This window comes from Agrobacterium sp. MS2 (genome assembly GCF_003261015.1).
GTDB lineage: Bacteria > Pseudomonadota > Alphaproteobacteria > Rhizobiales > Rhizobiaceae > Agrobacterium > Agrobacterium pusense.
Genome location: NZ_QLNF01000005.1, coordinates 1 through 114,431, shown reverse-complemented (window position 1 = coordinate 114,431; position 114,431 = coordinate 1). Strand labels below are relative to the sequence as shown.

The following is a 114,431-nucleotide window of genomic DNA, read 5'->3' as shown; positions in this document are numbered from 1 at the left end:
CGCCTGCACGGGCCGCTTCCACGCCCGCATTGAGCGCCAGAAGGTTGGTCTGGAAAGCAATTTCGTCGATCACGCCGATGATGCTCGAGATTTCCCGCGATGATTTTTCAATCTGATCCATGGCGCCTATGGCATCGCGCACCACCTGGCCTGAATGTTCGGCATGGTCGCGGGCACGGGCAACGATCCTGCCGGCTTCTTCCGCCCGACGGCTTGAGTCACTGACTGCGGTGGTGACCTCTTCAAGCGCGGCTGCGGTCTCCTCTATCGAAGCCGCCTGCTGCTCCGTCCGTCTGGCAAGATCATCTGCCGCGGATCGTATTTCATTCGACCCGGAAGAAATGGCGCCGGCATTTTCAGACACCCGCGTCATGGCCCGCTTGAGCTTTTCCGAAGCCGCGTTGAAATCCGTGCGCACCCGTTCAAGCGAGGGAATGAAAGGCATGTCGATGCTCTGGGCAAGATCGCCTTCGGCAAGGTCTGTAAGGCATTGCGCCAGCTTTTCGACATTCTCGACACGGCCGGTCACATCGGTCGCGAATTTGACGACCTTGAACACTTTCCCATTCAGATCGAAGATCGGATTATAGGAAGCCTGGATGAAGACCTTGCGGCCGCCCTTGCCAAGACGCATGAATTCATCGGCCACCAGATCGCCGCCGGCGAGCCTTTCCCAGAACTGCCTGTAGGCCGGTGAGTGTGTATAGGCCGGCTCGCAGAACATGGAATGATGCCGGCCCTGCACTTCCGCCAGAGAATAGCCCAGCGCCGTCAGAAAATTCTCGTTGGCAGTCAGGATTTCGCCGTTCGGCGAGAATTCGATGATGGCCTGCGCCCGGGAAAGGGCGTCGATCTTGCCGGCGTCTTCCGCCGCCTTCAGCTTGCGTGCGGTGATGTCTGTAGCGATCTTCACCACCTTCACCGGCTTGCCGCGGCGAAACACCGGGTTATAGGAAGCCTCGATCCAGACCTCCCTGCCGCCCTTGCCGATACGCTTATACTGCTGCTGATCGAACTGACCGGCAGCAAGTTTTGCCCAGAAGCCCTTGTAATCCGCCGAAGCTATGACGGCGGGTTCGACGAACATGCTGTGATGCCTGCCGAGGATTTCCGAAAGTTCGTAACCCAGAGCCCGACAGAAATTCTCATTGGCGGCAAGAATCTTTCCCGAAAGGTCGAATTCTATGATGGCCTGGGATTTGGAAAGCGCGGCGAGAACCGCGAAAGCATTGGCACCACGATCAAGAACACTCAAGCGCGCTTCTCCGATAAAACAGGAAGTTTCCATCCAAAATTATTCACGCATATTATAATTTCAGTATTAATTGATATTTAATGATAATTTTATTTTCGTCCGATGCGCGTGCGTACTCCAGCGAAATTTCCATTCATTGGTTCGTTTTTTGAAATTTCACACCTGTCCCCGTAGTCGAAGACACGACGATGCAATAGTTCCATTGATACATTTGTTCCGAGTCGGGAGCCCGCTTCCGGCTTGGGCAATATATTTGGGGGAGACATGATTGATCTTGTGGCAGTGCTTGCTGTGTGGACCTATATCGGCGGTTTCTTATGGCTGACGGCCCGGCTGGCGAAGCGCACGGGCGAACCTGTCTGGCTTTTTGCCAAGGGTCGCGAAAGGCAAACCGTTCCCGCCACGCTTTTCCGTGTCGCGTTTCTTCTCGGCGCGCTTCTGCCGCTTTTCACCCTCTGGCTGGAACCGCAACAGGCCGGTTGGCTGCTGGACCGACACTATACCGGCGCAGCCATCCGCTTCGCTGGGGTGGTTATGGCGCTGGCGGGAAGTGCGCTCGCGCTCTACGCGCAGCATTACATGGGCAAATCGTGGCGCATCGGCGCGGCCGAAGGCCATCTCGGAACCATCGTGGATACCGGGCCTTTCAGCATGTCAAGAAACCCCGTCTTCGTCGGGCAGATTGTGCTGTTTACGGGATTGGTTCTGGTGTTCACCTCCGTTCTGCAGCTCACCGTCGCCATCGTCCTCATCATTGCGGTGATGCTGCAGGTCAACATTGAAGAGCGCGTGCTGACAAAGGAACTTGGCCCGGCCTATGTTGCCTATCGGCGCAGGGTGAGACGCTGGCTTTGACACTGGTCACGTATTGTTTTCGGAACGTTTGCGCTGCGGCTGCATTTTATGCCGGATGGGGAGCCGTCAATCTTCCCATGAGTTACCCGCCGGCAAGGGGAAGCCGTCAACCTCGGAGGACCATACCCATGCAAAAGAACATGATCTGTATCTGGTACGACAAGGACGCTGAGGCAGCAGCCCGTTTTTATGCCGACACGTTTCCCGATAGTGAGGTGATAAAAGTGTATCACGCGCCGGGCGACTATCCCTCCGGCAAGCAGGGGGACGTCCTCATGGTGCAGTTCACTGTCGCAGGCGTAACCTGCATCGGCCTCAATGGGGGACCGCAATTCAAGCACAGCGAAGCTTTCTCATTCCAGATATCGACTGAAGATCAGGAGGAAACCGACCGCTACTGGAACGCCATCGTTGGCAATGGCGGCCAGGAAAGCGCCTGCGGCTGGTGCAAGGACAAATGGGGCATCTCCTGGCAGATCACGCCACGCGTGCTGATGGATGCCATGGCTGCCGGCGGGGCAGAAGCCAGACGAGCCTTCACGGCGATGATGGATATGAAGAAAATCGACGTCGCCGCCATCGAAGCCGCACGCCGGGGTTGATGGAGACAGACGGTTCAGCATCAGGTAGCGGAACGCCCGCTTTCCACGTAAATAACTGACGTCTAAATAGAAATACATGCATTGCGCTTCCAGCGATCGTATTTCGCCGCGCCGACGATGCTGCGCCGCAAGTCATCATAAAACGTTCAACAAAATGTAAGCTATCCGTCAAATACGACTGTTAGCAGAGCCCGTGGCTTCGTGCTCAGGACATGACGTCCCTGCCGATCAGGCCATCATTCCATCAACGGGGCTCAACTCATGAAACCTTCCGCTCTGACCTCTTTCATGGCCGGCGTTGCCATTGCCGCCGCCTTCGGCGCCACGGCTGCCCACGCTGAAAAGACCAAGTTCGAATTCTGGTACGGCCTTTCCGGCGATCTTGGCGAACGCGTTCAGGACACCTGCAAGAAGTTCAACGAATCCCAGGCTGAATTCGAGATCGTCTGCACGTCTCAGAACGATTACGACGCCACGCTGCAGAACACCATCGCCGCCTACCGCGCCAAGAAGCAGCCGGCGATCACCCAGATTTACGACGCCGGCACGCTGGACATGATGCTGTCCAAGGCTTTCGTTCCCGCGAAAAAGCTGATGGCTGACAATGGCTACAAGATCGACTGGGACAATTATTTCCCGGGCATTGCCAATTATTATGCAACGGCTGCGGGCGAGCTGAACTCCTTCCCCTACAATTCATCCACCGCTGTCTTCTATTACAATGTCGATGCGTTCGAAAAAGCCGGCATCACCTTCAAGCCCGATACATGGGAACAGGTTGAAGAGGCCGCGAAGAAGCTGAAAGCCGCCGGTTTCGAATGCCCGCTCGCCTTCAACTTCGACACCTGGATGCTGATGGAACAGTTCTCCGCCATCCATAACCAGCCGATCGCCACCAAAGGCAACGGCTATCAGGGCCTCGACGCGGAACTGACGATCAACAAGACCAAGTTCGTCGACCATGTGAAATTCTTCAAAAAGATGCAGGACGAGAAGCTGTTCGTCGTCAAGACGAAGCAGCTCGGCATGGACATCCTGCCCGCATTCACCTCGCAGACCTGCCAGATGTTCATGTCTTCGATTGCCGGGCACGGCACCGTGGGCAAAGGCATGCCTGAGGGCGTGAAGTGGGACGTGGCCATGCTGCCGGTCTGGAAGGGCACGCAGCGGCAGAACTCACTCGTCGGTGGCGCTTCCCTGTGGGTCATGGCCGGCCGTCCGGAAGCGGAATACAAGGGCGCGGCAGCATTCCTCAACTTCATCGCCCAGCCGGAGATGGTTCAGTGGTGGTCCACGGTCACCGGTTACATCCCGGTCACCAAGACCGGCTTCGACGCCATGAAGGCCAACGGCTTCTACGACAAGGCACCCTATAAGGGTCGCGAAAAGGCAATCGAGAGCCTGACTTTCACGCCGCCTTCCGAATATACCCGCGGCATCCGTCTCGGCAACTTCACGCAGATCCGCAAGGAAGTCTCCACGGCACTCGAAGCCATCTTCATGCAGAATGCCGACGTTCAGGGGGAACTCGACAAGGCCGTCGAGCGCTCCAATGCCGGCCTGCGCCGCTTCGAAAAGACCTATGCCGGCGCCAAGCTGAACTAAGCTTTGCCGTTTTGAAGGGGCTTGCCCGCGGGATCTCCCGGGCAAGCCCGTCCAGTTCTCCACTTTTGCCGGTTACTCAATGGAAAAGCGCGCCGTCTTCAAGAGCACGTGGTTGCCCGTGCTGTTCGCCCTGCCGCAGCTTCTGCTGATCTTTCTGTTCTTTTATTGGCCTGTGGCAGCGGTCATCAACTGGGCGTTCACACTTGAGCCGCCCTTCGGCGGTGCGGCGGAATTCGTCGGGCTCGCCAATTTCAAGGAGACCTTCTTCGATCCGCTTTATTGGCAATCGGTGCTCGTCAGCCTGATCTTCGCCGTCGCCGGTCCGTTCTTCACCATTCTCATCGGCCTTGTCCTTGCGCTTTGCGTGGATCGCGCCCTTCCCGGCTCCGGCTTCTTCCGGGTGCTCTACATTCTTCCTTACGCCATCGCCGGGCCTGCGGCGGGCATGGCTTTCCGTTTCATCCTCTCGCCGGAACGCGGGCTTGCCGCCTCGCTCAACGCCTGGTGGCCGGATTTGTGGAACCCGGCAAAATATGGCGAGCACGCGCTGATCCTCGTCATCGTCATCTTCATCTGGAAATGGGCGGGTTACACCTTCATCTTCCTGTTTGCCGGCCTGCAATCCGTGCCGCGCGCGCTGACGGAAGCAGCCGCCATGGACGGCTCCGGGCCCGTCCGCCGCGCCATCGACATTCAGGTGCCGCTGTTGGCACCGACCCTGTTCTTCCTGACCGTCATCATGATGACGGAGGGTTTCGTCGGCGCGGATACGTTCGGCATCGTCGCCTCAACCACCGAGGGGGGGCCCAACCGCGCCACCGAAGTGATGGTCTACCGCATCGTCAGCGAAGCGTTCGAGGGGCTGAACTATTCCGGCGCCTCGGCACAGAGCCTTGTCCTCATCGGCCTCATCATGATTTTCACCTTCATCCAGTTCCGCTTCGTCGAGCGGCAGGTCCATTACAAGTGAGGCGACGATGATCCAGCGCACCCCCTATGCCGACGCCCTGACCTACGGGCTGATGATTGCCGGTTTTCTTCTGCTCATCGGGCCCCTGCTCGTCGTGATTGCCGGCGCCAGCCAGTCTGTCGTTCAGGTCAACAGCATCCCGTTCAGCTTTCTGCCACAGGGCGAACTCCTCACCAATGCCCAAACCGCCTGGCAACGCGCCAATCTCGGCAACGCCCTTCTCAACAGCATGATCATGGCCACGCTGGTCACGATCGGCAAGGTGGCCCTTTCGGCCTTTACCGCCTTCGCCATCGTGTTCTTCCGCTCGCCGCTGAAGCACCTCTTCTTCTGGACGGTGTTCATTACCCTCATGCTGCCGCTGGAGGTGCGCGTGGTGCCGACCTATTCGGTAGCCGCGGATATTTTCCAGCCATTCCGCTCCATCCTCGGATGGTTCGGAATTGAGGTCTCAGTGGAGTGGAACCTCCTGAATTCCTATGTCGGCCTCACCCTGCCGCTGGTCGCGACCGCCACCGGCACCTTTCTATACCGCCAGTTCTTCATGACCATCCCCGACGAACTGGCTGAAGCGGCGCGCATGGACGGATCGGGGCCAATCCGCTTCTTCGTGGAAATGCTGTTGCCGCTCTCCCGAACCAACATGGCGGCGCTCACCACCATCATGTTCGTTTATGCCTGGAACCAGTATCTCTGGCCGTTATTGATGGTCACCGATCCTTCCTACAAGACGGTGATGATGTCGCTGCGCGCCCTTCTGCCCGCCGAAGACGGCACGCCGGACTGGAACGTGACACTGGCCGGCTCCCTCATCATCATCACACCGCCGCTTCTCGTTGTCGCCTTCCTGCAACGCTGGTTCGTCCGCGGTCTCGTTTCGTCCGAAAAGTGACGACGCGCGGCTTTTAACAACAAGGTTCCCATCATGGCTCAGATCGATATCCGCCAGCTCCGCAAATCCTATGGCAAGACCCCCACGCTGCATGGCGTGGATCTCACTTTCGGCTCCGGCGAATTCGTCGTCATCCTCGGTCCCTCCGGCTGCGGCAAGTCCACCCTTCTGCGCATGATCGCCGGGCTGGAGGACATCACCTCCGGCGAGATCGCGATTGGCGGACGCGTGGTCAACAGGCTCGAGCCGCGTGAGCGCGGATGCGCCATGGTATTTCAGAACTACGCGCTCTATCCGCACATGACCGTCGCCGGCAATATCGGCTACGCGCTGAAAGTCGCTGGCGTCGCCAGGGCCGAGCGCCAGCGCCGGATCGAGGAAACGGCGAAGATTGTCGGCCTTTCCGATTATCTGGAACGCAAGCCGGCTGCGCTTTCTGGCGGCCAGCGCCAGCGTGTGGCCATGGCCCGCGCAATCATTCGGGAGCCGCAGGTCTTCCTGTTCGATGAGCCGCTCTCCAATCTCGACGCCAAGCTGCGTGTCACCATGCGCGCTGAAATCCGCAAGCTGCACCAGCGCCTGTCCGCCACCTCCGTCTTCGTCACCCACGACCAGGTGGAAGCCATGACGCTGGCCGACCGGCTGGTCGTGATGAACAGGGGCATCGTTGAACAGGTCGGTCATCCCCTCGATATCTATCATCGTCCCGCCAGCACCTTTGTTGCATCCTTCATCGGTTCGCCGGCCATGAACCTGTTCACCACCCGGGTTGAAGTGGAATCCCACGCCGTCATGCTGGCTGGCACGCCGGTGAAACTCTTCCCCGAAACCGCACTGGAACTGCGCGGCCGCGACGTAACGGTCGGCATCCGCCCGGAGCAATGCCTCGTCAGCGCGGATGGCGACGGCGTCCCGGCCATCGTCGATTTCGTCGAAGAACTGGGATCGGGCCGCATCGTGCACGCCGAGATTGCCGGCGAAACATTCTCCGCTGCCATAGGCGAGGACCTGGCCGTGAAGCCCGGCCAGCGCATCCATCTCGGCCTGCCGGCCGCGCAGTTGCACTTCTTCGATCCGGCTACCGGCAAGCGTATCGAAACGGAAAGCGCCATTGAGACGCGCCGCACGGGGAACGAGGCGCTTCTGGCGGTCTGAACACGGACGGCACCGAAAAAGAGGTCCGGTGGCAGGCCGCATGCCGGGCCTTCACGACGCGGCCCCGTCACGACGATACGAAGTTGCAGACACATTAACCGCCCGCGACAACCGGTCGGCAGCGACGGTTGCATCGTCGCAAACGCGATCCCGGGAAAAATCTTTCGGTTTGCAAATCATAATCGGAATAGTCTTTGCCGCGCCAACTCCCTGACGGGGATATCGTCGCCGCAAGCAAGAAGCGGGCTTGCGCCCGCTAGCGGATGCGACAGCGAGCCGTCCGCGCCGAAACACCGACAAGAGAGTGAAACCCAATGGCAAATGATCGCAAACTGCATCTCGGCGCCTTTATGAGGCCCGTCAGCCTCCACACGGGCGCATGGCGTTATCCCGGCGCCTTTCCTGACGCCAATTTCAATTTCGCCCATCTGGCGCGTTTCGCGCAGCAGCTCGAAGCTGCGAAATTCGACGCATTCTTCATGGCCGATCATCTCGCCGTCCTGAACATGCCCACGGAGGCACTGCGCCGCAGCCATACCGTTACTTCCTTCGAGCCCTTCACGCTTCTTTCCGCCCTGGCCGCAGTCACCCAGCGCATCGGTCTCGTCGCCACCGCGTCCACCACATTCGACGAGCCCTATCACGTGGCCCGGCGTTTTGCCTCTCTCGATCACCTCAGCAATGGCCGCGCCGGCTGGAACATCGTCACTACCTCGAACCCGGACGCCGCCCGGAATTTCGGCCGTGATGATCAACCCGACCACGCCGGGCGCTATGGCCGCGCGCGGGAGTTCTATGATGTCGTCACCGGGCTGTGGGATTCATTTTCGGACGATGCCTTCATTCGGGATGTCGATAGCGGACTGTTCTTCGACCCTGAAAAAATGCATGTGCTGAACCACAGGGGCCCCGAATTTTCGGTGCGCGGACCGCTCAATATCGCCCGCCCGGTGCAGGGCTGGCCGGTCATCGTTCAGGCCGGCGCATCCGAACCCGGACGCCAGCTCGCCGCCGAAACCGCTGAGGTGGTCTTTGCGGCCACACCCACCCTTGCAGCCGGCAAGGCCTTTTACAAGGACGTAAAGGACAGGACGGTCGCCGCCGGACGGTCGCGTGATGGCATCGTCATTCTGCCTGGCGCGTTCGTTCTTGTCGGCGATACGGTCGAGGAGGCAAAAGCCAAGCGCGCCAGGCTCGACAGCCTCGTCCACTATGAAAGCGCGATAGCATCGCTGTCGATCGCGCTGGGTCACGATGTGTCCGGTTTCGATCCCGACGCCCCGCTGCCCGAAATTCCGGAGACGAATGCGAGCAAATCCAGCCGCGAAAGAGTGATAGAACTTGCCAGAAGCGAAGGGTTGACCGTGCGTCAACTCGCGCAGCGGCTGGGCGGCTATGCGGGGCTCGCCTTCGTCGGCACGCCGAAAACCATCGCCGACGAGATGGAACAATGGCTGCATGAGGAAGGCTCGGACGGCTTCAACGTCACCTTCCCCTTCCTGCCCGCCGGCCTTGACGATTTCACCACGCTGGTCGTGCCGGAACTGCAAAAGCGCGGACTGTTCCGAACGGACTATGAAGGTCCGACATTGCGCGATCATCTCGGACTGCACCGCCCGGTCAACCGCTTCTTTGCTTGATAACGGGATGTCGCGCCGATCCCTCCGGGATTAGGGAGATTTTCCACGCCGCTTTCGAAGTTTGGCATGGGGTTCCAGAGGTGCGTATTGACCACAAAAACCCCTGCCTTTAGCCTTTATGTATATAAAATCCATAAAATAGGTGAATTAAATGAAGGCCGAACATTCCCGCCGCCATATCCTCAAGCTCGGTATTGCCGGCGCGCTTGCCGCGCCGCTTGCAACTCGCGGTGCGCTGGCACAGAGCACGCCGGAATTTCCGGCAGAGCTGAAGCTGGACTGGGGATTTTATTCGTCCCATACGCTGCTGATAAAGAACAAGGGCTGGCTTGAGGAAGCGTTCAAGGATGTCGGCACCAAGATCACCTGGGTACAATCGCGCGGCAGCAACAACTCGCTGGAGTTCCTCAAGGTCGGCTCGACCGATTTCGCCGGTTCCGCGGCGCTTTCGGCCTTTCTTGCCCGCGCCAATGGCGTGCCGCTGAAAGTCATCTATGTAGCGAGCTGGGGCGGTTCGTCCATCATTCAGGTGCGTCCGGATTCGCCGGTAAAGACGGTGGCCGATCTCAAGGGCAAGACCATTGCCGTCACCAAGGGCACGGCTCCCTATTTCACCCTTGTCCGCGCGCTTGCTCAACACAAGCTGTCAGTCGATGATCTCAAGGTTGTAAACCTGCAGCACCCCGAGGGGTTCAACGCGCTGCAGCAGGGACAGGTGGATGCCTGGGTCGGTATCGATCCGCACACCTCCCAGGCCGAGCTTGCCGGCGACAGGGCAATTTTCGATGAGCGTAGCTGGCGCGACGGCAGTGTCTTCAGCGTATCGGAGGCGTTCCTGGCAAAACACCCGCGCGCGGTAGAGCGTCTGCTCGGCGTGTGGGTGCAGACGCAGAAATGGATCCGCGAGAATAACGGCGAATTCATCGATTTCGTCACGAAGGTCACGGGCAACGACCCCAAGATCACGGAACTTACCATCAACAAGCGTGACTGGAACGACCCCGTCCCGGGTGAAGAACTGCTGAATTCGATCCGTATCGTTACCCCGCTGCTTGGCGACGACGTCCTGCGTCCGGGCGTCAATGTCGACAATGTTCTTGCGTCATTGATAGACCCGGCTCCGGCGAAAAAGGTGCTGGGCGCATGAATTCCCATCCGCGCGAATTTCAGCGCGTGAGACAGCCATCCAGACAGTCTCCTTCCCGATCGACGCTTGTGGAAAAGGTGGGGGCTTTCTTCACACGGTTCGACCTGCGCGGTGCGATCGTGCCGGTCGGGTCTTTGCTGCTGCTCGAGCTTTTTGTTCGCATGGGCTGGGTGAGCCCTTATGTACTGCCGCCGCCGTCGGAACTCTACGATACGTTTCTGCGGCTTGCTGAAGGACCTCTCTGGACCAATGTCGCGGCAAGCACCGCCCGCGTTTTCGTCGGCTTCGTCATCGGCTCGGTGCTTGCGGTCATCGTTGGATCGCTGGTCGGGCTGGTCGTTGCCGCCGAGCGATATCTGGAGCCCACGTTCCAGGCCCTGCGCGCGGTTCCGAGCCTCGCCTGGGTGCCGCTGCTGATGATCTGGTTCGGCATCGGCGAAACCTCTAAAATCGTCCTGATCGCCAAGAGCGCGTTTTTCCCGGTCTATCTCAACCTGTTCTCCGGCATCCGCAATGTGGATCGCAAACTTGTGGAAGTGGGCGAAATGTATCGCCAGCCCCTGCCCGTACTGGTCTGGCGAATTTTTATCCCGGCCTCCCTGCCTCATCTTTTCACCGGCCTGCGTTACGGGCTGTCCCTCGCCTGGCTGAGCGTCGTGGCAGCCGAGCTTCTGGCCGCATCCGAAGGGATCGGCTACATGCTTTCCGACGGGCGGGAACTGTCCCGTCCCGATCTGGTGATGATCGCCATCATCTGCCTTGCGGTGCTCGGCAAGATATCCGACAGCCTGTTCAAGATCGTCGAGGAACGCTGCCTGCGTTGGCGCGATACCTATCCCCTGCAGGAAGGAGGGCGGTTGCGATGAGCCTGCTTCAGGTAGACGTGCGCGAAAAGGCCTTCGGCGATACCGTTGTCCTTCAGGACATTCATCTGGGGCTCGGTGATGGCGAAGCGGCGGTTCTTCTCGGGCCAAGCGGCTGCGGAAAGAGCACGCTGCTGCGCATCGCCGCAGGTCTGGACAGGCGATTTGCCGGCGCAGTGACGATCAACACGGCGGAAGAAGACGGTGCGACGGACACGCCGCCGATCGCCTTCGTCTTTCAGGAACCCCGCCTGATGCCCTGGCTGACGGTTGCCGAAAATATCGGCTATGCGGCCGGCAAGAAATTCGACGTGCAGCGGGTTGAAGGGCTGATCAACGACGTAGGCCTCAGCGGCCACGGCGCGGCGCTGCCAAAGGCGCTTTCCGGCGGCATGGCGCAGCGTGTCGCCATCGCTCGGGCGCTCTATACGCAACCGCGTATCCTGCTGCTGGATGAACCCTTCAGCGCGGTCGATGCCTTCACGCGGATGAAGCTTCAGGACCTTGTTCTGAAGCTTGTCGAACAGCGCGGCATCTCATTCCTTCTCGTCACCCACGATATCGATGAAGCTCTCTATCTCGGCGACCGGATTTACATGATGGGTGCCCATGACGGTCGCATACAGGAGGAGATCGAGGTGGACGTGCCACGCCCCCGTGACCGGCGCTCACCCCGGCTGGCAATCCTCAAGAACGACGTGCTGACAGCCCTGCACAAGGCGCATGTCATCTGATCGTCCGCCCCCTCACCCTTTCACACCGGACGAGATCATGATGGCTTCCGTTACCCGCCGCTGGAAGATGACGTAGGCGATGATGACCGGCAGCGCGGCAAGCATGGCGATGGCCATCAGCCGTGCATAGGCAACGCCGAATGTGTCATTGACCTGGGTGATGCCGACCGGGATCGTCATCATGTTTTCCGAGGTAACGACGAGGAAGGGCCAGAAGAAGGCGTTCCAGACCGTGATGAATGTCACGATCGCCATGGCGGTCGTAATGCCCCAGTTCAGCGGCAGGTAGACCTTGAAAAGGATCGTATACTCACCGCCGCCATCCAGAACCACAGCCTCGCGCATCTCCTTCGGCACGCTGTCGAAGAACTGCTTGTAGACGATGATGACGATGGGCGTGATGAGCTGCGGCAGGATGATGCCTGCCCAGGTGTTGATGAGGTTAAGGTTTTTCATCAGGATGAACTGCGTGACGACAAGCGTCTGCGCCGGCACCATGAAACTCGCCAGCACGATGCCATAGAGCAGGCGTCGGCCCGGAAACCGTATCTGCGAGAGGGCATAGGCGCACAACATCGAGATAAGAAGCACCGACACGGTAACGATCGCCGCCGTGCCGACCGAGTTGATATACCAGTTCATCAACTGCGTGTTGAAGATGGCGTTCACATAGGCGCTCAGCCGGAACTCGTCGGGTATCAGCAAGGTGTTCCCTGCAACATTCTCATCCGAGCGAATGGAGGTGACGAAGGTCCAGTAGAGCGGAAATATCCACACCAGCGCCGCCGAGAAGGTCAGCACGGTCAGGATGATGTTTTCTAGTCTTCTGGTGAGGCTCATGAGTTCCTCCGGATGCGCAGCAACTGGAACTGGAGAATGGAAACGATGACGATCAGCAGGAACAGCACGGTGGCGACGGCAGAGGCATAACCGCCATTGTTGAGCTGGAAGGCTTCACGATAGACCTTTAGAAGCAGTACGAAGCTTGAGTTGAAAGGGCCGCCGCCGCTCAGGAGATAGATCTGGTCGAATATCTTCAGTTGCAGGATCAATTGAAGGGTCAGCACGAGGGCTGTCACGGGCCATAATAGCGGCCAGGTCACGCGCCAGAAGCGTTGCCACGTCGTTGCGCCATCGAGCGAGGCGGCCTCATAAAGCTCGGCCGGAATGTTGCGAAGACCCGCGATGAATAGCAATACGTTGAAACCGTTGGTCCACCAGATGGTGACGACAGCGACCATCGGCATGACCCAATAGGGATTCTTGAAGACCGCGACCGGTTTTCCGGCAAACAGGGAAATCACCGGCTGAAGAATGCCGAACTGAAGATCGAGCATCCACGTCCAGATTTCCGTGACGACCGATACAGGCAAGACATAGGGCAAGAAAAACAGGCTCATCGCAACCGTCTGCCTGACGCCCGAAAGGCGGCTGACGGCGAGTGCGATCATCAGCGCGATGACGGTCGTCGGGACCACGGTTAGAAGCACAAAATAACCGTTGTTCTTCAGCGACGTTATAAACAGGCGGTCGCTCAGCAGCTTTGCGTAGTTTGCAAACCCGACCCAGTTTCCATCACCGATCAGGGGCGCATCGGTGAAACTCATGCGCACCATCTCGACCAGCGGATAAAGGAAGAAGGTGGCGAAGACCACGATGAACGGCGTCACCATCGACAGCGCGATCAGCGATTTCTTGCGCCGGTTTTCAATCATAGCCATGGACTGTCTCCGGGACTTCACGCATTGCAGGCGCCCTCCGGCCAGAGACCGGAGGGCCGGTTCCTGTCACTTCAGCTTGCTTTGCAGCTCTTCCTTGATCTGCTCCACCGCATCCGTGCCGCTCATGAAGCCCTGAATGGCCGGAGCGATGACGTTGAGCGCGGCATCATAGGCAGGCGAAGCGACACCCGTGATCGTCGTTTTCGGATCGAACACGGCTGCTTCTGCAAGTGACGCATAGGTGGCGTTCGGCTGCATCGCCTTGTAATCGCTGCCCTCGGTGATCGATTTATAGGCCGGGATGTGGCCAGCATCGGCCCAGCTGATGGCGTGTTTTTCCATCCAGCCGATTACCTTCATCACCGCGGCGCGTTTCTCGCCGGAAACGGTCTTGTCACCCTGGTTGGGAATGGCAAAAGCGTGTGAATCCGCCCATGTAGCGCGTTTACCCATGAAGGGCGGAACCTCGACCGCGCTCCATTTGAAGCCCAGCTTGTTGTTCTTTTCCAGGTCCTTGTAGGTCGGCACTTCCCAGACGCCGTTCAGCTGGAAGGCGGATTTTCCGGCGGAGAAGAGCGCGACGGAAGCGGGATATTCCGCCTGCTCCGGCGCCCAGCCGTTTTCGCGCCATTTCGACATGGTATCGATAGCCTTGGCGGCCTTCTCCGCATTGTCGCCGGCCAGCACCTCGCCATTGGTGACGAGTTCACCGCCCTGCTGCGAGAACAAGGTGTAAAAGACGCGCCAGACACCGGCTTCTCCGCCGGATTGATACGTTACCGGCGTTTCGACGCCTTTTTCCTTGGCCCAGGCCAGCGCCTTCTCGAAGTCGTCTATCGTATTGATACCGGTCAGCTTGCCTTCGGCATCGATATATGGCGAGCCTTTGAGAAGATCGGCATTGTAATAGAGAACCAGCGCGTGAATATCGAAAGGCACGGCATAAAGCTTGCCGTCATGGGTGGCCGCATCGAGCGGCGCACTGAAGAAATCGTCCTTCTTCAGGCCCGCATCCTCAAGATCCTTGTCGGTAATCTCGCTCAGTACCTTCTCCTGCAGCGCCAGCGGCGCACGGGACAGGTGATAGGTCATGACGTCAGGTCCTTCGCCGACGGCAGAAGCGGTCCGCACCTTGGTATAGAAGGGCACGCCCCATTCGAGCGTCGTTCCCTTCACCTGAATATCAGGATGTTCCTTGTTGAAGGCATCGATCAGCGCCTTCATGCGCACGCCGTCACCGCCGGACAGGAAATCCCACCAGACGATATCCTGTCTGGCCAGCGCCGGCAGGGCGGTCAAACCCAGAACCGTGCCAACAAGCAATGTCTTGATCAGTCGCATCGTTCACTCCTCCCGTTTTCTTTGAAAACACCCCATCGGGGATGGTCTGCTGCCTCGACAGGCGCCTCCTCGCGCCTATCGCAACCTTCTGCCGTCGCTGTCGAAAACCATGATGTGGTCGGGCGCGGCGGTGAGCGAAACCGGACGGCCATCCAGGCTCTCGCGCGAGCCCTGGCGCTGCACGATGATTTCCCTGCCGGCCCCGGTGCGGGTATAGAGGTAGGAGACGTCGCCCAGCTCTTCCGCGACCTCGACGACGACCGGCAAGGCACCGTCCTGTGTTATGATCAGATGCTCGGGTCGGATCCCGATCTCGAAACGCTGCCCGGCGGAGACGGGTTGCGAGAGCCGCGCCTCGATATGTCCATGCCCGCCATCGGGCGAAAGCGTCACGACGCCTTCGTGCTGTCCGACGACGTCCGCCTGCAGGAAGTTCATCGCCGGTGAGCCGATGAAGCCCGCGACGAACCGGTTATCAGGATCGTCATAGAGGGTGAGCGGTGCACCCGCCTGCTGCACGACGCCGCCCTTCAACACGAAGATCTTGTCCGCGAGCGTCATGGCCTCCACCTGATCATGTGTGACATAGATCATTGTGGCACCCAGCTTGCGGTGAAGCCGGGTCAGCTCCAGCCGCATCTGCACGCGCAACTCCGCATCGAGGTTCGAAAGCGGCTCATCGAACAGGAAGACCTTCGGCTGTCGAACGATGGCGCGGCCGATGGCGACGCGCTGGCGCTGTCCACCGGAAAGCTGCGACGGCTTTTTCTGCAGATGATCTTCCAGCTGCAGGATGCGGGCCGCCTCGCCCACCCTCTCATTCACCTCCGCCTTCGGCCGGCGGGCAAGACGCAGGCTGAACGCCATGTTCTCGAACACCGTCAGATGCGGATAGAGGGCGTAGTTCTGGAAAACCATCGCAACGCCGCGATCCGCCGGCTCGACGGCCGTGACATCACGGTCGTCGATGGCTATGCGTCCGCCGCTGGTCTCTTCAAGACCGGCAATCATCCGCAGCAGCGTGGATTTTCCGCAGCCGGAAGGCCCGACGAAGACCGCGAAGCTGCCGGTCGGGATGTCCATCGAGACATCCCGGATCGCCGCGAAGGAGCCGAAGGACTTGGCGATATTGTTGAGACGGACACCCATGGCCGCCTCACTGAACCTTCAGACGCAGCACATGATAAGACAGCGCCGGCACGGACCCCTTCAGCGCTCCGTCTTCGACGCCGACACCGCTGCCCGGCACCGGCACGACACGATCCGGCTGATCCGGGCCATTACCGACACGCAGATCATATCCCGCCATGGCCAGATGCAGATCGAGCGTGGTCGACGAGAAACCGGTGAGGCTGACATCGAGGTCGGCGGCCTCGGTCAAGTGCCGGTTCAACACGAACAATGTCACCATGCCTTCCGCCTCGTCATAGACACCGGCGACATCGAGATATTTGACATCATCGGCCGCATTGCAGTCATAGGTCGGGCAATCAACGGCGACATTCAGCGCGACGCCACGGCCATAAAGCGAAGCGAACTGGTATGGATAATAGATCGTCTGACGCCATGCCGGGCCGTTCTTCTCGGCACGGATGGGGGCGATGACATTGACGAGCTGCGCGATGCAGGCGATGCGCACCCGATCCGAACGGCGGATGAACTCGTTGAGCAGACCCGCCACGAACAGCGCGTCCTCGAAATTGTATGTCTCTTCGAGAAGTGCGGGCGCTTCCGGCCAGTCCCAGCTCTTGATGCGTTTGCCGTCTTCTTCGCGGATGTGATACCAGACGTTCCATTCGTCGAAGCAGATGGAGACGTCGTTCTTGGCGCGCTTCTTCGCCTTCACATAATCGATGACGCCCGCAATCGTCTGGATGTAGCGCCCGGTTTCCTCGATCTTGCCAAAATAATTCAGCGTGTCGCGGCTGTTATTGCCGAAATATTTGTGCAGCGAGATGTGATCCACATTTTCATAGCACTCCTCGAGAACTTCCCGCTCCCATTCGGGATAAGTGGGCATGCCGTCATTGGAGCTGCCGCAGACAATTGCTTCAATTGTCGGGTCGAAACCCTTGAAGGCCTTGGCGGTTTCGTTGGCGAGACGCCCGTACTCCACCGCCGTTTTGTGACCGATCTGCCAGGGACCGTCCATTTCGTTGCCAAGGCACCACATTTTCACGCCATGCGGTTTTTCGGCGCCATGGCTGCGGCGCAGATCGCTGAGCGTCGTACCGCCGGGGAAGTTGACGTATTCGAGGAAGTTGCGGGCGTCGTCCAGACCACGGGAGCCAAGATTGACGGCGAGCATCATCTCGATGCCGGCCATCTGCGCCCAGTCGGCGAATTCATTGATGCCGATCTGGTTGGTTTCCTTGGAGCGCCAGGCGAGATCGAGACGGATGGGACGCTGGTCGCGCGGCCCAATGCCGTCTTCCCAGCGATAGGCCGAAACGAAGTTGCCGCCCGGATAACGGATGGCCGGGATCTTCAGGTCCTGCACGAATTTCAGAACGTCCTTGCGAAAGCCGTTTTCATCCGCCTGAGGATGGCCCGGCTCGTAGATGCCGCCGTATATGGCGCGCCCCATATGTTCGATGAAGGCGGAATAAAGACGATCGTCGATACGCCCAATCCGGAAGTCCCGGTGGACTGAAACCCGCGCTTTCATAAGGCTCTCCTCCCATGCGCATTTATATCGTGAAATGTGGTATAAACCACATTTGATAATATAGTTGCCGAGGGAATCCGCGCCTGTCAACCGCGAAAATCATACTTATTAAATTTGCTGGATCAGGCAGCCGTTCGCAGGCGCAGAACGATGTCCTGGTCGTAATTTCCGAACCCGCGGCCAAATATGTTCAGCCCGCCCGGATGTTTCGCATCCGCCTTGACCTCGATGCGCAGACGGATGGAACGGTGGCTGGTCAGATCGATATCCGCGAGCGTCACATCCGAAATCCGGGTCCCATCCACAAAGGTTCCCTGGGCGGTAATCCGCCATGTTTTCAGCATACCGTATTGCGAACCGGACAGCTTCCACCAGTCCGGCGTAAATGTTCCCCGCTTGTCTCCGAAATCGCCGGGCGACGTCCAGACGCCGATTTCCCTGCCGTTGACGGACAGGGTGATGTCCGACGGCCAATTGCTGTGGGTTCCGGGAACCTCGGAACTGACCTCCATGGAAAACTCGACTTCCTCGACCTCTCGCCCCTGAATCTTGGCGTTATTGGGGAACTGATACTCGACGAAACCCGATGTCAGCCATAACAAGGCCGTCTTCATGCGGTCCGGATCCATGAACGTATCGGGCACATCCAGAAGCCCGATAATGCCCTCCGGCGAGCAGATGCCACAGGGCGCCGTTACCGAACTTTGCGTGTAAAGACCGAGAGGCATCGCCACGGCAATATAGTTTGAGGTCGCCGGGGTTTCGGGTTTTCGGAAGGAAACGATAAGTTCGTCACAGGTGGCAAAGCAGATTTTCTGGCTGCCCTTGCGCGCCTTGCGCGTCTCGGTTCGCAGCAACCCCGCCTCCTCCAGAACGGCCACGCCGGCGGAAACGGTGGACTGGGGCAAATCCAGCCTCTGCGCAATTTCGTTGACATTAAGACCGCTCGCCTCGTGCAAGAGCTTCAATATCTGCACGCGGATCAGCGATGCGGCCGCTTTCAGCACATCGAATTCTTTTTCAGCATCAACGAGAAGGAAATTGGGCGCCATATTCTAATCTTCAGATTTATCGATCCAGATCAGAATTTCTGGCTTAAATGCCATGCACTTGTCTAGTGCTGTTTGCCGTGCAGGCGCTTCCAAAAGGCGGAAAGAGGGATTCACCGCCCTCGCTTCATGAAAAAGGCATCGCCACGCGGCTGCGAGACCGCGCGGCGGTGCCCTTTCGTCGTCAGCCGCGCTTGCGCAGGGTCCGCGTGCCGGTGTCGACGAGATTTTGCGCTGCTTCATCCACGGTGGCGCGGCCGAAGGCGAGCGAATCGGCGATGGGGCGCATCACGCCGCGGTCGAACTCATTGGCGCCGATCGGGGCGGGCTCCGGATAGGGATCGAGCTTGCCCGACAGGCTCTCAATGTAATCCACCGTCTTGCGCTCGGTCTCGTTGAGCGTCGGCAACAATGCCTCGCGCACAACCTTGGCGGGCGGCACGCCGCGCTCGACGCCGAGTACCTTGCCTGCTTCCAGATCGTTGACGAAGAAGTTGATGAATTTCGCCGCCGCTTCCGCGTTGGTCGAAGTGGACGAAATGGACCAGATGAGGCCCGGCCGATAATAATGCCCGGTCGGCTTGCCCGGCCCCTCACCCGGCAGCATGCCGATGGACAGCGTTTGCTTATTGAGTTTCTGGTAGCCGACAAGCTGGTTGGAATAGGCAAAACCAATGGCCGAATTGCCAAGCGTCAGCGCATTGGATTCGATGGTATTGTCGTCGCGCGTCTGGATATCGGCGGAAACGCAAAGCTTGTTCTCGCGCAGGTCCTCCCAATAGGCGAACCATTCCTTGGCATCTTCCTTGTTGAAGCCGATGGTGCCGTCCTGAAACAGAAGCTTGCCGCGCTGGCGCAGCCAGACATCGAAGACATAATGATAACGCGCGCCATAGGGTACGGCCCAATAGTTGCGCTTCGCCGGGCCGTTCTTCTTGAAATCGCGCGCCAGTTCAGCAAGCGCCTTCCAGGTGATCTGATCCTGTGGAACGGAAACACCCGCTTCTTTCAGCGTGTCGGCGTCATACATCATGCAGAAGGAATTGAGCCCGAGGCCGACGCCGTAAAGCTTGCCGTCGATACGGCAGAGATCGATCTCGCTTTTGCCGAAGGTGGAAAGATCAAGCGACTTGCCGACGAACTGATCCAGCTCCATGCAGGCGCCTCGGCCCGAATAATCGGCGATGGTGGAAGGTTCGAGCTGGAAGATATCGGCGACGTTTCGCCCCGCCATCGATGTCGCAAGCTTGGTCCAGTAATCGGAACCGGCGATCATTTCCCCGCTGATTTCGGTCTGCGGATTGGCCTTCTGGTAAAGGGCGATCACATCGTTGGTGCGCTTGCTGCGATCGGCAGATCCCCACCACACGCAACGAAGCCGGGTTTCAGCCGCAGCCGCGCGAAAACCGCCCGCCGCAGCACCCAGGCTCGCCAGCGCCGCCGTCACCAAAAACCCGCGTCTATCAATCATTTGCATCTGCTCCTCCCGCGTTTTGCAAATTTTTCTGATATCACTTAAATTCTTGCAAATTTTCTTTGTTTGCAATATTTGCATCATAACAGATTTTTTTGCAAGCGCAGGAGCCGATATGAACGATACGCCCGACATCAGCCGTCCGCGCCAGTCGGATATCGCCCAGCGCGCCGGGGTCTCCATCAGCACAGTCTCGCGTGTTCTCGCAGGGGAAAAAGGAATCAGCGCGTCGATCCAGACCAAGGTTCTGGGAGTTGCGGCGGAGCTCGGATACCCCTTGCGACCGGCGACCAACCAGTCGGCCGGTGTGCAGCTGGAAGGCAAGACAATCCTCGCGCTCATGTCCGCGGAAAGGGCGACGGGCGATATTGGCGCCTTTTACCACGATATTTTCGATGTGCTGCGCAGCCTCGCCCAGACGGACGGTTTCGAACTCGACATCAGGCTATTGCACCAGAAGCAGATCGACGATTCCCTGATCCAGCGGGTCTGTGAGGTGGACGGCCTCCTGGCCATCGGGCTCGATCCCGAGGAGGAGATCATCCACCGCATCACGCAGGGCGTACTGCAACCTGTTCTTGTCAACAGTGCTGACCCCTCCATGATGCTCGATTGCGTTTCGCCTTCCAATTTTTACGGCGGCGCGCTGGCTGCCCGGCGGCTTCTGGAACTCGGCCATCGCAAGGTCGCCTATATCGGTCCGCATCATCGCCACACCATCAGGGAGCGTATGCGCGGCTTCCGCCATACGATCCTTGAGGAAAAAGGAACGACCTATGAGGAATTCCTGCTTTCGACGGCAGATAGCGGCTTCGGGCAGGCGGGCGACGCGGTTCGCCAGCTGCTGGCCAAAAACCCTGAACTGACAGGCATTTTCTGTATGAATGACGCAATTGCCCTTGGCGCACTCGGGGCAGCGCAGGAGCTGGGCCTCGGCGTTCCCGACGATCTTTCCATCATCGGTTTCGATGACCTGCCCTTTGCCGAACTTTCCACCCCACGTCTCAGCACGATCCGGGTCGATCGCCGCGAAATTGCGCGCGAAGCGGTTGACCTGCTGCGGCGGCGCCTGACCGAGCCTTCAGCCAATGCCCGTCAGGTGCAACTTGGCGTGCAGCTGGTGGAAGGACAGACAGCCGGCAAGGCGAAAAAGACGGGAAAGGCGACGCGCGATGCATGACACCATGAGCAGACCCCATATGGCGCGATTTAACCCGCTGCACGGCAATCCGCTCAAAAGCCGCGCCGATGTCCGGCGGGCGCTGGATGATAGCTTTGCGCCGCTTCTTCCCTATTTCTCGCAGGGTGGCGCAAGGGTGACGCTCAGCGGAGCAGCCGCGCACTTCGACCGGGCGGCGGCCGATCTGGAAGGCTTTGCCCGACCGCTCTGGGGCATCGCACCGCTTGCGCTGAGTGGCGATCGTTTCGACCATTGGCCGCTTCTCACCCGGGGCATAGCCAACGGCACCGATCCTTCCCATCCTGAATACTGGGGTGATGTGCGCCAGAAGGATCAGCGGCTGGTGGAGCTCGCTGCAATCGGTTTTGCACTGCGGCTTGCGCCGCAGCATTTGTGGGAACCACTGTCCGATACACAGAAAGACAATGTGCGCCGCTATTTGCTGACCGCCCGTGAGCGCGGTTACGCCGATAATAACTGGAAGTTTTTTCGCATCATGGTCGACATGGCGCTGGATCATCTCGGTATCGAATTCGATCGCAGCCTGACCGAAACCTTCCAGAAGGAGCTCGACGATTTCTATATATCCGACGGCTGGTATCGCGACGGCAACTATCGCCGCATCGATCACTACATTGCCTTCGCCATGCATTTCTACGGGCTGATTTACGCGAAACTCAGCAAGCCTGATGACGCCTATGCCGAGCGTTACCGGCAGCGCGCACGGCTTTTCGCTGGCGATTTTGCCAGCTGGTTCGATGAGGATGGCGGAACCCTGGCTTTCGGCCGCTCCATGACCTACCGTTTTGCCTGTGGCGGTTTCTGGGCGGGCCTTGCCTTTGCCGACGAGGAGGCGCTGCCTTGGGGCGAGATCAAGGGCCTTTATCTGCAGCATCTGCGCTGGTGGGCCAAAAAGCCGATTGCCGATCGCGATGGCGTGCTCTCCATCGGCTACGCCTATCCGCAGCTCACGATGTCGGAAAGTTATAATTCGGCAGGTTCGCCCTATTGGGCTTTCAAGGCTTTCCTGCCGCTTGCCCTGCCGGAGAGTCATCCCTTCTGGCAGGCGGAGGAAAGGCTGCCCGAACCGTCCCCAAGCCCTAAGCCGCTTGTTCATCCCGGCATGGTGATGATGCGGACGAAAGGCAACGTCACGGCGCTCTCCAGCGGCCAGGAAAATCTCTCCATGCGCGGCGGGCCGGAAAAATACGCAAAATTCGCCTATTCCTCCCGCTACGGCTTCGGCGTGGAAGTGGACGAGCGTGGCTTCAAGACCAACGGTTTCGACAATATGCTGGCCTTTTCCGAGGACGGACTACATTACCGTGTGCGCGAGACCAACGAAAAGGTTCTGCTGGCGGGAGCAAGCCTGCGGGCGACATGGAAGCCGTTTGCCGATGTCGCCGTTGAGACCACGCTGGTTGCGGCTGGCGACTGGCATATCAGACTGCACCGGATCACCTCTGCCCGCTCCCTTTGGGTCACCGAAGGTGGCTTTGCGATCAACCGCAACGATGGCGACCGCGACGCCGTGAGCGAAGAGGCCGGACGGGCGACGACGGATTGTGGCACTGACATATCGGCAATCATCGATCTCGGTTCGAGCATAAACCGGCACGGCGTGGCGCTGAAGGCACTGCCCAATACAAATCTCATCAACGCCAAGACCACCGTGCCGCAATTGCGCGGCCAGATCGCTGCTGGCGAGAGCGTTCTGATTTGCGCGGTCTTTGCCGGGGTGAGCGGCCCGGAAGGCGAGAAAGCAATGGCTTCGGTTCCAGCCATTCCCGACCTGGAGGCGCTTGATCGCCTCTTCGCGAGAGAGGGCGTGCCGGTCAGCAGCATGGCGGCCAGGGGAGAGCCGCAATGACGAGCCCGATTCCGCGTCTCAGCATAGCCATGGACCCGGAACGGACCGAGCATGTGCTGACATCGCAGGCGCTCGACAGGTTGTCAGAGAGGGTCGAGATTCTCGACACAGGCACAATCCGCGATTTCCACGATCCTGCGGTGAAAGAGCAGCTGGCGAAGACGGATATCCTCCTGACCGGCTGGGGCTGTCCGGATATCGGCGCGCAGGAACTGGCGCTGATGCCCCGCCTCAGGCTTATCTCCCATGCTGCCGGCACGGTAAAATATTTCCTGTCGCAAGCGGTGTTCGATCGGGGCGTTACGGTGTGCAGCGCCGCAGAGGCGAATGCGCAGCCGGTCGCAGAATTTTCGCTGGCGATGATCCTGCTGGCCGGCAAGCGCACCTTCGGTTTCCGACGTCTTTATCTGGAGCATCGCGACCGAGCCCCGGTCGAGCGATTGCAGGCGCAGGCCATCGGCAATCTCGGCCTCACGGTCGGCATCGTCGGCGCGTCACGCATCGGACGTCGCGTCATTGGTCTATTGCAGCCCTTCGATCTCAATCTCATGCTTTTCGACCCGCTTCTCGATGCTGCGGAAGCGGAAAAGCTCGGCGTCCGTCTTGCCTCGCTCGAGGAGCTGATGGCGGCGAGCGACGTCATTTCCCTGCATGCGCCCTCCCTGCCGCAGACGCGGCACATGATTGGCGCGGCAGCGCTTGCCCGCATGAAGGACGGCGCAACCCTGATCAACACGGCGCGCGGCGCACTTGTGGATGAAGACGCGCTTCTGGCCGAACTGAAAACCGGACGCATCGAAGCCGTCATCGACGTGACCGATCCCGAAGTGCCGCCGCCGGACTCACCCTTTTACAGCCTGCCGAACGTCTTCCTGACGCCGCATATTGCCGGCGCCACCGGTCTCGAACGGGCGAGGCTCGGCGACATGGCGATTGCCGAAATCGAACGCTTCTGCTGCGCAGTGCCTTTGCAGCAGCAGGTGCGGCCCGAACATCTGGACCTGATCGCGTGAGACCTTTCGAACCCGGCCTGTGCTCCGTCACCTTCCGCTCCCTGACGCCACAGGTCGTGATAGAGCTTGCGGCCAGCAATGGCATCAGGGCGATCGAATGGGGTGCGGATGTCCATGTCCCGCCGGGCGACCTCGAAAATGCGCGGCAGGTTGCTGCGCGGACGGCAGAAGCGGGCCTCTCCGTCTCGTCCTACGGTTCCTATATCTTCGCGCCGGATTTCACACCTGACGATGTGACCAGTGTGCTCGAAACGGCAAGGGCGCTCGGCACACGCCATATCCGTGTCTGGCCGGGGCAACGCAAACGTCCATCCGCCGATTACACACCCGCGGAACGCCGCGTGGCAACGGAAGCGCTGGCGACAATTGCTCGCCGAGCGGAAGACTACGGCATGACAATCGGCCTCGAATATCACCCGAATTCGCTGACCGACGCCCTCCCCTCCGCCCAGCAGCTGGCGCAGGATTTGCCGATGCCCAACCTGTTCTTCTACTGGCAGCCCGCCCCGGGCCTGCCGCTGGAAGAGGCACTCGCGGAAATATCCGCGCTAGGCCCACGCATCTGCCATCTGCATGTTTTCGCCTGGTTCGCCGACGCCAGCCGCCTGCCGCTTGCCGACCGCGCAGACTACTGGCGGGCGTGCATCGAGGCTTTGCCTGAGGGCGAATGGACGAGACCCGCCTATGCGATGCTGGAATTCGTCAGGGGTGATGACATCGGCCAGTTTGCGGAAGACGCGCTGACACTAGGCAAGATACTCGCTGGCCGCGGAGTGGCCGATTAGCGCACGATTAACCTCACACGCGGCGTCACCCCGGCCTCGTGCCGGGAACCTGATCATGTGGAACAAACACGTTCTTCATCCTCGGGACAAGCCCGAGGATGAAGAACGCAAAGCTTTCTGGACTTCGTCAGCCACTGTGGTGAGACAGCTCGCCACTCGTTCTCATATCCGCCGTCCATCCGCCCCAAACAGATGCGTCTTGCCCAGATCGAACGCAAAGGGAATCGTTTCTCCGATGCGGATCTGGCGCTGGCCATCGAGAAGCACGGTCGCTGGCTGGCCGTCGGGGGTGCTGGTGTAAACCACTGTCGAGCCACCGAGATGTTCCACGAGCTGGATGGAAGCTTCACCGAGAGAGGATTGCGCCTGCGGGTTCACATGTTCCGGGCGCACACCGAAGGTGAGCGGTTCCCCCTGCTGAGCAGTGACCGGTTTTTCAAGCACGATGCGCTGTCCCGCCACTTCGATGGTGCGGTTGGAGGCGTCGCCTGAAGCCACTTTTGCGGAGAGGAAATTCATCTTCGGTGAGCCGATGAACCCCGCAACGAACTGGTTTGCGGGATTGTTGTAGAGATCGAGCGGGCGGCCGACCTGCATGATGCGGCCGTCGCGCAGCACGACGATCTTGTCGGCCATGGTCATGGCTTCCACCTGGTCATGCGTCACATAGATCATGGTGCTGCCGAGCGTCTGGTGCAGCTTGGCAATTTCGACGCGCATCTGCACGCGCAGTTCCGCATCGAGGTTGGAGAGCGGTTCGTCGAACAGGAAGATTTTCGGCTCGCGCACGATGGCGCGACCGATGGCGACACGCTGGCGCTGGCCGCCGGAAAGCGCCTTCGGCTTGCGCTGCAACAGCGGGCCGATCTGCAGGATATCGGCGGCCTTCTGCACCCGTGCCTCGACTTCCGGTTTTTTGTAGCCAGCGGTTTCCAGCCCGAAGGCGAGGTTCTTGTAGACGCTCATATGCGGATAGAGCGCGTAGGACTGGAAGACCATGGCGATGCCGCGCTTGGAGGCAGCGGTTTCGTTGACCCTCTCACCGTCGATACGCAGATCGCCTTCGGAGATTTCCTCAAGCCCGGCGATCATGCGCAGAAGCGTGGATTTGCCACAGCCCGAAGGGCCGACGAAGACGGTGAATTCGCCCGGCTCGATCTTGAGATCGATGCCGTGGATGACCGGAAAAGCGCCGAACCGCTTGACGATTTTTTCGAGCGTAATGCTGCTTGCCATGCTGTTTCTCCCGACTGTCGCGCCGCATGCGGGACGGCTGCGACAGTGTTGATTGTCTTAGAATACGTTCCCGATCCGGGATCCGCTCAGCGTTTCATTCCCGTCGTCGCGATGCCTTCAATCAGCAGCCGCTGGAAGAACAGGAAAAACAGGAAGACCGGCACCAGTGACAGGTTGGACATGGCGAAAAGCGAGGTCCAGTCCGAGCTGCCGGTGGAATCCACGAAGGACCTGAGACCAAGCTGCACGGTGTAGGTGTTGATGTCGTTCAGATAGATCAGCGGACCGAAGAAATCGTCCCAGGTCCAGATGAAGGAAAAGATGGCGGCCGTTGCCAGAACCGGCAGCGACAGGGGCAGCATGATCTTCCAGTAGATACGGTAGGGCGAGCAGCCATCCATGACAGCCGCTTCATCCAGCTCACGCGGAATACCGCGGAAGAACTGCACCATCAGGAAGATGAAGAAGGCGTCCGTCGCGAGATACTTCGGCACGATCAGCGGCAGCGATGTGTTCACCCAGCCCATTTCCAGAAACAGGATATATTGCGGGATGAGCACAACGTGATAGGGCAGCATCAAGGTGCCGAGCATCAGCGCGAACCAGAAATTGCGCCCGCCGAAGCGAAGCCTTGCAAAAGCGAACGCCGTGAGCGAGCAGCCGACCACGTTGCCGATGGTGGCCAGCACCGAGATGAAGAAGGAGTTCCAGAAGAACTGCCCAAAGCTCACCTGCAGCCCGGTCCAGCCTCTGATATAACCGCCGACATCCACCGCCGAGGGAATGAGCGAGGATGAGCCGAACAGCTCGTCCTGCGGCCGGAAGGAGCCTGAAATCATCCACAGGATCGGATAGAGCATCGCAAAGGAGGCGATGATCAGCGCCGTATGGAGCATCACCGATTTCAGCGGCGAGCGTTGCGGGCCTTGTCCCGGCCGGGGAGCGGTAACAGCGTCAGTCATCGTAATGCACCCAGTATTTTGCGCTGAGGAACGAGAAGGCCGTGAACAGCGAGATGATGATCACCAGGATCCAGGCAAGCGCCGAGGCATAACCCATGCGGAAGAAACCAAAGGCTTCCTGGTAAAGATAGAGCGTGTAGAACAGAGTCGAATTGATCGGCCCGCCGGTGCCCTCGGAAATAATGAAGGCCGGCGTGAAGGCCTTGAAGGCGTCGATCGTCTGGATCACGGCGTTGAAGAAGATGACGGGCGTCAGAAGCGGCAGCGTAATGCGGAAGAACTGCCGCACTTTGCTCGCGCCATCGATTTCGGCGGCCTCATACATGTCCTGCGGAATTTGCCTCAGACCTGCGAGGAAAATGATCATCGGCGAACCGAACTGCCAGACCGAGAGGATGACCAGCGTGTAGATCGAATAATCCGGATTGGAAATCCAGCTCGGCCCTTCATAACCAAAGGCCTGCCAGAGTATCATGTTGACGAGACCGTCAGAGGCGAAAAGCTGACGCCAGAGAACGGCAATCGCGACGCTGGAGCCCAACAAGGACGGCAGATAGAAAATCGCCCGATAGAGGGTCAGGCCGCGGATGCCGCGGTTGAAGGCGAGCGCCACCAGCAGCGCGAAGATCAGCTTCAGCGGCACCGACAGCAGCACATAGGTGAAGGTGACCTGCATGGCGGCGGCAAACTTCGGGTCGGCCGTGGCGATGCGCACATAATTGGCCGCACCCACCCAGTCCGGCGACTGCAACAGGTCGTAGTTGGTGAAGGACAGATAAAGCGACGCAAGCGCCGGGCCCAGCGTGAGGCCGAAAAAGCCGATCAGCCAGGGCAGGAGAAACAGGTAGGCGTGAATGTTGCGGTCGAAGATCCGCGTCAGGCCGCCCCGTTTCGGGAGAGCCGCGCCACGGCTCTCCCCCACAAGAGTTTCAGATTGAAAGGCCATAAACCATCACTTCCGTTTGATAACGGTTTCGGATTCCTTGACGAGGCGGTCACCGCCTTCTTCCGGGGTGATCTTGCCGAAGCCGACTTCTTCCGCCGTGCGTTTCAGGACAAAGGCGAATTCGCCCGCACCCGGAGGTGGCGCCGGCGGCAGATCGCCGACGCCGGGTGTAATTTCGGCGATGTATTCCACCATGCTCTTGCTGACTTCATCGAGTTTCGGGGTCAGCGCGTTGCGCATGGATTCCGACGCCGGAACGCCGCGCTCCACGCCGAGAATATCGATGCCTTCCGGCTCGGCGACGAGGAAATTGATAAACCCGACGGCCTGTTCGATACCGGCACTGCCATTGGCGACGCTGATGAGCATGGAAGGTTTAAGGTAGTGGCCGGAAGGGCCGTCCTTCGTGCTCTTCGGATAGGAGCTGATGGCAAGTTTGGCCTTGTTGAGCTTCTGATACCCGACGAACTGGTTGGAATGGGCAAATGCGGTTGCCGCTTTGCCCGTCGTCAAAGGGTTGGTTTCGATATTGAGCTGGTCGAGCGCCTGCACATCGGCGGGCACGCAGGCACCACTCTTGCGCAGATCCGCCCAGAGCGTGAACCACTTGGTCGCGTCGGTCGGATCGAAGCCGATGCCGCCATCCTGCGTGTAGAGTGACTTGCCGTTCTGGCGCAGCCAGTTTTCAAAGCTCGGCTCCACGCCGCTCGCATCGGCTGTGGCGTAATAACCGGGCTTCGGCTTGTTCTTGCTGAGCTTGGCGGCATTTTCGGCAAACTCCTCCCAGGTCTGGCCGATGGCCGGCGGTGTCGCGCCGGATTTTTCCCAGGCCGCCCTGTCAAAGAAGACGGCGCTGGAATTGACCCCCAGATTGATGCCGTAAAGCTTTCCATCGACCCGGCCGGAATCGATGTTCATCTTGCCGAAATCCTCGATCTTCAAGCCCTTGCCGATGTAATCATCCAGCGGCGCCAGCGCGCCGCGCCGGCCATATTCGAAGATGTAACGATAATCCATCTGGATCAGATCGGGCGCATTGCGGCCAGCCACCTGCGTTGCAAGGCGCGGCCAATAATCGCTCCAGCCGGCGAATTCCCCGGCGATGTCGAGATCGGGCTTCACCTGCTTGTAGGCTGCTATCGCCTTGTTGGTGCGATCGGCACGCTCCTGCGACCCCCACCACAACATGCGAAGGCGCGCGGCCTGCGCCTGCGCCGAACCACCTCCCAATGCTGCAAGCGACAGGGCCGCAAGCCCTGCCGAAAGCACAGTTCTCCTCTGAAGCATCACGGGCATTGGCAACTCCTCCCTATTGACTGCCAATTGATGATGAACGCAAACGACACTTGCCGTTTTATAACTAATTGGTTACATGGGAACACCGATCGCAAACATTGTCAAGCGGGTGCCGAAATGGAAGAAACGACTAAGAACCAGCCGTCCGATCCGGGCCCCGATCCGGCCGTGGAGGAAACGCTGCCGGCAAAGCGCAAACGGGCCACGGCCCAGGTGCGAAACCCGGAAAGAACCCGCGCCGCCATTCTTGAAGCTGCCCGCCGCGAGGTGGCCGCCAAAGGGCTGGCGGGGGCCAGAATCGATGTCGTCGCCCGCCGCGCCGGGACCAACAAGAGGATGATCTACCATTACTTCGGCGACAAGGATGCGCTTTATCTCGCCGTTCTGGAAGACGCCTACCGCCATATCCGCCATACTGAAAGACGGCTTGATCTGGCCCGTAAGGCCCCGTCCGAGGGCTTGCGGGAACTTGCGCTTTTCACCTGGCACTACTTTCTCGACCACCCCGAATTCCTCAGCATCCTCGCTACGGAAAACCTCAATAAAGCCCGGTATCTCAGGCAATCACCGACGATCACGGCGATGCACTCAAATTTCATTTCCGAGCTTGAGGACGTGCTGCGGCGTGGCAGCGACGCCGGCGAATTCCGTGACGGCCTCGACCCGATCGACGTTTATCTGACCATCGCTTCGCTCGGCGCCTTCTACCTGTCGAACAGGTTCACCCTGTCAACGATCTTCCAGCGCGACCTGACAGACCCTGCCGAGCTGGAGCGATGGGGCCAGCACATCGTCGACACGTTGCTTGCTGCAGTGCGGCGGGTCTGAACGAGCCAAACCGGATTCCTGTTTAACTACAGCGATGACGCGCCATTCGCATCCGCGAAGCGCGTCATTTTCTTTTGCGGCGCAGCGAATAACTGCAAGGGCGAGCCTTCAAACCTCATCAATTTCTCCTGTCAAAAAACACCTTGACAGATCGTGTTCTTCGCGATCACAAATAACCAAATGGTTACAAATTACCATGTTTGACGGAAGCGGCCTTGCGGGAAAAGGTCGCCTTGGGAGGAAATTCATGAAACGTATCGGCGTCATCATGCACGGCATCACCGGCCGCATGGGTTACAACCAGCATCTCGTGCGCTCCGTTCTCGCCATTCGCGATCAGGGCGGCGTGCTTTTGAAGAACGGTGAAAGGGTGATGCTCGATCCCATTCTCGTCGGCCGCAACGGCGCGAAGATCGAGGAAATCGCCAAAAAGCATAATGTCGCGCGCTGGACGACCGATATTGATGCCGCTCTCGCCAACCCTGACGACACACTTTTCTTCGACGCTGGCACGACACAGATGCGTGGCAGCCTTTTGGAAAAAGCCATCAAGGCCGGTAAGAACGTCTATTGCGAAAAACCGATTTCGGACACGATGGATGAGGCGCTGGCGATTGCCCGCCTGGCCGAAAGTGCGGGTATCAAGCACGGCGTGGTGCAGGACAAGCTGTTCCTGCCCGGCCTTCGCAAGCTCGCCATGCTGCGCGACAGCGGCTTCTTCGGCAAAATTCTCTCCGTGCGGGGCGAGTTCGGTTACTGGGTCTTCGAGGGCGACTGGCAGCCAGCGCAACGCCCCTCATGGAACTACCGCCTGAAGGATGGCGGCGGCATCATTCTCGATATGCTTTGCCACTGGCGTTATGTGCTCGACAATCTGTTCGGACCGGTGAAATCCGTGAGCTGCCTCGGCGCGACGCACATTCCGGAGCGTTTCGATGAACAGGGCAAAGCCTATAAGGCGGATGCGGACGACGCCGCCTACGCCACCTTCGAACTGGAGGGCGGAGTTATCGCCCACATCAACTCTTCATGGGCGGTACGGGTGCGCCGGGACGATCTCGTCACCTTCCAGGTGGACGGCACCCACGGCTCGGCCGTCGCTGGCCTGACGAAGTGCTTCACCCAGCACCGCACCAACACGCCGAAGCCGGTATGGAACCCCGACCAGCCGCAGACCATCGATTTTTACAAGACCTGGCAGGAGGTGCCGGACAACGTCATTTATGACAACGGCTTCAAGGCACAGTGGGAAATGTTCATCCGCCACCTCGTCGACAATGATCCGTGGCCCTATGGCCTGATGGAAGGCGTGAAGGGCGTGCAGCTTGCCGAACTGGGGCTGAAATCATGGAAGGAACGCCGCTGGCTCGACGTTCCCGCCCTTTCCTGAGGAGGCTGACGTGAGTGAACTCAAGCTTCCGAAGGACGACCGCAGCATCGAGGTCTACAGATTATCCGGCACACCGGTCGCGGCTGAGAAACGAAGTGCCGCCGATTTCAACCGCGTCGCTTTCGCGGCCGCCCACGTGGTGGCCGATCCACTCGCCGACAACGACCCGTGGCTGACCCCCGCGATCGATTGGGATGCGACCTTGCGTTTCCGTCATCGCCTTTGGGACCTCGGCCTCGGGGTCGCAGAAGCGATGGACACGGCGCAGCGCGGCATGGGGCTGGCATGGCTGCAGGCCCAGGAGCTGATCTCCCGGTCGCTCAAGGAAGCCGCCAGCCGCAAGGATGCGCTGATTGCCTGCGGGGTGGGCACCGATCATCTGAACGGAAGCGGTTACGATCTGAATCAAATTATCCACTCTTACCTCGAACAGCTTGATTTTGTTCAGGGAGAAGGCGGGCGCGTTATCCTGATGGCCAGCCGCGCGCTCGCCGCCGCCGCCCGTTCGCCCGATGATTACCTCAAGACCTACGCCAGGGTGCTTTCCCGCGCCGAACAGAAAGTGGTGATCCACTGGCTGGGCGAAATGTTCGACCCGGCGCTCGAGGGCTACTGGGGTTCCGGCGACCATATGACCGCCATGGACACCTGCCTTGCCATGATCGAGGAAAATGCCGACAAGATCGACGGCATCAAGATTTCACTTCTCTCCAAGGAAAAGGAAATTGCCATGCGCCGCCGCCTGCCCGCTGGCGTGCGCATGTATACCGGCGACGATTTCAACTATGCCGAATTGATCGCCGGTGACGAACAGGGTCATTCGGATGCGCTCCTCGGCATTTTCGATGCCATCGCGCCTGCTGCGTCCAAGGCGCTGGCCAGCCTGAAGCGCGGTGCTGACAATGAATTTTTCGATATTCTGGAGCCGACGGTGGCGCTTTCACGCCACATCTTCAAGGCGCCCACCCGCTTCTACAAGACCGGCGTGGTGTTCCTCGCCTATCTCAACGGATTGCAGGATCATTTCACCATGGTCGGCGGCCAGGAAAGCACCCGTTCCACGCAGCATTTCGCCGAGCTTTTCCGGCTGGCGGACAAGGCCAACGTGCTGGCTGAACCTGACCTGGCGACGCACCGGATGAAGGCATTTCTCGCCGTCCGGGGTATCAGCTAAAGCAGAACGAGGGAGGATAGAACATGAGCCTTGAAGGCCTTTCCATCAATTTCGCGACCGTGCGGCAAGGCGCAAATTTCGGTGCCATCGTGGATGCCTGCCTCGCCCATGGCATCACCACCATCTCACCGTGGCGCGAGCAGGTGAACGGTATCGGCCTTGCGGAAGCCGCCCGCATCGTTGAGCGGAACGGCCTGCGCCTGTCCGGTCATTGCCGCGGCGGTTTTTTTCCCGCTCCTGACGCTGAAGGCCGACGTCTCGCCATCGAGGACAATAAACGCGCCGTCGATGAGGCCGCCGCCATGAAGGCCGACTGCCTTGTGCTTGTCGTGGGCGGCCTGCCCGCCGGTTCGCGCGATCTGAAAGGTGCGCGGCAGATGGTGGAGGACGGCATGGCAGAACTTCTTCCTTATGCGCGGGCTGCCGGCGTGCCGCTCGCCATCGAACCGCTGCATCCTTTCTATGCCGCGGACCGCGCCTGCATCAACACGCTGAAACAATCGCTCGACCTCTGCGACCGGCTGGGTGCCGGCACCGGCGTGGCCATCGATGTCTATCATGTCTGGTGGGACCCGGAACTGGAGGAGCAGGTGGCGCGGGCCGGCAGGAATGGCCAAATTCTCGCCCATCACATCTGCGACTGGCTGGTGCCGACCACTGACCCGCTCAACGATCGCGGCATGATGGGAGATGGTGTAATTGACCTCAAGGCATTTCGCGCCATGATTGAGGCTGCGGGCTTCCACGGCCCGCAGGAAGTGGAAATCTTTTCGCATCGCTGGCAGGCGCGCCCGGTGGACGAGGTCCTCGCCACCGTGGTCGAGCGTTTCAAGACTGTTTGTTGATAGATCCGGGAGAGAGACAATGCCTGAAAGGGTGAAACGCAAACGCTATGCGCTGGTCGGCACCGGCAATCGTGGCACCACCATGTGGGGCCGCGAATTGCTGGCCGGCTGGAGCGACTATGTCGAACTCGTCGGCATTTGCGACCTGAACCTGATGCGCGCCGAGCGCGCCCGCGCCATGATGGGATCGAGCGCACCGCTTTACGACGATTTCGACCGGATGATGGAAGAGCAGCGCCCGGAGCTGGTGATCGTCTGCACGCCCGACGATACGCATGACGACATCATCATCCGCGCGCTGGAAGGCGGGGCAGACGTCATCAGCGAAAAGCCGATGACCACCACCCCCGAAAAGATTGACCGGATTCGCGCAGCCGAGGCCAAAAGCGGTCGCCGGGTCGATGTCTCCTTCAATTATCGCTTCTCTCCCACCGCCGCTCGCATCAAGGAACTGATCGACGAAGGCGCCATCGGCACCGTTACCTCGGTGGATTTCCACTGGTATCTCGATAACCAGCACGGCGCGGATTATTTCCGCCGGTGGCACGCCTTCACAGAACATTCCGGCAGCCTGTTCGTGCACAAGGCCACGCACCATTTCGACCTCCTGAACTGGTATCTCGACTCCGACCCCATCGAGGTGAAGGGCTTCGGGCAATTGCTGCATTATGGCAAGAACGGCCCGTTCCGCGGAACGCGCTGTCGCACCTGTCCGCACAAGAATGAGTGTGATTATTTCATGGACCTCGGCGCCGATCCTTTCCTCGATGCGCTCTACGAGGACCCGTCGAGCATTGACGGATACATGCGTGATGCCTGCGTCTTCCGGGAGGACATCGACATTCCCGATACCATGAGCGCTTCGATCCGTTATGCCAGCGGCGTGCAGGTTTCCTATTCACTCAACACCTACATGCCGATAGAGGGTCACCACATCGCCTTCAACGGCCACAAGGGTCGCATCGAGATGCGCCAATATGAAAAGCAGCCCTGGACGGAGCCGCCAGCCGATGAAATCCTGCTGGTGAAGAGCTTCGGCGGCGGTGTTGAGCACATCTGGGTGCCGCATGAGCCGGGCGGCCATTATGGCGGCGACAACCGCATGCGCGACATGATCTTCAAGCCCGGCTCCAACGACCGGCTACGGCAGCGGGCTGGGTCGCGCGCCGGTGCCATGTCGGTTCTGACAGGCGTGGCGGCACTGAAAAGTGCGCTGGAAGGCGGCGCCCAGCCGGTGAAATCCCTGCCCCTCTAGCTGCCTCAGCCCGTGGCGCCATCCGCCACGGGCAACCACCAAAAAGAACGGGCGATATTCCGCAGATTACGCACTCCTTCCATACCGGTAAATTGATTGCCGGGGGAAGAAAGAGTGAGTCATGTCCATTTTGCAATCCATCGTTCCGCTCATCATCATCGGCGTCAGCCTCGTCGTATTCTTCAAATGGGTGGGGCGCGATATGAATCGGGAAGAGAAGAAGCCGCGCTCCCGCCGCTGACCGATCACGCCCGCCCGCGCCCTTGCACGGTTACGGAACCTCGTCCTGCCGTCGGCGTTTCCCTGTCAGAAGGAGAACGCCATGACGCAAGAGCAAAAGACGAAAAACGACGACAACAGGGCTTCGAAGGCCAGCGACATTCCTCCTGCAGGTCCGCACGCCAAACCTTCCCTGACCGACCATGAAAAGACACCAGGCGCAGGAAGCCTGCCGGATGGCGACAGCAAGGATGTCACGCCTGGCGCCGGTTGATGACCATTTGCGCCGAAATATCATACATTTATTATATTTCGGCGCATTAACAGTCACTTAGCCCCCGAACCGTCGCGAAATACCTGTTTCTTCAGGTTGGTCATTGCAAAATCGAATATTGAGCTTATATTTGCCTTATCGACCATTGCTTGTGACGTCGTTCTGGAACAGACTGTTCCCCGTCGGATTTCCTCTCAAATAATCGATCTTATCCCGCAAGGTATCGCGGGAACCACAACGATTCTACGAAAGGAAATCGTTATGAACACTGGTACTGTAAAGTGGTTTAACGCCACCAAGGGCTTCGGCTTCATTCAGCCTGACAATGGCGGCACGGACGTTTTCGTCCACATTTCCGCTGTCGAGCGCGCTGGCATGCGTTCTCTGAACGACGGCCAGAAGATCAGCTACGAGATCGTCCAGGACCGTCGGTCCGGAAAGAGCTCTGCCGACAACCTTCAGGCAGCTTGATATTCGTCATTTTGGCACCGCAGACCACGGATGTACTGGCTGCGCTTGCCGATGACTGTGAGAGGTCGGGTTAAAGCCCGGCCTTTTGTTTTTGGGCCATGGAGGTCCTCATGCGTAAAAATTCCTATCATTGCGGTGACACCGTCTTTTTGAAGTCCGGCGTCCTTGGCAATGCACAGCCCGATGGTCCCGGCCGGATCGTGTCAGTCATGCCCGAAGCCCAGGGAACGGTTCGTTACAGGGTGCGTTTCCAGCACGAGAATTTTGAGCGCAGCGTCGCACTCGATGAGATAGACGCATCGATGTCGACGGCCTCGCGGCTAGGCAAAGGCGAAAGCCTCTCGCCACGCGAAACCGGATCAAGCTGGATCAACCTGAACACGATCAAAATCAGAAAGTAGCGGCATTGGCCGCTTAAAGGAGATAGTCTTGCAGGTACTCGTTAGAGACAACAATGTTGAACAGGCCCTTCGCGTCCTGAAAAAGAGAATGCAGCGTGAAGGCATTTTCCGCGAGATGCGCGCCCGCGAATCCTATGAAAAGCCGTCGGAAAAGCGTGTTCGCGAAGAAGCCGAAGCCGTACGCCGCCACCGCAAGCTGGAGAAAAAGAAGATGCAGCGCGAAGGGCTGCTGCCAGCGCCCAAAAAGGCCGCCCGTACCCGGTAAACGCCCTACACCGCACTTCCGCGAAGGAGACTGCCATGGCCGCCACGAAAGAAGTTTTTTTCAAGCCCGGTAAACTGTCCGCTCAGGACAAAGCATCATTGACCGACAGCGCGGCAAAGCAGATCATCAACGCCGAAGCCGACCAGCGCGCCCGCAAGACGGAACGCCTTCGCCAGCTTCGCGAGGCACAGGAAGCGGCGGTTGTCGCCGCCGATCCGGTGCCCGCAAAGAAACGATCCGGTAACAGATAGCGGGCGCTTTTACATCACCCGGTCAACGCAGGAGGACGACACCATGGCAAAGGGTCAGTTGCGCAGTAACAAGGAAATCCGCAAGCCGAAGAAGGACAAGACGAAAACACCCGCCGCGGCGCCAGCCGGTTCGCAGGTGAAGTTCGCAAACGCCACGACAGCGGATGGCAAGAAGAAGTAGGGCACGGTATCGGCGCGCAGGTCACGACGATAAATGTCTCGTCTGGGAGACCGGACTTGTTTTGGCCATATTGGTCTTCTATATATCTCCCATAGCAACTGCTGGTGAGCGCGAATGAATTCGTCGTTCGCAGTTGTTTTAGTCGCTTCAGACTTTTGACCACGGATGTACTGGCACTGGTGTTGAGAGCGATATGAGGAAGGTCGGTGCAATATTGCCCCGGCCTTTTTTGTTGCCGTGAGCAGCCGAAGATAAATATGCACGACTGCCGCCGACTGCGACGGAATTAACTTGCCTATTCCGCCCAATGGGCGCACCCTCCCAATCACTGAAAAGGGCGTTACCGCCGCTTTACGACGGCCGCTGAAGCCCTCGTCCTGCTCATGTCGTTGACCCGCAGGAACGATACGGACCCACACGACATGAATGTCCAAGGCGCGACGCTTTAATGGCACGGCCTGTCGCTCGGATGCACGGAAGCGGCGTCGCATGACATCCGCAGCGACGCGAGACACCACAGTTTTGGTGAACCCCATAGAAAGGAGGACGTGATGTCTTCCGCATATGAAAATTGCATCATTTCGTCACAGGACCTCAAGATGCTCCAGTCGGTGCTGGCAGACCTCGGTTATGACCGGCACACCATGGACGAGGAAGTCATGCTTTACAACAATGCCGCCCGAAAGGTGATCCAGCTGTTTCAGGGCGGGCTGACCGACCCTGCCGAGCTTTCGAAGGAAATGCGCTTTCTTTTTGGCGTTCATAAACATGATCGCAGTAAATCATGGAAACCGTTGCCACGTTACGCGATTCAGGGGCTGCCGCCTCTTTACCGATAACGGCGCTCTTCCATCCATGACGACAGGGAAACCAGGCCTTCAAAATCACCGATGAAAATAACGGCTTGGCAAATGATGTATATCAGGCAACACTGAAATGGATACCTCCGTGCGCGGATCAGGCGGCACGAAGGTGACGGATGGAACATGCGCGCTGAAGGCCGGGACAGGCCTCGACGTCAGCGGATTTCATACCGGCGAGTTTGCGTCTGCGTGGAGAGAGAGTATGACGTATGACTGGAGCGGCCGCAGAATGCGCCGCATGCGAGCGGCGAAACTGACGATCATCAGCCTTGTGGCCGCCTTTGTGCTGACCGCGCCTATCTTTGCCCACTACTGAATTTCAGGCCCGCTTGTTTCGACTAGATGGGCTGGCGGGTTTCTGCGCGTTTCCGCAGACGGTTTTTCACCCATTTCTGAACGGGCTGATCGTAACGGACCGTCAGCCACCATGAAATCCACGTCGTGCCGATGAGAAACAGGACGCCGGCTGGCAGGGCGATATTCTGCTGCGTGATGGACGGGACCAAAAACTCCGTCCATGCCAGAAGCGGAATATGCAGGACATAGACGGCGTAAGACGCCGTACCAAGAAACCCCGAAAGTGCGCTCACCATGGGGCCCGGCACCGTTCGGCTGGCCACGAACAGCAGCAGCGGCCAGAGGAGCAGGACGATTGCGAGGTCGAAGAAGGGCCGGACTTCGCGTGATACGGGCACGGCAAGGATAACACAGACGAGCACCAGACACAGCGCGGCCTGGACGGGCTTCAGCTCCGGCACACGGTTGCGGAACCGGTAAACCAGCACGCCGGCGAAAAACGAAAAGAATACCCGGCCCATGCCGGCATACATTTCATGCCAACGGAAACCGAGATGCAGCTTTCCAGACGCGGCGGCGGCCACCACCAGTACAATGGCGCTGGCAACAATGACGGCTGCGATCTGTTTCACCGTCGCCCGCACGCCCCAGCGGGCATAGACCACGTTCACCACCAGTTCGTTGAAAAGCGACCACGCCGGGCTGACGAGAAACAGCGCGCCATTGAGGGTCAACGTGAAAGGCGCCGGCAGAAAGAGAAGCCCCGTCACCAGCGCAAAGGCCAGTTCACCGGGATCGATGAGACGATGCAGATCGTCGATCGGCGTCGGCAGACCCAGCACATAAAGGCAGATGAAATAGGCCACCATCAACGCCAGTGCCAGCACATAAAGCGGATAAAGCCGGGCGAAGCGCGCCTTCATGAAAAAGCCGGGCGTGATAGCCCCGTCACGCAATCTGACGCCATAGGCGTGAGCCAGCACGAAGCCGCTGAGAGCAAAAAACAGATCAACGGCAAGATAGCTCGAGGCCGGATCCCTGCCGAAAAACTGCTCGGCATGGCGATGGACGATAAAGAGCGCAGCCACGCCCCTTATGCCGTCAAGCAAGATGAAGCGTTCCGGGGATGATGGGGCCATGGCGTTGATGCTCAATGAGATAGCGGCAATTGTTCAATGGAAACCAGCTTTACCGCGTCCCGGTTCTCCGCTTCCAGTCACAAACCGTTTAATCTTGCAGTCGCCGCGAATTTTTCCGGACATGGGGCCGAGGCCGGCACTCTTTCGCAGCGGAGAAAGGCGTGCTACGTCCGGATGTCATCGATGTTTCGACCCCGTGGCACAGCCGTGTTGTTCCTGCAAATGTGTGATTTTGCAAGAACAAGTTCCGGCAATGTCCATGGGGCAGGTTCGGCGACAACCACTCTCGCGGAGCCTTCTCATGCCCACAATTGCCGAACGTATCAGAAAAATCATCGTGGACCAGCTTGGCGCAGACCCTGCCGCCGTCGTGGACGATGCCAGTTTCGCCGACGATCTCGGTGCAGACTCTCTGGAAATAGTTCAGGTGGTCATGGAGATCGAAGAGGAATTCGGGGTGGAGATTCCTGATTCCGCCGCCAATACGATCCTGACCGTCGGCGACGCCATCCGCTTCATCGAAAAAAGCACGGCTTGATGGTGCAGCGCCAGAGGCGGGCCTGATCCGCTGATAGCGCCGCAACCGGGCCAAATTTCGGGGTGTCCCGCTCTAACTATCCTGCTCATCGAGGTGGTGGCACATCAGACCAGCAGGAGGTTTTCGGCAAAGGCCATCATCAGGGGACCCACTCCCTTGGCGTCATCGCTAACCACTGGCTCGGTCAGATAATATTCCGGCGAGCCGTCGCGATAATTGCCCTCGAAACCACCAAGTCCGGCGACGTGTACGATGCCGGCAAGACGAGTGACACCGTCTTCGCCCGCCAGAAGCCGGGTCTCCAGCAGAGCCGAAAACGCGCGACGACCTGCGGACAAAGCCGCTCCCGCCGCCTCTCCCTGCAACAGCCCAAGACGGACCGCACGCAGCAGCGCATAGGAGAACATTGCGGAGGCGGATGTCTCCTCGTAATTGCCCGCCAGATCCGGATTATCGAGAACCTGCATCCACAGACCGTTGCCTGTCTGGCGTGCGACGATCTCAGCCAGGAGGCGCCGTGTGCTCTGTCGCAATTCATTTGTCCGGCCATCATCCGGCAGGATCGTGAGCGCATCCACCAGCGCCATGGCCAGCCAGCCGACCGCACGGGCCCAGACGGCCGGCGATTTGCCGGTCTGCGGATCGGCCCAGCGCTGGGTGCGGCTTTCATCGTAGCCATGAACATAGAGCCCGCCGGTATCCGCCGTCAGGGCAAGTGCCGTTGAAAACTGCCTCAGCGCGTCGTCGATCAGTTCGGCCCCCCCCGTTGCCTGCGCATATTCAATCTGGAACGGAAGACCCATATAGAGACCGTCCAGCCAAACCTGATGCGGATAGCGTTTCTTGTGCCAGTAATTGCCGCAGGCGATGCGGGGATGGCTGCGTAGCTGCCCCGCCAGATGGTCCGCGGCAGCGAGATAACGTGGGTCGCCCGTTTCTTCCGAAAGGGGAAAGAGGATACGGCCGGCAAGAATATGGTCGATATTATATTCCTGCGGATCGTAACCGGCGAGCGCGCCGTCGGTCGCTATCTGCACATCGGCGAGCCGGTGCAGATGGTCGCTCCAGCGCGCCTCTCCGGTGGCCTCGGACAGCTGCTGCAGGCCGCGGTAGATGCATCCATCCTCATAACACCAGCTGCCGCCCTTGTAATGCCTATAACGACTGCAGAATTGCTCAAAATATTCAGTGGCTTTCATGGATTTTCTCAATCGCGATCTGAAACAGTGGAAATGGAAGCGTCGCTCAGCATGGCAGGATCGTCGCAGACTATATGTGTCTGCTCGACAACAATCGCCTCATGGCGCATGGGACGAACCCGGTCGGCCATGATGGGAGGTGCGGCGATGGCCGATGGATCGCGCGAGACGATGGTGAGATTGCGGATGGCGACATTGCGGATGGGTGCTTCGGGAAGGCCGAGAAAGACACCCGCAGCATGGGCGAGATTGCGTATTTCGACATCTTCCACGGTAATTCCATCGATGAATGGCGTGCCCTTGTCGATCGGCGCCGGCTGCCGCGACTGTACCCGCTCGTCATGTCCATCAGCATCGCAATGATAGTGTGCATTGGCGGAAAGCGCGGTTTGCACGCCGTCCAGCAGCACCCGGCGCATGGCGATATTGCTGACGATGCCACCCCGTCCGCGCCGCGTCTTGAGGCGCAGGCCGCGATCCGTGCCGACCATGTCGCAATCCTCCACAGACACGTCATGCACGCCGCCGGACATTTCCGAGCCGATCACCAGCCCGCCATGGCCGCGCTCCATCAGACAATGGCGCACACGAATGCCACGGGTTTCCGCGAGATGATCGTCCTCGCCATCCGGGCCGCGCTTTCCTGCCTTTACGGCGATGCAATCGTCTCCGACCGAAAAACGAACGCCCGATATCGTGACGTTGCGGCAGCTTTCAGGATTGAAACCATCGGTGTTCGGGCTGTCATGCGGCGCGTTGATGGTGAGGCCGGCAGCGATCAAGTCTTCGCAGCCCTGCGGATGGATTGTCCATGAGGCGGCGTTTTTTATCGTAAAGCCGAGAAGCTGGATTTTGCGGCAGGAAACGAGATGCAGGCCGCGCGGCCGCCGCGCGCCGTCGCGGGTTTCTTTTGGCCAGCTCCACCAGTCACCCCTGTCGCCCGAACCATCGAGAACGCCCCTGCCCTCAATGATGAGATTATCTGTCCCGATGGCATGAACCGGCGCGGCGAAACAGGCATCCGGCAGGCCTTCCCAGCTGCCGAGCATATGGCCCGCATCATCGCGTGCCGGCAGGATCGGCCAGGCTTTACGGCTCGAAGGGGCGCGCAGCACGGCTCCCTCGGCAAGATGGAAGGTCATGTTGCTTCTGAGGCGGACAGGGAAGGACGTCCAGAGACCGGCCGCAAGCCGCAATGTGCCACCATGCGGCACCGCAGCCACCGCCCTTTCCAGCGCCTCGGCATTGGCACGCGCGCCCTCTTCATCATCGAGCGCGACATCCGGCGTCAGGGAGAACGCCGCAGCCTCCACAAGCCCGGCGCAAGGGCTGGTTCTGAACTCCAGCGCTGCGAACCCCTCGGCCTCGAACAGATAGCAGGTATCCGGTAAGAGATCATGCAGCAGCGTCACCACGGTCGCAGTTTCGCCGCGCCGCTCGTCGCCTTCCGTCGACGACAAACGCCACTCCGTCCTCGCCGGAAGGAAATGGCGAGCGCCGGGTGCGGCGAGGCAAAGCGCTGCCGTTCGCGCTGAAGACGCGATGATAAGAGGTTCGTTCATGTTCATTTCCCGTCTTTCGTCCCTATCCGGCCAGGCCCTGGCGGACATGCCTCGCATGTTCCGGCAGCCGGTCAGTGAGCCCGCCGCCACGGACGCGGCGGCGGGCGATTGCCGTCAATCGAACTTCGCCAGAACATCATTGGTGGAATCGACGATCTGCTCGGCCGCATCCTCCGCCGTCAGCTGGCCATAGGCATATTCTTCCAGCGTATCGATGAAGGCCGAGCGGATTTCCGGATGTTCGTTGAAGGGCGATACCACCGGCCCGGATGCGGCCATGACGATGGCATTGGCGGCTCGCACTTCCGGCTCGCCCTTGTCGCCCAGACGTGCAGCCGCAGCCTTGGATGCCGGCAACCCACGCGAGGTGCCGAGTGCGTCGATACCCTCAGGCTCGTTCAGCAGGCAGTTCAGTATCTGCGCCGCTGCTTCCGGGTTCTTCGAGTTTTTAGAGATCGAGAACACCATTGAAGGCTTGCGATAGACCCCCTCGGTCACCGCGTCTGCAAGCTTCAGCATCGGCACGGGTTTCAGAACCTGCCCCTGCTTCAGGGGATCGGCATATTTTGAATAGGTCGAATCCCATTCATAGGAGCCGGCAATGCGGCCTTCAGACCAGGACGGCTTTTCATAAAGATTGACATTGCCATCGGCCGCTTCCTCTTTCTGGGAGCGGATGGATCCGGTTTCGACCAGCTTGCCGACAAAGGAAATGCCCTCGGCCAGTTCCTCCGGCGTCCAGGCCACGCGGTTGGTCTTGGGATCGACCAGATCCTTGCCGGTTTTCTGCACAACGGCCAGCGTCACCAGAAGCTGGGCGGTCTCCTTGACGGCGTTGAAGGTATAATAGTCCTTGCCGAGCTTTTCCTTGATGGTCTTCGTCGCCGCGAAGAACTCATCCCAGGTCTTCGGAATTTCGACACCCGCCTTTTCGAAGGTCGTGGCATTGAAGAAGAAGACGCGGCCGGTGGTGGAAACGGAAAGCCCCTGCAGCACGCCGTTCATCGACCCCGCCTCCAGATCGCTCTCGGCCCATTGGGAAAGATCGAGCGGCTTCAGCTGGCGCAGATCGGCAAAACCTTCGCCATTCTTGGAAAACAGCGGCAGCCACGGCCAGTTGACCTGAACGATATCAGCTTCCGTCTTGCCCGCCATCTGGGTGGTGAGCTTTTCGAGATAACCGTCGAAACCGGTGAACTCGCCCTTGATCGTGTGGCCGTATTTCTCGCCACAGGCGGCAATCGCTTTCTGGGTGGCGACATGGCGGCTCTCGCCGCCCCACCATGACATGCGCAGTTCCGCGGCACCTGCCGCAGGAGCGGTCGCCATCGCCACATAAGCGGCACCGGCAAGCATCGCCATCATTCTGGTCATCATCTTCATTGTTCTTCTCCTCCTCGAAAAATCAGGCACGCCCGTCCGCTCCTCACAGCGAAACGTTGCGCCCATCAGCCTTGTCGAAAATATGCAGCTTCTCCGGGTCCGGCTTCAGCCGCAGAAGACCATCGCGGCCGAGCGCCTCGAATTCCGCCGCGCCAACGACGCTGACGACCTTCTGGCCGCCGAGATCGGCGTGCAGATAGACCTCGTGGCCCATGAATTCCGCATTGGTGAGTTTCGCCTGCAGCGCCGAACCATCGGTCGCCTCCGCCAATGAGAAATGCTGCGGACGGATGCCGATGACGGCGTCCGTGGGTCTCGCCGATAGTCGCTGTTCCAGATGCGCGCCGATCGGCAGGCGCTGACCGGCGATCACGAATTCAGTACCCTCGATTGCCACATCCACGAGGTTCATTTCCGGCGTGCCGATGAAGCCGGCGACGAAGAGATTGGCGGGATGGTTGTAAAGCTCCTTCGGCGTCGCGACCTGCATGATGCGACCTGCCTGCATGACGCAGATGCGGTCACCCATGGTCATGGCCTCCGTCTGGTCATGGGTGACGTAGATAACGGTCGATGACAGGCCTTCCGCTTTCAACTGCCGGTGCAGATCGGTAATGCGAACCCGCATCGAAGCACGAAGCTTGGCGTCGAGATTGGACAGCGGCTCGTCAAACAAAAACACACCCGGTTTCTTGATGAGCGCACGGCCGAGCGCCACACGCTGCGCCTGCCCGCCGGAAAGTTGCTTCGGCAGACGGTCGAGCAGCGGCTCGATCTCCAGAATGCGCGCGACATTGTCGATGGCCTTCTCGATCTCCGGCTTGGCGACACCGGCGATCTTCAGGCCGAAGGCGAGATTGCCGCGCACCTTCATATGCGGATAAAGCGCATAGTTCTGGAACACCATGGCAATGGAGCGCTTGCCGGGCGGCAGATCGTTGACGCGCTGATCGCCGATCAGGATTTCACCACCGGTGATTTCCTCCAGCCCCGCCACCATGCGCAGCGTCGTGGATTTGGCGCAGCCCGAAGGGCCGACGAACACCATGAACTCGCCATCCTCGACGTCGAGATTGATGCCGTGCACCGCCTTGAAGCTGCCGCCATAGACTTTTTCGAGATTTTTAAGTTGAACGCTTGCCATTTTCAGCCCTTGACCCCGCCAGACGAGATCCCTTCAATGAAATACCGTTGCGCCGCGAAGAACACGATCAGCGCAGGCGCGATCGTCAGCACCGACATCGCCAGGATGCGGTTCCATTCAAAGGCTTCGGTAGTGTCGATGGAGAGTTTGAGCGCCAGGCTCACCGGATATTTGTCGACCGAGGACAGGTAGATCAGCGGCCCGAGAAAGTCGTTCATCGTCCACATGAACTGGAACAGGCAGACCGAGATCAGCGCCGGCGCCAGCATCGGCACGACGATGTAGACCAGTGTCTGCAGGCTGTTGGCGCCGTCCACCCGGGCGGCCTCTTCCATGTCCGAGGGCAGCGAGCGCAGGAACTGTACCAGCATGAAGACAAAGAAGGCATCACCGGCGAAAGCCGAGGGCACCCAGAGCGGCAGGAAACTGTCCAGCCAGCCGAGATCCCGAAACAGGATATATTGCGGAATGCGGGTGACGACATTGGGCAGCAGCAGAATGGCGATGACCGAGCCGAACAGGATCTTCTTCAGCGGAAAATCGAAGCGGGCAAAGGCATAGGCCGCCATGGTGCAGGAAATCGCCGTGCCGATGACCTTCGGCAGGATGATCAGGAACGAGTTCCAGAAGAACCGGCCGAAGGTGTAGGGCGTCGAGGTTTCCCAGCCGCGGATATAGCCATCCAGCGTCGGGTTTTCCGGGATGAAACCGGCACCGGAGAAGATTTCCGAATTGGTCTTGAAGCTTGCGCCCACCAGCCAGATCAGCGGGTAGAGCATGACGAGTCCGACCGCGAAGAGAAGCACGTAGCGGACCGAGGTGGAAAGCAGCCTGAGCCGCGCCCGGCGGGCCGCCTGCATGTCGTTTAGGGTTGCGATATCGGTCATGGCATCAGTTCCGCTTGTCGCCGGCGTAATAGACCCACTTCTTCGAGGACCAGAAGGCCACGAGGGTCAGCACGGTGATGATGGTGAAGAGCACCCAGGCGATTGCAGAGGCATAGCCCATGTTGAACTTCTTGAAGGCCTCGTCGTAGATATAAAGAGGCAGGAGATAGGTGGACTTCAGCGGCCCGCCCTGGGTGATGATGTAAGGGCCGTTGAACTCCTGGAATGCCTGCACCATCTGCATGATGAGGTTGAAAAAGATCACCGGCGTCAGAAGCGGCAGGGTGATGAAGAAGAAGGTCCTCACCTTGCCGGCACCATCGATGGCGGCCGCTTCGTAAAGCGATTTGTCGATGGATTGCAGGGCCGCAAGGAAGATCACCATGGCCGAACCGAACTGCCAGCAGCGCAGCAGCGTGATGGTGAAAAGCGCATTGCCCGGATCTCCGAACCAGTCCACCGGCGACAGTCCCACGGCGGCAAGCGCCATATTGGCAAGGCCTTCGCTGGCGAAGATATAGCGCCACAGAACCGCAATCGCGATCGAGCCGCCGAGGATGGACGGCACGTAAAAGGCGGTGCGGAAAAAGTTGATGAATTGCAGCTTGTAATTGAGTATTGCCGCGATGAACAGCGCGAAGGCAAGCTTCAGCGGCACCGTCAGAAACACGTAGAACAGGGTGACGTTCAGGGATTTCATGAAGGTGCGGTCGCGGGTGAACAGCCGCTCGTAATTGGCAAGCCCTGCCCAGCTGGGATCGCTCATCAAGTCGTAACGGGTGAAACTGAGATAGAGCGAGCCAAGAAACGGAATGGCCGTGAAGACCAAAAGCCCGATGATGTAAGGCGTCAGATATCCCAGCCCCAGGAAGCGCTGAGATTTCATGATGCTCCTCCCCGCGTCCCGGCGGAACGCGACTGACAGAATACAATTTCGTACAAGTGATTCTCCCGGAACGGCCAGCGGCGGGCGCAATAAAGCGTATTTCCTCGCCGCGACCGATCTCCTCCCTCATTGATACGGCGCGTAAAAGCAATTTATGCGGTGACAAAACCAAATTTCAGCGCCAAGGTGAATTAACAAAGACGAGGAAAAAGATGGACGAAATCGAAGGTGGCATTCTGTCATCCGTTCCGCCTGCGGCGCTCAACCTCAACCTGACGCGCGCGACGATCAAAATGGAGCATTCGCGCACCTGGCAGATCGACAAATCCAATCCGGTGGACGATCTCATCATCTGCCTGGAGGGGCGCGGGCACTATCTCGTTGATGGCGAAGCAAGGGTACTGGAGCCCGGTGACGCCATGCTTATTTTCCGAGGGCAACGCTTTGTGGGGTGGAACGAGCAGGCCGTGACCTATCGCGGCGTGGCGCAGCATTTCACGCTCGATATTTACGGCCGCCACAACCTGATCGCGCAGATGGACCTGAAACCGAAACTGCGGCTGAGCCGCTGGTCGCTTCTGGAGCCGCTGGTGCGCCACTACCGGCAGAGCGCGCCTCCTTCCTCCGTCACTCTGGGTCAACATCATCTCTTCATGGTGCTTCTGATCGCCTTCATCGATGACGCGTTTCTGGGTTGGGTCGACCGCCCGAGTTTTCAGCCGGAGGGTACGGAAGGCCTCGACCTTGCGGTGATGAAGGCGATCACGATGATTTCCGCCAATCCGTTGGACCCCGACATTGCCGGGCGGGCCACCGATGCGGCGCCCTATAATCGCGATTATTTCCTGCGGGAATTCCAGAAGCGGGTGGGACGGACGCCGCGCAAATATCAGGAGTTCAAACGCATGGAACGCGCCATGCATTTTCTCGAGGCCGGACTTTCGGTCTCGGCAGCGGCGGCCGAGGTGGGTTATGGCGACCCCTATTATTTCTCGCGCATGTTCAAGCGGACATTGGGATTAAGCCCGCGTGACCATATGAACCGGATACGCCGCAGCCGGCACGGCAACCTGATGGCATTTGACGAGCATGAGCAGCAAAGGCTGCTTGCCGACGAGACGGAAAAGGCCCCGGCATAACGGGGCCTCCTCGTTTGAAAGCGCTGGAATTACCGGAACAGTGACGGCAACCACAGGGATAGTGACGGAATATAGGTGACAGCAAGCAGCACGGCGATGCTGGCGCCGAAGAACGGCCAGATCGTCCGCATTGCCTCCCGTATCGATATGCCGCCCACCGCGCAGCCGACGAAGAGCACCGTTCCGACCGGCGGCGTATTGAGACCGATGCCGGCGTTCAGGATCATCACCACGCCGAAATGCACGGGGTCGATGCCGAAGGCCTTTACGACAGGCAGAAGCACCGGCGTGGAAATGATGACCATCGGCGCCATGTCCATGAAGGTGCCGAGCAGCAGCAGGATGATGTTGATGACAAGCAGCACGATGATCGGGTTGTCCGAAATCGCGCTGATTGCGGCAATCATCAACGTCTGCACCTGCAGAAAGGCCATCAGCCAGCCGAAGGACGCCGCCGTGCCGATGACCAGCAGCACCATGGCCGTGGTGCGGACAGCACCCATCACCGCTTCCACGAAGCCGTCCCAGTTGAGTTCGCGATAGACCAGCATGGCGACGAGGAAGGCATAGAGCACGGCGATGCAGGAACTCTCCGTCGCGGTGAAGATGCCCGAACGCACGCCGCCGAAGATGATGCCGATCAGCAGGATGCCGGGGAAAGACGCCAGCAGATAATACATCAGCTTCGAGAAACCGGGGAACGGCTCGGACGGATAGCCCTTGCGCCGGGCGACGATATAGGCCGTCACCATCAGCGCTGCGGCAAGCAACAGGCCCGGAATGATACCGGCGGTGAAGAGATCTGCCACAGAAACATTGCCGCCCGCCGCGATCGAATAGAGGATCATGTTGTGCGAGGGCGGGATCATCAGCGCAATGATGGCGGCGTTGACGGTGACATTGACGGCGTAATCCCTGTCGTAACCGCGTTTTGCCATCTGCGGGATCATCAGCCCGCCCACCGCAGAGGCATCGGCCACGGCCGAGCCGGAAATGCCGCCGAAAAGTGTCGAAGCCACGATGTTGACCTGACCGAGACCGCCGCGCAGGTGCCCCACGAGGCCTGCCGCGAAGCGGATGAGGCGGTGGGCGATGCCGCCGCGCACCATCAGGTCACCGGCGAAGATGAAGAACGGTATCGCCATCATCGCGAAGACATTCATGCCGGAATTCATCTGCTGGAACACCACGATGGGCGGCAGGCCGAGATAAAGAACCGTGGCGAAGGACGCGATGCCGAGGCAGAACGCGATCGGCGTTCCGATCAGCATCAGCAGGGTGAACACCCCGAAGAGAATGGTGTAAGCCATTTATGCGGCCTCCTGCACGATCACGTCTGCAGCGATTTCCTCGCCGATGGAAAGATCGACGAAACGTTCGGCAGCAAACAGCGCGATAAGGAAACCGCCGCCGATCAGCGGAAAGAAATCCGTCCCGCCCGGCCAGCCGAGAACCGGGATCGTCGCCGTCCATGTCCCCATGGCAAGCGAGGTGCCATACCAGGCCATGCCGGCACCGAAGAAGAAGATCAGCGCAAGGCTTGTCAGGTCCATGCCCTTCTGCACGCGCGGCGGCATCATGTAGCGCAGAATATCGAGCCCCAGATGCACGCTCTCGCGCACGCCGACGGCGGCGCCGAGCATGATGAACCACGACATGAGATGCAGCGACAGCGGCTCAGACCAGCTGGGTGAATCGTTGAGAATATACCGCGCAAAGACCTGCCAGCCGACGATAAGCGTCATGGCGATCATGCCGATACCGGCAATATAAAGGGACGCGTGGCTAAGCGCGCCGAGAAAAGGGCGGATGGCCCGCATGAAGTGTCGCATTGTCTGTTCCTTCCGCATCAACGGCGACAAAAGAAAACCGGCCCTGTTTCCAAGGCCGGTTTCCCACGCGTTACTTGACCGCTTTCACCCGTTCCAGAAGGTCCTTCATCTTCGGATCGGTGACGAACTTGTCGTAGACCGGACCCATCGCGGCGGCGAATTCCTCCTTGTTGACCTTGATGACATTGACCCCGCCGGCCCCGACCTTTTCTTCCGATGCCTTTTCGCGGGCGCTCCACAGTTCGCGCATCTTGCCGACCGAATCCTTGGCCGCCTGGCGCAGCAGCGTCTGGTCTTCCGGGGAGAGCTTGTCCCAGGAGATCTTCGAAATGACGAGGATTTCCGGGTTCAGAGAATGTTCGGTCAGAGAATAGTTCTTTGCCACCTCATAATGACGGGCGGATTCGTAGGATGGCCAGTTGTTTTCGGCACCGTCGACGACACCGGTTTCAAGTGAGGAATAGACCTCGCCCATCGGCATCGGCGTCGGGTTGGCGCCGAAGGCCTGCATCATCGAAATCCACAGGTCCGACTGCTGGACACGGATTTTGAGCCCCTTCAGATCCGCCAGCTTTTCGATGGGCTTTTTGGTGGTGTAGAAGGATCGGGCGCCGGAATCGTAAAAGGCGAGACCGACGAGACCGTGCGGTTCGAAAGCAGCCAGAACCTCATCACCAATCGGACCGTCGACCGTATTGTGCATGTGCTCCGTCGAGCGGAACAGGAAAGGCAGACCAAGAACGGTGGTTTCCTTGACCAGATTGTTGAAAGGCGCGGCATTGACGCGGTTCATGTCGATGACGCCGAAGCGGGTCTGCTCGATGGTGTCCTTTTCACCGCCAAGAACGGAATTGTTCATGACCTGTATCTTGATACGGCCATTGGTCCGCTCGGCCAGAAGCTCGCCCATATATTTCACGGCTTCGACCGTGGGATAACCGTCCGGATGAATATCGGCCGAACGCAGGGTGATTTCCTGCGCCATGGCGGAAACGCCTGACAGCGCGATCCCCATCGCGACGCACATCATGCTTGCAATCTTTTTCATGCTTTCCTCCTCCATTGTTGAAACGGCCCAGCCCCTCCAAGGCTTGTCGGGCCGATTTTTCACGCCCATCCGGGCCGGCATGCAAAGACCTTTCATGTGAAAAGGATGATGGGGCCTCCCTTCCCCAACCATCCCGGATGAAATTAGGCCGCCTTGACCGGCGACAGCTTGAACAGCTCTTCGGGGTTTTCCACCAGCGCCCGACGGCGCGCGCTATCGTCCGGCAGCCAGCCGAGTGTGAGTTCCGCAAGACGGGCATCATCAGGGTATACCGCTGTTTCGCGCACGGAATTATGCGGCCAGTTGGTGCCCCAGACGATGCGTTCCGGCGCATGGGCGGCTATCACCCGCGAAAAGGCGGCGACATCCTCGTACGGCCAGCTTTCGCGGGAGCTTTCATAAACGCCGGCGAATTTGAACCACAGATTGCCGCCGTCGATGAGTTTCAGAAGCGCCGCCATTTCCGGCCCATCGGTTTTGATGCCCTTGAAGAACTTGCCGTGATGATCGAACACCCAGCGCGAGCGGATTTTCTGAAGACGCGGCAGATGGTCGAGAAGACCGTTTCCGTCGAACTGTACCGCCACCATCCAGTCGGCCGCATGCGCCCGCTCGTCCACCGCTTCCAGTTCGGAAAGGTTCACCGCGCCACCCGGCAGATCCATGATACGCGCGCCGACCGCACCCGCGGCGGCAAGCTTCTCCATGTCCTTTTCGCTCGTGGTGGCATCGATGATGACGACCGCGCACGCCGCCTCGCCCATCTCGGCAACACAGGCCAGCGTATTGCCATTGTCTCGCTGATGGGCGTTACCCTGCGTGATGATGACCCGGTCTATGCCGAGCCATTGCATGAGGCGACGATAATCCTCCGGTCCCGGCAGGGCGCCCGGCGGAAGGCCGGGGCCACCCGGCAAGGCGGGATATCCGGGCAGATACATGTGCATCTGCGTATCGACCGCGCCTTTCGGGAAAGCGGGTCTCGGCGCGGTGCCGCTCAGCTTTCTGACGAGTTCACTCATGGGTCTGGCATCCTGAATTCAACGAGTGCATCCCGGTTGATCTCAATGCCGAGACCGGGACCATCGGGAATGGCGACGATACCGTTCACCGCTTCGAGAGGTTCACTGAGAACCGCCTGACGGAACGGATTATGGGTGCGGTCAAATTCCATGATCGGTTCGATGGGATTGACCCGCACCGGATCAGGCGTCATCGCCGCCATGAATTGCAGCGCGGCTGCGATCTGTACGCCGGTGCCCCAGACATGCGGCACGATGCGCACGCCGTGCAGCGTGGCAAGCGTGGCAATCTTCTGCGTTTCCGAAAAGCCGCCGCATCCGCAGAGATCGGGCTGGAGAATATCCACGGCACCGGCGGAAAGCGCCTGCCACATGCCGTGACGCCCGTGCCAGGTCTCGCCGCCCGCAACCGGGATCGGCTGCCCTGCCCGTACACGCTGATAGGCATCGAGCTGTTCGGGAACCACCGGCTCCTCGAACCAGTCGATGCCATAGTCGGCGGCGCGGTTGCCAAGCGTGACGGCTTCGGCGACCGTATAACCGTGATTGGCATCGATCATCAGCCGCATGTCAGGCCCGATCGCCTCTCGAACCGCGGCTATGACCCTGAGGTCCTCCTCGATGCCGAAGCCGATCTTGATCTTGCAGGCGTGGAAGCCGTCAGCGCGGCGCTCCGCCATTTCGGACGCATTGTCTGAAACGCGGTCGACACCATCACGCTTGAAGCTGCCGGTGGCATAGGCGCGTACGCTCTCGCGCCAGCGCCCGCCGAGCAGCATCGAGATGGAAGCACCGTAATGCTTGCCCTTGATGTCCCACAACGCGATATCGATGCCGGACAGGGCCGTAAGACTGAGGCCGCGCTGGCCCTGATCGCGCAGGGCATTATAAAGCACGGCCCAGATTTTTTCGGTCTGGCGAGGGTCCTGGCCGATGAGCCAGCCGGAATAAGCCTGGACCACGGCGGCGTTCGGCCGCGCCGGGCCGAGGCATTCGCCCCAGCCGACGGTCCCGTCGTCGCATTCGATTTCCACCAGAACATGGGCCCGCCGGTCGAAACGCATGGAGGCGCTTTCGAACGGCGTGTCCAGACGATGTTCGAGCAGATGCGTGCGCACTGCCGTGATTTTCATGGCTCCCCTCCCGTTATGCCGTGATCAGGCTTTGCGCTTGTGCGTGCCGATCAGCGCTTCGAGCATGCCGATTTCCTCATTCGTGAGGTCCTTCAGCGGCGCACGCACCGGACCGGCATCGAAGCCCTGCAGGCGGACGCCGGCCTTGATGGCGGAGACGGCATAACCCTTGGCGCGGTTGCGGATCGCCATGAACGGATAGAAGAAATCGACAAGAATGCGCTCGCAGGTGGCGCGCTCGCCGGCGCGCAGCGCCGCGTAGAACTCGTTGGCAAGGCCGGGCACGAAGTTGAATACGGCCGAGGAATAGGTGGTGAAACCGGCGCCGAGATAGGCTTCGGCAAACAGTTCCGCGGTTGGCATTCCGCCGAGATACATCAGGCGGTCCCCCATCTTGGCGGTGATCTGGCGAACGAGGCCGATATCGCCGGTGCCGTCCTTGAAGCCGACAAGGTTCGGGCACTCGTCGCACAGCCGCGCCAGCGTATCGGCCTGAAGAACCGAGTTGTCACGGTTATAGACCATGACACCGATGCCGACCGACTGACACACCTTCTTGATATGGGCGTAAAGCCCTTCCTGCGGCGCATCGATGAGGTAATGCGGCAGAAGCAGGATGCCATCGGCGCCGACCTTTTCGACGGAGCGGGCGATATCGACCGCAATTTCAGTGCCGTAACCGCAGCCGGAAACGATGGCGGTTTCGCCGGCGACTTCCTTGGCGGCGGAAACGATGGTCGGAATCTCATCCGGCTTCAACGAAAAGAACTCGCCGGTGCCGCCTGCGGCAAACAGCACCGGCGCCTTGTAACCGGCAAGCCATTCGACATGGGCCCTGTAGCTGTCGGCAGCGAAACGGCCCTCGGAATCGAAATGGGTGACCGGGAAAGACAGAAGGCCGGAGCCGAGAGCCGTTTTGATTTGTTCAGGGTTCATGATCGGTATTCCTTTGAAGTTCAATGACTGAAAGTCACCTAAACCACTTGCCGTATATTTGTCAACAATTCATCATACAAGTTATATGATAAATTTTACAAGCGGGCGCGGCTCAGCGCGCCAGCCAGCCGCCATCGACATTGAGAATGGCGCCATGCACATAATCCGCCGCCGGCGAAGCAAGGAAAACCGCCGCCCCGGCTATATCGTCTGAATGACCCCAGCGGCCAGCCGGAATGCGCTCGAGAATGGCCCTGTTGCGGGCCGCATCCGCGCGCAGCGCCTCTGTATTGTTTGTTTCGATGTAACCCGGCGCAATCGCATTCACATTGATGCCCTTCGCCGCCCACTCATTTGCCAGAAGCTTGGTGAGACCGGCGACGCCATGTTTTGCAGCCGTATAGGACGGCACACGAATACCCCCCTGGAACGACAGGAGCGAGGCGATATTGACGACCTTGCCGGGGTGGCCGTTCGCCAGCAGCTCCTTTGCAAAGGCCTGTGTGGTGAAAAACAGCGCCTTGAGGTTGACGTCCATCACCTCGTCCCAGTCCAGCTCGGAAAATTCAACGGAATCGGCACGGCGGATGATGCCGGCATTGTTGACGAGAATGTCGAAACCGGCACCGGCAAAACTGTCTTTTGCCGCCAGCGGATCGGCAAAGTCGATAGACAATGCGCTGGCCTTGCCGCCGTCCCTCGCGATGATGGCAAGCGTTTCATCCGGCGCACGACGGGCGGCGCAGACGACGTCCGCACCGGCAGCGGCGAGACCCACCGCAATCGCCTGGCCGAGCCCCGTATTCGCGCCGGTGACGAGCGCCTTGCGCCCCTGAAGCGAAAAGGGGTTCCTCATTTCAGGTCTCCCGGCTGAATGAAGTCCATGTCGGTATAGTCGACATTGTCGCCGGCCATGGCCCAGATGAAGGTGTAGGAGCCGATGCCCGCACCGGAATGAATGGACCAGGGCGGGGAAATCGCGCCTTCTTCATTTGAAATGAACAGGTGGCGGGTCTCCTGCGGCTCGCCCATCAGGTGCAGCACGCGCGACTTTTCATCCATGCCGAAATAGAGATAGGCCTCCATGCGACGGTCATGAATATGCGAGGGAATAGTGTTCCAGACCGAGCCGTCCTCCAGTGTCGTATATCCCAGCACCAGCTGGCAGCTTTCCATGACCAGCGGATGGATGAACTGGTTGATGGTGCGCTTGTTGGAGGTTTCGGTTGCACCAAGCTTGACCTCCTTGCTGTTCGCCAGCGTCACCAGCTTCGCCGGCAGGCTGCGATGCGCCGGGCACGAGGTGATGTAGAATCGCCCGGCGCCGTCGAAGGTCACCGCGCCGCTGCCGGCACCGAGATAAAGCACGTCACCGCGGTTCAGCGTGTAGGTTTCGCCGCCGGCGCTGACCGTGCCCGCCTCACCGATGTTGACGATGCCCATTTCACGCCGATCGAGGAAGGAAGGCGTCCTGGTTTCCTCCACCTTGTCGAGCGTCAGCGGCTTTCCGTCAGGCACGGCGCCGCCCATCACGAAGCGGTCGTAATGGGTGTAGATCAGCCTGATTTCACCGGAACGGAACATGTCGCTGGCGAGGAAATGCCGGCGGAGACCTTCGGTATCCAGCGTTTTTGCATATTCCGGGTTCACGGCCTGCCTTGTTTCGACGGTCAGCATCAAACTCATCCTTCATGATTGTTGCGTATGGCACATAATATATGTTATCCGCTTTTTGTACGATCTGTATGACAAGGTCAAGAGGCGCTGCCATATCTGACTGCGTCGATGACGTATAATGCTGATGGAGAATTGCGATGAAACGGCTTCTTGTTACCGGTGCGGCAGGTCAGCTCGGCCGCGTCATGCGCGAACGCCTCGCACCGGTGGCCGAGATATTGCGCCTCGCCGATCTTGCTCCGCTAGACCCGGCAGGCCCGAACGAGGAATGCGTGCAGTGCGACCTGGCGGACGCAAATGCCGTGGATGCCATGGTCGCTGGTTGCGACGGGATTATCCACCTTGGCGGCATATCGGTGGAAAAGCCGTTCGAACAGATCGTTCAAGGCAACATCATCGGGCTTTATAATCTCTATGAAGCCGCCCGCGCCCATGGACAGCCGCGGATCGTTTTTGCCAGTTCCAACCACACGATCGGTTATTATCCCCAGACGGAGCGTCTTGGCCCCGACGCCCCCTTCCGACCGGACGGGCTTTACGGCGTCTCCAAGTGTTTTGGCGAAAACCTGGCCCGCATGTATTTCGAGAAGTTCGGGCAGGAGACGGCGCTTGTGCGCATCGGTTCCTGCACCCCGGAACCCACCAATTATCGCATGTTGTCCACCTGGTTCTCGCACGACGATTTCGTATCGCTGATCGAAGCGGTATTTCGGGCACCGTTCCTCGGCTGCCCCGTTGTATGGGGTGCGTCTGCCAATGACGCCGGCTGGTGGGACAATTCGCATCTCGGTTTTCTCGGATGGAAACCCAAAGACAATGCGGAGGCCTTCCGGCGGCACATTGCCGAGACAACGCCGAAACCCGACCCCGGCGATGCCATGGTGCGGTTTCAGGGCGGTGTTTTCGTCGACAACCCGATCTTCAAGGCGACGTGAAAAGCGGCAGGGAACGTTCCCGGCAGGCGGTGGGATTGCAAGCCGGGCCGCGAATAACGTATCGAGGAACGGTAGACGCAACCGATATTTTTAGAACGGCGACGAAGATGACAAGAACGACGACCTCCGAACCGGCAGCGCCACAGGCCAAAACGCTTGTGGTGAAGGTTTCGGAGGAACTCCGCAGCCAGATCGCCAAGGGCCGTTACAAGACTGGCGACCGCCTGCCATCGGAAGCGCAGATGACACAGGAATTCGGCGTGAGCCGAACCGTTGTGCGCGAGGCGATTGCCTCCCTGCGCTCAGACGGTCTCGTCGAACCGCGTCAGGGGGCCGGTGTCTTCGTACTGGAGCCCGCCCCGGTCGAACGGCGGCCTTTCCATAATGTCGATCTGGCCCGCGTCTCCTCGCTGATCGAAATGCTGGAACTGCGCACCGCGGTGGAAGGCGATGCCGCGGGCCTTGCTGCGATCCGCCGTTCGCCGGCGCAGGAAGAAAAGATCATCGAGGCCTTCGACGCCTTCCGCGCCAGCGCCGCCAAGGGCAGCCCGACGGCCGAGGCCGATTTCGCCTTCCATCTGGCCGTTGCCGAAGCGACCAACAATCCCCGCTTCAGCGAGTTTCTGCAGGTGCTTGGCCCGACCGTCATTCCCCGCCGCGCCGTGGCCGAAAACGGCTCCGAGACCGTGCTTTCGCCCGCTGATCTCAGCCGTCTGGTGGGAGAGCACGAGGCGATACTGATCGCGATACAGGACGGCGACGAGGAGGCGGCGCGAAGCGCCATGCGCAACCACCTGAAAAGCAGCCAGATGCGATACCGCGCGATGTTGCGCGCACCGCGCTGAGATTGCCGCCTGAACCGCATTGACTGAGGAGAAAGATATGCAGCAGCTTCCGACCTTCCCCACTGTTTCGCCCGACGATGGCGTAGAACGCACCGTGCTTTCCGAAGCGCCCGAACTGATGGTGGTATCGTTCCGTTTCAAGACCGGCGCGGAAGGCAAGCTGCACAGCCATCCGCATGTACAATCGACCTATGTCGCCAGCGGCAGCTTCCGCTTTTACCGTGATGGCGAGGCCTACGACCTCAAGAAGGGCGATAGCCTCGTCATTCCCGGCCATATCGAGCATGGCTGCCTGTGTCTGGAAGAGGGCGAACTGATCGACTGCTTCACGCCGCGCCGCGACGATTTCCTCTGATCCGGCGATCAGTCCGCAGATAAATCCCGCAGGGTGCGTGGCAGGCTGTTCATGCACTCTGCGCCAGACGCGGTGACGAGGAACTGGTCCTCGATCATCAACGCACCCACGCCTTCCCCATAAAACGGCGCTTCGAGCGCGACGACCATGCCGGGAAGGATGACTTCCGGATTGTCGTGGGAAAAGAACGGCCATTCCTCGATACCCACGCTGCCACCAACGGAGTGGCCGAAGTGGCCGCGATAATATTCACCGAAGCCGTCCTTGCGCATCGAGGCCAGCATGGCGGCGTGCACTGCACCGAATGTATTGCCCGGGCGGAGCGCGTCCAGCCCGCGGGCGAAGGCCGCTTCCAGAGCCTTGAAGATATCGCCCGCCAAAGGCGAAACCGGCCCCCATGAAAAAGTCCGCGCGCCATCCGAAGAATAACCGTCCACCAGCGTGCCCACATCGGCCTTGATCAGCGCACCCGGCGCGACCGCTGCCGTCATATCTGACAAAGCCGGGCCGACCGAAATGAAGTCCCAATGCCCGCTCAAAGAAAAACCGGATTTCGCGGCATATGCCTGCGCGCCGGATTTCCAGGCGGTAGAGAGTTGACCAAGAGCTGCCCCCGGTCGGACGGCGGCTGCCATCTCGACCAGCCCCGCCTCGGCTGCGGCTGACGCCTGCCTGAGAAGGTTAATCTCGCGTTGAGATTTCACCGCCCTCAGACGTTTCAGCACCGTCGAACCATCAACCCAGTTCACCTCGGGCAATGCCTGACGCAGCGCTAGGAAATCGGCCGCGGGCATGAATTCAAGGTCGGCACCGATGCGCGCCGCGGACAGTCCGCGCTCCCGCAGCAGATCGGAGAGCAGGCCGAAGCAGGCGGTACGATCGAATGTCTCCGGCCGCGGCCCACCTGAATTGTTGCGGCGATAGGCAGCATCCACCTGCGCGATGGTGTCCACACCCGAAAGATCGACCAAATCGATCCAGATGCGATGGCAGCGCAGATCGATATCAGGTGCCGCCCTCCTGATGATCGGCGCGGCATGATCACTGACGACGGCGGCCAGCCCTGCCCCGGCATCGGCAGGCACCAGCGCAATTGCGGAACCCGCTTTGCCCCACATGGTCGCAACACCGGCAGGCGCACCAACCGCATAACGAAAGGCCTCAGGCTGGAACAGTACCAGCGCATCAATCTCCGCCTCCCGCATCAGCTGCTGGGCGCGGCCTCGGTCGATATCGCTCATGGGAACTCCGGTGATTGTTTGGCGGCAGGTTTGTGAACCTACGCTTTAGCAGTCACCGGGAGAGGAAAGAAGGTGGAAGATGATGTCTCAACCCTGAGATTCGTCAGTGGGAGCGAGCGGATGCCCCTTGTTTCTTCTCCCCGCCGTCGAGAAGTCCGCGGCAGCGGGATGAGGGGGCAATGGTAGAGATATCCGGAGAGCTAGCCCCCCTCATCCGACCCTTCAGGCCACCTTCTCCCCGGCGGGGAGAAGAAATATGCCGCAACAGCTTGCCCTATCCGAAAGAGGCGGCAGATAAATCCGCAGCCTCAATCCACTCTTACGCCTCCAGCCACTTCACCTGCTCGTCCGTCAGCGCAATATCCAGCGCCGAAAGACTATCCTCCAGCTCCGCAATCGTACGCGGCCCGATCAGCGGGATGACCGGGAAAGGCTGGGCGATGACATAAGCGAGAGCGATATGGATTGGGTGGCGCCCGAGTTTCTGCGCAAGCTCGATCGCCCGATCGCGACGAACGAAATTGCGGTCGGAATACCAGACGCGGACGATTTCCTCATCGTCATGCTTGTCCCGCCCTGCCCGCTCGGTGAAGAAACCGCGCCCCTGGCTGGACCAGGCGAAATTGGGGATTTGTCGGGATTTGAGCCATTCTTTCCATTCGTGATCCGATGCCGCCACGCAGCCCGCCCAGATGGGATCGAGCATTTCGGCAAGCGAGAAATTGTTGGAAAGCGCGCCGGGGGCCTGTTTGCCGTTCTTCTGCGCGTAAGCCGCGGCCTCATCCATGCGTTCGCGCGTCCAGTTCGAGCCACCGAAAATGCCGCGAATGCGCCCGCGCCGAACCTCGGCATCCATGGCATCAACGAACTCGCCCACCGGGATGTCGAGATTATCGCGATGCATGAAATAAACATCGACGTAATCCGTCTTCAGACGCTCCAGCGACTGATCTAGCTGTTTGGCGATCATATCGGGATAGCAGAGCGGCGAATGCGCACCCTTGCCGATCAACACGATCTCTTCGCGCGGCACGTTGCGGCTGGTGTGCCAGTCGCCGAAAATCGCCTCCGTTTTGCCGCCGCCATAGACATAGGCCGTATCGAAGAGATTGCCGCCGGCCTCGTAAAAGGCATCGAGCGTCAGGGATGCGGACGCGAAATTGGGGAAGAATTCGAAACCGAGCGCGACTACCGAAGCGGGTTTGGCAAGGCCCGGTATCTGCCGCTTCGGGACCGTATTTCCGGCCACGACCTTGCCACCGGCAATATTGGCGATGCGCGACGTCGCCTTTTCGACGCTGTATTCCAGCCCGACGGAAGCGCGCCACTGGTCCATGACGCGCAGGTTGCCGAGGCTGTCCGCCCAGGCCATGCCGGGTGCATCGAATTCCTTTTTACCCTGGCGAATTGCTTCGCCCGCCGCATCGACCTCGAAGGAATAAAGCCAGCGATCCTCCGGCAGCTCGATGGTTTCGACCTTGTCGCCCCTGATGATATCGATCCGCCCGGTGCCGCCCTTGTGGCCGGCGGCAAACCAGAAATCCCTGACCTCGATCCGGCCGTCCGAACCGATGATGCGCAGCACATTGTCCTGCGCCGCCATGATCGAGCACGAGACTTCGGCGACGATGCCGTTTGGGAATTTCAGCACGGCCGAGGCCCATTCATCAACGCCCGACTGGCCGAGATGGGCAGCACCCGCCACTTTTTCGGGCTCCGCAAAAGGCTTTCCATCCACAGCGCCTGCGATCATCCGCACCATGGAAACCGGATAACCGCCGACATCGAGAATGCCGCCGCCCGCGGTTTCATTGGCGAAGAGCCGGTGATCGGCCCGGAACGAGCCCATGTTGAAGCCGAAGCTGGAGCGGATGATGCGGATATCGCCCACCGCGCGGGCTTTCACCAGTTCCAGCAATTTCGCCGTCTGCGGATGCAGGCGATACATATAGGCTTCACCGGCAAAAACGCCGGCCTTTTTCGCCTCATGGAAAATGGCGTCGGCGTCATAGGCGGAAATCGCGATCGGCTTTTCCACCAGCACGTTTTTGCCCGCCCGGATTGCCTTGATTGCCCACTCGGCATGGCCCGTATGGGGCGTGGCGATATAGACCGCGTCGATATCGGGATCGGCAAGCAGCGCATCGTAACCCTTCACAATGCGCGCGCCGGCAAAGGCTTCGGCAAGACCGGGCTTGTCCGGATTGCGCGTGGCGATGGCCTCAAGCCTGCCGGTGCGGGAAAGGGCGATACCGTCAGCAAAGGTTCTGGCGATGGTGCCCGGGCCGATGATGCCCCAGCGGATCGGTTGTTCGGTGGTCATGAAATCCTCGTCTTTCGTATCGGTCTTGGGTGCTTGGGAAAGGGTTCAGCGCAGGCGTTCGCCCTTGCTGTCGAAAAGGAAAGCGCGGCGGGCGGAAAGGCCGACCGTCAGCCGGTCGCGATTGCCGACATCACGCGATTCCGGCCGCTCGATGATGAGCTGCTCGCCGCCTTCGGTTCGGGCATAGACATAGCTGGTATTGCCGAGATGCTCGGCGACATCGACATGCACGGTGAGATCGGCATCGCCCCCGCCCGCATCGGCAAAATGCTCCGGCCGGATGCCGAGCGAGACCCTGGCGCCCTGGTTGACGCGCTCTTTAATCGGCAAAGTCAGCCGCACCGCAGGATCGCTGTCGAGGGCGAGCGTGACGCTGTCGGCGCCGCCGCTGATGACAGTGGCGTCGAGAAAGTTCATCTTCGGCGAGCCGACAAAGCCGGCGACAAAGCGGTTGGCGGGATCGTCATAGAGATCGAGCGGCGCGCCCACCTGTTCGATATTGCCCGCCCGCAGGACCACGATCTTGTCGGCCAGCGTCATCGCCTCGGTCTGGTCATGCGTCACATAGATCATCGTGGTGCCGAGTTGCTTGTGCAGGCGCGAAATTTCGACGCGCATCTGCACCCGCAGTTCCGCATCGAGGTTGGACAGAGGCTCGTCGAACAGGAAGGCCTGCGGCTCGCGCACAATGGCCCGGCCGATGGCCACACGCTGCCGCTGGCCGCCGGAAAGCTGTTTCGGCCGGCGATCCATCAGTTCATTGATCTGCAGGATTTCGGCGGCGCGGTTGACCCGCTTTTCCGTATCGGCCTTTGGGTTGCCGTTCATCCTGAGGCCGAAGGAGAGGTTTTCGGCCACCGTCATATGCGGATAAAGTGCATAGGACTGGAACACCATGGCAATGCCACGATCGGCCGGATCAGCATCACTGACCGTCTTGCCGCCAATCACGATATCGCCACCGGAAATATCCTCCAGCCCCGCGATCATTCTGAGAAGCGTGGATTTTCCGCAGCCGGACGGGCCGACAAAAACGACGAATTCCCCGTCTTTCACCTCAAGGTTGGCGCCATGGATCACCTCCAGCGCACCGTATCGCTTGACCACGTTTTTGAGCGAAAGTTCCGCCATGCGGCCTCCCCTTACTTGACTGCCCCGGCTGAAATGCCGGCGATGAAGTGACGCTGCAGGACCACGAAAACCACGAGAATGGGTGCGGTCAGCAGCACCGCGCCGGCCATGATGCCGCCCCATGACACCTTGGTGAGCCCGATAAGGGTGCCAAGCGCCACGGGTGCGGTCATCATTCCTGGGCGGGAATTGATGAGAAGCGGCCAGAGGTAATTGTTCCACGAGGCCAGGAAGAGAATGATGGAGAGCGCCGCCATTGTGGGCCGCGCCAAGGGCAAAGCAATGCGCAGAAAAATCTGCCATTCCTTGACGCCTTCCACCCGCGCGGCATCGAAAAGCTCCGTCGGCATCATCGAGAAGGATTGCCGCATGAACAGCACGCCGAGCGAGTTGAAGAGCGGCGGCACGATCAGCGCCACCCAGGTATTGGCGAGCTTGAATTCCCGCGCCACCATGATGAATTGCGGAATGACGACGACTGCAAACGGCAGGGTGATGGTGCCGAGAATGATGGCGATCACCACGCCGCGTCCCGCAAAACGGTACCGCGCCAGCGCCCAGCCCGCCATCGACGTCAGGAAGACCGAAAGGACGGTGTAGATGCAGGCGACGGTGATCGAGATGAACATGGCCCTGAGGAAATTCGTATCCGCCTGCAGGTTGTTGAAATTGTCGATGAAGTTGGTGGACGGCACCAGAACGATATCGGGGCTGAAGATGCCGTAATCCGGCATGGTCGAGAACACGAACATCATCCACAGCGGAAACAGCCAGATGACGGCAAGTGGCGTCAGCACCGCGTGCAGCGCGATCTTTTGCCAGAAAAGCGATCTCGATTTCGATCTCATTTCGGCTCCCTCCCGACCCAGAGATTAAGCAGCGAAATGGCGATGGCGAGCGCCGCCATGGTGTAGGCGATGGCCGAGGCGTACCCGAAATTGAGCGAGGTGAAGCCCTGCCGATAAAGGAAAAGTCCCAGCGTTTCCGTGCCGCCGCCCGGCCCGCCCCTGTTGGTGATGAGGAAGGGTTCGGCAAAGAGCTGCATGGTGCCGATGACCGACAGGACAACGCAGAACAGGATGATGGGCTTGAGGAGCGGCAGCGTGATATGAAAAAACTGCTGGCGCTTGCTCACCTTGTCCAGCGTCGCCGCCTCATAGACATCGCCGGGGATCGATTGCAGACCGGCGAGAATGATGATGGCGTTATACCCCGCCCAGCGCCAGGTCACCGCGATGATGACCAGCGCCATGGCCGCATTGGCATTGTCGAACCACGAGATGGGCGCAAGGCCGACTGACGTGATGAGCTTGTTGATGATGCCAAAATCGGCGCTGAACATCAGCCGGAACACCGCCGCATAGGCCACCTCGCCGACAACGACAGGCGCGAAGAAGGCAAAACGATAGAGCGGCCGCGCTTTCAGCAGCGGCGAATTCAGGAGCACCGCCATGACGGTGGCGAGCGCGATCATGACCGGCACCTGAATGACCAGAATGATCAGCGTATTGTAAAGCGCGTTATAAAATGCCGGATCGGAGACGAGCCGCCCCCAGTTCATGGACGGTGCAAACCGCCACGGGTTAATGCGGGTATTCTGGAACGACAGCATGAACGAGCTGATGATCGGCCAGACCCAGAAGGTGGCGAAAATCAGGAGATAGGGCGCAAGGAACGCATAAGCGATCCTGTTCCTAGACGGCATGACGACCTCCAGATGCCGGACAAGGGCCGGATAAATGGAAAAGCTTGAAGGCCTGCCCGATTTCGAGGGCGAGACCATTGCAAGGCGGTGCGGCCTATTTCTTCTCCCCAAGGGGGAGAAGGTGGCCCGAAGGGTCGGACGAGGGGGTTAGCTCGCGATCTATCACCAACGTTGCCCCCTCATCCCGCTGCCGCGGACTTCTCCCCATCGGGGAGAAGAAGCCCGTGGCACCCGCTCGGTCCGGGCCGCCGGCTTACTGCGCGACAGGCAGCCCCGTGGCCGTTTCGATCTGCTTTGCCGCATCATCGAGCGCAGCCTTCGCATCGGGATAGCCACCTGCGAAATATTTCGTCTGCGTCGCCTTGTAGATCGCATCCGCATCGGACTGGAATGCCGTGCCGCGGCTTGGAACGATCTTCGGCAGCGTGGCGAGAATATCGGTCCAGACCGCCTGCCCGCCCCAATAGGGGTGCTTCTCCTTCACGAAGGGATCGTCGATGGCTGATAGCAGCGAGGGAACGAGGCCGAAGGATTTCAGCATCGTCACCTGGCCCTCATTCGTGGTCAGCGCATAATCGATGTATTTCCATGCGGCTTCCTTGTGCTCGGACGTCGAACTGATCGCCAGCGAAGACCCGCCGAGATTGGCCGCATGCGGACCGTCAGGCGTGAGGCTCGGCATCAGATAGACGCCCCATTTGCTCGCGAGATCGGGCGAGCCGGAGCGGATCGTGCCCTCGTACCAGGCGCCATACATCTGGCTGGCGGCCTTGCCGGCGGTATTCGCCTGGATCTTTTCATCCCAGATCGCCGCCGTGATGATGCCGGCGTCCTTCATTTCCTTGACCTTTTCAAGGGTCGCGACACAGGCGGGCTGGTTGATGGTAATGTTCTGGCCATCGGTCGAAAAGTAACCGCATCCCTGCTCATTGGCGATCATGCGGAACCATTCGCTATCGCCGTTGAAGTCGGCCTGCGCCATGACCGTTCCGGGATTGGCAGCCATGACCTTCTTGCCGGCGGCGATGAAATCATCCCAGCTCTTGATGGTGGCCGGATCGACGCCCGCCTTTTCATAGAAGTCGCGGCGATAGAAAACCGCTACCGGGCCGGAGTCCCACGGAACCGCATAGGCGACACCGTCAACCTCCAGTTCCGTGCGCTTGAAATCAGGGAAAAGCGCCTGCTTCTCAGGCGTATAGCCAAGCTCGGTCAGATTGGCGAAACAATCGGGAAAACGGCTCCAGAACAGTTCCGCTTCGAAATTTTCAATGGTGACGATATCTGGAAGCCCATCGCCCCCGGCAGCGCACGCAGCCAGCGTCTTGTCAAAAACCTGATTGTTTCCAAGGTCTTCAACGACGATCTTGATATCCGGATTCTGCTTGTTGAAGCCCTCTACCGTGGATTTCAGCGCGGAAGCCGCGACATTCCAGCTCCAGATGGTGACGGTCTCGGTTTGCGCGAAAGCCGGGGCTGCAAGAAGCAGCATGGCCGTAGACGCGCCAAGAAATTTCAAGCACATTGAAAACCTCCCTTTTTCAATTGCCGTTCTTCAGCGAACATGGGCACATTACCGGCGGCAGGAAATCTGTCTCGTAAAAAGGGAACATCGATTTGGCGGAAAGTAAGATTGCTGAAAGAGCCTTCTACCAGCCGGGTGCAAGCAGCATCGAAGGCATGCCGACAACCCTTCAGCTTTTTCACAATCACCCGCCCATCATGCTCAGGCCACACTGGCACGCGCAGGTGGAGGTGAATTACGTGATGGCAGGATCGGTGCATTATCGCATGGGCGATCATGACCTTACGCTTAATTCCGGCCAGATGTGCATCTTCTGGGGTGGCCAGCCGCACCAGATGGACCACTCTTCCGACGATTCGTTTTACGCCGGCGCGCATCTTCCGCTCGTGCACTTTTTCCGCATGCGCCTGCCCGCTACCGTTTCGAGCCTGCTGATGGGCGGTGCGACGATGGTGAGTGCTGAGACGGACAAGGCAGACGCCGAAAATTTCGGCCGCTGGTTTCGCTATGTCACCTCCGGCGACCCGGCGAAAGCCCAGCACGCGGTGGAAGAATTGCTGCTCAGGGTCGAGCGGATGTTCCTCGAGCCATACGCCGTCATATCTTCCGCCGCCAGCGGCAAACGCAGAGAGAATGATGAGGGCATGGCGCCCTCCATCGGCGTGGTACGCATGTGCGATTTCATTGCCGCCAATTTCCTCGACGATATCGACGCAACCGACATCGCCCGCGCCGCCGCGCTTCACCCGAAGTATGCGATGAACCTGTTCCGCAAATCCACCGGCATGACGCTGATCAAATATCTGACCCTGCTCCGTCTTTCGCGCGCGCAGGCCATGCTGATGACGGGCAAGGAGAATATCCTGCAGATCGCCATGGAAAGCGGTTTTGGCTCGGTCAGCGCATTCAACAAGGCATTCCGCCAGATATCAGGCATGTCGCCTTCCGATTTCCGCCGCGACATGCGGGCGGCGGCGGCTTAGGGTACCCTCCTCATTCCTGTGCTCGTCACAGGGATGAGGTTGAGTGAGCACCCCAACTCTTAGCCACCCATCTCTTCAAAATCGGGAAAAGCAGCGCTGCGCTGCCGCGCCGCCTGGCGATAAGCCCGGGGCGAGCTGCCCAGCATTCGCCGGAACATCGTTGTAAAAGCGGGGATGTTCTCATAACCGGCATCCAGCGCCACGTTCGTCACGGCCTCCCCCGCCGCCAGCCGCGGCAGGGAGGCGAAGATGCAGGCCTGCTGACGCCATGTGGCGAAGCTCACCCCCAGTTCCTTGCGAAACAGACGCGTAAAGGACCGGCGGCTGATGCCCATGGCCGCCGCCCAGTCATCGATCTCCACCCGCGCCACGGGCCTGTTGAGGAAATCCCGGCAAAGCGCTGCCAGCCGCTGATTGTCCGGAAATGGCAAACCCAAAGGGCGTTCCGGCAGGCGGTTCACTTCATCCAGCAAAAGTGCGCGCACGAGACCCTGCCGGTGAAAAGCAGCTGGCTGATGTTCCTCGGCCAGCAACTCGGAAATGAGGCTCGAGGCGAGATCTGTTATTTCCACGACCCTTGGAGACGTTGCCTGGAAGAGATCGGGATGGACGTAGATGGAGTGCATCTCGACATTGGAGATGACTTCGGCCTCATGTTGCAGACCGGCGGGAATGAGCAGCCCGTGACCCGGCGGTATCATCCAGCGCCCATCCGCCGTGCTGACCAGCACCACCCCCCGGCGCGCGCACCATATCTGCACGCGACTATGGTTATGGGGCGGCGTGCGATGCCCCGTCGGATAGATGCGATGGAGCGCCAGCACCGGCTCATTGGTGCCGTCGATCAATTTCAGGCTGCGCTCATGCTCCTCGAGCGTCACACCGACTGTCTGTCGCGATTTGATTTTTGCCATTTGGCCCACTCACAAAGAAACTCGTCCAGAACACAAATGCAGGCCAGACACAATATGAATAAAAGCGGGAGCAAATAAAGACATGTTTCCCGTTTCATCGGCGGGGATCTGGAGAGGATAATTCATGGCCACCGTCACCAGCACCGGGTTCAACCCGCAACGCACGGCGTTTTCAATCATCGCAGCCGCGAGCTTCTGCCACATGCTGAACGACATCATGCAATCGCTGCTGACGTCGCTTTACCCGTTGCTGAAAGCCAATTACGCGCTCGATTTCGTACAGATCGGACTGCTTACCTTCGCCTTTCAGGTCACGGCATCGCTGCTGCAGCCGGTCGTCGGCATGGTGACAGACCGTTGGCCCATGCCGTTTTCCCTGCCCGTGGCCATGCTCTCCACCTGCGCCGGCCTCATCACGCTCGCCTTTGCCCATAGTTTCGAGGTTCTGGTGATTGGCGCCTGCCTCATCGGCATCGGCTCGGCGATCTTCCATCCCGAAGCCTCGCGCGTTGCCCGCCTGGCATCCGGCGGCCGCCATGGTCTGGCGCAGTCCTTCTTCCAGGTGGGTGGGAATACCGGCACGGCCATCGGCCCGCTGCTCGCCGCCTTCATCGTCATTCCATTGGGCCAGTCGAGCCTCAGCTGGTTCTCGCTGATTGCGCTCCTCGGCTTCGGCGTGCTGTCCTGGGTCGGCGTCTGGTATACCCGCCACCGCCGCGCAACCGTCGGCAAGGCTCCGGCCAGCCGCGCCCTGCCGCTCTCACGCGGAACCGTGATGATGACGCTTCTGGTGCTGGTGGTTCTGACCGCCACCAAGAATGCCTATCTCGCCAGCCTGTCGAGCTACTTCACCTTCTACACAATCGACAGGTTCGGCCTTGGCGTGCAGGACGCGCAGGTACTGCTGTTCCTCTTCCTCGGGGCTTCGGCACTGGGCGTGTTCTTCGGCGGCCCGATCGGTGACCGTTTCGGCTCGCGCGTCGTCATCTGGTTCTCGATCCTCGGCGTCATTCCCTTCGCGTTGATGCTGCCCTATGCGAAGCTGTTCTGGACAGCCGTTCTGGTCGTCGTCATCGGCTTCGTCTTCTCTTCCGCTTTCTCGGCCATCGTCGTTTTCGCGCAGGAGCTTGTGCCGGGCCGCGTCGGCCTCATCGCCGGCATGTTCTTCGGTTTCGCCTTCGGTTTCGGCGGCATCGGGGCTGCGGTTCTGGGGGTCTATGCGGATAAGGAAGGCATTGAATTCGTCTACCGCATCTGCTCCTACATGCCGCTGCTCGGCCTTTTGACGGTCTTCCTGCCGAAACTGCCGAGCCACCGCTAAAAGCCTCGCGTTCAACGCTTTTCAACACGGCGGTCACCTGTGATACTCGGGTGACCGCCGTATTCCGTTGAGCAAAGCCCTACCCATGCAAATCCCGATAAAATCGATCCTCGTTTTCCACGCCGCGGCAAGGGCGGGCAGCATTTCCCGGGCGGCGGAAGAGTTGAGCGTGACACCTTCGGCCGTTTCCCAGCAGATCCAGCTGCTGGAAGGCCAGCTCGGCACGACGCTGATGGCGCGGACGGGCCGCAAGGTGACATTGACGGAAGCGGGCGAGCGCTATTTTTCGATGATCACCGCCCAGATTGAGCAGATATCCGACGCGACCGACAGCATTCGCGGTTTCCGTTCCGTCACGGCACTGACGATCCGGGCGACGCCGACCATTTCCAACAAATGGCTTCTGCCGCGTCTCGGCTCCTTTCTGGAGGAGCATCCTGAACTGGAAGTGCGCTTGGACGGCACCAACGAGCCGACCGATTTTTCGCAGGAGCTCGTCGATGTGGAGCTGCGCCACGGCGATGGTCGTTGGCCGGGCCTCTTCGTGGAAGGGCTGGTGGAAGAGGAATTCCTGCCGGTGTCCTCACCGGACTATGCCGCCACCGGAAGCCTTCAGGCCGCCGATCTGCTCGAACTGCGGCTCATTCATTCGGTGAAGGCGCAGGCGCAGTGGACGCACTGGTTCCCGATGGCGGGCGTGCATTCAGACAAAAGATGGCGGCGCGTGCTGTTCGACCGCAGCCATATGGCCATCGACGCCGCGGCCGGCGGTCTGGGCGTCGCGCTGGAGAGCACGTTGATGATGGAACGGGAACTGAGCACCGGGGCGCTTGTCTGCCCCGTCATCGACGCACCGCGCATCAAGCTCGTTACCCAATGGATCGTTTGCCCGCATTCTCACCTGCGGCAGCGAAAGGTGACGCTTTTCCTGGAGTGGATGCGAAAACAACGCGACGAGTGGCGTGACCGTCGCGTTGTCTGAGTTTTTCAGGCGTACTGTTTCGGCTCAGTAGAGACCCATCAGCCTTATCGGCCCAAGCGTCAGGATCGGGAAAAGCACCAGCGCAAATATGGCGAGCGTCAGCACCGTCATCGGCGCCAGCGAACCGCGGATGACATCCTCGATCTTCATGTTCGCGACCTGGGCTGCGGCAAACAGGCAGACCCCGACTGGCGGCGTCACCAGCCCGAGCGTCAGCGTCATGACAGTCACGATCAGGAAATGGATCGGATCGATACCGAGCGCTTCGACCGGCGGCATCAATACCGGAATGAGGATGAACATGGCGGGGATCGCTTCCATGAAAATGCCGATGATCAGCAGGAACACGAAGATCACGAGCATGCCCGTCATCGGCCCGAGGTTCATCGCCTTCAAGAGTTCGGCGACCTGTTCCGGCAGGCCGTCAAAGGTGAAGACCCAGGCAGCCAGCTGCGAAGTGGCGGCGATGAACAGGATGGTTCCGGAAATGCGTGCCGTCGAGATGAGGATTTCCGGCAGTTCGCGCACCGGCAGCGTGCGGTAGACGATGACGCCGAGCACCGCGACATAAACGACCGCGATGGCAGCGGCTTCCGTCGGCGTGAACAGGCCGCTGGCGATGCCGATGATGAGGATCAGCGGGGTGAGCATCGGCAGGATGGCGCGAAGTCCAGTGATGACAACCAGACGGAAGTTGAAGGGGGTCGGCGGGTTATATCCGTAGTGCACGGAATAGAAGTGATTGAAGACCAGGAAGGCGAAGGCGATGAAGAGGCCGGGCACCAGGCCCGCGATCAGCAATGTGCCGATGGACACGTTGGCAATGGAGCCGGCAATGACGATCAGGATCGACGGCGGAATGATCGAGGAGAGCGTGGAGGTGCAAAGCGTCATGCCGACGGCATAACCCTTCGGGAAGCCATGCCGCTCCATCGCCTTGATCTCGATGGCGCCGACAGAGGCGATGTCGGCGACGGACGAGCCGGAGACACCGGAAAAAATCACCGAGGAGATGACGTTGACGTGACCGAGGCCGCCGGGCAACCAGCCCACCATGGCCTCGGCGAAATCGAAAATGCGCTCCGCCACACGCCCCCGCTCCATGACGGTGCCGACGAGGATGAACAGCGGCACGGCGACGAGCAGGAAGGAGTTCATGGACGAGAACATCGTCTGCGACAGCAGGTCCATCGGCATGGAGGTAAAGAGCCAGAGCGTGCCGACGCTGGCGAGCGCCAGCGCAATGGCAAGCGGTACACCGAGCATGCTGAGACCGAAAAAGGCGACGAGAAGAAAGACCGACATGGATCAATGTCCTGCTGAAATGGAGATGTCGGCGTGTGCGATCTCGTCCGCCGGCAGGCCAAGCTCGGGAAGCGCGATGAGCTCCCGGCGGCTGCGCAGCGATTCGACGATGGCGAGCACGGCGATGATGGCGGAAACCGGCAGAACGATGCCGATGGTCCACATCGGGATGGGAAGCGTGGCGGCGGTTTCGTTCATCATGACCTGCTGGCGCACCATGGTCAGGCCCGTCCAGCCCATCATGCCGAAGAAGAACGCGGATGAACCGACGTAGATCGGCACCGCGAGCCGCCGGAAGAAGCGGTGAAACAGCACGAGAAACACCACAACACGGGCGCTTTCAACGGTGCGGAAGCCGGCGGCGAGGCCCAGAAACACCATCCAGATGAAGAGAAAGCGGGTCGCTTCCTCGGTCCAGGGGAGAGGACTGCCGATGAGGCGGCCAATGACCTGGAGGAGCACGACGATGAGAATGCCGGCGCAGGCCGCGCCTGCGGCCACATCGGCGATGAGTCTTACGATGGTGCCGAGCACCGAAGGTTTCGTATCGTTCATGACAATACCCTTCCACTGCTGAAACCGGATATCCGGTAAAACGAATGCCACCCTGCCCTCACGGCAAGACGACCCTGCCTGACATTTGGGAAGGCCGGATCGAAACCCGGCCGTCCGTTTGCGGAAAGGTCAGTTCGTCTTGAGGAACGCCTGCGTCTTGTCGAAGAAAGCCTGATCCTTCACCAGAGCGGAGAATTTCGCCGAAAGGCCGGCCGCCACGGCCACGAAAGCCTTGCGCTCGTCATCGGTCAGCGCGTTCACCTCCATGCCGTTCTTTTTCAGCGTTTCCAGTGACTTGTCGATATCGGCAGCGTCGTTCTGCGCCTTCCAGGCCTCCGTTTCCACGGCGGCCTCCTTGAGCGCGGTCTTGAAGTTCTCATCAAGACCTTCAAAACGGGCAGGATTCATGCCCAGCACCCAGGCGTCGGCGATGTGGTTGCTGATCGTCAGGTATTTCTGCACCTCGTAGAGCTTGGCGCTGACCGGCACATTGACCGGATTCTCCTGTCCGTCGACCACCTTGAGCTGGAGGGCATTATAGACTTCGGCAAAAGCCATCGGCGTCGGGGCGGCCCCCATGGCGCCGAAGAATTCAACCCAGAGCGGATTGTTCGGCACCCGCAGCTTCATGCCCTTCAAATCGGCTGGGGATTTGATCGGCGCCCTCGAATTGGTGATCTGGCGCAGCGGCCGTGACCAGAGATCGAGCCCGAGAATGCCGATCTTGCTCAGATCGCTGGAAAGCTCCTTGCCGAGATCGCTGTCGAGATAGACCCGGAGCTGGTCGATATCGCGGAACTGGTAGGGAATGGCGATAGCTGTGAATTTCGGGTTGAACGTCGCGTAGAGCGATGTCGAATTCAGGAGCATGTCAAGCGAGCCGCCGGCCAGCTGCTTGACGCCCGCCGAAGGATCGCCGCCATAAAGCGTACCGTTGGGGAATACCTTGATCTTGAGTTTGCCGTCGGTCTTTTTTGAAACCAGTTCCGCGAACTTGTTGGCGGAAAGCGTGATTTCGGAATTGTCTGCATCCGGCGTCGACAGCGTCAGCGTCTCGGCCCTTGCAATCGATGCGACCAGCATGGTGGCGGCAAGGGCCAGCCCGTAAAGTTTTGAAATTTTCATGTGTTCCTCCCTTTGTTGTGTCTTAAACAGTTTCGAGCGTTCCTCCGAACGCATTCATGCGCTTAATTTCAAGGATCACACCGCTGTGATCAAGCTCGCCCGCGCCATGCTCGACCATGGAGCGAAACAGCCGGTCAACCTCCTCGCTGACCGGTAATGTCAGGCCGCGGCTTCTGGCGAAGGCCAGCGCCGTGGACGTATCCTTGACCTGATATTTCGCCGGCCCGCCGGGGCGGAAATCGCCCTCAACCATGCGTTTTCCGTGCTGACGGAAGACGGTGGAATCGGCAAATCCGCCAAGCAGGGCGTGGCGCACCTGTGCCGGGTCCGCTCCCCCTTCTTCCGCAAGGGTGAGAGCTTCGGCAACGGCGCAGATTGTCGAGGCGACGATCAGCTGATTGGCAAGCTTGGCCAGAGAGCCGCAGCCCACCGGCCCTACGTGCGTGACGCGGCCAAGACAACCGAGGAGCGGCCGCAGCGCATCCACATCCCGCTGTTCACCCCCGGCCATGATGGCGAGCGTTCCTTCGATCGCTCCCTTTTCACCGCCGGACACGGGCGCATCGACATATCTGACGCCGCATGCCATGGCGGCTTCAGCCTGTTCCATTGCAATTTCAACGGGAATGGAACTCATGACCAGCAGAACCGCACCGGGCTTCATGGCTGAAACGATGCCCGGCGAACCGAGCAGAACATCGTTGCAGACCGGCCCGGAACTCAGCATGCAGAGCACCACATCCGCTTCGGCCGCAGCCTCGGCAGCCGTTACAGTCGGCTGCACGCCCTTCTCTGCCAGAACCGCAGCCTTGTCGGCACTGCGGTTCCAGGCCTTGACGGAAAACCCGGCCTCTGCCAGGCGCGCCGCCATGGGTGCGCCCATGATACCCGTACCGATAACGGCGACCTGGCGGATGTCTGCCATCGTTCCCATCCTTCAAAGCCACTGCCGGTTCAGGAAGCGCACCGGCAGTTCTTCTTCGATAAGCGCCGGGAACGCCTCGCGGAATCGGTCGAGATGCGGTGTCTTCAGGTGGTCGTCAAAAGCCTGTTTGTCGTCATAGACCTCGTAGAACACCACATTGTTTCCCGTTTCCGGCCGCACCACGTCGAATTGCCGGCAACCCGGTTCATCACGAACCGAATGGGTGGCGTCATCACGCGCAGCGTCGAGAAAGGCCTCCATCGCGTCGGGCTTGACCCGAAATTCCGCTATCACCACGAAGGCCCCCTTCGACATGTCCTGATCCCCGCCCGTCACGCCGCAGCGTCCTTTTGCGGGCGGAAGCGGTTTTCCATGTCCTGACGCAGCTTCACCACGTCGAGATCGTTGACCAGCTCCACATCGTCGAAGCTGACGATCTGGTCTTTCCTGATGGCGCGCTTCAGCTTGACGTTATGGGCGAGGCCGATCGGCAGCGCTTTCATGTCCAGGCTGCGGGTCGCTGGAATGGCGTTCGCCCAGACCGCATAACCGCCCTCGCCGTCCAGCATTTCGCCGGGCTGCATGTCCTTCTTGGCTGTGGCGACGGCATCGCCGCGGAACTCCTTCGAGCAGCCGGTTGCCTCGTTTCGCAATACGGCAGAGAGCACGCTGATCGAGGTTTCGAGTCCGATGATATGAAACGGACGCCACATGGAGGCGTACCAGCCGGACGGATCGGTCAGCAGGCCATATTGCTTGAAGCAGGCGCGGGCATATTCATTATGCGCCTTGAACGTGACGAAGACGCCGTAACGGATGTTGTTGAACACCTCGCGTCCATCCGGTTCCTGGCTTGCGGCGATATCCACCAAGCCTGAACGGGCCATGCGGCCGCCATCGGCGGCGGGACGGAAAACACGGGCGAGATCGTGCAGGCCGGCGGGCGGGAAAGCCAGACCGTCATCCGGGCAATCCAGCCCCGTACCATTGGCGACAGCCGCCATTTCGATGGCTGCCTTGGTGCCATCGGTGAAGGAATTATACATCTTCGGATTGAAGTCGCCCTTGGCCACTTCCTCGTCCGTCCAGCCGAAATAACCCCAGACCGTGTCCGGCGTCGAATAACGGTAACGCGGCTCGAAGTTCATGCCCTTGCCGGCGGAAACGACCTCGAAGCCGGTGGCGCGCGCCCAGTCGACAAGCTCGCAGATCAACGCCGGCTGGTCGCCGTAAGCCATGGAATAGATCAGGCCCTTGGCGCGGGCCTTTTCGGCAAGGATCGGGCCGACCATGACGTCGGCTTCGACATTGACCATGACGACGTGTTTGTTGTGGTCGATGGCGCCCAACGCGTGGCGGGCACCGGCCAGCGGATGGCCGGTGGCCTCGATGACGCATTCGATCTCACCGCAGGCGAAAAGCTCGTTCACGTCGTCGGTCACATAGGTCTTGCCGCTCTTCAGCGCCTCGGCGCAGCTCTTCGCATCGTAGCGCTCCTTCGGCCAGCCGACGCGATCCAGCGATTCCTTCGCCTTTCCGACATTGAGGTCCGCAACGGCGACCATGTGGAAACCGGCGATGCGCTGCGCCTGCGCCAGCACCATGGAGCCGAACTTGCCCGCGCCGATGAGACCGACGCGGACAGGCCTGCCGCCGGCCGCACGTTCTGACAGAAGAGAATAGAGGTTCATGTTTCATCATCCTTCGCTGGGGAAATTGCTGGCGAGAATGTCCAGTCAGCCCGGCGAAAACCATGCGATACCGCGGCTGCGAGGCTCCCCTCACGGCACTGGAGACATGGCAATCTGACGTTCCTCCCGAAGCCCGGCACACCTGTGCGCCGGCTCTCGCGGTCGCCTCCCAAAGCAACCTTGAGAACAGAGTAGGAGCGTTCAAATATTAGTTCTATTTAGAAAATCACATTTTTATTTTAGTTTTTCTAACGATCCTCAGGCCGATTTCCGCAGCATCAGATCGGCGCTGAGCAGGATGCGCTCCCGCATTCGGGTGGCATCGTCTGCCTCCTCGTTCAGTTTCTGAAACAGCAGCTCGATCGACAGCCTGCCGATCTCGTTGTAGTTCTGCGCCACGGTGGTGATGGGCGGGCAGGCATAACGCGCCAGCGGATGATCGTCATGGCCAGCGACCCTCAGATCGTAATCGGCGCCGTGGCCAACCCTGATGCCCTTCTGAAAAGCCGCGGCGATGACGCCGAAGGCGATGCGGTCATGGGCGCACAGGATCGTCCGCGACGGCAGAAGCGTGCGCCGTTCCAGAAGCCGGCCTGCTTCCTCGAAAGCAAACCGTTCAAACTCCCATGTGATGTCGCCCGGGACGTTAATCACATGTGGCTCGAAGCCGAGTTGTTGCATGGCCTCCACATAGGCCGTGCGGCGCGTGGCGGCATTGGTATTGACCTGCGGCATGTCGAAGAAACAGGGCGGTTCTCCCGAGCGGCAGAGATAATCCACCATCAGTCCCACGCTCTGCCGGTTATCTGTGCCGACAAAGGCGGACGTCTCGTCGAGCGGCGAATCGACATAGACGATCGGGACAGTGGCCGCGAGTTGCTCCAGCGTAGCGCGATGGGATTTGACGCCAAGCGGCGCGATGATGGCACCCGCCACGTTCATCGACTTGAAGGTGCGGATGGCGCGGTCTTCGATTTCGGGCTTGCCGTCCGATGAAAGCACGAAGGCCAGAAACCCGGCTTCGCTGGCGATGAGCTCGATACGGCTCGTGAGCGCCATATAAAAGGGGTCGGTGGAACTCGGGATGATGATGCCGATGATGTTGGAACGGCGGCGGTTGAGGTTGACAGCGAAAATGTTCGGCCGAAACCCGGATTTCTTCAGCGCATCCTCGATGGCATCCCGCGTCTTCTCGCGGACCGAGGACGGATCATTGAAGTATTTCGAAACGGTCGGGCGGGAAAGGCCGACAAACTCCGAAAACTCCTCCATCGTCCTGATAGATTTGGCCAAAGTGCTTGCCCCCATGAACGTCACAGGTGGCACTTTACATCGACGGGCCTTCGCACGAAAAGCCGGTCCGATGCGGTTATCAACGGCCAAACGATCAATCGGCCGCAAATTAGAGTTTTATAGTGGTCGGATCGGACAACTCGAAAGCTCCGGTCCGTCCCTGTCAGGGCGAAAAGTCGACGGGGGTGGACGGCCAGAACCGATGGCAAGCTCGAGCTCAGGCTCGGTCAGGCCGTTTCATCACGCCGACGACGGCAGGGCGATCCCGGCCTGAATGACACGAGCGAAATCAGGGTGGCCGAAGCCACCCTGAAACTTTTCGGCTGAACGGCGGTCTTATTGTCCGAGTACAGCGGCCGAGATGGTCTCGATATTGTGGTTGACCATGTCGATATAGGTCGCGGCCGGGCCATCGGCCGTGGAAAGCGCGTCGGAATAAAGCGTGCCGCCAACCTTCAGGCCGGTTTCGCTGGCGATCTGGTCGATCAGCCGCTTGTCGGTGATGTTTTCGACGAAGATGGCCGAAGCCTTGTCGTGTTTGACCTGGTCCACCAGCTTGGCGACATCGGCGGCAGAGGCTTCGGACTCCGTCGAGATGCCCTCCGGCGCGAGGAAATTCAGGCCATAGGCATGCTCGAAATAACCGAAGGCATCATGCGAGGTGATGATGACGCGCTTCTCCGGCGGGATCGCGGCGATCTCCGTCTTCACCTTCTCGTTCAGAGTGGCAAGCTTGGCGACATAGGCGTCGGAATTCGCGGTATAGGTCGCGCAGCCGGGTTTGTCGGCCTTGCAAAAGGCGCCGGCTATGTTCTTCACGTAGATTTGGGCATTCTTGATGGACTGCCAGGCATGGGGATCGTACTCGCCATGATGGTGATGTCCTTCGTGGCCATGGTCGTGATCGTGGGCGTCAGCCGTTTCGTGCTTGTGGCCGGCTTCCTCCGCCTTGTGGTTGTGAGCCTCCTCTTCCTCGGCCTCAGGATGGGCGTGGCCCGCGGGCTCGTCGGAAAGCCTGAGCGGCTCGACACCCTTGGTCAGCTCGACAACCGGCGCCTTCGTGCCGCTCGTTTCAATCAGCCGCTTCAGAAAGCCTTCGAATTCCAGGCCGTTGACCAGCACCACATCCGCCTTGCTGACGGCGACAGCATCGGCAGGGCGCGGTTCGTAGACATGGGCATCGCCATCCGGCCCGACGAGCGTGGTGATCTCCACACGATCCCCACCGACATTTTTCGCGAAGTCGGCGATGATCGAGAAGCTGGCGACGACCTTCAGTTCGGCGGCGGAAGCCTGCGCCGTCAGAACCGGTGAGAGGGAAAGAAGACTGGCGTACGTGGCTAAGCGGAAGGTTTTGAACATTGGATTCTCCTGTTTAAAAGGCTGTTTTCAGGCCGCACGGTGGCGGCCGGAACCGAGAAGATCGATGAGCACGCCGCGCGTGCCGAAGAGGATGGAGAGCGCATAGACGGCACCCGCCGAAAGGATGATAGCCGGGCCCGATGGCAGCGACGCGTGATAGGACAGGACAAGACCCGCAAAGCAGGACACCATGCCGATGCCGATGGAAATGAAGCACATGGGCGCGACGCGATTTGACCAGAAGCGGCTGGCGGCAGCCGGCAGCATCATCAGCCCGACTGAAAGCAGCGTCCCCAGCGCCTGAAAGCCACCTACGAGATTGAGCACGACGATGCCGAGGAAGAGGAAATGCACCGGGCTGCCCCATCTGCTGACCGAGCGCAGGAAGAGCGGATCGAGGCATTCCGCCACGAGCGCGCGCCAGAAGGTGATCATCGCCGCAAGCGTAATGACGCAGATGCCGCCGATCAGTCCGAGCGCCTCATTGTTCAGCGCCAGCACCGTGCCGAACAGAACGTGCATCAGGTCGACGCTGGAGCCACGCCATGAGACGAGCAGCACGCCGAGCGCCAGCGAAATCAGATAAAGCGCGGCGAGAGAGGCGTCCTCCTTCTGAACGGTGAAACGCGACACCGCGCCGGCCCCCAGCGCGACCACGAGGCCAACGACGAGCCCGCCAATCGTCATCGGCAGAATGTCCAGCCCATAAAACAGAAAGCCGACAGCAGCGCCCGGCAGGATGGCGTGCGACATGGCATCGCCCGTCAGGCTCATGCGGCGCAGCATCAGAAAAACCCCGACGGGACCGCAGCTGACCGCGAGGATCAGCGCACCGGCAAGCGCACGCTGCATGAAGACATACTGGATGAAAGGATCGATGAAGATATCAGCCATGGCTATTCGAATTCGCGTGGAAGTGGGCGTGGGCGTGCGGCGGCGCCGCCGGATCCGGAGGGAGCGGAGGGGAAGCCGGCGCGCACCAAGGCGCATTCGCCTCCCACGCCTCATGGAAATGTCGGGCCTGGCGAAGATTCTCCGCCTGCAGGACTTCAGCCGTTGGACCAAGTCCAACCAGCCTTCGCGCCAGGAAAAGCGTCTGGGGAAAATGCTGCTGCACGAGCTGGTGATCGTGAAGTACGGCCAGAACGGTGCGCCCTTGCGCCACCCATGCCTTGATCAGCACCAGCAGGTCGGTCACCGTCCGCTCGTCGACGGCATTGAAGGGCTCATCGAGCAGAATGAGCTGCGCATCCTGCAGCATGGCCCGGGCAAAAAGGGCACGCTGCATCTGGCCACCCGAGAGGGAGTCGATATTTCGCCTTTCAAAACCGGACAGTCCGACCGCTTTCAGCGCTTGGTCGATCGCCGTCCGATCTTCGGAACGGTGTCGTCCGAGCAGGCCGCGTCTCGGCCAGAGACCGAGGGCCACAAGGTCTCGTACTTGAGCGGGAAAGGACCGGTCCAGCTCCGACTGTTGCGGCAGATAGGCGACGGAGATCGCCGGACTGACCCGACATTCGCCGCCAAGCGGCTTCAAAATGCCGGCAATGCCTTTCATCAACGTGGATTTTCCCGAGCCGTTGGCGCCGATAACGGCGGTAAGCGAGCCGCAGGCAATACTACCATTGAGATGGTGCACCGCCGCCCGGCCGGCATATCCAAGGGTCAGATTTGAGAAGATAAGGCACGGATCGTTCATCGATCCCTCCGGAAGCAGGATGTCATTCGATGACCCTTGATATGTAATGTTATTACATTCGTCAAACGAATATGTAATGAAATAACATTTACTGGTGGAAGCGGACTGGCACGCTGTCCCCTCCGCGGGGTAGGCCGTTGCTGGCAAACGGCGAATTATTCATCCGGACGCGTAACCACCACGCTCATGCCGAAGGCAATTTCTCGCTCACCTGTTGACACGCCCCATATATGTAATGTTATTACGTTACATGTGGTAACGATGCGCGCCGGATCGTTTCCCAATGCCCCGACGTGCCCGCCAAGGTCCACTCGAAACACGTTTACAGAACGAGGTCCAAATGTCGAAAAAACTACCCGTCACCGTGCTTTCCGGCTTTTTAGGCGCTGGCAAGACGACGCTTCTGAACCACATTCTCGCCAATCGCGATGGTTTGCGCGTGGCCTTGATCGTCAACGACATGAGCGAGATCAATATCGATGCGGCGCTGGTTCGTGACGGCGGGGCCAATCTCTCCCGAACCGAAGAGCAATTGGTGGAAATGACCAATGGCTGCATCTGTTGCACCCTGCGTGACGATCTTCTCAAGGAAGTGCGGGCGCTGGCGGAGCAGGACCGTTTCGACTATCTGCTGATCGAATCGACCGGCATCGCCGAGCCGCTTCCCGTCGCCGCGACGTTCGATTTCCGCGACGAGAATGGTCGCAGCCTTTCCGATGTTGCCCGGCTCGACACGATGGTGACGGTGGTGGACGCCGCCAATCTTCTCAACGATTACGGTTCGTCCGACTTTCTGGCCGACCGGGGCGAAACGGCGGGCGATGGCGACAACCGCACCATCGTCGATCTTCTGGTGGAGCAGATCGAATTCGCCGATGTCGTCGTGCTCAACAAGATCGGCACTGCAACGCCAGAGGAGCGGGATGCCGCCCGCAAGATCATCGTCGGGCTGAACCCCGATGCAAAAATCATCGAGGCCGATTTCGGCAAGGTGGCGCTGAAGGAGGTTCTGGGCACTGGCCGCTTCGATTTCGCCAGGGCCGAAGAACACCCTCTCTGGTTCAAGGAATTGCATGGTTTCAAGGACCACATTCCCGAAACCGAGGAATATGGCATTCGCTCTTTCGTCTATCGTGCCAAAAAGCCTTTCGACCCCGTGCTGTTCCAGCGTTTCATCGATCGCGCCTGGCCGGGGGTCGTGCGCGCCAAGGGTTTTTTCTGGCTGGCGACGCGGCCGCGTTATGTGGGAGAGATCAGCCAGGCCGGCGCCCTGGTTCGCACCGGCAAGATGGGTCTCTGGTGGTCCGCCGTGCCGAAAGAGCAATGGCCGCGCGAAAAGCAGTTCCTTGATATGATGAAGCCCTATCTCGACCCGGTCTTCGGCGACCGCCGGCAGGAAATCGTCTTCATAGGTTCCGATCCAATGAATGAAGCCCGCATCCGCGCCCAGCTCGATGCCTGCCTGATAGACACGGATGCCTTCACGCCCGATGCCTGGCGGCACCTGCCCGATCCTTTCGCCAGCTGGGACCGGCAGGCGGCTTGAGCGGTAGCTACCGATGCGGGGCAGTCGCGAACCCTCACCCCGGACAAGGTCCGGGCACAGCGCGGTCAAGTCCTTGATCGCGAAAAACTCTTTTCACGGCGCAGACGCGCCATGGCTGGATGCCGGATCCAGCCCGGCATGACGGAGGAGAAGCTTCATGAAAAATTCAACGTCACCATCGCGAGCACCACGTATCGCCCGACCTTCGCGATGGTGACCAGCAGCAGAAACACCGGCAGCGGCTCTTTCATGATGCCGGCCGCAACCGTCAGAGGGTCCCCGATGATCGGCGCCCAGCTGAGCAGCAGGGACCATTTGCCGTAACGCCGGTACCAGTTCTGCGCCCGTTGCAGCGCAGCCTCCTCGACCGGGAACCAACGTTCATGTCGAAAACGTTCGATGCCACGGCCAAGCAGCCAGTTGGCGAAGGACCCGGCGACATTGCCGACGCTCGCCACGACAACCAGCAGCCAGACGGGCTGGGATTTCAGAAGAATGAGCCCCGCAAGCGCCGCCTCCGACTGCATGGGCAGGATGGTCGCCGCAATGAACGCCGTCAGAAACAAACCCGCATATACAGCCAGATCGGCCATTCCCTGCCCTTCATCATCCGCGAATCCCATCGCTGTCCCTGAAGTGGCGGATAAGGGCCGCGGCGGTCAAGCGGCTCTGCCGCGTGGAGGCGGGTTCTCAAGCTGAATTCGCGGCAATGGCGCGCACAATATCGTCATGATCCACCGCGAGAAGCGCCTTGTGGATGGATAATTGCCGGGTCGTACCGGAAATGGCGAGGATGACGATCACCGTTTCCCGTGGCGGGCAATCCGGCAGCGCGCAGGAAAGCTCGCTGACGGTAATACTGTCTTCCGGCTTGAGTTGCAGCAAATCGCGTGACCATTGCTTCAGAAGACGGGCGTGCGAGATGATCGCGGAGCCACTGCGTGCAAGCGGATTGTTCATGCCCTGCCCTTCCGCCTTGCCTGCGCGGCCAATGTGTCGAAAAGCTCGCGAATGGGCTTTTGCGGCATGTCCATGCCGATCAGCACGATACGTGTCGAACGATCTTGATCTGGCCAGCGCTCCAGGCGGGTAAGCGGATAAAGCCGATGCTGCACCGCGTGGGCGACAACCGGTCGCTCCGGATCATCCGTCGCCCCGAAAATTCCCTTGAGCCGCAGAAGACCGGAATGCACATTGCTGGTGACGAGCTCGAGAAAAGTCACAATCGCCTGAGGGTCAAAAACCCCGTCAAAGGTGAGATTGAAGGCCTCGACCCCAACGCCGTGGCGGTTGACATCGTGCTGATGGGCCGCATGAAGGCTCAGCCTGTCGGCCGCGAGCCATGCAGGCGCATCCTCCGGCTTGCCACACAACGAATAATCCGATGCGTTGAACAACGACATCAGATCGAAATCGGCTGCATTGCGATCATGAAACGAGGCTGCGGGATTGAGATCGGCGAGGCTTTCGCGGTCCAGCGCCGCGTCATCGGCCAGATCGGTCTTCGTCAAAACGATGTGGTCGGCAAAGGCAAGCTGTTTCCAGCCCTCAATGAAGCTGTTGAGCATCGGCGGGCCCGAGACAACGTCGAAAGCCGTCACCACACCCGAAAGATGAAAATGCCGGGCGACGATGTGATCCCGCAGGCCCAGCGCCGGTGTGCCGCCGGCGATGAGGCTGTTGATGATCGGCGCAGGATCGGCAAGACCGGTGGTTTCGATGACAACCCGCGAGACATCAGGCATTATCCCTTCCAGAACGGCCTGATGCAGTTCGTAAAGCGAGGTGCGGATATCGCTCGTGGCGGTGCAGCAGATGCAACCCGTCGTCGTTCTGAAATATCGTTCGGAACCCGTCCGCACCAGACCGTGATCGATGGGCACCGAGCCGAATTCGTTGACGATCACGGCCGCATCCCGCATGGCCGGCTCAGCCAGAAGCGCGTTCAGCAAGGTGGTCTTGCCTGCACCGAGAAAGCCGGTAAGCAGGGTAACCGGCACCGTTCGCAATGATGGCAGGCCAGCCGAATCGTCCCTGCGCTCAACCGCCTTTTTACGCTTCAATCCGAACACATCCACCTCTTCGCCCGCACAAATTCACAGCGATACAATACGTAATGTAATAACATATCAATGGCAACTATTGGATTTCGACAGGAGCGAATCCAGCGGAGACACGCGCCGGTGGCCAAGCGCATGAAAAAACCGCGGAACGAAGGAAATGGAATAATAAATCTGTTTCCTTCACTTTCGTTTTAATCGTTCCACGTTCTATTGCATTTTCGTTAGAGTTCGCTTTTAATCGGCAATGCTAATACAGAAAAGATCGCCCGCAGCCATATCGAGGAGGATAGGCTGCAATTAAGGGGCTGTATCTTTTACTGTTTTCATAATGGGAGGAATCGCCTTGAAAAAACTCAGCTACCGCCTTGCTGCGGCATCCGCGCTTTCGTTTTTTGTCACATCGAATGCATATGCTGTGACGGAGATCCAGTGGTGGCACGCCATGACCGGCGCCAACAACGAAGTCGTGGATTCGCTTGCCAAGGAATTCAACGACAGCCAGAAAGACTACAAGGTCATGCCCGTCTTCAAGGGCACCTATCCCGAAACCCTGAACGCCGGCATCGCCGCCTTCCGCGCCAAGCAGGCGCCTGCCATCATTCAGGTCTTCGATGCCGGCTCCGGTGTCATGATGGGTGCTGCGGGCGCCATCAAACCGGTAGCGGACGTGCTGAAGGAAGGCGGCTACACCTTCAACAAGGATGAATATCTGGCAGGCATCGTCGCCTATTATTCCAAGCCTGACGGCACCATGCTGTCCTTCCCCTATAATTCGTCCTCGCCGATCCTCTATTACAACAAGGATATCTTCCAGAAGGCCGGCCTCGATGCCGCCAACCCGCCGAAGACCTGGCCGGAAGTTTTCGATGCCGCCAGGAAGATCAAGACCAGCGGTGCCGCGCAATGTGGTTTCACCTCCACCTGGCTGACCTGGATCCAGACCGAAAACTTCGCCGCATGGAACAACGTCTCCTATGGCAGCAATGAAAACGGTCTCGGCGGCACCGATGTGAAGCTCGCCGTCAATGCGCCGCTCTTTGTCGAGCATTTCCAGGCGATTGCCGATCTGGCGAAAGACGGTGTCTTCCGTTATGGCGGCCGCACTTCGGAAGCCAAGCAGCTCTTCATGTCCGGCGAATGCGGTATTCTGACCGAATCCTCCGGCGGCCTTGGAGATATCATCAAGACCGGAATGAATTATGGCATCGGCCAGCTTCCCTATTATGAGGGCCATGGCCCGCAGAACACCATCCCGGGCGGCGCCAGCCTCTGGGTCTTCGGTGGCAAGAGCGATGCCGAATATAAGGGCGTAGCGGAATTCTTCCACTTCCTCTCCCAGACCAAGATCCAGTCTCGCCTGCATCAGGTCTCTGGCTATATGCCGGTCACGATCGCGGCCTATGAGGAAACCAAGAAATCCGGCTTCTACGACAAGAACCCCGGCCGTGAAACGCCGCTGCTGCAGATGATGGGCAAACCGCCGACAGAAAACTCCAAGGGTGTGCGTCTCGTGAACCTGCCGCAGGTACGCGACATCATGAACGAGGAGTTCGAGGCGATGCTGGCCGGCAAGCAGGATGCGAAGGCAGCACTCGACAAGATAGTCCAGCGCGGCGACGCGGCCATCAAACAGGCCGCCGGCAATTAAACGATCCCCTGCCCCGCCCGCATCCTCTGACAGATGCGGGCGGCATTTCCATGTCATCAGGAGATCGCCGTGCAAAGCGTCGTATTCCCCAACAAGATCCTGCCCTATCTGCTGGTCGCCCCGCAGATCATCCTCACGGTGATCTTTTTCTTCTGGCCGGCCAGCCAGGCGCTCTATCAGTCCACCATGCGCGAGGATGCCTTCGGGCTGAACAGCAATTTCGTCGGCCTGGCGAATTTTTCCGCGGTACTTTCTGATGAAAGCTACCTCAACTCTCTGCAGGTCACCGTCGTTTTCAGCATCCTCACCGCGCTTGTCTCCATGGGGCTGGCGCTGCTGCTGGCAACGGCGGCAGACAGGGTGGTGCGCGGCAAGGGCTTTTACCGCACCATGATGATCATGCCCTATGCCGTCGCGCCGGCGGTGGCCGGCATGTTATGGCTTTTCATGTTCAATCCGGCCATGGGAACCTTCTCTTATATCCTGCGTCGCAACGGCATCATGTGGGACCCGCTGCTCAACGGCAATCAGGCCATGCTGCTCGTCGTTGCAGCGGCTGCGTGGAAACAGATCAGCTACAATTTCCTGTTTTTTGTCGCGGGCTTGCAGGCAATTCCTAAATCATTGCTGGAGGCCGCCTCCATTGATGGCGCGCGCGGTTCGCGGCGCTTCTGGACCATCGTTTTCCCTCTGCTTGCGCCGACCACCTTCTTCCTTCTGGTCGTCAACACGGTCTACGCCTTCTTCGACACCTTCGGCATCATCCATGCGGTGACCGGCGGCGGCCCCGCAAAGGCGACGGAAACGCTGGTTTACAAGGTCTATAATGATGGCTTCGTGAACCTCAATCTCGGCTCATCCGCCGCGCAATCCGTGATCCTGATGGTGATCGTCATCGCGCTCACCGCCTTCCAGTTCCGCTTCGTCGAGAAGCGCGTGCATTACGGCTGAGGACGTCCTGATGATTGAAAATCGCCCCATCGCACGCGTGATTGCCCATCTGATGCTGGTGCTCGGCATCATCATCGTGGCCTTTCCGATCTACTACACCTTCATCGCTTCCTCGATGACGTCGAACGACATCATCCGGCCGCCCATGTCGCTGCTGCCAGGCGGCCATCTCGGAGAAAACTATACCGACGCCATGGTTGGCGGCGTGGAAAGGGTCGTCGGCGTCAGCCTCGAACGGCTGCTGTTCAACAGCTTCGTCGTGGCGCTGGCCATCGCCATCGGCAAGATCATCATCTCGTTCCTGTCCGCCTTCGCCATCGTTTTCTTCCGCTTTCCCTTCCGCATGGGCTTTTTCTGGATGATCTTCATCACGCTCATGCTGCCGGTGGAAGTACGCATCCTGCCCACCTACAAGGTCATCGTCGATCTGGGCCTGATCGACACCTATGCGGGGCTCACCCTGCCGCTGATGGCTTCAGCCACGGCGACCTTTCTCTTCCGGCAATTCTTTCTGACAATTCCCGGTGAAATGGTGGAAGCGGCGCGCATCGACAATGCGGGTCCGTTCCGTTTCATGCGCGATATCCTGCTGCCGCTGTCGAAAACCAATATCGCGGCACTTTTCGTGATCCTCTTCATCTACGGCTGGACGCAATATCTCTGGCCGCTGCTCGTGACCAACGACGCAAAGATGAACACGATCATCATCGGCCTCAAGCGCATGGTGGATTTTACCGATGCCTCGACGCCCTGGAATTATGTGATGGTGACGGCGATCCTCGCCATCATCCCCCCTGTTATCGTTGTGGTGCTGATGCAGCGCTGGTTCGTCAAAGGTTTGGTGGAGACCGAGAAGTAATGGCAAAAATTGCGCTGAAAGACGTCCGCAAGGTTTATGGCGGCAATGTCGAAGCCATCAAGGGCGTATCGATGGACATCGCCGATGGCGAAATGATCGTGCTCGTCGGTCCCTCCGGCTGCGGAAAGTCCACCCTGCTGCGCATGATCGCCGGTCTGGAAGGTATTTCCGGCGGCCAGATCGTCATCGGCGACCGCGTCGTCAACGATCTGGAACCCTCAGACCGCGACATTGCCATGGTGTTCCAGAACTACGCGCTCTACCCGCATATGACGGTGCGCCAGAACCTTGCCTATGGCTTGAAGAACCGCAACACGCCGAAGGAGGAGATCGAGCGGCGTATCACGGAGGCGGCCAAGGCTCTCGAAATCGAACAATTCCTGGAGCGCAAGCCGCGCCAGCTTTCCGGCGGCCAGCGCCAGCGTGTGGCCATGGGCCGCGCCATCGTGCGCAAGCCCGCGGCATTCCTGTTCGACGAGCCGCTTTCCAACCTCGACGCCAAGCTGCGCGTGCAGATGCGCGTCGAAATCCGCCGCCTGCAGCGCTCTCTCGCCACGACAAGCGTTTACGTGACCCACGACCAGATGGAAGCCATGACACTCGCCGACCGGCTGGTGGTGCTGAATGCCGGCCGCATCGAGCAGATGGGCACGCCGATCGAGCTTTACGAGAAACCGGCCACGACCTTCGTCGCCACCTTCATCGGCTCGCCCTCGATGAACCTGCTGAACCACGGGACGGCGACGGCCAACGGCTCTTCCGGTTGGTCGGTGATGGAAAGCACCGCACTGCCGCAGGGCGCTGCCACGCTCGGCATCCGCCCGGAAGACATCACCCTTGCCAGTGAGGCCCCCACCGACGCTGCATTCACCGGCACCGTGCAGGTGGACGCCGTGGAACTGGTGGGTGCGGAAAGTTACGTGCACGGCTCCTTCGCCGACGGCACCACCATCGTCTTCCGCGTCCACGGCCGCTCGCAACTGCGCATCGGCGAAACGCTGAAAATCGCCGCCCAGGCAAAGGATTTCCATCTGTTCGATTCGGCGGGGAAGCGGATTTAAGCCACTGCGGGATGCCATTACTGCGACGTCCAGCATCTAAGTAATGGCGTCCCGTCGTGTTAGCCGCCCTTTCTCGCCGTGAAATGAAAGGTAAGGACATCACCTTGATAATGCTCGGAAAGCAAAACGTCCTTCATTCCGTTCCGACTGAACGCCGCGAGGATGGCGATAGGATCATATTCCGACATTCGCATTGAAAGTGTATTCCAGCCTTTTCCACGCAGGAATCTATATGTTGCCGCCAGCACTGGCACATTGTGGCGCAGGTGATAGCGTAGACGGTCTGACAAGCGGCGTTCAGGCCGTTTGACGCTCGCCTGGAGAATGGCGACACCGCTGGGGCCGACCTTAGACAGCAACTTGTCGATCAGCATCACTCCCCTCCTGGCATCTACGTGCTGGAGAACGATATAGCTGAGGACGAGGTCAAACTCGCCCGAAGCGTGACTTAAATCGTCGTCTGAAGGGACCATTTCAACATTTTTGACATTGTATAACTGGCAATTCTTAACGGCTTCGGCACGCATGTCTGGAGATAGTTCAACACCGATTACGGTTTCAAAACGGGACGCAAGCGGTATGCTCATTCGAGCCACCCCGGCACCGAACTCAAGAACACGTCCTTTACCCAACGGCCCGAAATACTGTTCCGCACGACCCAGCATCCAAGAGACATTGGCTTCCCCGGTTGCGAAGAATTCCCCCTTCGTTGCCTCGATATTTGAAGTGTGAAATCGGTCTTCGGAATACACGCCGTAATATGGGTTTTTCCTGCCCCATTCCAGCCACTGCGTATCGCTCATAAAATCCCTCAAACATAAGCAGACAATAATATTTATATATCAACTATTCAATACAGTAACAGATTTTACTTTGAAAAACAAATATATCTACAATAAATGCTATTAATAACACACAAGCACAACCAAAAAATATATTATGTATACTCGGACGGGCACTGACGTGTATTAAGGGGGCGATGCGGAAAGACGCGGTGAAGCAAACATCGCAAATTTCGACTGAACCCCCTTTCAGTTTTCAAATGAAAAGGGGTTCAAAAGCCTGAAATCCCGTGCTTCGCCTCCATGAACGGCGACCAATCAAGGGAGCGCCAACCTACCAGACGAGTTCCACCTGCGGCCGGCCATTGGAAGTTTTCTCAAGGGTGCGGCCTGAGGTATCGACATTGCAATGAACGCGCTGGCGGAAAGCGGAGAAGCTTTCGAAGGTCACGACATCCACGGGATCATCGAGATGCAGGGTCAGCCGGTAACGTTCGGGATCCCCGCCGAGCGCCTGCACGCCCAGAACGGAGGCCACGAAAGGCTGCCCGAGGTAAAAACCTTCCACCCTGGAACCCAGAAGATAGGGATTGAAGGCGGGACGATTTCCCGCGGCGGCATGTAGCGTATTCCAGTCGCGGAAGCCATATTGTGCGGCGATGAGTTCCAACGCCTTTGAATGGGTGATCGACTGCCCCTCATCCTCAAGAGCGGCACGCAGGCGCTTTGCCTGTTCTTTCAGCCCCTCAAGCGCGGGAAGCGGTTTGGACACGTTCATAACGGTTCTCCAACATGTGCATGCCGAATGTTCCGAAGGGGGGTCCGCGTTGCCATCGACGACATGCAAAACATGGGATGACCGTTATCAAGAAAAGAGCTTCACCAGGGGCGCAAACGCGCCTGCGGACGGCCGGGGCTCTTGCCCGTGGCCGTCCCTATAGCCCAGAAAGCGCCGCCCGTCAAAGGCCGCGCTTCATCGATCTACTGTCAGAAACGATAGGTGATACCCGCGCCAATCAGCCACGGATCCAGCTTGGCCTTGCCGCTGATCGGCGTGCCACCGAGTTCCGCCGTCCAGTCGGTCTTGAGGAAGATCTTCTTCACGTCGAAGTTCACACCCCAATGCTCATCCAGCATATAGTCGAAACCGACCTGCACCGCGGCGCCCAGCTTGTTCTTGACGTCGAGATTGCTGAAACCGGGCTTTTCGGTCTGGTTGTAGAACAGCGAATAGTTCACGCCCGCGCCGATATAGGGCTTGAAAGCGCCGAAGTCGGTGAAGTGATATTGCAGCGTCAGTGTCGGAGGCAGCAGCCAGGTCTTGCCGACCGGCGTGCCGGCCAGCACGCCCTCGCCATTGATTTTGGAATAGGTGGTGCCGAGAATGAGTTCGGCGGCGAAGTTATCGGTGAAGAAATAGCTGATGTCGAGTTCCGGGATTACGGTATCCGAATAGGACAGGCCAGCCCCTGGCACACCGTCGACGCTCCCGCTGTCGTTGGTGATGACGCCGAGGCCGCGCACGCGCAGCATCCACGGGCTTGCCGCCGCAATCGCTTCCTCCGCAGTCGGAGCCGGCGCCGCCTGGGTCATATCAGCGGCTATCGCATCGGCAGACCCGAGCATGGCGGCAACGCCCATCGCGACACTGGCAAGCAAGGCGTTGTTTCTGTTTCTATTCGTCATTCCATCTCTCCTATAGCGCACCGCAGCCGGGCAAGTCCCCGGAACCGGCTGATGACGGCGGGCCTTGCGAATCTTCGCCTGCCGCAACCGCTTGGGAGCCACTATGACGAAGGGTGACGCAGGCCGATTGAGATGGATCAAACCGGGATGCCCTTCATGTATGGAAGCGATGAACCGGCGAGCATTGTGACAATTACGCAACAATGCCGCCCGGCGACCCGCCTGCAGAAGTCAGAATAAGGAGAAGGCCACATGCGCAGGCCTCCCCCATGCATATCACGCCGTCTGCGGCGTCAGGGTCGCGGAGCCCGGCTTTCGCAGCAGCAGAACCGAGACGGCGGCAATCATGCACATCAGACCGGCAATCTGCAGCGCGGGCATATAGGTATCGAAGTCGCTCTTGAAGAAACCGGCGCCAAAGGCGGCGGTGGCTGCCCCCAGCTGATGGCCGGCAAAGACCCAGCCGAAAACAAGACCGGCCTTTTCACGGCCGAAGTTTTCCGCGGCAAGCTTCACCGTCGGCGGCACGGTCGCTACCCAGTCCAGCCCGTAGAAGACGGCAAAGACCGAAAGCTCCACGAAGCTGAAGCCTGAGAATGAGAGGTAAAGCAAGGATAGCCCGCGCAGACCGTAGAACCAGAACAACAGGAAGCGATTGTCGAACCGGTCGGAAAGCCAACCGGCGAAGATCGTGCCGAAGAAGTCGAAAATGCCGATCACCGCCAGCGTTCCCGCCGCTGTTACCGCAGCCATGCCGAAATCGCCGCAGATCGAGATCCAGTGTGTCTGGATGAGACCGTTGGTCGAAAGTCCGCAGACGAAAAACGTGCCGAACAGCACCCAGAAGACCGGGTTGCCCGAGACGCTTTTCAGCGTCACCAGCGGCGATGCCAGCGTGGCGAGGAGATTGTGGTCCTGCTTGACCGGCTTTGTCACCACCGTCTCGCCATAGGCCGGCAAACCGACATCGGCGGGGTGGTCACGCATCAAAAGCAGGACGAGGACCATGGCGGTGGCAATCACCGCGACGGACAGGGTCAAGGCGGTTCGCCAGCCATAGGCTTCCGTCAGCGCCGCCAGCAGCGGCAGGAAAACCAGCTGGCCAGTGGCGTTGCTTGCCGTCATCAGGCCGATCACCAGTCCCCGGCGCTTGGAAAACCAACGTGTCGCCACGGTGGCGCCCAGCACCAGGGCAGTCATGCCGGTGCCGACGCCGATCACCACGCCCCAGAGCAGCAGCAATTGCCACACCTCAGTCATGAAGAAGGAGGCGACAATGCCGCCCATGATCAGGGCAAGCGCGGTGGAGACCACCTGCCGGATGCCGAAATGGTTCATGAAAGCGGCGGCAAAGGGCCCAAGCAGACCGAACAGCACAAGCCTGACGGCCATGGCCGAAGAAATATCGGCGATATCCCAACCGAATTCCTGATGCAGCGGCTGGATCATCACCCCCGCAGACCCCATCGCACCGGCGGTGGCCAGCATGGTGAGAAAGGTGGTCGCGGCGACGAGCCAGCCATAGTGCAGATTTCTGCCGGCCATCCAGCTGGCGAGGCGTGTGGAGAGCATGTTCGAATTCCCTTTCCGGCGGCCGCGGCCGATATTTTACGGGTATATACCCACATTGCGGGCAGATAACCGCATATGCCCAAAAAACTACAGGGCTGCGAGCAGTTCCTGCAATTGTGCTGTCTTCTCGGGCCCAAGCCGGGCCTCGATTTCATCCTGCACCCCATCCCAGAGCGGTGCGCCCGCCTTGAGGATCGCGTGCCCTTCCTCCGTTACGGTCAGCATCGCTTCCCGCTGATCCTCACCGTGGCCAATAGCGACCAGACCCATTCGCGCCAGCACCTTGGCATTACGGCCAACGGTGGAGCGATCAAGCTCCACCCTTGCAGCCAGGTCGGTCAGCGAGACCGGCGCAACGCGGTTGATGTTCCGCAGCAGGCTGAACTGACCGATATTGACACCAAGCGGCGCCAGCGCCTCGTCATAATAGGACGAGACCTTGCGGGATGCTTTGCGCAACAGAATGCAGTGGCAATGGCTGCTAGACATGATACCGGGTATATACCCGTAGATAGTCGCGCGCAAGACCTGCCACAGGAATTGTCGACCGCCGCAGGGCCTCGCACTCGCGCGAAGCGCAAACAATAAACCCCGGCTTTAGGCCGGGGTCTGATATCATGAGAGAGTTCGTCTCAGGCGGAGAGCCGTCGGCCGCTTGCCACCAGCAGCCCGGCAGCACCTTCAAGCCAGCCAGCTTTCAGCTCCAGCGCCAGGAAACGGCTACGCTCGAACGGGCCGGGCATGATGAGATGTTGGGCCTTGTCGGCGAAAAAGCCGAAACGCTCGTAATAGGGTGCGTCGCCAACCAGAAGAATGGCGCCATGGCCGCGCCTGGTGGCCTCGGTAATGGCGGCGCGCATCAGCGCCGAGCCGATGCCCTTGCCCTCATGGGCGGCATCGACGGCAAGCGGGCCGAGCAGCAGCGCTTCGACGGCGCGGCCTTCGCGGGAGATACCGGCTTCGACGTTCCACAGGCGCACCGTGCCGATGACATGGCCGTCCTCATCGCGGGCGACGAGCGCCAGGCCTTCGGCGGGAACGCGGCCGGCGCGCAGCTTTTCGGAAGACTTGCGGCGGCGTCCGGCGCCCATGGCGCGGTCCAGCAGGTTTTCACGGGCAACGACATCGCCCGGATTTTCCTGATCGACATGAAATGTCTGCGGTGTGAAAAATGCCCGTACCGAATTCAAAAGAGCGGCCATCCTTGGCCTCCCGTCACACAACCGCCCACACGCGGCCCTTGATGAAAATTGGTGGAGCCGTTCCGGCCCGCCGACACGCTTTCCTCGGCTGGAAGAGGTGCAGCAAGCAGGGATTTGCGCAACAGCACAATCGGCAGGGCCGGAACGGAAGCTTGGTCGAGACGCCGCCCTTTCAGCGGACGGCGCTCGGATCAGATGACGTAGGCCTTCAGCGGCTCGAAACCGTTGAACGCGACCGCCGAATAGGTGGTCGTGTAAGCGCCCGTGCCTTCGATCAGAACTTCATCGCCGATGGTCAGCGAGACCGGCAGCGGATACATGTTCTTTTCATACAGCACGTCGGCGCTGTCGCAGGTCGGGCCGGCCAGAACGCAGGGCTCCATCTCGTCCTGATCGCGCTCGGTGCGGATCGGGTAACGGATAGCCTCATCCATCGTCTCGGCGAGACCGCCGAACTTGCCGATGTCGAGGAACACCCAGCGGTGGTTGTCATTGTCGGACTTGCGCGACACGAGAACGACTTCCGCCTTGATGACGCCAGCATTGCCGACCATGCCGCGGCCCGGTTCGATGATGGTCTTCGGGATCTGGTTGCCGAAGTGCTTGCGCAACGCCGTGTCGATGGCCTGGCCGTATTCTTCGGCAGCCGGAACGTCGCGCAGGTACTTTGTCGGGAAACCGCCGCCCATATTGACCATCTGCAGGTGGATGCCCTGTTTGGCAAGCGAAGCGAAAACGCGCTTGGCATCGGCGAGCGCCGCATCCCATGCGTCAAGGTTCATCATCTGCGAACCGACATGGAAGGATACGCCGTAGGACTCAAGACCGAGCTGATGGGCGTAAACCAGAACGTCGACAGCCATCTGCGGTACGCAGCCGAACTTGCGCGACAGCGGCCATTCCGCACCTTCGCCATCCGTCAGAACGCGGCAGAACACGCGCGCGCCGGGAGCTGCACGGGCAACCTTCTCAACTTCCTCATGGCTGTCCACGGCGAAGAGATCGATGCCGAGCGCATGGGCGCGCGCAACATCGCGTTCCTTCTTGATGGTGTTGCCGAAGGAGATACGGTCGGAAGTCGCACCCGCATCGAGCGCCATCTGGATTTCAGCCACGGAGGCGCAATCGAAGTTGGAGCCGAGCGAAGCAAGCAGCTTCAGGATTTCGGGAGCCGGGTTTGCCTTCACGGCATAATAGATCGCGCTGTTCGGCAGGGAGTGCCGGAACGCGTTGAAATTGTCGCGCACGACGTCGAGATCAACCACGAGGCAAGGGCCTTCGGGACGTCGGGTCTTGATGAAGTCGAGAATGCGTGCAGTCGTCATCGATGTATTCCCTGTTAAACCGGCTCCGGAAAAATCCGGAGGACAAAGGACGCTCGAGATATGCATTCGAATCAGCCGGTGGAGGCGCAGAATCGATAGCATACGCTCAAGGCGCGAATGTGAACGACGCCCTGCCAGAGCATCATTCGGCTTTGTCTGCCATGGATTGGAGGGAATGACCCGACCGCACTTCAGGCAATGATGGTGTGCCTCTTTAGTACCCCGGCTGATGGAGAGCCGGCAGAGAACCAGAAAGGCCCGCACCGTCGTTGCTTCGTATGTCCTCGCATTTTCCGGTTGGCCGGAATAGCGACTGGAGGGGTTAGTTCCAGGTACCTTACCTAAATCCTCACCACATCGAGGAATCGGCGGACACACATGGGCACGTGCGACTTTGGGCAGCACGGGAGATAAGAATATTCGCCGTCATAATCAAGAGGATTTTTTCACCATATAGCGGAATTTTTCAGCAGCGATTTTAAGGTTGAACAGTCAGGGCGCAGCGTTCAATTATATGGAACAAACTGGAGGGTTTTCATGGACACGCTGACGCGCATCCGCGCCTTTATCGATGTTGTCGAAGCGGAGGGGTTTTCCGCTGCGGCGCGCAAGACCGGGCGCTCCAAGGCGCTTCTGTCCAAATATGTGCGGGAACTGGAGGACGATCTCGGAGCGCTTCTCTTAAACCGAACCACGCGGCAGTTTTCGCTGACGGAAGCCGGGCACACCTATTACCGCACAGCATCCGACATTCTGAAGGAGATCGACAATCTCGCCGACCTTGTTCGGGAAAAGAATGCCGATCTGAAAGGAAAACTGCGGATCTCCGTTCCACGCACTTTCATCGACGCGGAGGTCGGCCAGAGCCTCATCGACTTCGCCAAGGAAAATCCGGAACTGTCGCTTGAGATCGTCGCGGAAGACCGATTCGTCGACCTGATCGAAGAAGGCTTCGATCTCGCGATCCGGATCACCCGGCTGGAGGATTCGGGCCTGATCGCCCGCAAGCTTTCCGATTTCCGGGTCTATGCGGTGGCGACGGCGGATTTCGTCGCGCAACACGGGCCGCTCGATGGTCCGCAGGATTTCTCCCGCGTTCCCTTCATCATCGACACCAATACGCGTTTTCATAATACGGTGCGGTATCTGGAGCCGGATGGCGGCTCAAATTCGGTCGCCATCAGCGGCCCCATTGAGGTCAACAGCCCACAGGCGACCCTGCGCGCCGCCCGTGCCGGCCTCGGCATCGCCATGGTGCCTGACTTTATCGCCCGGCCCTATATCCAGTCCGGAGAACTGGTGACGCTGTTCGACGATTACATTTCCAAGGATCGCGGCATTTATGCGGTCTATCCGCATCGCCGCTACCTGCCCGCCAAGGTGCGCAGCTTCGTGGATTATCTCTCGGCGTGGTTCAGGAAGAACGGGTGAAGGGCCGGGCGGCATTCGCCGAGCGTCCTTCCGTCATGCCGGACTTGATCCGGCATCCAGCCACGGCGCGTCTGCGCCGTGAAGGACTTCCTGCGATCAAGGACTTGATCGTCCTGGACCCCGGATCAAGTCCGGGGTGACGGAGTGGGGATGCAGCCGTCTCGTCAAATCCAAACCTAGGCAAAACTCTTAGCAGCATCGACGCCCGCCTTGCAGCGGGCGTCGCATGGCAGAAGCCAGTTCGTCAGAACGGCGAATCCGGGAAGTAGAACTGCTCGGCATTGTCCTTGGTGATCAGCGTCGCATCGAGGATGTACTCACCCGCGACCGGCACCTGATCGTAGAAATGCCCGGCCGTCAGCTGCATGGCGGTCGCCACCATCGCCGGCGGATAGAGCACGTCGACCGGCACAAGCTTGTCGCCGTCCATGACCTTCTTGATCATGTCCTTGGACCCGGCGCCCGCGACGATATACTGGATATCGGTGCGTTTGGCCTGCTGGATGGCTTCCAGCACGCCGATCGCCATATCGTCGTCCTGACACCAGACCACGTCGATCTTCTTGTACTTGGTCAGATAATCCTGCATCACACGGAAGGCGTCGTCGCGGTTCCAGTTGCCGTACTGGCGGTCGAGAACCTTGACATTCGAGCCGGCGATACCCTTGTCGAAGCCATCCTGGCGCTGCTGGTCGATCGGGATCGGCAGGCCGCGAATGACCACGACTTCGGCATCCGGCGTCGTCTTCTTGATGTATTCGCCGGCCACCTGGCCGAGCGCCGGGTTGTTGCCGGCCACATAGAGATCGCGGATAGAATTGTCGTTGACACTCGGCGCGCGGTCGACGAGCGCGACGAAGGTGCCCTTGTCCTTGATCTCCTTGATGGCATTGACAAGCGGATCGGGATCGGACGGCAGCACGACCAGCGCGTCGAGCCCCTGCACGGCCAGATCCTGCAGCGCATTGGCCTGGTTTGCGGCGTCCGGCGATGTCTTGACGATGACGTTGAGACCCGGATGCTCCTTCATCAGAAGCTTCGCCACACGTTCGGCATGGTAGACCACGCCCGCCGTCCAGCCATGGTCGGCCGCCGGAATGGACACCCCGATCGTGACCTTTTTGTCCTGCGCATGGGCCGAACCCGCCAGCACCGTTGCCAGCGCGGCAAAGGCCACGCCGATGAATTTATTACGCATAGTCTCTTTCCTCCCAAGACCGGGGCGTTCCTCCTCCAACCGCGCCTGCCCCACATGGCGCGGCGTGATACCTTACCTGCGGCTGAGCGAGCGCTGCACCAGCATGGCGATGATGATGATGGCCCCCTGAATGGCGCCGATCAGATATTCGCTGACGAAGTTCGACAGGATCATGATGTTGCCGACGATCTCCAGAATGAAGGCGCCGCAGATCGTGCCCCAGATGCGACCTACCCCGCCGCGCAGCGCCGTACCGCCGACGACGACGGCCGTAATCGCCTGCAGCTCCCACAACATGCCTGTCGTTGCCGAAGTAGACGCCAGGCGCGGGACGTAAAGCAGCACCGCAACGGCGACGCAGAGCCCCTGTACCACATAGGCGATGGTGCGAACCCGGGCGACCGGAATGCCGGAATAACGCGCAACATCCTCACTGGAGCCCACCGCCGTCAGATGCCGCCCGTAGCGGGTACGGTAAAGCACGAAGGCGGCTATCGCAGCCGTGACGAAGATGACGATGACCGGCACCGGCACGCCCAGAACATTGCCGAAATAGACCGGGCGATAAAGCGTCTGGATTTCCGGGTTGCGCAGCGTGATCGCGCCGCCCTGCGACAGCCAGGTCGTCAGCCCGCGATAGATACCCATGGTGCCGAGTGTGGCGATGAAGGGTTCGATGCGGCCGATGGTGGTGATGAGCCCGTTTACCAGCCCGCAGGCCGCGCCGATGGCGAGCGCGAGCGCCATTGCCGCAAGAAGCATCAGCAACGGGCTCGCTATCGCGCCGCTGTTCATGAACAGGATCATCAGGCTGGCCACGAAAGCAACCATGGCGCCCACCGACAGGTCCAGCCCGCCCGACGTGATGACATAGGTTGCGCCCAGCGCGATGATGGCGATGAAGGCGCTGCGGGTGATGACATTCAACAGATTGTCGATGCCGATGAAATTGGGATTGGCGATGGTGCCGAGAACCAGCAGCAGTGCCAGCGCCACGAAAGGCGCGACGGCGCGCAGGTCCCAGTCCTTCGAGGTCTTCGGCGTTTTGCCGTTATCAAATGCGGCCTCAGTCATATTTCCCCTCAGTTTCTTTTGTCAGGCCATGTTTCCCGGAACGCGGGCGCTCAGGCGGGTTCCTGCGTGTGAACACCCGTCGCCAGCGCCACGATGTCGTTTTCAGTCATGCGCTCCCCCGTCACCTCACCGACAATCCTGCCCGAACGCATCACCAGAATGCGGTCGCAGATGCCGATCAGCTCCGGCATTTCCGAGGAAACCACGATGATCGACCGTCCCTCATCCGCAAGCCCGGCGATAAAGCGGTAAATCTGCTCCTTGGTGCCGATATCGATGCCGCGGGTCGGCTCGTCGATGATGACGATGGACGGGTCGAGCAACATCATCTTGGCCAGCAGCAGCTTCTGCTGGTTGCCGCCGGAAAGCTGGCCCGCCAGCAAGTCCTTGCGTCCTGTGCGAATGTCGAAGTCGCGCACTGCAGCATCAAGCGCGGCCGTTTCCCGGCCAGTGTCGATCTGGAACAGACGGCTGAATTTTTTCAGCGACGCAAGCGTGAGATTGACCCGCAGATCCTTGGTGAGCAACAGCCCCTTCCCCTTACGGTCTTCGCTGAGGTAAACGATGCCGGCCCTGAGGCTGTCCTCCGCCTTGGCGAAGTGCACCGCCCGGCCAAGGTGACGCACCGTCCCACGCCCGGTCCGCAGGCCCAGCACACCCTCCATCAGCTCCGTCCGGCCCGCCCCAACCAGCCCGGCAAAACCGAGGATTTCGCCTTTGCGCAGGCTGAAACCGGCATCCTGCGCATAACCGGGGACGTTAAAATGCTCCACCTCAAGAACAGGCTCGCGCTCGCCGCCGGCGTTCCGGTCGGGATAGAGTTTCGCCACATCGCGCCCCACCATCAGCCGCGCCATATCGGCCGGCTCCAGCTCCGAGGCCGGGTGAGAGGCGACCAGCCGGCCGTCGCGCAGCACGGTCACGCGGTCGGCGATTTCCTTCACTTCCGGCAGGCGGTGCGAGATATAGAGCACGGCCACGCCTTTCGCGCGAATATCGCGGATGACGTTAAGCAGCGCCTCGGTTTCGATAGGCGTCAGGCTGGCCGTCGGTTCGTCAAAAATGACCAGCCGATGTGGCACGAGCAGCACGCGCGCGATCTGCACCAACTGCCGCTGGGCGATAGACAGGCTGCCGACGATGGCATCGGGGTCTATCACGCCGCCCAAGTCGGTGATCGCCCTGCGGGCGCCGTCGCGCATGGCACGATCGTCCACCACCGGGCCCTTGCGCAGTTCGCGGCCAAGGTAGATGTTCTGCGCCACCGTCAGATCAGGCGCGAGCAATATTTCCTGATGGACGAGCACAATGCCGCGATGTTCGGCATCCACCGGCCCGCTCAGCGTGACGGGGTCGCCGTCGACACGGATCTCACCGCCCGAGGGCTTTTCATTGCCCGCCAGCAGTTTCATGAGCGTCGACTTGCCGGCGCCGTTCTCACCGATGATGGCATGCACCTCACCGGCCCGCACGTCTATCTCTATGTCCTTCAGAACCTGAACCGGTCCGAAAGATTTCGATAACCCGACCGTCCGGACAAGTGCCGGTTCCGCAGTAACCTCAGCAATAGCCATGCGCCCTCACCGACATCCGGTGCGAACGGGCGGCTCCTGCCCTTCGATTGTCCTTGAAGTGACCATGAACGAACTCCTCCCAAAGCTCGGAGAAGAAGCTAGCGTTGGTTTTGAGGTACGTAAAGCAAATTTCGCTTGTCTGTTAGAATACACTGAAATGTGAGGGCCGTCCGGTGGACGAGGAGCCCGCAGAACGCCTCACTATGCAGGGGAACGCTGGAAGCCTTTCATGAGGCGATGTACCGCTTCGGCGCCGTCGCTGGCCAGATCGAATCGTTTGCCGAACAGCAGCCAGTCGGAGCACATGCCCTTCAAAAGCCAGTAAAGCGCGCCAAGCGCGGATTCCGCCGTCCAGTTGTCGTTAAACGCGCCTTCCGCCTGCGCCCGCTCGAAAGCCGCCTCCAGCCGCTCCTTGTGGTATCGATCCAGCTCCTCCTGAGCATGAAGAACGGGCGCGAACTCATCGGAATAATTGGTACGAAGGCTGATCGTCATGATGCGCTGGCGCTGTTCGTCGCCCGCCAGGAGCGCCAGCCATTTGCAGGCCGCTTCTTCTATCCTGGAGAGCAGCGCCGCACCCTTGAGGTCGGGATCGCCGAAATCGAGCAGGTCGGATTCCGGCAGTGCCACCGATTGGTAAAGGCCGATGAAGAGATCGGTCTTGCTGGAAAAATGCCAGTATATCGCCCCGCGTGTGACCCCGGCCGCGGCCGCCACCTCGTCCAGCGAGCTGTTGGCAACGCCCTTCTTGAAGAACACCCGCTCGGCAGCGGCAAGGATCGCCTGACGCGTCTCTTCTGCCTCGGCCTTGGTACGGCGCATTCCGTTATCTCCTTCCACTGCCGGCACGGCGCTTCCGCACCGTGCCTTTCCTCAATGCCGGGGCGTCATGACATGACGGTGTCCCGGCTTTCCCTCGATGTTATTCCGCCGGTGAAACGGCGTCAGCAGCAATCTCGTTCTCCTTCTTTCGATCCCCGAAAATCTTCATGACGAAAACAAAGAACACGGGAACGAAGAAGATCGCGAGGATCGTCGCCGAGATCATGCCGCCGAGAACACCGGTACCGATGGCATTCTGGCTCGCGGCGCTCGCGCCGGAGGCGATCGCCATGGGCAGCACGCCGAGCGAGAAGGCGAGCGACGTCATCAGGATCGGCCTGAAGCGCAGATGCGCCGCCTCCACCGTCGCATCATAGGTGGATTTGCCCTCTGCCCGCAAATCCTTGGCGAATTCGATGATGAGGATCGCATTTTTCGCGGAAAGGCCGATGATGGCGACGAGGCCGACGAGGAAGTAGACATCGTTCGGCATGCCGCGCAGCATCACCGCCGCCACCGAGCCGATGACCCCGAGCGGCACCACCAGCATGACGGAGAGCGGAATTGACCAGCTTTCGTAAAGCGCTGCGAGCAGCAGGAAGACGAACAGCACGCTGAGACCGATGAGCGCCGGTGCCTGCGAACCCGACTGGATTTCCTGCAGTGACTGGCCGGTCCATTCGAAACCGAAACCGCCGGGCAATTCGCGCGCCAGACGTTCCATTTCGGCAATGGCATCACCGGAGGAGTAGCCCGGCGCCGCCTGGCCACCGATACGGATCGCCGGATAGCCGTTATAACCGACCACCTGAGAAGGACCGCGCACCCATTCCACCGAGGCGAAAGAGCTGATCGGCACCATGCCGCCATTGGCGTTGCGGACGTTGAGGTTCAGAAGATCCTCGGTCTTCATGCGCTGGCCCTGTTCGGCCTGCACCGTCACGCGCTGCATACGGCCGGCATTGGGGAAGTCGTTGACGTAGGACGAACCCATATTGGCCGAGATGGTGGCGTTGATATCGCTGAAAGTCACGCCGAATGTGTTTGCCTTCTCGCGGTCGATGACGAGATTGACCTGCGCCGCATCCGGCATGCCTTCAATGCGAAGGCCGGCAAGGATGGGGCTCTGCCGCGCCGCGGCCATCAGCTGCGCGCCGGCGGCGCTCAGTGCCGTCTGGCCCGCTCCGGACCTGTCCTGCAGGCGGAAGGTAAAGCCGCTGGAGTTGCCGAGACCCTGAATGGGCGGCGGCGACAGCGCGAAGGACATTGCGTCCGGCAGGCCCCAGAGCTTGCCATTGATCCGGGCTGAGATGGCCGCTGCAGAATCCTCCGGTCCACGTTCGCTCCAGTCCTTCAGCGTCGCGAAGGCGAGGCCGGCGTTCTGGCCGGAACCGGAGAAGGAGAAGCCCGACACGGCGATGACGCGTTCAACCGCCGGCTCTTCCAGGAAGATCTTTTCGATCTGCTGGATGGACTGCAGGGTGCGGTCGCTGCTGGCTTCCGCAGGCGCCTGGATGTCCACGATCAGGTAGCCCTGGTCTTCGTTCGGCAGGAACGAGCTCGGCAATTGCATATAGGCCCAGCCGAGACCGACCAGCAGCGCCGCATAGATCACCATGAAGCGGCCGGAGCGCTTGATGATGCCGCCGACCGAAGACGAATATTTGTGCGACGCCTTGTCGAAGTTGCGGTTGAACCAGCCGAAGAAGCCCTTCTTTTCATGATGGCCGGCCTTGATGGGCTTCAGGAAAGAAGCGCACAGCGCCGGCGTCAGCGACAGGGCCAGGAAGCCGGAGAACAGGATCGACACCACCATGGTCAGGCTGAACTGCTGGTAGATGATGCCGACGGCGCCGGGGAAGAAGGCCATGGGCACGAACACGGCCGTCAGCACCAGCGTGATGCCGATGATCGCGCCGGAAATCTGGCCCATTGCCTTGCGGGTCGCCTCCTTCGGCGACAGATGCTCTTCCGCCATGATGCGCTCGACATTCTCAACGACGACGATCGCGTCATCCACCAGAATGCCGATGGCGAGAACCATGGCGAACATGGTCAGAACGTTGATCGAGAAACCCGAGACATACATGATGGCGCAGGTGCCGAGCAGCGCCACGGGCACCACCAATGTCGGAATGATGGTGTAGCGGATGTTCTGGAGAAACACGAACATCACCACGAAGACGAGGATGATCGCCTCGATCAGCGTGTGAATGACCTTCTCGATCGAAATCTTGACGAAGGGGCTGGTATCATAGGGAATTTCATACTCTATGCCCTGGGGGAAATAGCGCGACAGCTCCTCCATCGTGGCGCGTACGCCCTCCGATGTCTGCAGCGCATTGCCGGTCGGCGACAGCTGCACGCCGATGGCGGCGCTCGGCTTGCCGTTCAGGCGGCTCGAGAAGTTATAGCTTTCGCCGCCCACTTCCACACGCGCGACATCGCGCAGCCTGACGGAAGAACCATCCGGGTTGGCGCGCAGCACGATGGAGCCGAATTCTTCCGGCGAGGTGAGCTGACCCTGCACGTTGACGGTCGCGGAAATCTGCTGGCCAATCGGGTTTGGCGATGCACCGATGCGGCCGGCGGCGACCTGCGAGTTCTGCGCCTGGATGGCGCCGATGACGTCGCTCGACGTCAGGCTGAGGCCCAGCATCTTGTCCGGATCCATCCAGATGCGCATGGAGCGCTGGGTGGCAAAGAGCTGCGCGCTGCCAACGCCGGGAACGCGGCGCAATTCGCCGAGCACGTTGCGGCTGAGATAATCGCCGAGACCGATGGCATCGGTATTGCCGTCGACGGAGGTGAGCGCCACCATCATCAGAAACGAGGTGCCTGCCTGTTCCACGCGCAGGCCCTGCTGCGTCACTGCCTGCGGCAGGCGTGGCTCCACGCGTGCGATGCGGTTTTGAACTTCGACCTGCGCCTCACCGATATTGGTGCCTGGTTCAAACGTGACGTTGATCGAAATGCGGCCGGAAGCCTCCGATGTCGACTCGAAATAGATCAGGCCGGGAACACCGTTCAGTTCCTCTTCTATCGGGCGCGTGACGCTCTGGTAGATATCTTCCGGCGCAGCGCCGGGATAGGTCGTGGAGACCGAAATCTGCGGCGGCGCCACATTCGGATATTGCGCAATAGGCAGCATGGGAATGGCGAGCAGGCCCGCCAGCATGATGAAGATGGCGACGACCCAGGCAAAAATGGGCCGATCGATGAAAAAACGTGCCATGAAATCGGTCCTTATTGCTTCTGGGCCGGAGCCGCGCTCTCGCTGCCTGCGGCAGCGGCGACATCGGCCTCGTCGGACCAGGGTTCAGGCTTCACCTTGGCTCCCGGGGCGGTCTTCTGGAAGCCTTCGGCAACAACGCGGTCGCCATCCTTCAGCCCTTCCGAAATCACCCAGCGGTCACCGATGGAACGGCCGACGCTGACGCGCCGCTGCTCGACCGTATCTTCGGCGTTGACGACAAGCACGCTCGCCTGACCGCCGGCATCGCGCTGAACCGCCTGCTGCGGCACCGCGAATGCAGCCTTCTGAATGCCCTGCTGGATCTGCACGCGGACATACATGCCCGGCAGCAGATCGCCGTTCGGGTTGGGAAATTCGCCGCGCAGCGTCACCTGGCCGGTGGTCTCATCCACCGCTGCCTCCGAAAACAGCAGACGGCCGGCCTGCGGGTAACGGCTGCCGTCATCGAAGAGCAGATTGACTTCAGCTTCATTCGGACCGGTCATCAGCTTGCCGTCCTGAAGCGCCTTGCGCAGCCGAATGAGATCGGCCGCCGGCTGGGTGAAGTCGGCATAGATCGGATCAAGCTGCTGGATCGTCGCCAGGTTTTCAGAGCCGGTCGCGCTGACGAGCGCGCCTTCCGTAATACGCGCGCGGCCGATCCGGCCGCTGATCGGGGCTTTGACATCCGCATATTGAAGATTGAGCTTCGCTTCCGCCAGGCCTGCCTCAGCCACCGCCACCTCCGCATCGGCCTGCGCCAGCTGGGCAATGGCGTTGTCGAATTCCTGCTGCGAACCAACGTTGGAACGGCGCAGCTGCTGCTGCCTGTCGGCCGTCTGGCGCGCCTGAAGCTGCGCGGCCTGCGCCCGGCGCAACGTGCCCTCGGCGCTGTCGACGCGCACCTGGAACGGGGCGGGATCGATGCGGTAGAGGACATCGCCTTCCTTCACCAGCGAACCCTGCTCGAACACGCGCTCAACGATGATGCCTGAGACACGCGGGCGCACTTCCGCAAGTCGCGTCGGTGCAATGCGGCCCGGCAGGTCGTTGGTTATCGGCAGCTCTTCCTGCTTCACCGTCACGACCTTGACTGCACCAGGCGGCGGCGCGCCGGGGGCAGACGCCTGCTCGTCGCTACATCCGACCACAACGATGCCCGCCAACAACACCGCCACGATCTGCCCCAGTCTATTCGCCATTCTGCGCTCCGAATCCATGAAAAAGGTCACTTTTACATACATACTAAGACGTATGTAAATTTCTCACAATAGAATTGTTGCAGCGCAAAACCAGCCTCACGCGCTTGTGAAGCCGCGCGAGACGGCGTGGAAACACGGCCTAAATTCGCAAGAGCATCGGGAAACGGAAGGGGGCCGGGACCCACGACGGCGCGGGTCCCGCCTTGGGCCTTATGGCCGGAAGATCAGAAATAATTGCGCGAGCGAGGGTCGATGACCCCTCTTACCCTCAGGACAAACGCTTCAGCGAGCTGGCTTCCGGCTGGGGGCCGGCATTGGTCTTGTCGTTATTGTCGGCAGATCTGTTACGCAGCGCTGCGTAATAGGCATTTTTCTGCTCGTACATATTCATATCGGCGCGGCGCACCAACGATTCCATCGTCTCGCCTGCCTCGCTGGTCGCCACACCCAACGACAGGCTGAGCGGTGCGCTGGAATAGAACTGGTTGTTGATCTTCAGCAGCTCATAAACGGTTTCGACCATGGCGGCGGCCACCTGCTTGTCGGCGCCGGGAAGAAGAATGGCGAATTCGTCGCCGCCGATGCGGGCTGCGTGGTTCGGCGCGGTCACCACGCCGTTCAGCACCTCGCCCATGCGTCGCAACAGGGCGTCGCCGGCATCGTGCCCCAGCTTGTCATTCGCGTCCTTCAGGCCGTTGAGATCGATCACGATCGCCGATACGGGCCGCAACGCGCTGCGCTCCAGCCTGTTCAGCTCGTCGGAATAGAAGGCGCGGTTGTGCAGCTTGGTCAGCACATCGTGCTTGCCGAGATATTCGAGGTAGGCTTCGGCTTTCTTGCGCGCGGTAATATCCGTCAGCGCCACCTGCACCAGAGACCAGTCCCGCTCATACCCGGGAAAAACCGAAAAATGCAAAAGCAGATGCCGCTCGGAACCGTCCAGCGCGTAGTTCACCACTTCGCGGTGATGGCTGAGATTACCGTTCCAGAGTTCCATCAGCTGTTCGCGGAACGGCTTTTCCATCTCGTCGCGGAAAATATCGCCTAGTCGCTGCAGCAGAACCTGCCGGTCCGGCGCACAGAACAGGTCGAGCGTCGCGCGATTGACGTCGATGACGCGGATTTCGCTCATGCATTGCCGCACGAATTCCGGATGCACATCCATGAAGACCCGGAAATCGATGATGCCGCGCTCCCTGACCTCCTCGATCAGGCGCCTTACCCGGCTGAAATCCTCCACCCACAGGGACACAGGCGAATGTTTGAACATGCCCTCGGCATAACGGCGGTTGAGCAGCTCCTTGCGGCGGGCCTCCTCCCGCTCCGTTACATCCTCGGTGGTCAGAAGCAGCCGGTCGAGCGTGTCCTCGTGGCCGGGTATCACCGCGCCGCGCAACTGAATGTCCAGCCGCTTGCCGCCGATCGAATAATTGACAGCATTGCTGGTGAATTCCGTCTTGCCGGCCCAGAGTTCGGAAAGCTCGTTCACATGGCTCTCTAGCATGTCATCGCGAAAGATGCGGTGCAGATTGTCGACGAGATGGTTCTGGTCGTGGGCCTCGAACAGTTCCAGCGTCCTGGCGTTGACCTGGATGACGCGGATCTTCTGCGAACAGGCCGCCACCCTTGTCAGATCGTCCAGAAGAAACGCCCTGAGATCCTCTACGCCCTCCGCCCGCCAGATATCGAACTGGCGCTTTACCTCGCTGAAATCCTCGATCCACATCGCCACGGGCGCAAGATTGAAGACATTGGCATCGATCGTCTCAGTCATACGGGCGAGTCTTCTCAAGGATAGGTGCAGGCGGATCACCAAACGGAGCGGCGCAGCAATAGCCGCCGCCTACGGGAATTTATTAGGGATATTCGATCCAAAGCAAGCATTTATCGCGCAAGCCGCCGGATTGCGCGACAATTCATGTTTTTTTGCAGACCGCAGGCCCGTTACCAGAGCTTCACGTGTCGGTTTACATCCTTATAGAGCAGATAGCGGAATCGGCCCGGCCCGCCCGCATAACACGCCTGCGGGCAATAGGCGCGCAGCCACATGAAGTCGCCGGCCTGCACCTCCACCCAGTCCTCGTTCAGCCGGTACACGGCCTTGCCTTCGAGAACATAAAGGCCATGTTCCATGACATGGGTTTCCATGAAGGGAATGGTCGCGCCCGGCTCGAAGGTGACGATGTTGAGATGCATGTCGTAACGCACGTCATCAGGATCGATGAAACGGGTCGTCGCCCATTTGCCGTCGGTGTCCGGCATTGCCGAAAGGGCGGTCTCGTCTTCATGGGTGAAGATCGCCGGCGGCGGCTCCAGCCCGTCTACGGCCTGAAACGTCTTTCGCACCCAGTGGAATTTGACCGGCGCCTTGCCCGAGTTACGAACCTGCCAGCGGCTGCCTGCCGGAAGGAAAGCGAAGGAGCCCTCCCGCAGCTCATGCCGGGCGCCCTCGAATTCCACGGTCATCTCGCCGTCGACGACGAAGATCGCCGCCTGCGCCCTTGCGTCCGGCTCCGGCCGGTCGCTGCCGCCGCCGGGCTGCACTTCAACGATATATTGCGCGAAAGTCTCGGAAAAGCCGGTCATCGGCCGGGCGATGATCCAGGCACGCGTGCCGGTCCAGTGGGGCAGCACGCTTGTCACGATATCGGACATCACGGTCTTGGGGATGACAGCATAGGCGGTCTTGAATACAGCCTTGCTCGACAGGAGTTCCGTCTGCCCGGGCAGACCGCCCATATCCGAATAATATCTCTTCATTTCAGCCATTCCATTCTGCAATGCATTCGGCGCGGATTCTTAGGCCCGCGACGAGGTTTAAGCAAATGGTTATTGGCAGGAAGACGGGCCGAAGGATGTCATGCCTTCTTACGCATCGTCGCGTAGACGATATTGTGGTTCTCGCCAAAGAACACCTCAGCCTCGATGCTGTCCGGATCGGCGCTGGCATTGACGATCCGCCACATATCCGCCTTCGAGCGCAACAGCAGCGCCCAGTTCATGAAGGTTTCCATGTAGCCGTCCACAACGATGTCCTCGGAGAAGTTGGCGAAAAGGAACATGCCGCCGGGTTTCAGCATCTCCATGCAGCGCCGCGTGAGTTTGATCGCCACACGGTCGTTCAGGTAGTCGTATAGACCGGCTGCGTATATCAGATCGAAAGTGCCGAGCTCCTGCGTGCGCAGGACGATATCGCGCACCGAGCCGTCGATCGCCTCGATGCAGGTGCCGGCGAAATCGCGGGCAACGGAACCGACGCTCAAGGGGTCCTGATCGAGCGCCACCCAGCGCCGCAGCCTGCCCTCCTTCAGCGCCGCGGAAGCATCCGCCTCGCGCAGATGTCCGGACGCTATGGTGAGGATTTCGGTATCTTCACCGTGCCGGGCCGCCGCTTCGTCGACAAAGCGCGTCAGCAGATCCCGTCGCTCGCGCACCGCCACGGAAGAACTGGCGTCCTTCGTATAGTCGTAAAGATCACGCCCCAGCGGCGTCGCATTCTTCACCAGACCGGCAACGCTTTCGTGGCCATAGATAAAATCCAGCAATTGCGCATCGCCGGAATAACCCCGCGGCTTGTCGAACGACCAGCGCGTGAACGGATCCTGCAGAAAACGCTCCGACACGGGGTGATTCTGTATGATGGGGATCAGTTCAGCCCACACGCTTGAGTGGAGTTTTTCTCGCAACCCATGCAGCGCCCCCGCCGTTCGATGTATTATGTCATGTGCTGAAATACCATTATCGAACTGCTGCTGTGCCAATTCGAGAATGATGGCAATTTCTGCTTTTGCAACTGCGAACTGCTCATCGAACGTTTTCGTTTTGCGTGCAAAAATCTCTTTTGCGACAGTATCCGGGGTGATCAGACTTGCCCCATCCAGATTTTTCTTCTTTACCCGCACCACTTCAGCCTCCAGTGTTAACACATTGTTAACTATACGTTTCTGGGACACCGAAGGCCACTCGATTTCGATTTTTGCGCGGTGTAGGGATAGATTAGTAAATTAGCGTATTTTTTTGGTCACACTCTCGGGTGGCGGCTGGGAGGATAGGCGGTTTAGTGAAACTTAATGTTGCGAACGTATGATGCGTTCTTCCTTTCCATGGTCTCAATCCGCTTTGGCAGAGATCGACAGGAACCCGAACTGGGTGCGACAGCACACGGAAAAGTGGAATAAGCAGTTACTTAATAAGTATACGCAACACTATGGGAAAGTGCATGAAGCACACATTGGGAGAGGTGAGTGGACAGCAAGACTATCGGCGGCCGGACTCCCGGTTTTCTGATGAACTTCTTGCCCTTTACCAGCAGGAAGGCGAACGCAGCCGCCGGGGTTCTATCCGTCGGGGCCTGTGGACGGCTGTCTTCATTTATCTTCTGTTTGCCGCTTCAGACATCGTTCTGATACCCGACGTCGCGTTTTACACCATTGTCGCACGTTTCGCGGTCGCCGTATCAGCGCTGCTGACACTGGAAATCCAGCTACGCCGGGGAGCCAGCACCGCAGCGCTCGACCTCACCTGTGCGACCGCCCTCGTCATGGGTTATATCGGTTGGCTGTTGCCATCGCTGCTGACCGACAATATCGAAAACATGTCCTATTACATGGTTTTCGGGGCGATCTTCATGATGGGCGCCAATCTGTTTTTCACTTTCAGATTCCATCTGTCGCTGGTGTCATCGGGCATCATTCTCGTCACCTATTTTCTGGCGGCGACGCAGTTTCCTGAAGACGCTTTCTACAAATTCGCTTTCGGCACCTTCTATATCTCCTGCTTCGTCTTCACGTCTTATGTGAACTGGAACCTGAACAGGGAACGCTACCATGTCTTCGTCAACGGGCTGGAAGCGAAGGCCCAGCAGAAGGCGGCGGATGAGCGTGGCCAGGCGCTGCTGCGTCTTTCCAACACCGATTCCCTGACCGGGCTGCAGAACCGCCGCGCCATCGATCACCATCTGCGCCTGTTGTGGGATAACTGGATGAAGAAGGAAGAAGGTTTTTCCGTATTCCTGATCGATGTCGATTTCTTCAAGAAATACAACGACCGTTATGGCCACCAGGAAGGCGACAAGTGTCTCGTGACCGTGGGCAATGCCTTGCAGGATGCAATCATCCAGCACGGCGCCTCGATCGGCCGCTATGGTGGCGAAGAATTCATCGTGCTGGCGCCATTCAAGTCCAAACAACAGGTTGGCGAGCTCGCCGAAACGATCCGCCATACCGTGGAAAGCCTGTCCCTCGCACATGACCAGCGCCGCGACGGCACCTTCATCGTCACTGTCAGCATCGGCGCCTCCTTCACCCGCCCCAATCCGGACGGCAAGCTGGAGAAGATCATCAACGAGGCCGATCGCGCGCTTTACATCGCCAAGGGCAATGGCCGCAATTGCATGAAGCTGTTCGATCCCGACGATCCGCAGACCAGCGACGAAACGGAAAACATCGCCGCCCTTCTGAAGATCGCAGTTGCGGAGAACCTTGTTTCCCTTGTCTACCAGCCGATCTTGAACATCTCGACCAATGAAACGACAGGCGTCGAGGCGCTGATGCGACTTCGCCTGCTGGATGGCAATTCCGTCGCCCCCAGCATCTTCATCCCGATCGCCGAGCGTACCGGCACGATCATGGAACTGGGCCTGTGGACCATCAAGACGGTCTGCAAGCACATATTGGCCGATGACAGGGTTGATGTCGTCAGCGTCAATGTGTCACCCATGCAATTGAAGAACCCTGGGTTCGCCACGTCCGTCGCGGCCATTCTCGTGGAAGCCGGTATTGCCGGCAACAGGCTCGCCTTCGAAATCACCGAAGGCCTGGACATGGAAATGCATTCGGATGTGCTGCGTTGCCTGAACGACCTGAAGACGCTTGGCATCAAAATCTGGCTGGATGATTTCGGAACGGGTTTCGCCGGCCTGTCATGGCTGCGCATGACGGATTTCGATACCGTCAAGATTGATCGTTCCTTCCTGCATGATAGCAAGACCCCACGCGGACGGGCGATGCTGCAGGACATGATCCGCCTCATTCGCAATCGCGGCCATAAAATTTTGATCGAAGGCGTGGAAACCGAGGAACAGCTGAGGCTCGTGCGCCAGATGGAAATCGATTACGCGCAGGGCTATTACATCGGCCGTCCGGTCGTGGCGGAAAGGCTGGGACCCGCAAAAGCACCCTATCCGCGCCCCAGCATGCTTCTTCGTCCCGCCTGAGCGGGCGCTGACAATCGTGGAAGCTTAGTGATATGCGGGCGGGCTGACCGAAAACCTTGCCGCCATTTCCGAAAAGGCCGCGCGGGTGACCGGATCGACCGGCGCTCCTTCCCTTTCCCGCTTCGCCGCCACCGCCCATTCGCGATCGCCAGGCGCCATGACCTTGCAATCCTCGCGAACGGGGGAGCCCCGCAGCACTTCGAGATAGCGCTTCATGCCCTCGTCAAACGCGTCGCGCTCAAGGAAGGCTTCCGGTTTCAGCGCCAGAACGAAGGCACCAAGCCCGCGCGGCGTGGAGAAATCCGGCCCGCCCATCGGGGCGATATCGAAGCTCAGCTTCATGCCGGTCAGAACCGCACTGAAAATCTCCACCATTCCCGCCAGCGCCGCGCCCTTGAAGCCGAATTCGCCGCCGACGGGGGCAAGCATTTCCGCAGCATTCGGATCCCTTGTATCGACGCCGTCACCATCCGAGGCAACCCCCGCAGGCAATTGCTGCCCAAGGCTGCGGTAAAGCAGCACGCGATTATAGGGCACTGCGCTGGTCGCCATGTCCAGCAGCCACGGCAGGTCATCCGCTGCAGGAACGCCGACGGCAATCGGGTTGGTGCCGTGAAAGCGCATGGCCCCATCATGCAGGCGCACGAAACTGTCCGAATTGCAGAATGCCAGGCCGATATAGCCCTGCCGGGCCGCCTCCAGCGCATAAGCCCCAGCCGGTCCGAAATGCGAGGAATTCCTGATCGCCACCGCGCCGATGCCAAATTTTTCCGCTAGCGCCATGGCGTTTTCCATGGCCGCATAGGTGGCGCGGGCGCCGTGGGCGTTGTCCGCATCCACCGTCTCCACCGCGCCGAAGCCGGAAACGCGGCTGATCTGCGGCCGCGGATTGAGACGCCCGCCTTCAAGTGCGGTGACATAATGAGCGAGCAGGCGCACACCGTGGCTGTCAACGCCAAGCCGCGTGCCATGCATCATGGCGCGGGTCGCCGCATCGGCCGTCTCGTCATCCGTACCGGCAGCGAGGAAAACGGCGCGGCAGAACCGATCCAGCTCATCCAGCCTCGCCAGAGCAGGGACGTTTTCATTGCTGTGCGACATGCGGGGAACCCTCCCGATTCCAGAATCCATGCCGCACAGGCTATTCATGGGATAGGTTTTTGCAATCGAATATCACGTGGAAAACGTCGATCGACGCGGCGGCGGCGGAAAGCGGCCTATTTGCGCGGCGGGGCGATACTGCCCCTCAGCACCAGCCGGCAACCGAGTTCCAGCCGGTGCGCCGGCCGGGTGGGATCGGCCGCCACCAGCCGCTGCTCCAGCAGCGACAGCGCCGCCCCACCCAGCCTGTCGGCGGGCAACTGGATGGTGCTGAGAGGCGGTGTGCTGAAGGCGGCTGGCATGATGTCATCGAAACCCAGCACCGAGACATCCTCGGGCACCCGGATACCGGCCTCCCCCAAGGCCTTCAGACAGCCGAGCGCCAGATTATCGGCGGCGCAGAAAATCGCGGTGGCGTTTCGCAGTGGTCGCTGCTCGGCAAGCAGACGGCGGATAGCCACCTCCCCCCATTCGGGCTCGTAGCTCTCGACCTCGATGACCATGTCGGCAGGAACGGCAAGGCCCGTTGCAAGGAATGCATCGTTATAGCCATCATGACGACGGCGGATCGTCGTGCGGCCCTTCCAGGTCACATGCACAATATTGCGATGCCCAAGCGACAGCAGATGCTCGATGCCGAGGCGGGCGCCGAACCGGTTCTCCGCCGTTACCGTATCGACGATCATGGCCGGATCTTCGCCATTGATCAGCACCACGGGCTTGCCAAGCGCGGAAAGCGCCTCGACCAGCTGCGGCCTGTCGTCATTCAGAACCACGACACCGTCCACATTATCTGTCCTGACGGCTTCGGCAACCGCCACGGGGTCGAGCCGGCTCGTTGCACTGACATAGGGAACGATGCGGATGCCGCGCCGCTCGCATTCGCGGCGGAAGCCGTTCAACATTGTCCAGCTGACCATGTTGAGGTCGCTCTGCGGTGCCGCGTCATTGGTCATGGCCAGCAGGACGACACGCAAGGTGGCGATGGTCGCCTTCTGGCGTCGATTTTCGAGATAACCCAGCGACCGGGCGGCTTCCAGAACCCGCTCGCGAACCTGCGTGGTGAGCGGCGCCGTGCCGTTGATCGCGTGCGAAGCCGTGCTCAGCGAAACATTCGCCTCCCGCGCGACGTCCCTAAGCGTCGTTTTCCTGTCTATTTTCATAAAAGGGAATTCAACCACTCTTCTTCGGACGGCCCTGGCGGAAAGACTCACGCAATCGATCTGAAGAATAACCGCGCCGGTCTGCTGCTCTCTCGTTACCGGAGACTACAGCATCATCCGTAAATGCGGAATTGATTTCTCCGGCTTTGGCGATCGTCCGGCTGCCGCCCGCGTTTCACCGCGGGCGGCAGCGCGGTCAGAGCGCGCTAGCGATGTGGTCGATGCTGGCTTTCACGGCAGCGGCCGGGTCCTTCAGGTCATGAACCTCCGTCGCAAAGGGCTCGAAGCTGTAGGGGCCCTTGTAACCGGCGGCCTCCAGCGCCCTGATCTGGGCGATATTCTCCAGCCGGTCGGCGCCATCCACCAGGACGCGGTGGGCATCCAGCATGTCGGCGACGGAGACGGCGGGGTCGGTGACGCCGGAAATGTGGACGAGACCGGTGCGTTCGGGGAAAAACGCCGTTTCGCCCGCGAGGTGATGGTGGAAGGTATCGTGCACCAGCCTGTAGACATCGCCACCGCCGGCCACATCAATGGCTCTCACCGCCTCGGTCTTGGTGCGCAGCGAGGAGACCGGGAAGCCGAGCGGTTCGACAAGACCGGTAAGGCCTCTCTCCTCAAGGATCGGCTTCATGGCCTTCAGCGCCGTCACGAGATCGTCGAAGGAAACCGCCCTGCCGTCATTGAGCGGGCACATGACCAGCGCTTTTGCACCGCTCGCCGCGGCGTAATCGGCCATGGCGACGGCGCGCTGCGGCAGGTCGCCCGACCAGACGTTGAAGGGATAAAGCGCGTTGATGGAGATGATCGTCACGCCGACCTTATCGGCCGCCGCCTTCACCTGCGCCGGTGTCACCGTACCGACAATATCCGGCAGGTCGTTGCGGATCTCGACCTCGGTGAGGCCGAGTTCGCGCGCGGTCTGGAAGAAGTCCTCGAGCGAAAGCGCCGGGGCGGTGATGTGGTTGATGGCAAAACGCATGAAAGACCTCACTGATAAAGGGCGGGA

Annotated in this window: 108 protein-coding genes (1 of these 108 running past the window's edge); 42 read left to right on the top strand and 66 right to left on the bottom strand. The window is 59.9% G+C overall.

What is annotated here, in order from left to right; all coding sequences use genetic code 11:
• Positions 1 to 1,255, bottom strand: the 5' portion of a protein-coding gene (locus DOU54_RS01450; RefSeq protein ID WP_113730304.1) for a methyl-accepting chemotaxis protein. 527 nt of this gene lie to the left of the window's left edge; only the first 1,255 of its 1,782 coding nucleotides appear in the window; its start codon is at positions 1,253 to 1,255; the stop codon falls past the left edge of the window.
• 264 nt (positions 1,256 to 1,519) lie between these two features.
• Here DOU54_RS01450 and DOU54_RS01445 point away from each other — a divergent pair, with 264 nt between their 5' ends.
• From DOU54_RS01445 to DOU54_RS01400, 10 genes are all read left to right on the top strand, one after another.
• Positions 1,520 to 2,110, top strand: coding sequence for a methyltransferase family protein (locus tag DOU54_RS01445; RefSeq protein ID WP_004444901.1), 591 nt, complete (start codon positions 1,520 to 1,522; stop codon positions 2,108 to 2,110).
• A 128-nt stretch (positions 2,111 to 2,238) separates the two neighbouring features.
• On the top strand, positions 2,239 to 2,712 hold the full coding sequence (locus tag DOU54_RS01440; RefSeq protein WP_004444902.1) for a VOC family protein: 474 nt from the start codon (positions 2,239 to 2,241) through the stop codon (positions 2,710 to 2,712).
• A gap of 261 nt (positions 2,713 to 2,973) precedes the next feature.
• A complete protein-coding gene (locus tag DOU54_RS01435) occupies positions 2,974 to 4,317 on the top strand; it encodes an extracellular solute-binding protein (RefSeq protein ID WP_004444904.1) in 1,344 nt (447 codons plus the stop codon).
• A gap of 79 nt (positions 4,318 to 4,396) precedes the next feature.
• Entirely contained in the window at positions 4,397 to 5,287 is an 891-nt protein-coding gene (locus tag DOU54_RS01430) for a carbohydrate ABC transporter permease (protein WP_037092638.1), read from the top strand.
• Positions 5,288 to 5,294: 7 nt separating this feature from the next.
• Complete coding sequence (locus DOU54_RS01425) at positions 5,295 to 6,179, top strand: ABC transporter permease subunit (protein ID WP_006700578.1); 885 nt, start codon at positions 5,295 to 5,297, stop codon at positions 6,177 to 6,179.
• Between the two features lie 33 nt (positions 6,180 to 6,212).
• Complete coding sequence (locus DOU54_RS01420) at positions 6,213 to 7,334, top strand: sn-glycerol-3-phosphate import ATP-binding protein UgpC (RefSeq protein WP_037092640.1); 1,122 nt, start codon at positions 6,213 to 6,215, stop codon at positions 7,332 to 7,334.
• 314 nt (positions 7,335 to 7,648) lie between these two features.
• The gene (locus DOU54_RS01415) at positions 7,649 to 8,974 is read left to right on the top strand and encodes an LLM class flavin-dependent oxidoreductase (protein WP_113730302.1); all 1,326 of its coding nucleotides are present in this window, start codon (positions 7,649 to 7,651) and stop codon (positions 8,972 to 8,974) included.
• A 151-nt stretch (positions 8,975 to 9,125) separates the two neighbouring features.
• On the top strand, positions 9,126 to 10,121 hold the full coding sequence (locus DOU54_RS01410) for an aliphatic sulfonate ABC transporter substrate-binding protein (protein ID WP_004444913.1): 996 nt from the start codon (positions 9,126 to 9,128) through the stop codon (positions 10,119 to 10,121).
• Positions 10,118 to 10,987, top strand: a complete 870-nt coding sequence (locus tag DOU54_RS01405; RefSeq protein WP_037092642.1) for an ABC transporter permease — start codon at positions 10,118 to 10,120, stop codon at positions 10,985 to 10,987. Before DOU54_RS01410 ends, DOU54_RS01405 begins: the two co-directional genes overlap by 4 nt.
• Entirely contained in the window at positions 10,984 to 11,718 is a 735-nt protein-coding gene (locus DOU54_RS01400; protein ID WP_037092643.1) for an ABC transporter ATP-binding protein, read from the top strand. The genes DOU54_RS01405 and DOU54_RS01400 overlap by 4 nt, the downstream gene beginning before the upstream one ends.
• Positions 11,719 to 11,730: 12 nt before the next feature.
• On the opposite strand, the gene DOU54_RS01395 is transcribed toward DOU54_RS01400, so the two are convergent.
• The 7 genes from DOU54_RS01395 to DOU54_RS01365 form a co-directional block, all read right to left on the bottom strand.
• Positions 11,731 to 12,558 carry a carbohydrate ABC transporter permease gene (locus DOU54_RS01395; protein WP_004444918.1) on the bottom strand — a complete coding sequence of 276 codons (828 nt, stop codon included), beginning with the start codon at positions 12,556 to 12,558 and terminating at the stop codon, positions 11,731 to 11,733.
• Positions 12,555 to 13,439: a carbohydrate ABC transporter permease gene (locus DOU54_RS01390; protein WP_034496581.1), complete on the bottom strand. Its 885-nt coding sequence runs from the start codon at positions 13,437 to 13,439 to the stop codon at positions 12,555 to 12,557. The genes DOU54_RS01395 and DOU54_RS01390 overlap by 4 nt, the downstream gene beginning before the upstream one ends.
• Positions 13,440 to 13,505: 66 nt before the next feature.
• On the bottom strand, positions 13,506 to 14,780 hold the full coding sequence (locus tag DOU54_RS01385; protein ID WP_113730300.1) for an extracellular solute-binding protein: 1,275 nt from the start codon (positions 14,778 to 14,780) through the stop codon (positions 13,506 to 13,508).
• 75 nt (positions 14,781 to 14,855) lie between these two features.
• A complete protein-coding gene (locus DOU54_RS01380) occupies positions 14,856 to 15,929 on the bottom strand; it encodes an ABC transporter ATP-binding protein (RefSeq protein ID WP_037092647.1) in 1,074 nt (357 codons plus the stop codon).
• A gap of 7 nt (positions 15,930 to 15,936) precedes the next feature.
• Positions 15,937 to 17,448, bottom strand: coding sequence for an arabinosylfuranosidase ArfA (arfA, locus tag DOU54_RS01375; protein ID WP_113730298.1), 1,512 nt, complete (start codon positions 17,446 to 17,448; stop codon positions 15,937 to 15,939).
• 122 nt (positions 17,449 to 17,570) lie between these two features.
• A complete protein-coding gene (locus DOU54_RS01370; protein WP_004444928.1) occupies positions 17,571 to 18,500 on the bottom strand; it encodes an ArsR/SmtB family transcription factor in 930 nt (309 codons plus the stop codon).
• A gap of 181 nt (positions 18,501 to 18,681) precedes the next feature.
• On the bottom strand, positions 18,682 to 19,974 hold the full coding sequence (locus DOU54_RS01365; RefSeq protein ID WP_022562627.1) for an ABC transporter substrate-binding protein: 1,293 nt from the start codon (positions 19,972 to 19,974) through the stop codon (positions 18,682 to 18,684).
• A 112-nt stretch (positions 19,975 to 20,086) separates the two neighbouring features.
• Between DOU54_RS01365 and DOU54_RS01360 the strand changes: the two genes are divergently transcribed.
• Genes DOU54_RS01360 through DOU54_RS01345 form a run of 4 tightly spaced genes read left to right on the top strand, consistent with a single transcriptional unit; the run spans position 20,087 to position 24,819 of the window.
• The gene (locus DOU54_RS01360) at positions 20,087 to 21,151 is read left to right on the top strand and encodes a LacI family DNA-binding transcriptional regulator (RefSeq protein ID WP_004444930.1); all 1,065 of its coding nucleotides are present in this window, start codon (positions 20,087 to 20,089) and stop codon (positions 21,149 to 21,151) included.
• On the top strand, positions 21,144 to 23,021 hold the full coding sequence (locus DOU54_RS01355) for a DUF2264 domain-containing protein (protein ID WP_113730296.1): 1,878 nt from the start codon (positions 21,144 to 21,146) through the stop codon (positions 23,019 to 23,021). The genes DOU54_RS01360 and DOU54_RS01355 overlap by 8 nt, the downstream gene beginning before the upstream one ends.
• Positions 23,018 to 24,034, top strand: coding sequence for a hydroxyacid dehydrogenase (locus tag DOU54_RS01350; protein ID WP_113730294.1), 1,017 nt, complete (start codon positions 23,018 to 23,020; stop codon positions 24,032 to 24,034). The genes DOU54_RS01355 and DOU54_RS01350 overlap by 4 nt, the downstream gene beginning before the upstream one ends.
• The gene (locus DOU54_RS01345; RefSeq protein WP_113730292.1) at positions 24,031 to 24,819 is read left to right on the top strand and encodes a sugar phosphate isomerase/epimerase family protein; all 789 of its coding nucleotides are present in this window, start codon (positions 24,031 to 24,033) and stop codon (positions 24,817 to 24,819) included. The genes DOU54_RS01350 and DOU54_RS01345 overlap by 4 nt, the downstream gene beginning before the upstream one ends.
• A 162-nt stretch (positions 24,820 to 24,981) precedes the next feature.
• Here the strand turns inward: DOU54_RS01345 and DOU54_RS01340 are convergent, their stop codons facing one another.
• The 4 genes from DOU54_RS01340 to DOU54_RS01325 all read right to left on the bottom strand — a co-directional run bounded on the left by DOU54_RS01340 (position 24,982) and on the right by DOU54_RS01325 (position 29,259).
• On the bottom strand, positions 24,982 to 26,055 hold the full coding sequence (locus tag DOU54_RS01340) for an ABC transporter ATP-binding protein (RefSeq protein ID WP_107339614.1): 1,074 nt from the start codon (positions 26,053 to 26,055) through the stop codon (positions 24,982 to 24,984).
• 86 nt (positions 26,056 to 26,141) lie between these two features.
• The gene (locus DOU54_RS01335; RefSeq protein ID WP_113730290.1) at positions 26,142 to 27,017 is read right to left on the bottom strand and encodes a carbohydrate ABC transporter permease; all 876 of its coding nucleotides are present in this window, start codon (positions 27,015 to 27,017) and stop codon (positions 26,142 to 26,144) included.
• The gene (locus DOU54_RS01330; RefSeq protein ID WP_193603280.1) at positions 27,010 to 27,963 is read right to left on the bottom strand and encodes a carbohydrate ABC transporter permease; all 954 of its coding nucleotides are present in this window, start codon (positions 27,961 to 27,963) and stop codon (positions 27,010 to 27,012) included. The genes DOU54_RS01335 and DOU54_RS01330 overlap by 8 nt, the downstream gene beginning before the upstream one ends.
• Before the next feature lie 6 nt (positions 27,964 to 27,969).
• Entirely contained in the window at positions 27,970 to 29,259 is a 1,290-nt protein-coding gene (locus DOU54_RS01325; RefSeq protein WP_004444937.1) for an ABC transporter substrate-binding protein, read from the bottom strand.
• A gap of 117 nt (positions 29,260 to 29,376) precedes the next feature.
• Here DOU54_RS01325 and DOU54_RS01320 point away from each other — a divergent pair, with 117 nt between their 5' ends.
• From DOU54_RS01320 to DOU54_RS01270, 13 genes are all read left to right on the top strand, one after another.
• Positions 29,377 to 30,087: a TetR/AcrR family transcriptional regulator gene (locus tag DOU54_RS01320; RefSeq protein WP_100911160.1), complete on the top strand. Its 711-nt coding sequence runs from the start codon at positions 29,377 to 29,379 to the stop codon at positions 30,085 to 30,087.
• A 247-nt stretch (positions 30,088 to 30,334) separates the two neighbouring features.
• A complete protein-coding gene (locus DOU54_RS01315; protein WP_172873544.1) occupies positions 30,335 to 31,477 on the top strand; it encodes a Gfo/Idh/MocA family protein in 1,143 nt (380 codons plus the stop codon).
• A gap of 10 nt (positions 31,478 to 31,487) precedes the next feature.
• Entirely contained in the window at positions 31,488 to 32,651 is a 1,164-nt protein-coding gene (locus DOU54_RS01310; protein WP_113730288.1) for a dihydrodipicolinate synthase family protein, read from the top strand.
• A gap of 23 nt (positions 32,652 to 32,674) precedes the next feature.
• Positions 32,675 to 33,496, top strand: coding sequence for a sugar phosphate isomerase/epimerase family protein (locus tag DOU54_RS01305; RefSeq protein ID WP_004444942.1), 822 nt, complete (start codon positions 32,675 to 32,677; stop codon positions 33,494 to 33,496).
• 19 nt (positions 33,497 to 33,515) lie between these two features.
• Positions 33,516 to 34,751 carry a Gfo/Idh/MocA family protein gene (locus tag DOU54_RS01300; RefSeq protein WP_113730286.1) on the top strand — a complete coding sequence of 412 codons (1,236 nt, stop codon included), beginning with the start codon at positions 33,516 to 33,518 and terminating at the stop codon, positions 34,749 to 34,751.
• Positions 34,752 to 35,073: 322 nt separating this feature from the next.
• Positions 35,074 to 35,244, top strand: a complete 171-nt coding sequence (locus tag DOU54_RS27300) for a hypothetical protein (RefSeq protein ID WP_022562637.1) — start codon at positions 35,074 to 35,076, stop codon at positions 35,242 to 35,244.
• A 261-nt stretch (positions 35,245 to 35,505) separates the two neighbouring features.
• Entirely contained in the window at positions 35,506 to 35,715 is a 210-nt protein-coding gene (locus DOU54_RS01295; protein ID WP_003508146.1) for a cold-shock protein, read from the top strand.
• A gap of 110 nt (positions 35,716 to 35,825) precedes the next feature.
• Positions 35,826 to 36,116, top strand: coding sequence for a hypothetical protein (locus DOU54_RS01290; RefSeq protein WP_004444954.1), 291 nt, complete (start codon positions 35,826 to 35,828; stop codon positions 36,114 to 36,116).
• Positions 36,117 to 36,144: 28 nt separating this feature from the next.
• A complete protein-coding gene (gene rpsU, locus DOU54_RS01285; RefSeq protein WP_006700627.1) occupies positions 36,145 to 36,381 on the top strand; it encodes a 30S ribosomal protein S21 in 237 nt (78 codons plus the stop codon).
• Between the two features lie 35 nt (positions 36,382 to 36,416).
• On the top strand, positions 36,417 to 36,632 hold the full coding sequence (locus DOU54_RS01280) for a hypothetical protein (RefSeq protein WP_004444958.1): 216 nt from the start codon (positions 36,417 to 36,419) through the stop codon (positions 36,630 to 36,632).
• 43 nt (positions 36,633 to 36,675) lie between these two features.
• Complete coding sequence (locus tag DOU54_RS27295; RefSeq protein WP_004444959.1) at positions 36,676 to 36,813, top strand: hypothetical protein; 138 nt, start codon at positions 36,676 to 36,678, stop codon at positions 36,811 to 36,813.
• Between the two features lie 551 nt (positions 36,814 to 37,364).
• Positions 37,365 to 37,652, top strand: coding sequence for a hypothetical protein (locus DOU54_RS01275; RefSeq protein ID WP_004444960.1), 288 nt, complete (start codon positions 37,365 to 37,367; stop codon positions 37,650 to 37,652).
• Positions 37,653 to 37,749: 97 nt separating this feature from the next.
• Positions 37,750 to 37,992, top strand: a complete 243-nt coding sequence (locus tag DOU54_RS01270) for a hypothetical protein (RefSeq protein WP_112554170.1) — start codon at positions 37,750 to 37,752, stop codon at positions 37,990 to 37,992.
• A gap of 22 nt (positions 37,993 to 38,014) precedes the next feature.
• On the opposite strand, the gene DOU54_RS01265 is transcribed toward DOU54_RS01270, so the two are convergent.
• Complete coding sequence (locus tag DOU54_RS01265; RefSeq protein WP_113730284.1) at positions 38,015 to 39,112, bottom strand: acyltransferase family protein; 1,098 nt, start codon at positions 39,110 to 39,112, stop codon at positions 38,015 to 38,017.
• 301 nt (positions 39,113 to 39,413) lie between these two features.
• Between DOU54_RS01265 and DOU54_RS01260 the strand changes: the two genes are divergently transcribed.
• Entirely contained in the window at positions 39,414 to 39,650 is a 237-nt protein-coding gene (locus DOU54_RS01260) for an acyl carrier protein (RefSeq protein ID WP_004444965.1), read from the top strand.
• Positions 39,651 to 39,754: 104 nt separating this feature from the next.
• Here the strand turns inward: DOU54_RS01260 and DOU54_RS01255 are convergent, their stop codons facing one another.
• The 6 genes from DOU54_RS01255 to DOU54_RS01230 all read right to left on the bottom strand — a co-directional run bounded on the left by DOU54_RS01255 (position 39,755) and on the right by DOU54_RS01230 (position 46,711).
• On the bottom strand, positions 39,755 to 40,849 hold the full coding sequence (locus DOU54_RS01255; protein ID WP_113730283.1) for a glycoside hydrolase family 88/105 protein: 1,095 nt from the start codon (positions 40,847 to 40,849) through the stop codon (positions 39,755 to 39,757).
• Between the two features lie 8 nt (positions 40,850 to 40,857).
• Positions 40,858 to 42,411 carry a polygalacturonase PglA gene (pglA, locus tag DOU54_RS01250; protein ID WP_113730335.1) on the bottom strand — a complete coding sequence of 518 codons (1,554 nt, stop codon included), beginning with the start codon at positions 42,409 to 42,411 and terminating at the stop codon, positions 40,858 to 40,860.
• A gap of 114 nt (positions 42,412 to 42,525) precedes the next feature.
• Positions 42,526 to 43,794: an ABC transporter substrate-binding protein gene (locus DOU54_RS01245; RefSeq protein ID WP_113730281.1), complete on the bottom strand. Its 1,269-nt coding sequence runs from the start codon at positions 43,792 to 43,794 to the stop codon at positions 42,526 to 42,528.
• 43 nt (positions 43,795 to 43,837) lie between these two features.
• On the bottom strand, positions 43,838 to 44,938 hold the full coding sequence (locus DOU54_RS01240; RefSeq protein WP_113730279.1) for an ABC transporter ATP-binding protein: 1,101 nt from the start codon (positions 44,936 to 44,938) through the stop codon (positions 43,838 to 43,840).
• 2 nt (positions 44,939 to 44,940) lie between these two features.
• Positions 44,941 to 45,825 (bottom strand): carbohydrate ABC transporter permease, encoded by an 885-nt coding sequence (locus tag DOU54_RS01235; RefSeq protein ID WP_004444975.1) that lies wholly within the window; start codon positions 45,823 to 45,825, stop codon positions 44,941 to 44,943.
• A 4-nt stretch (positions 45,826 to 45,829) separates the two neighbouring features.
• A complete protein-coding gene (locus tag DOU54_RS01230; RefSeq protein WP_004444977.1) occupies positions 45,830 to 46,711 on the bottom strand; it encodes a carbohydrate ABC transporter permease in 882 nt (293 codons plus the stop codon).
• Between the two features lie 212 nt (positions 46,712 to 46,923).
• Here DOU54_RS01230 and DOU54_RS01225 point away from each other — a divergent pair, with 212 nt between their 5' ends.
• Entirely contained in the window at positions 46,924 to 47,850 is a 927-nt protein-coding gene (locus DOU54_RS01225; protein ID WP_004444978.1) for a helix-turn-helix domain-containing protein, read from the top strand.
• A gap of 29 nt (positions 47,851 to 47,879) precedes the next feature.
• On the opposite strand, the gene DOU54_RS01220 is transcribed toward DOU54_RS01225, so the two are convergent.
• The 8 genes from DOU54_RS01220 to kduI form a co-directional block, all read right to left on the bottom strand.
• Entirely contained in the window at positions 47,880 to 49,160 is a 1,281-nt protein-coding gene (locus tag DOU54_RS01220; protein WP_004444979.1) for a TRAP transporter large permease, read from the bottom strand.
• Positions 49,161 to 49,682 (bottom strand): TRAP transporter small permease, encoded by a 522-nt coding sequence (locus DOU54_RS01215; protein WP_022562649.1) that lies wholly within the window; start codon positions 49,680 to 49,682, stop codon positions 49,161 to 49,163. It lies immediately after the preceding gene.
• A 70-nt stretch (positions 49,683 to 49,752) separates the two neighbouring features.
• Positions 49,753 to 50,730, bottom strand: coding sequence for a TRAP transporter substrate-binding protein (locus tag DOU54_RS01210; RefSeq protein ID WP_113730333.1), 978 nt, complete (start codon positions 50,728 to 50,730; stop codon positions 49,753 to 49,755).
• 143 nt (positions 50,731 to 50,873) lie between these two features.
• Positions 50,874 to 51,752 carry a D-galactarolactone isomerase gene (locus DOU54_RS01205; RefSeq protein ID WP_113730277.1) on the bottom strand — a complete coding sequence of 293 codons (879 nt, stop codon included), beginning with the start codon at positions 51,750 to 51,752 and terminating at the stop codon, positions 50,874 to 50,876.
• Positions 51,749 to 52,885, bottom strand: a complete 1,137-nt coding sequence (locus DOU54_RS01200) for a D-galactarolactone cycloisomerase (RefSeq protein ID WP_113730276.1) — start codon at positions 52,883 to 52,885, stop codon at positions 51,749 to 51,751. Before DOU54_RS01200 ends, DOU54_RS01205 begins: the two co-directional genes overlap by 4 nt.
• 24 nt (positions 52,886 to 52,909) lie before the next feature.
• A complete protein-coding gene (kdgD, locus tag DOU54_RS01195; RefSeq protein WP_004444985.1) occupies positions 52,910 to 53,821 on the bottom strand; it encodes a 5-dehydro-4-deoxyglucarate dehydratase in 912 nt (303 codons plus the stop codon).
• Between the two features lie 112 nt (positions 53,822 to 53,933).
• Positions 53,934 to 54,677, bottom strand: coding sequence for a 2-dehydro-3-deoxy-D-gluconate 5-dehydrogenase KduD (gene kduD / locus DOU54_RS01190; protein WP_113730274.1), 744 nt, complete (start codon positions 54,675 to 54,677; stop codon positions 53,934 to 53,936).
• Positions 54,674 to 55,498, bottom strand: a complete 825-nt coding sequence (gene kduI, locus DOU54_RS01185; RefSeq protein ID WP_006700393.1) for a 5-dehydro-4-deoxy-D-glucuronate isomerase — start codon at positions 55,496 to 55,498, stop codon at positions 54,674 to 54,676. The genes kduD and kduI overlap by 4 nt, the downstream gene beginning before the upstream one ends.
• Positions 55,499 to 55,635: 137 nt before the next feature.
• Between kduI and DOU54_RS01180 the strand changes: the two genes are divergently transcribed.
• From DOU54_RS01180 to DOU54_RS01170, 3 genes are all read left to right on the top strand, one after another.
• On the top strand, positions 55,636 to 56,433 hold the full coding sequence (locus DOU54_RS01180) for an NAD-dependent epimerase/dehydratase family protein (protein WP_113730273.1): 798 nt from the start codon (positions 55,636 to 55,638) through the stop codon (positions 56,431 to 56,433).
• 107 nt (positions 56,434 to 56,540) lie between these two features.
• Positions 56,541 to 57,278: a FadR/GntR family transcriptional regulator gene (locus DOU54_RS01175; protein WP_004444990.1), complete on the top strand. Its 738-nt coding sequence runs from the start codon at positions 56,541 to 56,543 to the stop codon at positions 57,276 to 57,278.
• 37 nt (positions 57,279 to 57,315) lie between these two features.
• Positions 57,316 to 57,633, top strand: coding sequence for a cupin domain-containing protein (locus DOU54_RS01170; RefSeq protein WP_006700391.1), 318 nt, complete (start codon positions 57,316 to 57,318; stop codon positions 57,631 to 57,633).
• Between the two features lie 8 nt (positions 57,634 to 57,641).
• Here the strand turns inward: DOU54_RS01170 and DOU54_RS01165 are convergent, their stop codons facing one another.
• From DOU54_RS01165 to DOU54_RS01140, 6 genes are all read right to left on the bottom strand, one after another.
• Positions 57,642 to 58,874: a M24 family metallopeptidase gene (locus DOU54_RS01165; RefSeq protein WP_113730271.1), complete on the bottom strand. Its 1,233-nt coding sequence runs from the start codon at positions 58,872 to 58,874 to the stop codon at positions 57,642 to 57,644.
• A 319-nt stretch (positions 58,875 to 59,193) separates the two neighbouring features.
• Positions 59,194 to 61,197: an aldo/keto reductase gene (locus DOU54_RS01160; protein ID WP_113730270.1), complete on the bottom strand. Its 2,004-nt coding sequence runs from the start codon at positions 61,195 to 61,197 to the stop codon at positions 59,194 to 59,196.
• 45 nt (positions 61,198 to 61,242) lie between these two features.
• Positions 61,243 to 62,328, bottom strand: coding sequence for an ABC transporter ATP-binding protein (locus DOU54_RS01155; protein WP_113730267.1), 1,086 nt, complete (start codon positions 62,326 to 62,328; stop codon positions 61,243 to 61,245).
• 11 nt (positions 62,329 to 62,339) lie between these two features.
• Positions 62,340 to 63,176, bottom strand: coding sequence for a carbohydrate ABC transporter permease (locus tag DOU54_RS01150; RefSeq protein ID WP_034496635.1), 837 nt, complete (start codon positions 63,174 to 63,176; stop codon positions 62,340 to 62,342).
• Positions 63,173 to 64,033 carry a carbohydrate ABC transporter permease gene (locus DOU54_RS01145; RefSeq protein WP_022562661.1) on the bottom strand — a complete coding sequence of 287 codons (861 nt, stop codon included), beginning with the start codon at positions 64,031 to 64,033 and terminating at the stop codon, positions 63,173 to 63,175. The genes DOU54_RS01150 and DOU54_RS01145 overlap by 4 nt, the downstream gene beginning before the upstream one ends.
• Positions 64,034 to 64,286: 253 nt before the next feature.
• On the bottom strand, positions 64,287 to 65,558 hold the full coding sequence (locus tag DOU54_RS01140; protein WP_113730265.1) for an ABC transporter substrate-binding protein: 1,272 nt from the start codon (positions 65,556 to 65,558) through the stop codon (positions 64,287 to 64,289).
• 86 nt (positions 65,559 to 65,644) lie between these two features.
• On the opposite strand from DOU54_RS01140, the gene DOU54_RS01135 reads away from it, so the two are divergent.
• Positions 65,645 to 66,541, top strand: a complete 897-nt coding sequence (locus DOU54_RS01135) for a helix-turn-helix domain-containing protein (RefSeq protein WP_193603282.1) — start codon at positions 65,645 to 65,647, stop codon at positions 66,539 to 66,541.
• Between the two features lie 59 nt (positions 66,542 to 66,600).
• Here DOU54_RS01135 and DOU54_RS01130 read toward each other — a convergent pair whose 3' ends face one another.
• Complete coding sequence (locus DOU54_RS01130; protein WP_004445008.1) at positions 66,601 to 67,455, bottom strand: AraC family transcriptional regulator; 855 nt, start codon at positions 67,453 to 67,455, stop codon at positions 66,601 to 66,603.
• Positions 67,456 to 67,579: 124 nt separating this feature from the next.
• On the opposite strand from DOU54_RS01130, the gene DOU54_RS01125 reads away from it, so the two are divergent.
• Entirely contained in the window at positions 67,580 to 68,776 is a 1,197-nt protein-coding gene (locus DOU54_RS01125) for an MFS transporter (protein WP_113730261.1), read from the top strand.
• Positions 68,777 to 68,861: 85 nt separating this feature from the next.
• Positions 68,862 to 69,758 (top strand): LysR substrate-binding domain-containing protein, encoded by an 897-nt coding sequence (locus tag DOU54_RS01120; RefSeq protein ID WP_006700384.1) that lies wholly within the window; start codon positions 68,862 to 68,864, stop codon positions 69,756 to 69,758.
• A 24-nt stretch (positions 69,759 to 69,782) separates the two neighbouring features.
• On the opposite strand, the gene DOU54_RS01115 is transcribed toward DOU54_RS01120, so the two are convergent.
• From DOU54_RS01115 to aztA, 10 genes are all read right to left on the bottom strand, one after another.
• Positions 69,783 to 71,063, bottom strand: a complete 1,281-nt coding sequence (locus tag DOU54_RS01115; protein ID WP_004445017.1) for a TRAP transporter large permease — start codon at positions 71,061 to 71,063, stop codon at positions 69,783 to 69,785.
• Positions 71,064 to 71,066: 3 nt separating this feature from the next.
• Positions 71,067 to 71,618, bottom strand: a complete 552-nt coding sequence (locus DOU54_RS01110; RefSeq protein WP_113730259.1) for a TRAP transporter small permease — start codon at positions 71,616 to 71,618, stop codon at positions 71,067 to 71,069.
• A gap of 129 nt (positions 71,619 to 71,747) precedes the next feature.
• Positions 71,748 to 72,743, bottom strand: a complete 996-nt coding sequence (locus DOU54_RS01105; RefSeq protein ID WP_035210337.1) for a DctP family TRAP transporter solute-binding subunit — start codon at positions 72,741 to 72,743, stop codon at positions 71,748 to 71,750.
• A gap of 22 nt (positions 72,744 to 72,765) precedes the next feature.
• The gene (locus DOU54_RS01100; protein WP_072493415.1) at positions 72,766 to 73,668 is read right to left on the bottom strand and encodes an NAD(P)-dependent oxidoreductase; all 903 of its coding nucleotides are present in this window, start codon (positions 73,666 to 73,668) and stop codon (positions 72,766 to 72,768) included.
• Positions 73,669 to 73,680: 12 nt separating this feature from the next.
• Entirely contained in the window at positions 73,681 to 73,983 is a 303-nt protein-coding gene (locus DOU54_RS01095) for a putative quinol monooxygenase (protein ID WP_034497555.1), read from the bottom strand.
• A gap of 17 nt (positions 73,984 to 74,000) precedes the next feature.
• Positions 74,001 to 75,359 (bottom strand): NAD(P)H-dependent oxidoreductase, encoded by a 1,359-nt coding sequence (locus DOU54_RS01090; RefSeq protein WP_006700383.1) that lies wholly within the window; start codon positions 75,357 to 75,359, stop codon positions 74,001 to 74,003.
• Between the two features lie 258 nt (positions 75,360 to 75,617).
• The gene (locus tag DOU54_RS01085; protein ID WP_113730257.1) at positions 75,618 to 76,631 is read right to left on the bottom strand and encodes a LacI family DNA-binding transcriptional regulator; all 1,014 of its coding nucleotides are present in this window, start codon (positions 76,629 to 76,631) and stop codon (positions 75,618 to 75,620) included.
• A 357-nt stretch (positions 76,632 to 76,988) separates the two neighbouring features.
• Entirely contained in the window at positions 76,989 to 78,014 is a 1,026-nt protein-coding gene (gene aztC / locus DOU54_RS01080; protein WP_113730255.1) for a zinc ABC transporter substrate-binding protein AztC, read from the bottom strand.
• Positions 78,015 to 78,041: 27 nt separating this feature from the next.
• Entirely contained in the window at positions 78,042 to 78,908 is an 867-nt protein-coding gene (gene aztB, locus DOU54_RS01075) for a zinc ABC transporter permease AztB (protein WP_072492978.1), read from the bottom strand.
• Complete coding sequence (gene aztA, locus DOU54_RS01070) at positions 78,901 to 79,713, bottom strand: zinc ABC transporter ATP-binding protein AztA (RefSeq protein ID WP_004445037.1); 813 nt, start codon at positions 79,711 to 79,713, stop codon at positions 78,901 to 78,903. Before aztA ends, aztB begins: the two co-directional genes overlap by 8 nt.
• A 340-nt stretch (positions 79,714 to 80,053) precedes the next feature.
• Here aztA and zigA point away from each other — a divergent pair, with 340 nt between their 5' ends.
• A complete protein-coding gene (gene zigA / locus DOU54_RS01065; protein WP_037093064.1) occupies positions 80,054 to 81,259 on the top strand; it encodes a zinc metallochaperone GTPase ZigA in 1,206 nt (401 codons plus the stop codon).
• A 155-nt stretch (positions 81,260 to 81,414) separates the two neighbouring features.
• Here zigA and DOU54_RS01060 read toward each other — a convergent pair whose 3' ends face one another.
• The 3 genes from DOU54_RS01060 to DOU54_RS01050 form a co-directional block, all read right to left on the bottom strand.
• On the bottom strand, positions 81,415 to 81,852 hold the full coding sequence (locus DOU54_RS01060) for a YqaA family protein (protein WP_113730332.1): 438 nt from the start codon (positions 81,850 to 81,852) through the stop codon (positions 81,415 to 81,417).
• Between the two features lie 97 nt (positions 81,853 to 81,949).
• Positions 81,950 to 82,219 carry a hypothetical protein gene (locus tag DOU54_RS01055; RefSeq protein WP_035210347.1) on the bottom strand — a complete coding sequence of 90 codons (270 nt, stop codon included), beginning with the start codon at positions 82,217 to 82,219 and terminating at the stop codon, positions 81,950 to 81,952.
• On the bottom strand, positions 82,216 to 83,322 hold the full coding sequence (locus tag DOU54_RS01050; protein ID WP_502695872.1) for a CobW family GTP-binding protein: 1,107 nt from the start codon (positions 83,320 to 83,322) through the stop codon (positions 82,216 to 82,218). The genes DOU54_RS01055 and DOU54_RS01050 overlap by 4 nt, the downstream gene beginning before the upstream one ends.
• 337 nt (positions 83,323 to 83,659) lie before the next feature.
• Between DOU54_RS01050 and ugpB the strand changes: the two genes are divergently transcribed.
• From ugpB to DOU54_RS01030, 4 genes are all read left to right on the top strand, one after another.
• Entirely contained in the window at positions 83,660 to 84,970 is a 1,311-nt protein-coding gene (gene ugpB / locus DOU54_RS01045; RefSeq protein ID WP_169692189.1) for a sn-glycerol-3-phosphate ABC transporter substrate-binding protein UgpB, read from the top strand.
• 69 nt (positions 84,971 to 85,039) lie between these two features.
• Positions 85,040 to 85,921: a sn-glycerol-3-phosphate ABC transporter permease UgpA gene (gene ugpA / locus DOU54_RS01040; protein WP_004445049.1), complete on the top strand. Its 882-nt coding sequence runs from the start codon at positions 85,040 to 85,042 to the stop codon at positions 85,919 to 85,921.
• A gap of 10 nt (positions 85,922 to 85,931) precedes the next feature.
• The gene (gene ugpE, locus DOU54_RS01035; RefSeq protein ID WP_004445050.1) at positions 85,932 to 86,780 is read left to right on the top strand and encodes a sn-glycerol-3-phosphate ABC transporter permease UgpE; all 849 of its coding nucleotides are present in this window, start codon (positions 85,932 to 85,934) and stop codon (positions 86,778 to 86,780) included.
• Positions 86,780 to 87,841 carry a sn-glycerol-3-phosphate import ATP-binding protein UgpC gene (locus DOU54_RS01030; RefSeq protein WP_004445053.1) on the top strand — a complete coding sequence of 354 codons (1,062 nt, stop codon included), beginning with the start codon at positions 86,780 to 86,782 and terminating at the stop codon, positions 87,839 to 87,841. Before ugpE ends, DOU54_RS01030 begins: the two co-directional genes overlap by 1 nt.
• Positions 87,842 to 87,900: 59 nt before the next feature.
• Here DOU54_RS01030 and DOU54_RS01025 read toward each other — a convergent pair whose 3' ends face one another.
• The 7 genes from DOU54_RS01025 to odc2 form a co-directional block, all read right to left on the bottom strand.
• Complete coding sequence (locus DOU54_RS01025; RefSeq protein ID WP_112766312.1) at positions 87,901 to 88,644, bottom strand: class I SAM-dependent methyltransferase; 744 nt, start codon at positions 88,642 to 88,644, stop codon at positions 87,901 to 87,903.
• A gap of 313 nt (positions 88,645 to 88,957) precedes the next feature.
• Positions 88,958 to 89,401, bottom strand: coding sequence for a glyoxalase superfamily protein (locus DOU54_RS01020; RefSeq protein WP_004445058.1), 444 nt, complete (start codon positions 89,399 to 89,401; stop codon positions 88,958 to 88,960).
• 209 nt (positions 89,402 to 89,610) lie between these two features.
• Positions 89,611 to 90,309: an OmpW/AlkL family protein gene (locus DOU54_RS01015; RefSeq protein WP_113730253.1), complete on the bottom strand. Its 699-nt coding sequence runs from the start codon at positions 90,307 to 90,309 to the stop codon at positions 89,611 to 89,613.
• Between the two features lie 276 nt (positions 90,310 to 90,585).
• On the bottom strand, positions 90,586 to 91,881 hold the full coding sequence (locus DOU54_RS01010) for an MFS transporter (RefSeq protein WP_034496672.1): 1,296 nt from the start codon (positions 91,879 to 91,881) through the stop codon (positions 90,586 to 90,588).
• Positions 91,882 to 91,968: 87 nt separating this feature from the next.
• A complete protein-coding gene (locus DOU54_RS01005) occupies positions 91,969 to 92,370 on the bottom strand; it encodes a MarR family winged helix-turn-helix transcriptional regulator (RefSeq protein WP_034496674.1) in 402 nt (133 codons plus the stop codon).
• Positions 92,371 to 92,513: 143 nt separating this feature from the next.
• Positions 92,514 to 93,083 (bottom strand): GNAT family N-acetyltransferase, encoded by a 570-nt coding sequence (locus DOU54_RS01000; protein WP_006700372.1) that lies wholly within the window; start codon positions 93,081 to 93,083, stop codon positions 92,514 to 92,516.
• Positions 93,084 to 93,274: 191 nt separating this feature from the next.
• Complete coding sequence (gene odc2 / locus DOU54_RS00995) at positions 93,275 to 94,408, bottom strand: ornithine/lysine decarboxylase (RefSeq protein ID WP_004445074.1); 1,134 nt, start codon at positions 94,406 to 94,408, stop codon at positions 93,275 to 93,277.
• 537 nt (positions 94,409 to 94,945) lie between these two features.
• Between odc2 and DOU54_RS00990 the strand changes: the two genes are divergently transcribed.
• Positions 94,946 to 95,839: a LysR family transcriptional regulator gene (locus DOU54_RS00990; protein WP_004445076.1), complete on the top strand. Its 894-nt coding sequence runs from the start codon at positions 94,946 to 94,948 to the stop codon at positions 95,837 to 95,839.
• A 244-nt stretch (positions 95,840 to 96,083) separates the two neighbouring features.
• Here the strand turns inward: DOU54_RS00990 and DOU54_RS00985 are convergent, their stop codons facing one another.
• From DOU54_RS00985 to DOU54_RS00945, 9 genes are all read right to left on the bottom strand, one after another.
• Positions 96,084 to 97,037 carry a substrate-binding domain-containing protein gene (locus tag DOU54_RS00985; RefSeq protein WP_004445078.1) on the bottom strand — a complete coding sequence of 318 codons (954 nt, stop codon included), beginning with the start codon at positions 97,035 to 97,037 and terminating at the stop codon, positions 96,084 to 96,086.
• Positions 97,038 to 97,109: 72 nt separating this feature from the next.
• Positions 97,110 to 98,111: an ABC transporter permease gene (locus tag DOU54_RS00980; protein WP_004445079.1), complete on the bottom strand. Its 1,002-nt coding sequence runs from the start codon at positions 98,109 to 98,111 to the stop codon at positions 97,110 to 97,112.
• Positions 98,112 to 98,161: 50 nt separating this feature from the next.
• Positions 98,162 to 99,685, bottom strand: a complete 1,524-nt coding sequence (locus DOU54_RS00975; RefSeq protein ID WP_113730251.1) for a sugar ABC transporter ATP-binding protein — start codon at positions 99,683 to 99,685, stop codon at positions 98,162 to 98,164.
• 201 nt (positions 99,686 to 99,886) lie between these two features.
• Positions 99,887 to 100,507, bottom strand: coding sequence for a TetR family transcriptional regulator (locus DOU54_RS00970; RefSeq protein ID WP_006700369.1), 621 nt, complete (start codon positions 100,505 to 100,507; stop codon positions 99,887 to 99,889).
• 100 nt (positions 100,508 to 100,607) lie between these two features.
• The gene (locus tag DOU54_RS00965) at positions 100,608 to 103,742 is read right to left on the bottom strand and encodes a multidrug efflux RND transporter permease subunit (RefSeq protein ID WP_045531658.1); all 3,135 of its coding nucleotides are present in this window, start codon (positions 103,740 to 103,742) and stop codon (positions 100,608 to 100,610) included.
• Positions 103,743 to 103,753: 11 nt separating this feature from the next.
• Complete coding sequence (locus tag DOU54_RS00960; RefSeq protein ID WP_113730328.1) at positions 103,754 to 104,944, bottom strand: efflux RND transporter periplasmic adaptor subunit; 1,191 nt, start codon at positions 104,942 to 104,944, stop codon at positions 103,754 to 103,756.
• A 268-nt stretch (positions 104,945 to 105,212) separates the two neighbouring features.
• On the bottom strand, positions 105,213 to 106,718 hold the full coding sequence (locus tag DOU54_RS00955) for a sensor domain-containing diguanylate cyclase (RefSeq protein ID WP_004445093.1): 1,506 nt from the start codon (positions 106,716 to 106,718) through the stop codon (positions 105,213 to 105,215).
• Between the two features lie 170 nt (positions 106,719 to 106,888).
• The gene (locus tag DOU54_RS00950) at positions 106,889 to 107,713 is read right to left on the bottom strand and encodes a bifunctional allantoicase/(S)-ureidoglycine aminohydrolase (RefSeq protein ID WP_113730249.1); all 825 of its coding nucleotides are present in this window, start codon (positions 107,711 to 107,713) and stop codon (positions 106,889 to 106,891) included.
• 89 nt (positions 107,714 to 107,802) lie between these two features.
• Positions 107,803 to 108,849, bottom strand: a complete 1,047-nt coding sequence (locus DOU54_RS00945) for a class I SAM-dependent methyltransferase (RefSeq protein ID WP_006700367.1) — start codon at positions 108,847 to 108,849, stop codon at positions 107,803 to 107,805.
• 314 nt (positions 108,850 to 109,163) lie between these two features.
• Between DOU54_RS00945 and DOU54_RS00940 the strand changes: the two genes are divergently transcribed.
• Positions 109,164 to 111,158 (top strand): putative bifunctional diguanylate cyclase/phosphodiesterase, encoded by a 1,995-nt coding sequence (locus DOU54_RS00940; RefSeq protein ID WP_064263419.1) that lies wholly within the window; start codon positions 109,164 to 109,166, stop codon positions 111,156 to 111,158.
• Positions 111,159 to 111,182: 24 nt separating this feature from the next.
• Here DOU54_RS00940 and DOU54_RS00935 read toward each other — a convergent pair whose 3' ends face one another.
• The 3 genes from DOU54_RS00935 to DOU54_RS00925 form a co-directional block, all read right to left on the bottom strand.
• On the bottom strand, positions 111,183 to 112,259 hold the full coding sequence (locus tag DOU54_RS00935; protein WP_006700206.1) for an Ldh family oxidoreductase: 1,077 nt from the start codon (positions 112,257 to 112,259) through the stop codon (positions 111,183 to 111,185).
• Between the two features lie 116 nt (positions 112,260 to 112,375).
• On the bottom strand, positions 112,376 to 113,422 hold the full coding sequence (locus DOU54_RS00930; protein ID WP_113730247.1) for a LacI family DNA-binding transcriptional regulator: 1,047 nt from the start codon (positions 113,420 to 113,422) through the stop codon (positions 112,376 to 112,378).
• Positions 113,423 to 113,618: 196 nt separating this feature from the next.
• On the bottom strand, positions 113,619 to 114,404 hold the full coding sequence (locus DOU54_RS00925) for a TIM barrel protein (RefSeq protein ID WP_113730245.1): 786 nt from the start codon (positions 114,402 to 114,404) through the stop codon (positions 113,619 to 113,621).
• Positions 114,405 to 114,431: the final 27 nt, after the last annotated feature.

Coding starts and splice junctions, on each gene's coding strand:
- DOU54_RS01445 (WP_004444901.1), top strand. CDS start 1,520: ATGATTGATCTTGTGGCAGTGCTTGCTGTGTGGACCTATATCGGCGGT.
- DOU54_RS01440 (WP_004444902.1), top strand. CDS start 2,239: ATGCAAAAGAACATGATCTGTATCTGGTACGACAAGGACGCTGAGGCA.
- DOU54_RS01435 (WP_004444904.1), top strand. CDS start 2,974: ATGAAACCTTCCGCTCTGACCTCTTTCATGGCCGGCGTTGCCATTGCC.
- DOU54_RS01430 (WP_037092638.1), top strand. CDS start 4,397: ATGGAAAAGCGCGCCGTCTTCAAGAGCACGTGGTTGCCCGTGCTGTTC.
- DOU54_RS01425 (WP_006700578.1), top strand. CDS start 5,295: ATGATCCAGCGCACCCCCTATGCCGACGCCCTGACCTACGGGCTGATG.
- DOU54_RS01420 (WP_037092640.1), top strand. CDS start 6,213: ATGGCTCAGATCGATATCCGCCAGCTCCGCAAATCCTATGGCAAGACC.
- DOU54_RS01415 (WP_113730302.1), top strand. CDS start 7,649: ATGGCAAATGATCGCAAACTGCATCTCGGCGCCTTTATGAGGCCCGTC.
- DOU54_RS01410 (WP_004444913.1), top strand. CDS start 9,126: ATGAAGGCCGAACATTCCCGCCGCCATATCCTCAAGCTCGGTATTGCC.
- DOU54_RS01405 (WP_037092642.1), top strand. CDS start 10,118: ATGAATTCCCATCCGCGCGAATTTCAGCGCGTGAGACAGCCATCCAGA.
- DOU54_RS01400 (WP_037092643.1), top strand. CDS start 10,984: ATGAGCCTGCTTCAGGTAGACGTGCGCGAAAAGGCCTTCGGCGATACC.
- DOU54_RS01395 (WP_004444918.1), bottom strand. CDS start 12,558: ATGAGCCTCACCAGAAGACTAGAAAACATCATCCTGACCGTGCTGACC.
- DOU54_RS01390 (WP_034496581.1), bottom strand. CDS start 13,439: ATGGCTATGATTGAAAACCGGCGCAAGAAATCGCTGATCGCGCTGTCG.
- DOU54_RS01385 (WP_113730300.1), bottom strand. CDS start 14,780: ATGCGACTGATCAAGACATTGCTTGTTGGCACGGTTCTGGGTTTGACC.
- DOU54_RS01380 (WP_037092647.1), bottom strand. CDS start 15,929: ATGGGTGTCCGTCTCAACAATATCGCCAAGTCCTTCGGCTCCTTCGCG.
- arfA (WP_113730298.1), bottom strand. CDS start 17,448: ATGAAAGCGCGGGTTTCAGTCCACCGGGACTTCCGGATTGGGCGTATC.
- DOU54_RS01370 (WP_004444928.1), bottom strand. CDS start 18,500: ATGGCGCCCAATTTCCTTCTCGTTGATGCTGAAAAAGAATTCGATGTG.
- DOU54_RS01365 (WP_022562627.1), bottom strand. CDS start 19,974: ATGCAAATGATTGATAGACGCGGGTTTTTGGTGACGGCGGCGCTGGCG.
- DOU54_RS01360 (WP_004444930.1), top strand. CDS start 20,087: ATGAACGATACGCCCGACATCAGCCGTCCGCGCCAGTCGGATATCGCC.
- DOU54_RS01355 (WP_113730296.1), top strand. CDS start 21,144: ATGCATGACACCATGAGCAGACCCCATATGGCGCGATTTAACCCGCTG.
- DOU54_RS01350 (WP_113730294.1), top strand. CDS start 23,018: ATGACGAGCCCGATTCCGCGTCTCAGCATAGCCATGGACCCGGAACGG.
- DOU54_RS01340 (WP_107339614.1), bottom strand. CDS start 26,055: ATGGCAAGCAGCATTACGCTCGAAAAAATCGTCAAGCGGTTCGGCGCT.
- DOU54_RS01335 (WP_113730290.1), bottom strand. CDS start 27,017: ATGACTGACGCTGTTACCGCTCCCCGGCCGGGACAAGGCCCGCAACGC.
- DOU54_RS01330 (WP_193603280.1), bottom strand. CDS start 27,963: ATGGCCTTTCAATCTGAAACTCTTGTGGGGGAGAGCCGTGGCGCGGCT.
- DOU54_RS01325 (WP_004444937.1), bottom strand. CDS start 29,259: ATGCCCGTGATGCTTCAGAGGAGAACTGTGCTTTCGGCAGGGCTTGCG.
- DOU54_RS01320 (WP_100911160.1), top strand. CDS start 29,377: ATGGAAGAAACGACTAAGAACCAGCCGTCCGATCCGGGCCCCGATCCG.
- DOU54_RS01315 (WP_172873544.1), top strand. CDS start 30,335: ATGAAACGTATCGGCGTCATCATGCACGGCATCACCGGCCGCATGGGT.
- DOU54_RS01305 (WP_004444942.1), top strand. CDS start 32,675: ATGAGCCTTGAAGGCCTTTCCATCAATTTCGCGACCGTGCGGCAAGGC.
- DOU54_RS01300 (WP_113730286.1), top strand. CDS start 33,516: ATGCCTGAAAGGGTGAAACGCAAACGCTATGCGCTGGTCGGCACCGGC.
- DOU54_RS27300 (WP_022562637.1), top strand. CDS start 35,074: ATGACGCAAGAGCAAAAGACGAAAAACGACGACAACAGGGCTTCGAAG.
- DOU54_RS01295 (WP_003508146.1), top strand. CDS start 35,506: ATGAACACTGGTACTGTAAAGTGGTTTAACGCCACCAAGGGCTTCGGC.
- DOU54_RS01290 (WP_004444954.1), top strand. CDS start 35,826: ATGCGTAAAAATTCCTATCATTGCGGTGACACCGTCTTTTTGAAGTCC.
- DOU54_RS01280 (WP_004444958.1), top strand. CDS start 36,417: ATGGCCGCCACGAAAGAAGTTTTTTTCAAGCCCGGTAAACTGTCCGCT.
- DOU54_RS27295 (WP_004444959.1), top strand. CDS start 36,676: ATGGCAAAGGGTCAGTTGCGCAGTAACAAGGAAATCCGCAAGCCGAAG.
- DOU54_RS01275 (WP_004444960.1), top strand. CDS start 37,365: ATGTCTTCCGCATATGAAAATTGCATCATTTCGTCACAGGACCTCAAG.
- DOU54_RS01270 (WP_112554170.1), top strand. CDS start 37,750: ATGGATACCTCCGTGCGCGGATCAGGCGGCACGAAGGTGACGGATGGA.
- DOU54_RS01265 (WP_113730284.1), bottom strand. CDS start 39,112: ATGGCCCCATCATCCCCGGAACGCTTCATCTTGCTTGACGGCATAAGG.
- DOU54_RS01260 (WP_004444965.1), top strand. CDS start 39,414: ATGCCCACAATTGCCGAACGTATCAGAAAAATCATCGTGGACCAGCTT.
- DOU54_RS01255 (WP_113730283.1), bottom strand. CDS start 40,849: ATGAAAGCCACTGAATATTTTGAGCAATTCTGCAGTCGTTATAGGCAT.
- pglA (WP_113730335.1), bottom strand. CDS start 42,411: ATGAACGAACCTCTTATCATCGCGTCTTCAGCGCGAACGGCAGCGCTT.
- DOU54_RS01245 (WP_113730281.1), bottom strand. CDS start 43,794: ATGAAGATGATGACCAGAATGATGGCGATGCTTGCCGGTGCCGCTTAT.
- DOU54_RS01240 (WP_113730279.1), bottom strand. CDS start 44,938: ATGGCAAGCGTTCAACTTAAAAATCTCGAAAAAGTCTATGGCGGCAGC.
- DOU54_RS01235 (WP_004444975.1), bottom strand. CDS start 45,825: ATGACCGATATCGCAACCCTAAACGACATGCAGGCGGCCCGCCGGGCG.
- DOU54_RS01230 (WP_004444977.1), bottom strand. CDS start 46,711: ATGAAATCTCAGCGCTTCCTGGGGCTGGGATATCTGACGCCTTACATC.
- DOU54_RS01225 (WP_004444978.1), top strand. CDS start 46,924: ATGGACGAAATCGAAGGTGGCATTCTGTCATCCGTTCCGCCTGCGGCG.
- DOU54_RS01220 (WP_004444979.1), bottom strand. CDS start 49,160: ATGGCTTACACCATTCTCTTCGGGGTGTTCACCCTGCTGATGCTGATC.
- DOU54_RS01215 (WP_022562649.1), bottom strand. CDS start 49,682: ATGCGACACTTCATGCGGGCCATCCGCCCTTTTCTCGGCGCGCTTAGC.
- DOU54_RS01210 (WP_113730333.1), bottom strand. CDS start 50,730: ATGAAAAAGATTGCAAGCATGATGTGCGTCGCGATGGGGATCGCGCTG.
- DOU54_RS01205 (WP_113730277.1), bottom strand. CDS start 51,752: ATGAGTGAACTCGTCAGAAAGCTGAGCGGCACCGCGCCGAGACCCGCT.
- DOU54_RS01200 (WP_113730276.1), bottom strand. CDS start 52,885: ATGAAAATCACGGCAGTGCGCACGCATCTGCTCGAACATCGTCTGGAC.
- kdgD (WP_004444985.1), bottom strand. CDS start 53,821: ATGAACCCTGAACAAATCAAAACGGCTCTCGGCTCCGGCCTTCTGTCT.
- kduD (WP_113730274.1), bottom strand. CDS start 54,677: ATGAGGAACCCCTTTTCGCTTCAGGGGCGCAAGGCGCTCGTCACCGGC.
- kduI (WP_006700393.1), bottom strand. CDS start 55,498: ATGCTGACCGTCGAAACAAGGCAGGCCGTGAACCCGGAATATGCAAAA.
- DOU54_RS01180 (WP_113730273.1), top strand. CDS start 55,636: ATGAAACGGCTTCTTGTTACCGGTGCGGCAGGTCAGCTCGGCCGCGTC.
- DOU54_RS01175 (WP_004444990.1), top strand. CDS start 56,541: ATGACAAGAACGACGACCTCCGAACCGGCAGCGCCACAGGCCAAAACG.
- DOU54_RS01170 (WP_006700391.1), top strand. CDS start 57,316: ATGCAGCAGCTTCCGACCTTCCCCACTGTTTCGCCCGACGATGGCGTA.
- DOU54_RS01165 (WP_113730271.1), bottom strand. CDS start 58,874: ATGAGCGATATCGACCGAGGCCGCGCCCAGCAGCTGATGCGGGAGGCG.
- DOU54_RS01160 (WP_113730270.1), bottom strand. CDS start 61,197: ATGACCACCGAACAACCGATCCGCTGGGGCATCATCGGCCCGGGCACC.
- DOU54_RS01155 (WP_113730267.1), bottom strand. CDS start 62,328: ATGGCGGAACTTTCGCTCAAAAACGTGGTCAAGCGATACGGTGCGCTG.
- DOU54_RS01150 (WP_034496635.1), bottom strand. CDS start 63,176: ATGAGATCGAAATCGAGATCGCTTTTCTGGCAAAAGATCGCGCTGCAC.
- DOU54_RS01145 (WP_022562661.1), bottom strand. CDS start 64,033: ATGCCGTCTAGGAACAGGATCGCTTATGCGTTCCTTGCGCCCTATCTC.
- DOU54_RS01140 (WP_113730265.1), bottom strand. CDS start 65,558: ATGTGCTTGAAATTTCTTGGCGCGTCTACGGCCATGCTGCTTCTTGCA.
- DOU54_RS01130 (WP_004445008.1), bottom strand. CDS start 67,455: ATGGCAAAAATCAAATCGCGACAGACAGTCGGTGTGACGCTCGAGGAG.
- DOU54_RS01125 (WP_113730261.1), top strand. CDS start 67,580: ATGGCCACCGTCACCAGCACCGGGTTCAACCCGCAACGCACGGCGTTT.
- DOU54_RS01120 (WP_006700384.1), top strand. CDS start 68,862: ATGCAAATCCCGATAAAATCGATCCTCGTTTTCCACGCCGCGGCAAGG.
- DOU54_RS01115 (WP_004445017.1), bottom strand. CDS start 71,063: ATGTCGGTCTTTCTTCTCGTCGCCTTTTTCGGTCTCAGCATGCTCGGT.
- DOU54_RS01110 (WP_113730259.1), bottom strand. CDS start 71,618: ATGAACGATACGAAACCTTCGGTGCTCGGCACCATCGTAAGACTCATC.
- DOU54_RS01105 (WP_035210337.1), bottom strand. CDS start 72,743: ATGAAAATTTCAAAACTTTACGGGCTGGCCCTTGCCGCCACCATGCTG.
- DOU54_RS01100 (WP_072493415.1), bottom strand. CDS start 73,668: ATGGCAGACATCCGCCAGGTCGCCGTTATCGGTACGGGTATCATGGGC.
- DOU54_RS01095 (WP_034497555.1), bottom strand. CDS start 73,983: ATGTCGAAGGGGGCCTTCGTGGTGATAGCGGAATTTCGGGTCAAGCCC.
- DOU54_RS01090 (WP_006700383.1), bottom strand. CDS start 75,359: ATGAACCTCTATTCTCTTCTGTCAGAACGTGCGGCCGGCGGCAGGCCT.
- DOU54_RS01085 (WP_113730257.1), bottom strand. CDS start 76,631: ATGGAGGAGTTTTCGGAGTTTGTCGGCCTTTCCCGCCCGACCGTTTCG.
- aztC (WP_113730255.1), bottom strand. CDS start 78,014: ATGTTCAAAACCTTCCGCTTAGCCACGTACGCCAGTCTTCTTTCCCTC.
- aztB (WP_072492978.1), bottom strand. CDS start 78,908: ATGGCTGATATCTTCATCGATCCTTTCATCCAGTATGTCTTCATGCAG.
- aztA (WP_004445037.1), bottom strand. CDS start 79,713: ATGAACGATCCGTGCCTTATCTTCTCAAATCTGACCCTTGGATATGCC.
- zigA (WP_037093064.1), top strand. CDS start 80,054: ATGTCGAAAAAACTACCCGTCACCGTGCTTTCCGGCTTTTTAGGCGCT.
- DOU54_RS01060 (WP_113730332.1), bottom strand. CDS start 81,852: ATGGCCGATCTGGCTGTATATGCGGGTTTGTTTCTGACGGCGTTCATT.
- DOU54_RS01055 (WP_035210347.1), bottom strand. CDS start 82,219: ATGAACAATCCGCTTGCACGCAGTGGCTCCGCGATCATCTCGCACGCC.
- ugpE (WP_004445050.1), top strand. CDS start 85,932: ATGATTGAAAATCGCCCCATCGCACGCGTGATTGCCCATCTGATGCTG.
- DOU54_RS01030 (WP_004445053.1), top strand. CDS start 86,780: ATGGCAAAAATTGCGCTGAAAGACGTCCGCAAGGTTTATGGCGGCAAT.
- DOU54_RS01025 (WP_112766312.1), bottom strand. CDS start 88,644: ATGAGCGATACGCAGTGGCTGGAATGGGGCAGGAAAAACCCATATTAC.
- DOU54_RS01020 (WP_004445058.1), bottom strand. CDS start 89,401: ATGAACGTGTCCAAACCGCTTCCCGCGCTTGAGGGGCTGAAAGAACAG.
- DOU54_RS01015 (WP_113730253.1), bottom strand. CDS start 90,309: ATGACGAATAGAAACAGAAACAACGCCTTGCTTGCCAGTGTCGCGATG.
- DOU54_RS01010 (WP_034496672.1), bottom strand. CDS start 91,881: ATGCTCTCCACACGCCTCGCCAGCTGGATGGCCGGCAGAAATCTGCAC.
- DOU54_RS01005 (WP_034496674.1), bottom strand. CDS start 92,370: ATGTCTAGCAGCCATTGCCACTGCATTCTGTTGCGCAAAGCATCCCGC.
- DOU54_RS01000 (WP_006700372.1), bottom strand. CDS start 93,083: ATGGCCGCTCTTTTGAATTCGGTACGGGCATTTTTCACACCGCAGACA.
- odc2 (WP_004445074.1), bottom strand. CDS start 94,408: ATGACGACTGCACGCATTCTCGACTTCATCAAGACCCGACGTCCCGAA.
- DOU54_RS00990 (WP_004445076.1), top strand. CDS start 94,946: ATGGACACGCTGACGCGCATCCGCGCCTTTATCGATGTTGTCGAAGCG.
- DOU54_RS00985 (WP_004445078.1), bottom strand. CDS start 97,037: ATGCGTAATAAATTCATCGGCGTGGCCTTTGCCGCGCTGGCAACGGTG.
- DOU54_RS00980 (WP_004445079.1), bottom strand. CDS start 98,111: ATGACTGAGGCCGCATTTGATAACGGCAAAACGCCGAAGACCTCGAAG.
- DOU54_RS00975 (WP_113730251.1), bottom strand. CDS start 99,685: ATGGCTATTGCTGAGGTTACTGCGGAACCGGCACTTGTCCGGACGGTC.
- DOU54_RS00970 (WP_006700369.1), bottom strand. CDS start 100,507: ATGCGCCGTACCAAGGCCGAGGCAGAAGAGACGCGTCAGGCGATCCTT.
- DOU54_RS00965 (WP_045531658.1), bottom strand. CDS start 103,742: ATGGCACGTTTTTTCATCGATCGGCCCATTTTTGCCTGGGTCGTCGCC.
- DOU54_RS00960 (WP_113730328.1), bottom strand. CDS start 104,944: ATGGCGAATAGACTGGGGCAGATCGTGGCGGTGTTGTTGGCGGGCATC.
- DOU54_RS00955 (WP_004445093.1), bottom strand. CDS start 106,718: ATGACTGAGACGATCGATGCCAATGTCTTCAATCTTGCGCCCGTGGCG.
- DOU54_RS00950 (WP_113730249.1), bottom strand. CDS start 107,713: ATGGCTGAAATGAAGAGATATTATTCGGATATGGGCGGTCTGCCCGGG.
- DOU54_RS00940 (WP_064263419.1), top strand. CDS start 109,164: ATGAAGCACACATTGGGAGAGGTGAGTGGACAGCAAGACTATCGGCGG.
- DOU54_RS00935 (WP_006700206.1), bottom strand. CDS start 112,259: ATGTCGCACAGCAATGAAAACGTCCCTGCTCTGGCGAGGCTGGATGAG.
- DOU54_RS00930 (WP_113730247.1), bottom strand. CDS start 113,422: ATGAAAATAGACAGGAAAACGACGCTTAGGGACGTCGCGCGGGAGGCG.
- DOU54_RS00925 (WP_113730245.1), bottom strand. CDS start 114,404: ATGCGTTTTGCCATCAACCACATCACCGCCCCGGCGCTTTCGCTCGAG.